Here is a 96,779-nt window from a genome sequence, read left to right on the forward strand (position 1 = left end):
GTGCGCCCACTACGGCGTGGTGCTGACCGACGCCCACGACGCCGCGGCCGACGCCCTCGCCGCGCTCGCGCTCGTGCGGGTGCTGGGCCACCGCTCTCACACGCGGTCGGCCCCGGCAGCCCTCAGGCGACCCAGCACCACGAGCACGCACACCGTCCCCACCCCGGCCGCCGCGGCCGTCACCACATGGGGTGCCACGAACTCCGCCGCCGCGCCCGCCGCCGCCATCCCCAGGCCCTGGATGGTCATCAGCCCCGCCGACTGCAGCGTCATCGCCCTCCCCCGCAGCGCCTCCGGCACGGCCGCCACGAACCACTGGTCGAGCCCGAGGGTGTAGGCGGCCGTGAGGCCCGTGGTGAACATCGCGGCGACGGCCAGGGGGAGCGAGGGCCGCAGGGCGAAGAGGGCGTACGGGAGCAGCGAGCACGCGGCGAGCGGGACGGTGAGACGGGCACGGACGGCAGGCGCGAGGAAGGCGCCCGCGAGGAGTTCGCCGAGGACCGTGCCGACGGGCATCGCCGCCATGAAGAGCCCGAGGCCGGGGGTGCCCGCGCCAATGGAGTCGGTGTACGGCGCCGCGAGCGCCTCCGGGACCACCACGAACAGCGGCTGGATCCAGCAGAGCAGCAGCAGCGCCCGCACCCTTGAGTCCCGCAGCAGCCGGCCGCTGCCGCCGGCGGAGCGCGCGGCACCTGCGCCGCGCGCGGGACGCCGCTTGGTACCGAGGCGCAGCAGCAGGGCGGAGCCCAGGAACGCCGCCACGGTGATCGCGAGCGCCGCCCGGGGCGTGACGAGCACCAGCAGGAAGCCGCCGACCCCGAAGCCGACGATCTGCGCGCCCTGCGCGACCATGCGGATCAAGGAGCGGCCCAGCACAAAGGTGTCGCCGGGCAGGATGTCGGCCAGACTCGCGGCCCGGGTGCCGGTGAACACCGGGGCGATCATCGCCATCACGCAGCGCAGACCCAGCAGGACCGCGATCGGCGTCCCGGGCAGCACCATCCCGGCCGCGCACGCCGCGCACAGCAGGTCGCACACGACCAGCACCCGGCGCGGCGGGAAGCGGTCGGCGATCCCTGCCAGCAGCGTGCCGCTCACCGCGTACGGCACGAAACCCAGCGCGAAGGTGAGCGCGGTCAGCAGCGGCGACCCGGTGAGCCGGAACACCAGCACGGACAGCGCGATCTCGGCGACCACCGTGCCCTGGAGCGACAGCACGTGCGCCGCGAACACGGCCCGGAACTCCCGTACGGCGAAGACCGCCCGGTAGCCGCGCCCGGCGGTCGGGGCGGCTGCGGGGTCGTCGGTGTTCAGCGTCATGGGCGCAGCCTGGCGCCCCGGGGCCGGGGGTCGTAGTGTTTCGGCTCCAGCCGAAAGTCCGACACCTCAGGGGCCGCGCCATGCCGTTCCACATGCGCTTCGGTCCGGACGACCTGCTGCGCTGCCGGTTCGCGATCTCGCCGCTGTGGGAGACCGAGGGGGCGGTCCGCACCCTCAAGGAGCCAGGGCTTCAGGCGTACCACGTGCCGTGGCTGCGGCAGACCCGTGAGGCGGCCCGGGCGCTGGACCTCACGCCGCTGTGGCTGCTCATGCCCCGCCCCGGCCACAGCCCCGACTTCCTGTGCCCGCCGCCGGAAGGCCCGCTGGCCGCCATCGAGGACGAACTGGCCCGGGTGCGGGCCACCGACCCGGAGGTCGCACGGCTGGACCTGGCCCGTTCCCTGGCGGACACCCCGGGCGCCGCGGACAGCCCGCAGGGCCGGGCGATGCTGGCCGATCCGGCGCGCGCGGTGAGGGAGTTGGCGGATCTGTACGCGCGGGCCTGGGAGACGCTCGTCGCGCCGTACTGGCCCCGGCTGCGCGCCGTGCTGGAGGCCGACATCGCCTTCCGGGCGCGGCGGCTCGCGGACGACGGGCTGACCGGGCTCTTCGCCGACCTGCACCCGTCGCTGAGCTGGGCGGACGGCACCCTGACGCTGCACAAGCCGACCGAGCACGACCGCGACCTCGGCGGCGAAGGCCTGGTCCTGGCGCCCAGCGTCTTCGTCTGGCCGGACATCGCGGCGGGCTTCGACCCGCCCTGGCAGGGCACGGTCGTCTATCCGGCGCGCGGCATCGGCGGCCTGTGGCAGGCCCCGCAGAACGCCTCGGACGCCCTCGTCCGGCTCTTCGGCGCCAACCGCGCCGCGATCCTCGGCGGCCTGGGCGAGCCGGCCACCACGACCGCGCTCGCCCACCGCCACGGCCTGGCCGTGTCGTCGGTGTCGGCGCACCTGTCGGTCCTGCGGGACGCGGGCCTGCTCACCTCGCGCCGCTACGGCCACCAGGTGCTGTACGAACGCACCCCGCTCGGCAGCGCGCTGGCGGGCGACTGAGCGGGGGGCGTGGGGGGTGGGTGCGGGTTCGTCTCGCTCCCTGCGGTCGCAAAGACGCCGGCTGCGGACGGGAAGGTGGCGGCCTGGGCCTGGTCGGCGGTGTGCGGGTGGTTGAGTGGTGGGGGTTCAGGCGCCGGAGCGGGGAGCCTTTCCGGTGGCACGGGTCTCATCGCCGTCCGCGCGTAGAGATGACCGCTTCCACGTCATCGGTGGGTGGTGGGCGCGCCTGCCGTGACCGGCGACTGCGGCTGATTCGGGGTGCTGTCGAAGGGTGAGCGGGACATCGGGCTCGCTTTCGCCGACATAGTCGGCGGAACAGGGCCCGATCTTTGAGCCAGGGAAGATCGGGCCCGCTTTCGCCGAATATGTCGGCGAAACAGAGCCCGATCTCGGAGAGGCCGATTCCTGCCGGGGAATCACCCGCAGACGCAGGTCACGGCAGGCGCGCCACCCACGAACGGTGGGCGTCGCAACCAGCCATCTCTACCCGCGGACGGAAACGAGACAGACACCACCGGAGAGGGAACCCGCTCCGGCGCCTGAACCCCGCCGACCACCAACCCGCACACCGCCACGAAGGCCCGGCCCCGACCCTCACGTCCGCAGCCCGCCGCTGTGCGACCGAAGGGAGCGAGACGGCGCGCCAGCCGAACACCGGCAGCGCCACCGGCACGCCCCACCCGCACACCGCCGCGAAGGCCCGGCCCTCACCGTCCCCTCCGCAGCCGGCGTCCTTCCGCCCGCAGGGCGCCGGACGCGCTACTGCGCCAGATACCGCTCGACGGTCTCGACCTTCGACGTGAGCCCGTCGGTGACCCCGGGGCGGATGTCGGCCTTGAGGACGACGGACACACGCGGCGCGCGGGCCTCGACTGCGGCCACGGCGCGCTTGACGACGTCCATGACCTCGTCCCACTCGGCGTCGCGCCGCACGTCCCGCGATCCGGACGGGGACGTGGGGCGCCACACTCCGAACACGTGGCGCGAGACTCATCAAGGGCGGACAATCAATATCACCTTTGCGGTTTTTGTTGATCATGAATGGTTCCGGCGAGGGCGCTACACGCCAGCAGCCGCAACGGTCGTGAGGGGCTTCCGGGCAGGGGGCGAAGAAGCAAGCAGGGGTTAGCAGGCCCCACCCCCCGAACGACACTTCGTCATACCGCCGACGAAACCCGAACCGAAGTGCGACACCATGCCCGACTCTAGACACAGCCGCCCACAACATCGCAGGGGGTATGCACGACCCCAGAAGTGCCGAACGGCCCACCATCGGGGAGTTACCGACAACGGGCCGTGAACGGCGTTCAAATGCGCGCCTAGTCGAGTACGCCGCTTTCCGCCAGGGCAATACCCTGCAGTTCGGCTTCCGCCCGGTCTTCCGGTCCCCACTCGACGCTCAGCCGCTCCGCGTGCTGCTTCGGCCACAGGGTCACCCGCAGGTGCAGGTCAGCGAGCAAGCGGCTGCGCGACTCCGGCGAAGCCTCCCATGCATCCGCCATGGTCCGGCCGGTGGGCACCTGGACCTCCCGCACCTCCGGGTCATGAGCGGCCCGCAGAGCGGCGTAGGTGGCTTCTAGCTCTGCCTCCATCTCGCCGAGTGTCGCCAGCATCAGCGGCCCGGCGGTAGCCATGCGTTCCCCCAGTCGGCGGGCTTGCTCCTGAGCGGCGATCATCTCGGCGGAAAGATCGTTCCCACCTTCCAGCCGCACTACGTGCTCAGCGAACCGCCCCCACGTACGCAGGAATTCGGCCTCCACCCGCCGATCCAGCGTCTCTGCGTAGATCGTCACGTGACCGGCCTTGCAGCGGTACAGCGCTATGCCCTTATCGCTGGTTCCGCCATTGAGCCTGCCCTCGCAGCGATAGCAGAACGCCAGACCAGCAACCAGGGGAGTCGCCCGGCGGGGTGCACGGTCGGTGCCGGTGGCCAGCGCGAGTAGACGTTCCCGAACGACCTTGGCTTCGGCGGCAGTCAGGATCGGATCGGCGAACTGAACCGGCGTGACGCCATCGGCAGCCAGCACCAGGGCGCCTTTGTGGGCACGGTGACCCCGGAGCGTCGGCGACTTCAGGAGTCTGCGCCACTGGGGTTCAGACAAGCCGACCATGCGAGCGGTGCCCGCTACCGTGCCATCGCCGATCAGCTTGGCCACAGCAGCACGGATGAGTTCGGCTTGCGCAGCGTCGACGGCGAGATAGGCCGCACCGTCCCGCCGGATGATCTGGTATCCGAACGGCGCTCTCCCGCTGGACCACCGTCCTTGCGTCCGGCGCGTCTCGTGCCCTTCGCTGATACGGGCAGCGATCATGCCGCGTTCCCACTCAGCGAGTGCAGCGAGGACGTTCCCCACCATGCGGCCGGTTGGCGTGCTGGTGTCGATCGTGTTGTCTGTGGTCGCGATCTTGGCCCCGTAAGCCTCCGCCCACGCCACCAGTCGCAGGAACTCACCCACGCTGCGGGCGTAGCGATCCAGCTTCCATGCGATCACCACATCAGGCGTTGCCGCCATCAGCGCCGACATGCCCTTGCGCTGCTCCAGCGGCTTGGCTCCGCTGACGCCCGCATCTATGTACTCGACGGCTTCGGCCGGGTCGTACCCATGGACGGTAAGCCACTGATGGGCAGCAGCGCGCTGAGTCTCGATTGAGGCGCTGTCGTCGCTCTCGCGGGACAGTCGCAGGTAGATCGCCGTGCCGGTCATGTACTCAAAGCTACCTGCGCTTGCCCTCGATGGAGGTGAACATCGCGTCGGTGCGGCTGGGAAGCCCCGACTCGCGGACCACGCGCACCGCGTCGGCCACGTACGCGCCGACGTCCTCGCCGACGCCGAGCGGTGTGACGGAGAAAGCGACGATCATGCCTTGACCGCACCTTCCCCGAGGTCCTTGAGCTCCTTGCGCGCACGGGCGGCGATGACGCTGTCCTCGGCCTCGCGGCGCAGCCTGCGCTCGGCGAAGAAGCCGCCGGTGGGGAGGACGGAGAACACGAAGTACAGCGCGGCGCGGCCGATCGGCCACTTGGCGCGGTTCCAGGCGTCCAGCCAGAACACGACGTAGAGGACGAAGAGGAAGCCGTGGATGTAGCCCATCACCGGGACCGCGTTGAAGTCCGTCGTGCGCTTGAGCACCGAGCAGATCAGCAGGAGCAGGAAGGAGACCCCTTCCGGGGCGGAGACCAGGCGGAGCCGGTTCAGGGCGGTGGCGGTCTTGGTGTCCACGGGACCTCTCTTACGGGACAGGGACTGCGGCGGGTGCCGGGCTGGCGATCGGAATGTTTGTGAATGCGATCACAAACGCTCCGCCCATTATGACCCGGCTCCCCGAGCGCCCCTCCCCCGGGGTCGCGGGGCGCCGGGTGAACCGCCGGCGCGCGGACGGCGTCCCCCTCCACGACATGCGACACGAAACCTGTGAACTTCATGTGACGAGGACCCTGGTGACGGGTTCCTCCCGGACGGATACGGTCTGACCCGTGGCTCAGTTTCGATTGCAGGGCAGCAAGGTGCTCGCCGTGGACATGGCCGGCGACGCCGTCAAGGCGAAGAACGGTTCGATGGTCGCGTACGACGGCCAGATGAACTTCAAGAAGATGTCCGGAGGCGGCGAGGGCCTGCGCGGCATGGTGACCCGCCGGCTGACCGGCGAGTCCATGGAGGTCATGGAGGTGCGCGGCCAGGGCACCTGCTACTTCGCCGACCGCGCCAGCGAGATCAACCTCGTGCGGCTCAACGGGGAGAAGCTCTACGTCGAGGCCAGCAACCTGCTCGCCACCGAGGCGACGCTGCGCACCGGCACCACCTTCACCGGGCTGCGCGGCGCATCCCAGGGCAACGGCCTGTTCACCACCACGGTGGAGGGCATGGGCCAGGCGGCGATCACCTCCGACGGCCCCGCGGTCGTGCTGCGCGTCTCCCCCGGTATGCCGCTGCAGGTGGACCCGGGGGCGTACGTGGCGCACACCGGGAATCTGCAGCAGCACTTCCAGACCGGCGTGAGCTGGCGGACGATGATCGGCGAGTCGGGGGGCGAGTCCTTCCAGATCCGCTTCGAGGGCGACGGCCTGGTCTATGTGCAGCCCAGCGAGCGCAACACCATCGGGGGGCAGGTCTGATGCCGTTCACCCGCATCAACTCGAAGATGGTCGAGGCCCAGGTGCTGCCGGGTCAGCGGCTGTTCAGCCAGCGCGGCGCGATGCTCGCCTACCGGGGGAACATCTCCTTCACGCCGAACATGCAGGGCGGCCAGGGCGGCATCGGCTCCATGATCGGCCGCCGCATGGCAGGCGAGGCGACCCCCTTGATGACCGTCGAGGGCCACGGCTCGGTGATGTTCGGGCACGGCGGCCACCATGTGCACTGCGTCGACCTCACCGGCGACACCCTCTACGTCGAGGCGGACCGGCTGCTGGCCTTCGACGGCTCGCTGCGGCAGAGCACGATGTTCATGGGGTCCCAGGGCGGCGTCATGGGGGTCATCCGCGGCCAGGTCACCGGCCAGGGGCTGTTCACCACGACGCTCCAGGGGCACGGCGCGGTCGCGGTGATGGCGCACGGCGGCGTCATCGAGCTGCCCATCACCCCGCAGCGCCCGGTGCACGTCGACCCGCAGGCGTACGTCGCGCACCGCGGTGACGTGCGCAACAAGCTGTCCACCGCGCTCGGCTGGCGCGACATGGTGGGCCGCGGCTCCGGCGAGGCCTTCCAGCTGGAGCTGTCGGGTCACGGCACGGTCTACGTACAGGCGAGCGAGGAGAAGCTGTGACCGCGAACGGCCCGGTCGTCCACGACCCGTACACGCTGCCGGTGGACGACAACGTCAACCCGTACGCCTTCAGTGTCGACCTGAAGGGCCAGTGGTTCCTGCAGAAGGGGAAGATGATCGCCTACTACGGGCAGATCAACTTCCACGGCATCGGCCACGGCGCCCTCGACGGCCTGATCCGCAGCAACTTCCACTCCCCGCTGCACGCCGCGGACTGGGTGGTCGCCGAGGGCCAGGGCAAGATGATCCTCGCCGACCGCGCCTTCGACGTGAACTCCTACGACCTGGAGGACGGCAACCTGACCATCCGGTCGGGCAACCTGCTGGCCTTCCAGCCGGGGCTGTCACTCAAGCAGTCGATCATCCCGGGCTTCCTCACCCTGATCGGCACGGGGAAGTTCGTGGCGGCCTCCAACGGCGCCGTGCACTTCGTGGAGCCGCCGGTCCGCGTCGACCCGCAGGCCCTGGTCGGGTGGGCGGACTGCCCCTCCCCCTGCCACCATTACGACCACGGGTACATGCGCGGCGTGCTGGGCGGGCTGCGGGCGCTGACCGGCGTCGGCGGCACCTCGGGCGAGGAGCACCAGTTCGAGTTCGTGGGCGCCGGGCAGGTGCTGCTGCAGTCCACGGAGGTGCTCATGCCGGAGCAGGCCACGGGCGCGGTCCCGCACGAGGCCGGAGTGCCGGGCGGCGGCGCGGGCGTCCCCGGCGCCCAGCAGGGCGTGCCGAGGCTCCCGGGACAGCTCGGGGACCTGCAGCGCCGCTTCGGACTGTGACCCTACCGACACGTTCCGGGACCCCAATTAATCCGGATTTCAACTTTCTAGGTATAATTCCAATATGGAGACAGAGACCGGCACCATTTGGCTGACCGCCGACGAGCAGCGCACGTGGCGCATCCACCTGGAGGTCAGCAAGTTGCTGACGCACCAGCTCGAACGGGACCTGCAGCCGTTCGGTCTGACCTACAACGACTACGAGATCCTGGTGAACCTCTCGGAGTCGCCCGAGCGGCGCATGCGCATGAGCGACCTGGCCCGCGCCACCCTGCAGTCCAAGAGCCGGCTGTCGCACCAGATCAGCCGCATGGAGAACGCGGGCCTGGTCCGTCGCGAGAATTGCGAGTCCGACCGGCGCGGCCTGTACGCCGTCCTCACGGAGGAGGGCTGGGAGACCATGCGCAAGGTCGCCCCGCACCACGTCTCGGCCGTGCGGGAGCACTTCATCGATCTGCTCCCCGCCGAGGACCTGGCGGCCCTCCGCAGGGCCCTCACCCCGGTCGCCGACCACCTGCGCGCGGTACGCGGCAAGGCCTGACCCGGCGCCCCTGTGGGCCCGCGCCCCAGGGCGCGGGTCTCACGGGGACGGCCCGACGCCCGTTTCCCCGCCGTCCCGCGCGGCGGTCCCGCCGTCCCGGTTTCGGCGGGCCGACGGGCCGCCTGCGACGGCGTCAGGCCTGGCCGGTGAGGCCCGCCACCAACTCGTCGGCGGCGGCGTAGGGATCCAGCTCGCCCGCCACGATGCGCTCGGCCAGCGCGCCGAGCCGGCGGTCGCCGTGCAGGTCCCCGATCCGCTCGCGCAGCGCGGTGACGGCGATGTGCTCGACCTCCAGCGACGCGCGGCGCAACCGGCGCTCGGCGAGCACGCCGTGCTCCTCCATCCAGGCGCGGTGCTTCTCCAGGGCCTCCACGACCTCGTCGACGCCCTCGCCGCGGGCGGCGACCGTCTTGACGATCGGGGGGCGCCAGTCGCCCGGTCCACGCGCCTCGCCGAGGCCCAGCATGTGGTTGAGCTCGCGGGCGGTCGCGTCGGCGCCGTCCCGGTCGGCCTTGTTGACGACGTACACGTCGCCGATCTCGAGGATGCCCGCCTTGGCCGCCTGGATGCCGTCGCCCATGCCGGGGGCGAGCAGCACCACGCAGGTGTCGGCCTGGGCGGCGATCTCCACCTCGGACTGGCCCACGCCGACCGTCTCCACGAGGATCACCTCGCAGCCGGCCGCGTCGAGCACCCGGATCGCCTGCGGCGCCGCCCAGGCGAGACCGCCCAGATGGCCGCGGGTGGCCATGGAGCGGATGTAGACACCGGGGTCGGAGGCGTGGTCGCTCATCCGAACCCGGTCGCCGAGCAGGGCGCCGCCGCTGAACGGCGAGGAGGGGTCTACGGCCAGCACCCCGACCCGCTTCCCGGCCCGCCGGTACGCCGAGACCAGCGCCGACGTCGACGTGGACTTGCCGACGCCCGGCGAGCCGGTCAGGCCGACCACGTACGCGCCGCCGGTCAGCGGCGCGAGCGCGGCCATCACCTCACGCAGCTGCGGGGACGCCCCCTCCACCAGTGAGATCAGCCGGGCGACCGCCCGCGGGCGGCCCTGCCGCGCCTGCTCGACCAGGGTGGGGACGTCCACCATCACAGCTCCGTTCTGCGGTTCGTGCGCTTACTTGCCCGGCACCCGGATGATCAGGGCGTCGCCCTGGCCGCCGCCACCGCACAGGGCCGCCGCGCCCACACCGCCGCCGCGGCGCTTGAGCTCCAGGGCCAGGTGCAGGACGATACGGGCCCCGGACATGCCGATCGGGTGACCGAGGGCGATGGCACCGCCGTTGACGTTCACCTTTTCAGGTGTCACGCCGAGGTCCTTCATGGACTGCACGGAGACCGCGGCGAACGCCTCGTTGATCTCGATGAGGTCCAGGTCGCCGACCGCCAGGCCGTCCTTCTTGAGGGCGTGCGCGATGGCGTTGGACGGCTGCGACTGCAGCGAGTTGTCCGGGCCCGCCACATTGCCGTGGGCGCCGATCTCGGCGATCCACTCCAGGCCCAGCTCCTCGGCCTTGGCCTTGCTCATCACGACCACCGCGGCGGCGCCGTCGGAGATCTGCGAGGAGGTGCCGGCCGTGATCGTGCCGTCCTTGCTGAAGGCGGGGCGCAGCCGGCCCAGCGACTCGGCCGTGGTCTCGGCGCGGATGCCCTCGTCCTTGCTGAAGACCACCGGCTCGCCCTTGCGCTGCGGGATCTCCACCGGGGTGATCTCCGCCTCGAACAGGCCGTTCTTCTGCGCGGCGGCCGCGCGCTGGTGGGAGAGTGCGGCGATCTCGTCCTGCTCGGCGCGGCCGATGCCCAGGCGCATGTTGTGCTTCTCGGTCGACTCGCCCATGGCGATGTTCTCGAAGGCGTCGGTGAGACCGTCGTACGCCATGGCGTCCAGCATCTGGACGGCGCCGTACTTGAAGCCCTCGCGGGACTTCGGCAGCAGGTGCGGGGCGTTGGTCATCGACTCCTGGCCGCCGGCCACGACCACGTCGAACTCACCCGCGCGGATCAACTGGTCGGCGAGGGCGATGGCGTCCAGACCGGACAGGCAGACCTTGTTGATCGTCAGCGCCGGGACGTTCATCGGGATGCCGGCCTTGACCGCGGCCTGCCGGGCCGGGATCTGCCCGGCACCCGCCTGGAGTACCTGCCCCATGATCACGTACTGCACCTGGTCGCCGCCGATGCCGGCCCGGTCCAGCGCGGCCTTGATGGCGATGCCGCCGAGCTCGGCCCCGGAGAAACTGCGCAGCGAGCCGAGCAGCCGGCCCATGGGGGTGCGCGCACCCGCGACGATCACGGACGTTCGAGCCTGGGAGGTCATGACGCGGCCCCTTTGCACGGAGAGGTTAACGATGGTTTTCGAGGGTGCTGTCAATGTACTGAGGGGCGGCGCCGGCGGTCACCCGGCAGACGGTGTGATCGCGCGCACGTTGCGTGACCATGCGGACCGGCGGTCCACTGGAGCCATGCTGACGCGAATCGACCACATCGGCATCGCCTGCTTCGATCTCGACAAGACCGTCGAGTTCTACCGTGCCACGTACGGCTTCGAGGTGTTCCACACCGAGGTCAACGAGGAACAGGGCGTGCGTGAGGCCATGCTCAAGATCAACGAGACCTCCGACGGCGGGGCCTCCTACCTCCAGCTGCTGGAGCCCACCCGCGAGGACTCCACCGTGGCGAAGTGGCTGGCCAAGAACGGTGAGGGGGTGCACCACATCGCCTTCGGCACCGAGGACGTGGACGGCGACGCCGCGGCCGTGCGGGACAAGGGCGTGCGGGTGCTCTACGACAGCCCGCGCACCGGTTCCATGGGGTCGCGGATCACCTTCCTCCATCCCAAGGACTGCCACGGAGTACTCACCGAGCTCGTCACCTCGGCCAAGGACCACTGACCGGAGACGACTCGCCCCGGTAGAGTGGCGTGGCGACCCCGGGGTGGGCTGGGGTACCTGCCCGCGCTTCGGCGTGGGATCGGACACAATTCTCCGTAAGGCTCCGCGGTAAACGGGGCCCCGGGGAATCTCACTCGGTTGGCGGGTGGGTACACCAGGAGACGGATGGGACCGCGGAGTGCGGGGCTACGACCGCTACGAGGTTGAGGACGACCACCTCTCGCAGTTCGAGGCCGAGATGGAGCGGCTTCGTAAGGAGCGGGACAAGGTCGTCCAGCATGCCGAAGACCTCGGCTACCAGGTCGAGGTGCTGCGCGCCAAGCTGCACGAGGCGCGCCGCAACCTCGCGACGCGTCCTGCCTACGACAACCTCGGCCACCAGGCCGACCAGTTGCTGCGCAACGCCCAGATCCAGGCCGACCAGCTGCGCGCCGACGCCGAGCGCGAGCTGCGCGAGGCCCGCGCGGCCACCCAGCGGCTGCTCCAGGAACAGGCCGAGCACCAGGCCCGTGTGGAGGCCGAGTGGCACGCCGAGGCCGTCGCCCGGCGCCGCCGCCTGGACGAGGAGCTGGCCGAGCGCCGCACCAACGTCGAGAGCCACGTCAACGAGAACGTGGCCTGGGCCGAACAGCTGCGCGCCCGGGCCGAGTCACAGGCCCGCCGCCTCATGGAGGAGACCCGCGCCGAGTCGGACGCCGCGCTGGCCGCCGCCCGCGCCGAGGCGCAGCGGATCGCCGAGGGCGCCCGCGACCGTCTGGAGTCGGAGTCCTCCACCGCCCGCGCCGAGGCCGAGCAACTGCTGCGCCGGGCCCGCGCGGACGCCGAGCGGCTGCTGAACGCCGCGGCCGCCCAGGCCCAGGAGGCCACCACCCAGGCCGAGCAGTTGCGCACCTCCACGCGGAACGACGCGGAGAGCGCCCGCACCCAGGCCGGCGAGGTGTCCCGCGCCGCCGAGGAGAAGCTGCGCGAGGCCGAGGAGAAGCTCCGCGAGGCGCAGAGCGAGTCCGACCGGCTGCGCGAGGAGGCCTCGACCAACGCCGCCAAGCGACTGGCGACCGTCGACGCCGACAACGAGCAGCGCACCCGCACGGCCAAGGCCGAGGTCGCCCGGCTCGTCGCCGAGGCGACCAAGGAGGCGGAGACCGCCAAGGCCGACGCCGAGCAGATCCTCGCCGACGCCAAGGCCGAGGCCGAGCGGATGCGCAGCCAGGCCCAGGAGACGGCCAAGTCCGAGGCGGCCGAGGACGCCGCGGCGGCGCTCGCCAAGGCGGCCCGCACCGCCGAGGAGGTCCTCAACAAGGCCACCGAGGACGCCCGTGCCACCACCCGCGCGGCGAGCGAGGAGGCCGAGCGCATCCGCCGCGAGGCGGAGGCCGAGGCGGACCGGCTGCGCGGCCAGGCGGAGGAGTCCGCGGAGGAACTCCTCGGCACGGCCAAGGACGACACCAAGGAGTACCGCGCCAAGACGGTCGAGCTGCAGGAGGAGGCCCGCAGGCTGCGCGGCGAGGCCGAGCAGCTGCGCGCCGAAGCGGTCGCCGAGGGCGAGCGCATCCGCGGTGAGGCGCGCCGCGAGGCCGTCCAGCAGATCGAGGAGGCGGCCCGGTCCGCCGAGGAGCTGCTGACCAAGGCGAAGGCCGACGCCGCCGAGCACCGGCAGAAGGCGACCGCGGACTCCGAGAAGGTCCGCACCGAGGCGATCGAGCGTGCCGCGGGGCTGCGCAGGCAGGCCGACGAGCTGCTGGAGCGCGCCCGGGGCGAGGCCGAGCAGCTCCGCACCGAGGCCGAACAGCAGGCGGAGCAGGTACGGGAGGACGCCGAGGGCGCAGGCCAGGTGCTGCGCGAGGAGGCCGAACGGTCCGCGCAGCGGCTGCGCGACGAGGCCGAGGCCGATCTGGTCCGGCTCCGCGAGGAGGCCGAGCGCCGGATCGTCGCGGCCGAGGAGGCGCTGCGCGAGGCCCGTACCGAGGCGGAGCGGCTGCGCCGCGAGACCGCCGAGGAGGCGGCCACGCTGCGCACGGAGGTCGCCGAGCGCGTCCGGGCGCTGCAGGAGCAGGCCGAGCAGGAGACGGTGCGGCTGCGGGACGAGGCCGCGGCCGACGCCTCGCAGACCCGGGCCGAGGCCGAACAGATCGCCGTACGGCTGCGGGGCGACGCCGCCGCCGAGGCCGAGCAGTTGCGCACCGAGGCGCAGGAGACCGCCGACCGGGTCCGGGCCGAGGCCCAGGAGACCGCGGGACGGCTGCGCGCCGAGGCGGCCGAGGCGCTGTCCGCCGCCCAGGAGGAGGCCGCGCGCCGCCGCCGGGAGGCCGAGGAGCTGCTGGGCGCGGCCCGCGGCGAAGCCGAGCAGGAGCGCGCGCAGGCCGGTCGCGAGGGCGAGGAGCTGCTGGCCACCGCCCGCAAGCGGGTGGAGGAGGCCGGCGCCGAGGCGGAGCGGCTGGTCGCGGAGGCCGAGCGGCACGCGGCCGAGCTGGTCGGCGCGGCCGAGCTGACGGCGCAGCAGGTGCGGGACTCGGTCAACGGGCTGCACGAGCAGGCCGAGGAGGAGATCACCGGACTGCGCTCGGCGGCCGAGCACGCCGCGGAGCGCCTGCGGTCCGAGGCCCAGGACGCGGCGGACCGGCTGCACGCGGACGCCAACGCCGAGCGCGAGCGCGCCACCGAGGACTCCCAGCGACTGCGGCGGGAGGCCCAGGAGGAGGCCGAGGAGGCCCGGCAGCTGGCCGACCGCACCGTCGGCGAGGCGATCGAGGAGGCCGACCGGCTGCGGACGGAGACCCGCGACGAGGCCAACCGGCAGCGGGTGGAGGCCGCCGAGCAGGCCGACCGGCTGCTCACCGAGGCGATCGAGGAGTCCGACCGGCTCCGCGCCGACGCCGCCGCCCGGGCCGAGGAGGCGCTGGGCAAGGCGGAGCGCGACGCCGAGCGGCTGGGCATCCTCGCCAAGGACGCCCTGGACTCCGCCGAGCGGGACGCCGAGCAGCGGCGCCGCGCGGCCGAGGAGTCGCTGGGCACCGCCGAGGCGGAGGCCCGCCGCATCCTGGACGAGGCGCGCGACGAGGCCAACAAGCGCCGCACGGAGGCCGCCCAGCAGGCCGACCAGCTGATCACCAAGGCCCGCGCGGAGGCCGAGCGGCTGGGCATCCTCGCCAAGGACGCCCTGGAGTCGGCCGAACGGGACGCCGAGGCGGCCCGCGCGGAGTCCGACCGGATGCGGGACGAGGCGCGCGAGGACGCCAACAAGCGCCGTGCCGAGGCCGCCGAGCAGGCGGACGAATTGATCTCCGAGGCGCAGGCCGAGGCATTGAAGATCGGCACGTCCGCGGAGGAGCAGGCCGACACGATGGTCGGTGCCGCCCGCAAGGAGGCCGACCGGATCGTCGCCGAGGCCACCGGCGAGGGCAACGGCCTGGTGGAGCGGGCCCGTACGGACGCCGACACTCTGCTGGAGGAGGCCCGCCGGGACGCCACCGCCATCCGCGAGCGCGCGGAGGAGCTGCGGCAGCGCGTCGATTCCGAGGTCGAGGAACTCCACGAGCGGGCCCGCACCGAGTCCGCCGCCGCGATGAAGTCGGCGGGCGAGCGCGTCGACAAGCTGGTCGAGGCCGCCACCGAACAGTTGGAGAAGGCCGAGGCCAAGGCCCGCGAGATGGTCGCGGACGCCGAGACCAGGGCCGAGGAGACTCGGTCCAACGCCAGCGCCGAGGCGAGCAAGGTCCGCATCGCCGCGGTGAAGAAGGCCGAGGAGCTGCTCAAGGGGGCCGAACAGAAGAAGAACGACGCCGAACGCGACGCCGAGCGGATGCGCGGCGAGGCCCGTGTCGAAGCCGAGCGGATCGTGACCGAGGGCAAGAAGGAGCTCGAGGTGCTCACCCGGCGCCGCCAGGACATCAACGCGGAGATCACCCGTGTGCAGGATGTCCTTGAGGCACTGGAGTCATTCCAGCAGCCGGTCGACGGGGGAAAGGGCAACAGTCAGAACGGCGCGCAGAACGGTAAGAACGCGGTCACTGCCGGTGCAGCGGCCGGTACGACCCGGACAGGGAGCAAGCGGTCCGATGATGCGCCACTCGATTGAGCGGACATTGTGCACAGTTACTGGACAGTGACTGTAAGACACGCCGCTTGGGCCCCTAGGATTCCCCCTATCACCCCACCCGGTCTGAATTGACAGGAACCCCATGAGCGACACTTCCTCCCCCTTCGGCTTCGAGCTCGTGCGGCGTGGATACGACCGCGGGCAGGTGGACGACCGCATCACCAAGCTCGTCGCCGACCGTGACAGCGCACTGGCCCGCATCAATGCGCTGGAGAAGCGCATCGAGGAACTCCACCTCGAGACCCAGAACGCGCAGGCGCAGGTCAACGATGCCGAGCCGTCCTACGCCGGTCTCGGCGCGCGCGTGGAGAAGATCCTCCGCCTCGCCGAGGAGGAGGCGAAGGACCTGCGCGAGGAGGCCCGCCGCGCCGCCGAGCAGCACCGCGAGCTCGCCGAGTCCGCCGCGACGCAGGTGCGCAACGACGCCGAGTCCTACGCCGCCGAGCGCAAGAGCAAGGCCGAGGACGAGGGCGAGCGCATCGTCGAGAAGGCCAAGGGTGAGGCCGGCCAGCTGCGCGCCGACGCGCAGAAGGACGCTCAGGCCAAGCGCGAGGAGGCGGACGCCCTCTTCGAGGAGACCCGCGCCAAGGCGGCCCAGGCCGCGGCCGACTTCGAGACCAACCTGGCCAAGCGCCGCGAGCAGTCCGAGCGCGACCTGGCGTCCCGTCAGGCCAAGGCCGAGAAGCGCCTCGCCGAGATCGAGCACCGTGCCGAGCAGCTCCGCCTGGAGGCCGAGAAGCTGCGCACCGACGCCGAGCGCCGCGCCCGTCAGACGGTGGAGACCGCGCAGCGCCAGGCCGAGGACATCGTGGCCGACGCGAACGCCAAGGCCGACCGCATCCGCAGCGAATCCGAGCGCGAGCTGGCGGCGCTCACCAACCGCCGCGACAGCATCAACGCCCAGCTGACCAACGTCCGCGAGATGCTGGCCACGCTGACCGGTGCGGCGGTCGCCGCGGCCGGCGCCCCCGCCGACGACGAGCCCGTCTCGCGCGGCGTCCCGGCCCAGCGCTGACGCTCCGCGGAGCCCCTGGCGCGCATCGAGCCCCCCGCCTCCTCGGCGGGGGGCTCGGTCGTGTCCGGGGAGCGCAAACGGGGGCGGGAATTCCGCGTGCATCGCGCGCCGCGGCCAAATAGTGTATGCGGCATGATCGAGCTGCAGGGGCTGACCAAGCGGTACGGGGACAAGACCGCGGTGGATGACCTCACCTTCACGGTGCGCCCGGGGGTGGTCACCGGCTTCCTCGGCCCCAACGGGGCGGGCAAGTCGACAACGATGCGCATGATGCTGGACCTGGACAATCCGACCAGCGGCAGCATCCGCATCGACGGCAAGCACTATCGCGAGCTGCACGAACCGCTGAAGCACATCGGTGCGTTGCTCGAGGCCAAGGCCATCCACGGTGGCCGCACGGCGTACAACCACCTGCTGTGCCTGGCCCAGTCCAACCGCATCCCGGCCCGCCGGGTCGACGAGGTGCTGGAGATCGTCGGTCTCGCGCCCGTCGCCAAGAAGCGTTCCAAGGGGTTCTCCCTCGGCATGGGACAGCGGCTCGGCATCGCCGCGGCGCTGCTCGGCGACCCCGAGATCCTGATGTTCGACGAGCCGGTCAACGGACTGGATCCGGAGGGCATCCACTGGATCCGCAACCTGATGAAGGGGCTGGCCGCGCAGGGCCGCACGATCTTCGTCTCCAGCCATCTCATGAGCGAGATGGCGCTCACCGCCGAGCACCTGATCGTGATCGGTCGCGGAAAGCTCATGGCGGACACGACGATGGCGGACTTCATCGCCGAGAACTCCCGCTCCTACGTCCGCGTCCGCACCCCGGAACCGGAGAAGTTCAAGGACGCGCTGGCGGCCGCGTCGATCACCGCGGTGGCCGGCGACGACGGCGCCTTCGAGATCGAGGGCGCGGAGTCCGCGAAGATCGGTGAACTCGCCGCCCGGAACCAGCTGGTGCTGCACGAACTCAGCCCCCAGCAGGCCTCCCTGGAGCAGGCGTTCATGCAGCTCACCGCCGAGTCGGTGGAGTACCACGCCGGTGGGGCGGCGGCGGAGGCCGGCGAGGCCGTGGCTCCCGCGCCCCAGTGGGGCGCCGCCTGGAACACGAACACCGGAAAGGAAGCCTGACATGGCAGCGACCACCGCTGTTCTGCAGTCGGAGTGGACCAAGGTCAGGACCGTCCGGTCGACCGTGTGGACGCTGGCGTCCGCCGCCGTCCTGACCATCGTCATCAGCGGTCTGTTCTGCCTGCTCTTCCGTACCCAGTGGGACACCATCGAAGAGGGAGCCCGCGCCCAGTTCGACGCCACCGCCCAGAGCCTGTCCGGTCTCTTCCTCGGTCAGCTCGCGCTGATCACCTTCGGCGTGCTGATCATCTCCAGCGAGTACAGCACCGGCATGATCAGGGCCTCGCTCTCGGCGGTGCCGCAGCGTGCGACCTTCTACCTCTCCAAGGTCGCCGTCGCCGCCGGCATCACCTTCGTCCTCGGGGTGATCGTCAGCTTCGTCTCCTTCTTCATCGGCCAGGCCGTCCTCGGCGGTGACCTCGCCACCTCGATCAGCGACCCTGGTGTGCTGCGCGCGGTCTTCGGGGCCGGCCTCTACATGACGCTGATGGTGCTCTTCGCGGTCGGCGTCGCGACGATGCTGCGCAGCCCGCTGGTCTCACTGGGCATCCTCATCCCCTTCTTCTTCCTGATCTCCGGGATCCTCTCGGCCGTGCCGGGCGCCAAGGAGGTGGCCCGGTACTTCCCGGACCAGGCCGGCAGCAAGATCATGCGCGCCACGATCGCCCCGGACGACCCCGCTCCCTACAGCGCGTGGGGCGGACTCGGCATCATGGCGTTGTGGGTGATCGTCGCGCTGATCGGCGGCTACGCGCTGCTGAAGAAGCGGGACGCCTGACCGCTCCCCCGGAATTCGGGCCTCACGGGGGGCGGGAACCGATCCCGCCCCGCTAGCCTCCTAATCCTCATGGGGGGCGAGCGCCGCCCCGAGGACTGTTCGAGGGGCGGAGCATGATCGAGGCAGTCGGCCTCACCAAGACCTACGGCAGCAAGACGGCCGTGTACAACCTGTCGTTCCAGGTGCGCCCCGGCATGGTGACCGGCTTCCTGGGGCCGAACGGCTCCGGGAAGTCCACCACGATGCGGATGATCCTGGGCCTGGACTCCCCGACCGCGGGCCGGGTGACCATCGGCGGCCGGCCGTTCCGGCAGCTGCCCAACGCACCGCGCCGGGTGGGCGCGCTGCTGGACGCCAAGGCCGTGCACGGCGGGCGCAGCGCCCGCCAGCACCTGCTGTGCCTCGCGCAGCTCTCCGGCATCCCGGCCCGCCGGGTGGACGAGGTGCTGGGCGTGGTGGGTCTGCAGGAGGTCGCCGGCAGGCGCTCCAAGGGCTTCTCGCTCGGCATGGGGCAGCGTCTCGGCATCGCGGCCGCCCTGCTGGGCGACCCCGAGATGCTGCTCTTCGACGAGCCGGTCAACGGCCTGGACCCCGAGGGCATCCACTGGGTGCGCCATCTGATGCGCCGGCTCGCCTCCGAGGGCCGTACCGTCTTCGTCTCCTCGCACCTGATGAGCGAGATGGCCCTCACCGCCGACCACCTCATCGTGATCGGCCGCGGGCAGCTGCTCGCCGACATGAGCGTGAAGGACTTCATCGCCCGCAACTCCACCGGGTTCGCGATGGTGCGCACCCCGGACGTCGCGGCGGACCGCGAGAAACTGACGGCGGTGCTCTCCGGGGCGGGCGCGCAGGTGCAGCAGGAGCAGGACGGCGCGCTGCGCGTGACCGGCCTGGAGCTGCCCCGGATCAGCGACCTCGCCCACGAGGCCGAGGTGCGGCTGTGGGAGCTCTCACCCCACCAGGCCTCGCTGGAGGAGGCCTACATGCAGCTCACCAACGGCGCCGTCGACTACCGCTCCACCGCCGACCCCCGGCAGGGCCTGCAGCAGCCCGCCGGGGTGCCCGCGCCCGGCGGCTGGGGCGCGCCCCCGCAGACACCCCAGGCGCCCTACCCGCAGCCCGTTCCGCAGCAGCCGCCGTACGGATACGGCCACCCGGGCCTGCCGCCGCAGCAGCCCCCGGCGCAGCCCTACGCCCCGCCGCAGTCCGGCCCGGGTGCGGGGCCGGCCGCGCCCGTGAACCCGTACGCGCAGCCGCCGGTGCCGCCCGGCACACCCGTGCCGCCGACCGCGCCGGCGGCGTCGCCGGCGCCCGCACCCGCCCCGCAGCCGACCCAGCCCGCCGAGGACGCCCGATGACCGCCCCCGTCTACAGCCCGGCCCCGCAGTTCTCCTCCACCCTCCCGGTGCAGAAGACCCACCTCGGCCACGCGCTGAAGTCCGAGTGGACCAAGATCCGCACGGTCCGCTCCACGATGTGGACGCTCGGCGTCATGCTGGTGCTGATCCTCGGCATCAACCTGCTCGTCGTCGGGCTGGACTCAAGCCAGTACGTCACCGAACCGGTACTCGGCTTCGGCCTGTTCGGCGTGCTGCTCGGCCAGCTCTGCGTCATCACCCTCGGCGTGCTGGTGATCACCTCCGAGTACGGCACCGGCATGATCCGCACGACCCTCACGGCCTGCCCGCAGCGCGGCCGGGTGCTGACCGCCAAGGCGATCGTCTTCTTCGCGCTGAGCTTCACCGTCACCACGGTGGCCTGCGCGCTCTCCGCTCTGATGAACTACGGGGCCTTCGGCGGCCGTGCGGTGGGCGAGAACGACTTCAGGAGCGCCCGGCTCGTCGTCGAGAACGGGCTCACCACGGCGAGCGGCACGCAGTGGCTCGGCGCCACCGTCGGCGTCGGCCTGTACGTGGCGCTGCTGGGGCTGCTGTCGCTGGCCGTGGGTGCGCTGCTGCGGCACTCCGCGGGCGCGATCACCACGATGATGGGCCTGGTGCTCCTGCCACTGATCGTCGCGATCTTCATGCAGGCGGACAGCCTCCGCACGACGCAGCAGAAGCTGATCGAGTACTCCTCCCCCAACGCCATCGCCTCGCTCTACCAGATGCCGATGCTGGAGAACGGGGACGCCGACGGCGTGCGGCAGCTGGTCGTGCTCGCGATCATCACCGTCGTCGCGTTGGCCGGGGCCTACGCGGCACTCGGCAAGCGCGACGTCTGACCCTCACCCTGACCCGGCCGTCCGCCGGGAACCCGTCCCGCGGTCAGTACCGCGGGGCGTTACGGGACCGCTGGAGCCGTGCGCCCCGGCGGTCCCTGGCGTTCCAGCAGGCGGTGTGCCAGTGGCGCCGGTCCTCCACACCGCCGAACTCCGGCCAGGCCACCAAGTGGCCGACGCCCGGCGGGATCTCCTGGTCGCAGCCGGGGCAGCGGTAGTGCTTGCCGCCCGAACTCCCCGCCAGCTGACGGACGATCCACTGCTGGCCCTGCCAGCTCTCCACGCGCTCCGGACCGCGGGCCGGTCCGGCCTCGGGACGCTCCTCGGCTCTGCCGGCGGCGCCCTTGGGGCGGTTTCGGCGCGGGGACACGGGCACACCTCATGCCTTCAGGGGACTCAGGACCGCTTCCCAGCGTACGCGTAGCGCGTACCGCCCCGGGTACCAGGTCGGAGAACCCCCCATTCCGGCCATCGCCTTGAAAATCATGAAATCGCGGAGGCCGGACCGTGCCTTTGGCACGTGTCAGGCGTTAATGCCGGTAGGGGGAGCCGTGTCGGCCACCGAGGAAGGTGTGAAGCACGATGCGTGTCGGTACTTTCGTCCTCGCCGCCCAGTTCCCGGGGCAGGGACCGGGGGAGGCACTGCACCGGGCGGTGCGGTCCGCCGAGGCGGCGGAGAAGGCCGGGCTGGACTCCGTATGGCTGGCGGAGCACCACTTCGTGCCGTACGGCGTGTGTCCGTCCGCTGTGACGCTCGCCGCACTGCTGCTGGGCAGGACCCGGCGGATCGGGGTCGGGACGGCCGTGAGCGTGCTGCCGACCGCGCATCCCGTGGCGCTCGGCGAGCAGGCGGCGCTGCTCCACATCACCTCGGGCGGCCGCTTCACGCTGGGCGTGGGGCGCGGCGGGCCCTGGGTGGACCTTGAGGTCTTCGGGGCCGGGCTGGCCGCCTTCGAGAGCGGTTTCCCCGAGTCGCTGGACCTGCTGCTGCGCTGGCTGCGGGAGCCCCGCGTGGGGGCCTCGGGTGAACGATTCGCCTTCCGCGAGGTCGAAGTGGTGCCGCGGGTGGACGAGTTCGGCGGGCCCGGCGGTCCGCCGGTCGTCGTCGCCTGCACCTCGCCGGGCAGCGTCCGGCTCGCGGCGCGCAGGGGTCTGCCCATGCTGCTCGGCATGCACTGCGGCGACGAGGACAAAGCTGCCATGGTCGCAATGTGGCAGGCGGAGGCGCGCGATGCGGGGCTTTCACCCGAAATGGTGGCGGCGGCGGAACATGTCTCCGCGGGTGTCGTGCAGATCGCGGACCGCCGCGCCGACGCCGTGGAGAGCCTCACCAAGGCGATGCCCGGCTGGCTCCAGCGGGGCCTCGCCGCGCACCGCACCGTCGACGGCCGGCCCCGGACGATGCGCGATCCGCTCGCCTACACCGAACTCCTCTGCGATCTCCACCCGGTGGGCCCGCCCGCGCTGTGCGCCGACCGGCTGGCGGCGACCGCCGAACGGACCGGGATCAACCGCTTCGCCCTCCTCGTCGAGGGCTCCGGCGATCTGGCGGCCACCGAGGAGAACGTGGCACGCCTCGGCAGCGAAGTGCTCCCGCAATTGGCCTGATTGAAACATCAAAGAGCAGTGGTGCGACCAACGGCGGGAGCACCCTGTCCGGTTCAGCAGTCCCGGAACTCCGGGGACTGGTTCAGCAGCTGGGCCCGTACGGAGGTGAAGGTGGCGTAACGCTCGTCGACCGCCGGGTCCAGCGGGAACACCGCGACCCGGTGGCAGTTCTGGAACGCCAGCCGGACCCCGAAGTGCCGCTGCAGGGCCCCCCGTATCGCGTCACTCGCCAGGGCGCGGAGCAGCTGCCCGCGCGCGTGCTCGTCCGGCGGAGGTACCTGGTTGTCGGCGAACTCGCCGCCGTCCACCTTGAGTTGCGCCGCCAGAGAGCTGATCATGTCCCATGCGTAAGGCAGGGAGGTCCGGACGCAGTCGACGAATTCCCGTTCGTCGACCTCGCCTCGCTCGGCCTGTTCGAGGAGGGCCGGTGAGACGTCGAGCGACATGAGTACTCCTCTCGTGACCCCCCTGTCCGAGGAGTCAGACGGACTACGGAGAGAAGCCGCCCAGAGTTCTCCCGCACGACGGCTTCCACCCACAACCGTAGGCCGAGAGGTCCCATGACACTAGGCGGGAGCGCTCACTACAGGCCATTTTCCAACCGCGGCCGGTAGCGAGTAGCGTTGCCGACCATGCGTCTCGTCATCGCCCGCTGCTCCGTGGACTACGCGGGCCGGCTCTCCGCCCATCTGCCGTCGGCGACCAGGTTGCTCCTGGTCAAGGCCGACGGCAGCGTCTCTGTCCACGCCGACGACCGTGCCTACAAGCCCCTGAACTGGATGTCGCCGCCCTGCACGCTCAAGGAGGGCGAGGACGGGGTCTGGACGGTCACCAACAAGGCCGGCGAGCAGCTGATCATCACCATCGAGGAAGTGCTGCACGACTCCTCGCACGAGCTCGGGGTCGACCCCGGGCTGATCAAGGACGGCGTGGAGGCGCATCTGCAGGAGCTGCTGGCCGACCGCATGGAGGTGCTCGGCGAGGGCTGGAGCCTCGTCCGGCGCGAGTACCCGACCGCCATCGGTCCGGTGGACATCCTGTGCCGGGACGCGTCCGGGGCGACCGTCGCGGTCGAGATCAAGCGGCGCGGTGAGATCGACGGCGTCGAGCAGCTCACCCGCTACCTCGAGCTGCTCAACCGGGACCCGCTGCTGGCGCCGGTGAAGGGCATCTTCGCGGCCCAGGAGATCAAGCCGCAGGCCCGGGTCCTCGCCACGGACCGCGGGATCGACTGCGTCGTCCTCGACTACGACGCACTGCGCGGCATCGAGGACGACAAGCTCCGCCTCTTCTGACGCCAGGTCCCCGCGCGCCGGCGGGATGCACCGCGGCGCGGCCCGGCGGTCCGGAAGACCACCGAGGCCGCGCCGGGACGTACGGCGCTCAGACGATCGTTCCGGCCGTGGAGGACGCCTCCGCCGGGGTGCCGGGGTCCGTGGTCGTGACCGCGGTCTCGGAGGGTCCGCCGGCGCTGGTGGTGTCGCTGGGCTCCGTCGTGCCCGGGGGCGTGGTCGAGGGCTCGCCTGTCGGTGTCGTCGGGGACTCAGTGACCGGCGGCTGAGTCGAATGTGTCGGCGACTTCGTCGGCTTCGGGGGCTTCGTCGTGCTCCCCGGCTTCTTCGTCGGGGACGACTCGCCGTCGCCCGGTTCCTCGGTCTCCCCGCCGCCCGTACCCGGGTCCACCGCGCCGCCCGTCGTACCCGGCGAGGCGGTGGACCCCGGCGTGGTGCCGCTGGACGAAGGACCGGGCTTCCGCTGGGTGGTTCCCGGGCTCGGGATGTCCTCGGCGGGGAGGCCGTCGTCCGCGCCGTCCTCCTGGGCGGACTCGACGGGCTTGACGTTCATGGGCGTGTTCTGGTCGCCGCCGGAGGCCGTCGTGCCGAGGGTGACGATGGTGCCGAGCACGGCCGCCAGAAGGGCGCCCGCCCCGGCGGCGACGAGGTTGCGGCGGGAGCCGGTCACGGCGAGCCGGCGCGGGGCGGCGGCCGCGGCGGCCAGCCGCTTGCTGATGATCGCCGTGGGCGCCTCGGAGATGTCGGTGCCCGTCGCCGGGGTCTCGACGCCCGCGGGGCCCGTGTCGGACACGGGGCCGCCCGCGCGGTCCACGACCAGCGCGAGGGTGCGGCGACCCACCGTGGTCCCCTGACGGTCCGCGAGAGCGCCGCGCAGGGCTATCGAGGCCTCCAGTTCGCTGCGGGCCCGGTCCAGGTTGCCGAGGCACAGCGCGAGGACGCCGAGTTCGTGGAGGAAGTACGCCTCCTCGGCGACCTCCCCGGAGAGCCGGGCGGCCTCCTGGCCGACGCGCAGCGCGCGTTCCCAGGCGCTCCAGTGCATCGCGGCGGCGAGGACGGGCGCCACCGTACGGGCCAGGAGCACGGCGGCGCTGGTGTGACCGCCGTCGCGGGCGGCGCCGAGGGCGGCGAGAATGGCCTCCGCCTCGGCGGCGACGCGCCCCGGGGTGACCGAGGGGTGCCCGGCCCACCATGCGTAGTGCTGAGCGGCGGCCAGGGCCTGTGGGGAGCCTTCGGAGGCCGCCTCCGCGGCCAGTCCCTCCACGACGGCCAGCTGCCGGCTCACGCCCGCCGCGAGGCGGTGGTGCGCGGCGACCGGAACGGCCAGCCCCACGGCCACGATCTCGCCGAGGGCCGCGTCGCCATGGGTGTCGCCGACCAGCGCCGGCAGATGCGACTGGTGCGGGCACTCGCCGCCGAGGGCCACGGCGAACCGCAGCGCCTCCTGCGCCGAGGCCCCGAGGCGGGACGCCAGCAGCGCGGCGGGCGCGGCGCTCTCGGCGAGCGAGGGCAGCGGCACATGCGACGCCGAAGGGGCCGGCTCGGCGTCGAAGGGCGCGTCGACGGGGAGTTCGCCCGCCGGGTCCACGTCGCCCCACACGGACTCGTCCGCGGCGAGGATCTCCGCTCCGAGGGCGTCGCGCTGCCGCAGCAGCGCACCGGCCTGGACGAAGCGCAGCGGCAGGCCCTCGGACTCGAACCACAGATCGGCCGCCCAGGCGGTCTCCTCCTCCACCAGGGGCCGGCCCGCGGCGAGCTCCAGCAGCTCCAGGCAGGCGACCCGGGTGAGGCCGGGGAGGAAGACCTCCTCGACCAGGGAGTCGGAGGCGGGGGCCGGCACATCGGGCGTGGCCGACATCACGAAGGCGCACTCGGGCGCGGCGGCGAGCAGTTCCTCCAGGGAGGCGCCGCCGAAGTCCAGGTCGTCCAGGACGACGATGGCGCCGACGTCGCGCAGCAGTTCCAGCAGCCGGCTCCGCCCCGGGCGGTAGTCCTCCGCCGCGTAGACGGTGCCGAAGAGCTCCTGCAACAGGTCGCTGGGGGTACGCCGGTAACCGGAGAGCCGGATCACGCCGTCGGGGGCGAGGTCCGCGCAGGCGTCCGCCACCGCGTCGAGCAGCACGCTGCGGCCGGCACCCGAGGGACCGGTGACGCGCACCGAACGGCCCCGGGAGAGCAGCCGCACCAGGCGCTCGCGCTCCTCCGCCCGCTCCAGCAGCGGGAACTCGGGCGCGCGCGGCCCCGGCGGCATCGACGGCCGGCCGGCGGCGGTCAGTGCGGCGCGCTCCTCCGCTCCGCGCCGTTCGGGCAGGGGCACGTCGCCGGGCGCCAGGGAGCTGACCTCGCTGCCGTCGACGGGGTTGAGGGTCAGCTTGCAGTCGCCCACGACGAGTTCGACGACGCGTGGCGCGTCGCCGTCCGCCGTGCCCGCCCCGACCTCGAGGGCGAGCGGGTCGCGCGGCGGCCGCGGGAGGCGCGGGGACGACGTCTCGCCGTCCTCCGCGCCGCCGGACGGTGTCGCGTCGCCGAAGTTCGAGGAGTCCTGTTGTGCGCCGTACTCGTCACCGGTCATGTCGGGTCCGTGTGGGTCCATGAGTCTCCGCCCCCATATGCGTCGCAGCGGGGCCCTACCGGGCCCGCGGTACGCCGTTGGACCGGTCCGGCTCCCCTCCTCGGCGTACGGGGTTGAGGCACGCCGGAACCGAACCCTAAACCTTCCCACAGTATGTGCGAAGCCCAGGGCAGCCATGCCGCCATTGCGTCCGAATCTGTCCGGTGTTGCCGCTTCCGTATCGACACGCCCGGTGGGTGCGCCGGCGCCCGCCGGGCGGTTCTCCGTGGGGGAACGGCCGTTGACCACCCGAGGACGACATGGGGTGCGCCGACGCGGGCGCGGGCGCACCCGACGTCGCGGAGACCCGCCGGACGGAGCCTTAAGTGCGCGGCAGGGCCTCTGCCGCGATGCCCCCCTCGATGACCAGGATGCGGTGCAGCCTGGTCGCGACCAGCAGTCGCTGCATCTGCGCGGGTACGCCCCGCAGGACCAGGCGGCGGTCCGCCCGGCCGCAGCGGCGGTGCGCCCCCATGATGACCCCCAGGCCCGTCGCGTCCCACGAGTCCAGCTCGGTCAGGTCGAGCACGAGGTCGCCGTGGCCGCCGTCCACCGCGCTGTGCAGGACCTTGCGGGCGTCCGCCGCGGTGCGGACGTCGAGGCGGCCCCCGACGACCAGCTCGGCGTGATCGCCCCTGATGTGCATTACGCCTCCCCGTGGAGTGAATGGGTGGAAACTGCCGTGGTTCTACGTAACTGACGGTCCCTCGTACGAAGAGGTTGCCGTCTGTGAGCGAACCGATACCGAATTCACCCTTGCGAGTGACAGGAGGCGCCCGAGGGGCCCAGCCCGCCGGTCAGTCGCACCGGACCGGGCTCTCGGGGTGACGCTCCGTCAGTACCGGTAGAAGCCCTCGCCGCTCTTGCGGCCGAGAGCGCCCGCGTCGACCATGCGCCGCATGAGCTCCGGGGGCGCGAACTTCTCGTCCTGCGACTCGGTGTAGATGTTGCCGGCCGCGTGCAGCAGGATGTCGACGCCGGTGAGGTCCGCGGTCGCCAGCGGGCCCATCGCGTGGCCGAAACCGAGCTTGCAGGCGATGTCGATGTCCTCGGCCGAGGCGACGCCCGACTCGTAGAGCTTGGTGGCCTCGACGACCAGCGCCGCGATCAGCCGGGTGGTGACGAAACCGGCCACGTCCCGGTTGACGACGATGGTCGTCTTGCCGATCTCCTCGGCGAACGCCTTGGCACGCGCCAGGGTCTCGTCGGCGGTCTTGTAGCCGCGGACCAGCTCGCACAGCTGCATCAGCGGCACCGGGGAGAAGAAGTGGGTGCCGACCACGCTCTCCGGGCGCTCCGTCACCGCCGCGATCTTGGTGATCGGGATGGCGGAGGTGTTGGAGGCGAGCACCGCTCCGGCCTTGGCGATCTTGTCGAGGGCCCGGAAGATCTCCTGCTTGACCTCGATCTTCTCGAAGACGGCCTCCACGACGATGTCGGCGTCGGCCGCCGCGTCCAGATCGGTGGTCGTGGTGATGCGGGCGAGCGCGGCGGCCGCGTCCTCGGCGGCGAGCTTCCCCTTGGCGACGAACTTCTCGTAGGACGCCTCGATCCCACCCCTGCCCCGGGCCAGCGCCTCGTCCGTGATGTCACGCAGAACGACCTCGTAACCCGCCTGGGCGGACACCTGCGCGATGCCGGAGCCCATCAGGCCGGCTCCGATGACGGCGAGCTTCTTCGCCACGGCACACACCTATCTTCTCGATGCTGTTGCCGGGACCTTAACGTCGCCTCACGGCGGAGCGCAGCAGGAAGAGAGGCGGGTCACCCTGTGTCCTTCGTCGCACAGTTGAGGGCCACGGCGCCCACTTGCACCCGTACCGCGTCCAGTTTGACCCGGACCGCCCCCGCGGGCGGCCTCCGGGGGCGCCGCCGCCGGCCCGCCGCGGGGCGCGCCCCGGGCGCGGCCTGACTACGCTCGACACATGGTCAATCTGACGCGCATCTACACGCGGACCGGGGACGACGGCACCACCGCCCTCGGCGACATGAGCCGCACGGCCAAGACCGACAGCCGTATCTCGGCCTACGCGGACGCGAACGAGGCGAACGCGGCGATCGGTGTGGCGCTCGCGCTCGGCGCGCTCCCGCAGGAGGTCGCGGCCGTCCTCGTACGGGTCCAGAACGACCTCTTCGACGTGGGCGCCGACCTCGCCACGCCCGTCGTGCCCGACCCCAAGTACCCGCCGCTGCGCGTCGAGCAGTCCTACGTGGACCGGCTGGAGGCGGACTGCGACCGCTTCCTGGCGGAGCTGGAGAAGCTGCGCAGCTTCATCCTGCCGGGCGGCACCCCGGGCGCCGCGCTGCTCCACCAGGCGTGCACGGTGGTCCGCCGCGCCGAGCGCTCCACGTGGGCCGCGCTGGAGGAGCACGGCGAGACGATGAACCCGCTCACCGCCACCTACCTCAACCGCCTGTCCGACCTGCTGTTCATCCTGGCGCGCACCGCCAACAAGGAGGTCGGTGACGTGCTCTGGGTGCCCGGCGAGAACCGCTGACCACCCGTTCGACCCCGCGTCCGCGCGATCGGCGGCCGCGTGGATCCCAGTGATCCAGGCCCTGCGCACCTGCCACGTCCGCGGGGCCCCGGTCCGGCCGGTGTCGCCGGCGAGCGCGGTCGCGAGTTGCGGCAGGACGGCGGCGACCACGGCGGACACCGCCGTACGGCCGAGGAGCCGCCACTCGCGCGCCGCCCGGGCCCTGCCGTACACGGGTGGCCGCGGCGGCTCGGGGCCGTCCGCGAAGCGGTGCGCGAAGCGGGCGTCGGCCCGGCGGATCGCGGAGTGCCCATAACTCGCCGAGAAGCCGGTGTACGCGGCCGCGAGGCCGTGCCGGGCGCCGGCCCCGTACCACCGTGCCGCAGATCGGCCACGGCGGCGGCCAGGAGCACCAGGTCCACCAGGGGCACCAGGGGCACGCACAGCAGCAGCGCCGCACCGGCCCGGGGCCGGCGCGGCAGGTGGCGTACCGCGAGCCCGGCGCCGAGCAGCACCCGGAACGCGACCTCGCAACCGATGATCAGGGTCACCACCATGCCGCGAGGCTTTCCCGTCAGCGGCGGTCCGCGCGTCGTCGGCACTGACGAGACCCGGCTGCATCCTTCGGCGTACGGGACGGTCCGACCCCGGGCCGACGTGCCGCGTCCGAGCCGCGTGCTGTGATGGACCCATGACGACCGCCGGCCGCCCTCGCCCGCATCGCGACGACGCGCTGATCGCCGCGTCCGGGCTGGCGGGTGGCCTGGTGATGTGGGCGTTCGGCCTCTACACCGACTCCGGGAACCATCCGGCGGGCGACCACCGCTGGCTGCCGCTGGTCCCACTGGCGATCATGGCCGGATGTGAACTGCTGCGACGCGCGGCGCCCCGGTGCGCGATCGTCCTCGGCACGCTGACCTTCTGCGCCGACTTCGTGATCGGGTCGCTCCTGGTGACCGTGCTGATGTTCACCGACCTCGTGTACGCCGCCGTCCTGTACGGGCCGAAACGGCTGACCCGGGTCGTACCGGTCGCCAGCGTGCTCACCACGGCGGCCGCCACCGCCACCGCCCTGGCCCTGCGACCGGTCGCCGAGTCCTTGCTGATCGGCGTGATCGGGGCGCTGGTCTCGGTCGCCCCCGCCTGGACCGGCGTGGTCGTGCGCCGGCACCGCGACGAGGCCGCCGCCGAACGCCTGCGCGCGGAGCAGACCGCGCTCCTGGCCGAACTGGACCGCCGGGAGGCGGTGGGCCGCGAGCGGGCCCGGATGGCCCGCGAGCTGCACGACATGGTGGCGGGCCATCTGTCCGCGATCGCCATCCACTCCACCGCCGCGCTGTCCCTGGACCGCCACGAGGGCCCGGGCCGCGAGGCGCTGGCGGTGATCCGGGAGAACAGCGTGCAGGGCCTGTCCGAGATGCGCCGGCTGATCGGGCTGCTGCGCGACTCCGCGGGCGAGGACGGCGAGCCGGCCCCCGTCCCGCGGCTGGCCGGCCTGGACGTACTCCTGGACCAGATGCGCGCGGCGGCCCCGCACTCGGCCTTCGTGCTCCGCGACGAGCGCCCCGGCGGTGCCGCCCCGCTTTCCGCGCCGGTGGAGCTGGCGGCCTACCGCATCGTGCAGGAGTCCCTGACCAACGCCCTCAAGCACGCGTCCCCGGGCGAGGTGCCGGTGCTGCTGGAACAGGATGCCCGGGCGCTCACGGTGACCGTGGCGAGCCCCTGCGGGAACGGTGGGCGGTACTCCTCCGGCCCACGGGCACCTGGCTCGGGAAGCGGGCTGATCGGGATGCGGGAGCGCGCCGAACTGCTCGGCGGCACCTTCGAGGCGGGACGGAACGGAACGACATGGCGGGTGAGGGCGGTACTGCCCATGGAGGGGAACGCATGATCCGGGTGGTCGTCGCCGAGGACCAGTCCGCGGTACGGGCGGGGCTGGTGCTGATCCTGAGGTCGGTGCCGGACATCGAGGTGGTCGGCGAGGCGGCCGACGGGGAGGCCGCCGTCCGCGCCGCCCGCGAGCTGCGACCCGACGTGATCCTCATGGACCTCCAGATGCCCCGGCTCGACGGGGTGTCCGCGACCCGCGAGATCGTCGCCGGGCGGCTGGCCGAGGTCCTCGTCCTGACCACGTTCGACCTGGACGAGTACGTCTTCGGGGCGCTGCGCGCAGGGGCCGCCGGTTTTCTGCTGAAGGACACCGAGGCCGACCGGCTGATCGAGGGCGTCCGGCTGGTCGCCCGCGGCGAGGGGATGATCGCTCCCGCGGTCACCCGCCGTCTGATCGGCGAGTTCGCCCACCCGCGGCCGCGTCCCACGCCCGATCACCCGGCCCTGGGGACGCTGACGCCGCGCGAGCGGGAGGTGCTGGTCTGCGTGGGCGAGGGGCTGTCCAACGCGGAGATCGCGAGGCGCCTGGAGATGGCGGAGGCCACGGCGAAGACCCACGTCAGCCGCATGCTGGCCAAGCTGGAGCTGCGCAGCCGCGTGCAGGCCGCGGTTCTGGCGCAGGAGTTGGGGCTGACCGCGCGGCCGTAGGGCGCCGCCGTCAGGCCACGTTGAGCCGGAGGGACGGCATCAGGCCACGTCGAGCCGGAGCGACAGCTTCAGGCCACGTTGCCCCTCCCCCAGACTTCGTCCGGGGGACCCCCAGCCAGCGGGAGACCGACGGAACCTGTCAGGCCACGTTGACCCGCTGGCCCGGAGGGGCGGCCTCCAGCCAGGCGAGGAAACCGGTGAGGGCGTCGTCACTCATGGCGAGTTCCAGACGTACGCCGCGGTGCTCGCACACCAGGATCACGGCGTCGGAGAGCAGCGCGAGCTCCTCCTGGCCCTCCGGGAGCCGGCGGTGCAGCACCTCGATGGCGGAGCGTTCCAGCACCCGTCGCGGCCGGGGCGCGTAGGAGAAGACCCGGAACCACTCGATCCGGTCACCGCTGTAGCGGGCCACGCCGTAGGCCCACCCCTTGCCGGAGGGCGCTTCGGCGCCGGTGGGCGACATCCGCAGGCTGCAGTCGAACGTGCCGCCGGGCCGCTGGATCAGCCGGCGCCGCAGCCCGAAGACGAACAGCCCCAGCAGCGCCACCGCCACCAGGGCCCCGCACACCTGAAAAGCGAGGATCACGCCCACCGACCTCCTCGCTCCATGTCACGAATAGGGATACTGCAGCCGCGGGACACCCTCACGGGCCTCCCGCGGCTCATGGCCCACCGGGCCGGGTACTCAGCGCGACCCGCTGGTCGCCGCGATCAGCCGGACCTCGGCCCGGCGCTCACCGGCGGCGTCGGCGTCGGCCTTGGCACGCTCCAGGGCCCGCTCCGCACGCTGGACGTCGATCTCGTCGGCGAGCTCGGCGATCTCCGCGAGCACCGACAGCTTGTTGTCCGCGAAGGAGATGAAGCCGCCGTGCACCGCCGCGACGACGGTGCCGCCCTCGCTGGTGCGGACCGTCACCGGACCGGACTGGAGCACGCCCAGGAGCGGCTCGTGGTTCGGCATGACGCCGATGTCGCCGGACTCGGTGCGTGCGACGACAAGAGTGGCCTCGCCGGACCAGACACTGCGGTCCGCTGCGACCAGCTCGACGTGCAGCTCAGCCAAGATGGCTCCTCGGGTCGGCACCCACCGCCGTCCGGCGGGTGCATAAAACAAAGGATAACGGGGGTGCGGCAAGGGGGCGGACACAGGGTCCGCCCCCTGCCACGGTGAGCCGTGAGGCTACGGGCGTCAGCTGACGCCGAGCTCGCGGGCGTTGCGCTCGAGGTCCTCGATGCCACCGCACATGAAGAACGCCTGCTCGGGGAAGTGGTCGTACTTACCGTCGGCGATGGCGTTGAACGCGGAGATCGACTCGTCCAGCGGGACGTCGGAGCCGTCGATGCCGGTGAACTGCTTCGCCGCGTGGGTGTTCTGCGACAGGAAGCGCTCGATACGGCGGGCGCGGTGGACGGTGAGCTTGTCCTCCTCGCCCAGCTCGTCGATACCGAGGATCGCGATGATGTCCTGGAGGTCCTTGTACTTCTGCAGGATCCCCTTGACGCGCATGGCGCACTCGTAGTGGTCCGCCGCGATGTAGCGGGGGTCCAGGATGCGGGACGTCGAGTCCAGCGGGTCCACCGCCGGGTAGATGCCCTTCTCCGAGATCGGACGGGACAGAACGGTCGTCGCGTCCAGGTGGGCGAAGGTGGTCGCCGGCGCCGGGTCGGTCAGGTCGTCCGCGGGGACGTAGATCGCCTGCATCGAGGTGATCGAGTGACCACGGGTCGAGGTGATGCGCTCCTGGAGGAGGCCCATCTCGTCCGCGAGGTTCGGCTGGTAACCCACCGCGGAGGGCATGCGGCCGAGCAGCGTGGAGACCTCGGAACCGGCCTGGGTGAAGCGGAAGATGTTGTCGATGAAGAACAGCACGTCCTGCTTCTGCACATCGCGGAAGTACTCCGCCATGGTCAGACCGGCCAGGGCGACGCGCAGACGGGTGCCCGGGGGCTCGTCCATCTGGCCGAAGACCAGGGCGGTCTTGTCGAGGACCTCCGACTCCTCCATCTCCTGGATGAGGTCGTTGCCCTCACGGGTGCGCTCGCCGACGCCGGCGAACACGGAAACGCCCTCGTGCAGCTTCGCCACACGCATGATCATTTCCTGGATGAGGACGGTCTTGCCGACACCGGCGCCACCGAACAGGCCGATCTTGCCGCCCTTGACGTACGGGGTCAGCAGGTCGACGACCTTCAGGCCGGTCTCGAACATCTCGGTCTTCGACTCGAGGTCCTCGAACTTCGGGGCCTTGCGGTGGATCGCCCAGCGCTCGCCGACGTTGGCGTTCTCCTCGGGGACGTTCAGCACCTCACCGAGGGTGTTGAACACCTTGCCCTTGGTGAAGTCGCCGACCGGGACGGTGATGCCGTCGCCCGTGTCGGTCACCGGGGCCTGGCGGACCAGACCGTCGGTGGGCTGCATGGAGATGGCGCGGACCAGGCCGTCACCCAGGTGCTGGGCGACCTCGAGGGTCAGCGTCTTCTTCTTGCCGTCCTCGGCCGGGTCGGCGACCTCGACGTGGAGGGCGTTGTAGATCTCCGGCATGGCGTCGACGGGGAACTCCACGTCGACGACCGGGCCGATGACCCGGGCGACGCGGCCCGTGGCAGCGGCCGTCTCAACAGTGGTGGTCATGATTAGTCACTCCCCGCAGACGCGTCGGCCAGGGCGCTGGAGCCACCGACGATCTCGCTGATTTCCTGGGTGATTTCGGCCTGGCGGGCCTGGTTGGCAAGCCGCGTGAGCGTCTTGATGAGCTCCTCGGCGTTGTCGGTCGCCGACTTCATCGCGCGGCGGCGGGCGGCGTGCTCGGAAGCGGCACCCTGCAGCAGCGCGTTGTAGATCCGGCTCTCGACGTACCGCGGCAGCAGTGCGTCCAGGACGCCCTCAGCCGACGGCTCGAAGTCGTACAGGGGGAGGATCTCCCCCTCCTTGCGCGCCTCGCCACCGGTGGCGTCGGCGAGCGAGAGCGGCAGCAGCCGCTTCTCCACCGGCGCCTGCGTCAGCATCGACACGAACTCCGTGAAGATGATGTGCAGCTCGTCCACGCCGCCCTCGGCGGTGTCCTTGAGGACCGCCTCGATCAGCGGGTCGGCCACCGACTTGGCGTCCGCGTACGTCGGCTTGTCGGTGAACCCGGTCCACGAGTCCGCGACCGGGCGCTCACGGAAGCCGTAGTACGCCACGCCCTTGCGGCCGACGATGTAGTGGACGACCTCCTTGCCCTCCGAGCGCAGTTGCTCGGTGAGCCGGTCGGCCGCCTTGATCGCGTTGGACGAGTAGCCGCCGGCCAGACCGCGGTCGCTCGTGACGAGCAGCACCGCGGCCCGCGTCGGGTTCTCGGTCTCCGTGGTCAGCGGGTGGTTCGTGTTGGAACCGGTCGCGACCGCGGCCACCGCGCGGGTGAGCTCATCGGCGTACGGGGACGAGGCGTGGACCTGGCGCTGGGCCTTGACGATCCGAGACGCGGAGATCATCTCCATCGCCTTCGTGATCTTCTTGGTCGCGGTGACGGACTTGATGCGGCGCTTGTATACCCGAAGCTGGGCGCCCATGCTCAGCCCTCACCCAGCAGCTTGCCGTCCGAGGTCTCGAACTGCTTCTTGAACTCCGCCACCGCGTCGGTCAGGGCCTCGACGGTGTCGTCGCCGAGCTTGCCGGTCTCGGCGATGCTCAGCAGCAGGTCCTTCTTCTCGCGGCGGAGGTAGTCCAGCAGCTCGCGCTCGAAGCGACGGATGTCCTCTACGGGTACGTCGTCCAGCTTGCCGGTGGTGCCGGCCCAGATCGAGACGACCTGGTCCTCGATCGGGAACGGCGCGTACTGGCCCTGCTTCAGCAGCTCGACCATGCGCTTGCCGCGCTCCAGCTGCGCCTTGGAGGCCGCGTCCAGGTCGGAACCGAAGGCGGCGAAGGCCTCCAGCTCGCGGTACTGGGCGAGGTCCACGCGCAGACGGCCGGCGACCGACTTCATGGCCTTGATCTGCGCCGAGCCACCGACTCGGGAGACCGAGATACCGACGTTCAGCGCCGGGCGCTGGCCCGCGTTGAACAGGTCGGACTCCAGGAAGCACTGGCCGTCGGTGATGGAGATAACGTTGGTCGGGATGAACGCCGAGACGTCGTTGGCCTTGGTCTCGACGACCGGCAGACCGGTCATCGAGCCGGCACCCAGCTCGTCGGAGAGCTTGGCGCAGCGCTCCAGCAGACGGGAGTGCAGGTAGAAGACGTCACCCGGGTAGGCCTCACGGCCCGGCGGGCGGCGCAGCAGCAGGGAGACGGCGCGGTAGGCGTCGGCCTGCTTGGACAGGTCGTCGAAGACGATCAGGACGTGCTTGCCCTGGTACATCCAGTGCTGGCCGATGGCCGAACCGGTGTACGGGGCGAGGTACTTGAAGCCGGCCGGGTCGGACGCCGGGGCCGCCACGATCGTGGTGTACTCCAGGGCGCCGGCCTCCTCCAGCGAGGCGCGCACGCCCGCGATGGTGGAGCCCTTCTGGCCGATGGCGACGTAGATGCAGCGGACCTGCTTCTTCGGGTCGCCGGAACGCCAGTTGTCACGCTGGTTGATGATCGTGTCGATCGCCAGGGCGGTCTTGCCGGTCTGGCGGTCGCCGATGATCAGCTGACGCTGACCACGGCCGATCGGGGTCATCGCGTCGACGGCCTTGAGGCCGGTCTGCATCGGCTCGTGCACGGACTTACGGGCCATGACGCCGGGAGCCTGGAGCTCCAGGGCGCGGCGGCCGTCGGTCTCGATCTCGCCGAGGCCGTCGATCGGGTTGCCGAGCGGGTCGACGACGCGACCCAGGTATCCCTCGCCGACCGCGACCGAGAGCACCTCACCGGTGCGCTGCACCGGCTGGCCCTCCTCGATGCCGCTGAACTCGCCGAGGACGATCGCACCGATCTCGCGCTCCTCGAGGTTGAGGGCGAGACCGAGGGTGCCGTCCTCGAACTTCAGCAGCTCGTTCGCCATCGCCGAGGGCAGACCCTCGACCTTGGCGATACCGTCGCCGGCCAGGCTGACCGTTCCGACCTCCTCGCGCGAGGCCGCGTCCGGCTTGTACGACTGGACGAAGTTCTCCAGCGCGTCCCGGATCTCCTCCGGCCGGATCGTGAGCTCCGCCATCTGGGTTCCCTGCTCTCCTTGTTGGGCCCGAAGTATTCGCTACGGCCCAACTCGGGCCGCTGATACTGCTCTTTGAGTTGGTGGCTGGTTCAGCCGGCCATCCGCCGGGTCGCCTCTGCGAGGCGGTCCGCGATGGTCCCGTCGATGACCTCGTCGCCGACCCGAACCGTGATGCCGCCGCGGACCGCGGGGTCCACGTCGAGGTTCAGATGCACCTGCCGGCCGTAGATCGTGGCCAGCGCGGCGCCGAGGCGCTGCTTCTGCCGGTCGCTCAGCGGTACCGCCGAGACAACGACGGCAACCGTTCGGTTACGGCGCGTCGCCGCCAGCTTGGACAGGGCGTCGATCCCTGCCTCCAGGCTACGGCCTCGCGGGTGGGCGACGAGACGGACCGCGATGCGCTCGGTGACCGGGTTGACCCGGCCGTCCAGCAGCGAGTGCAGCAGGTCCGACTTGGCCCGGGCGCCGGCGGCGCGGTCGGTCAGCGCCGCCCGCAGCTCACTGCTGCCGGAGACGATGCGACCAAAGCGGAACAGCTCGTCCTCGACGTCGTCGAGGGAGCCCGCACGCTCCGCGGCGATCAGGTCGGCGCTGTAGGACAGCTCCTCCAGCGCGTCGGCAAGATCACGCGACTGCGACCAGCGGCTGCGGACCATGCCCGAGACCAGGTCGGACGCCTCACCGCCGATCTGCCCGCCGAGGACCGCCTGCGCCAGGCCCGCCTTGGCCTCACCGGGCTTGGCCGGGTCGGTCAAGGCGCGGCGCAGCGAGCCCTCGCGGTCGAGCAGCCCCGTGACGGCGGCCAGCTCCTCGGCGAGCTTCGCCGCGTCGACGGACGTGTTGTCCGCCAGCGCGTCGAGACGCTCGCGCGCGGTGGCCAGTGCCTCGCGGCTCGCTCCGTTCATCGCGCGGCCTCGGCCTTCTCCTCGAGCTCGTCGAGGAAGCGGTCGATCACACGGCTCTGGCGGGCGCTGTCCTCGAGGGACTCACCGACGATCCGGCCGGCCAGGTCGGTCGCGAGCTTGCCCACGTCCTGGCGCAGCGCGTGCGCGGCGGACTTGCGGTCCGCCTCGATCTGGGCGTGGCCGGCCGCGATGATCTCCTCGCGCTGCCGCTGGCCTTCCGCACGCATCTCGGCGATGAGCGCGGCGCCCTGCTCCTGCGCCTCCTGGCGCAGACGCGCGGCCTCGTGGCGGGCCTCGGAGAGCGACTGCTTGTACTCCTCGAGGGTCCGCTGAGCCTCGGCCTGTGCGGCCTCGGCCTTCTCCATGCCGCCCTCGATGGCCTCGCGGCGCTCCTCCAGAACCTTGTTGATGTTCGGGAGCAGCTTCTTCGCGAGGAAGAAGAAGACGATGGCGAAGGCGATGAGACCGATGACGAGCTCTGGGATCGGCGGGATGAGGGGGTTCTCCGCCTCCTCGGCCGCCAGCTGTGCCAGGGCGTTCACATCAGTGCCTTCCGTCGAAAGGGGTTGGTCTCGTCAGCCCGGACTCAGGAGGTCGGGTAGACGAACGGCATGACCAGACCGATCAGGGCGAGCGCCTCACAGAAGGCGAAGCCGAGGATCTGGTTGGCACGGATCAGGCCGGCGGCCTCGGGCTGGCGGGCGAGCGCCTGCGTGCCGTTGCCGAAGATGATGCCGATGCCGACGCCGGGGCCGATGGCAGCGAGGCCGTAGCCGATGGAGCCGAGGTTGCCCTTGATTTCGACACCAGCGGCGAGGGTCTGCAGAACGGACATGCCGGTTCTTCCTTCTCTTTCACGGACCGGTGGGGGTTGGCCACCGGACAATCGGGGGGTGGTGCGGGCGGTCAGGCTGCTCAGTGGTGCTCGGCGAGCGCGCCCTGGATGTAGGAGCAGGCCAGGAGGACGAAGACGTACGCCTGGACGGCCTGGATGAAGAGCTCGAAGGCGGTCATGACGATGACCATCACGAACGAGACACCGGCGTAGGCGATGCCGACGCCGTTGAGCAGGTACCAGCTGGCGATGGTGAACAGCAGCAGCAGGACGTGCCCGGCGAACATGTTCGCGAAGAGTCGCACGGCGTGGGTGAAGGGCCGCACGATCACGTTGGAGAGGAACTCCAGGCCGACGACCATCGGCAGCACCGCGCCGAGGGACTTGTCGTAGCCGGTGATGTTCTTCCAGCCGCCTACGAAGCCGTGCTTCTTGAAGGTCAGCGAGATCCAGGTGATGTACACGATCGCGGCGAGCGCGGCCGGGTAGCTGATGATCGCCGTCACCGGGAACTGGGCGATCGGCACGATCGACCACAGGTTCATGATCCAGACGAAGAAGAACAGCGAGACCATCATCGGCACGTACTTCTCGCCGTCGCGCTTGCCGATCGTCTCGTAGACGATGCCGCGGCGCACGAAGTCGTAGCCGGCCTCGGCGACCATCTGCAGCTTGCCGGGGACGACCTTCGGCTTGGCGAAGGCGATCCAGAAGAAGCCGACGATCACGATGCTGCCGAGCAGCGCCAGAAGCATCGTCTTGTTGAAGTAGACGCTGCTGTCCCCGTCGCCGATCAGCGGCTTGAAGAGGAAGGAGTGCAGGCCGGGGGCCGGGAAGCCGCACCCGTCGAAGATGTGGCAGTTCGTCTCGAAGGCGAGCGTCGTTACATCACTCACCGAGAGCTCCTTCAGCGTGGCGCATAGGTACGGCAACCTCTACGTGTCGGCGCGGCACGTGGCCACGGAACGGCACTGGACTGGTCTTACGGATGTGGGGGCGGCGGGTGGGCGCTGAGCCGAAGGGCTGTTGCGAAGGCATGACTGCCACCCGCGCCAGCTCTGCCGCAGTTGAGACCGGACGATAGCAAACGAGCGGAAGTTCGCTCACACCGGCCCTGCTGTTCACGGAGAAGTTCCGGCGGATCCGGGCTCCACGTACAGCATCTTGGTCTTCATATGAGCACGGGCCTGCGCGGCGATCCACACCAGGGTCGTGCCGAGCAGGGTGAAGGCGAACACCTGGGTGTCGAACAGCGAAGTGTTCTTGAACACCGCCAGGACGATCGCGAGCAGCAGCAGCTGCACGGTGTAGAGCATCAGCCCCATCGCCTGGAACAGCGAGGGATAGGAACGGGCGGTGCGCTGAAGCACCGTCAGACCGATTCCCATGAACGCGATCACCACCACCGCGCCGAAGCCCGCGCCGATCGCGCCCTTGCCACCCGCGAGCACGCCTGCGACAGCGACCGCGATCACCCCCGCAGCGGCGGCGGGCACGGCGCAGTTCAGGAGCATTCGGACGTCGTTGGACTGCATGGCGGCAGCTCCTCCGGCGAGGTTGGGAGTACAGGGGTCGTCGAGGACGAGGGTAGCCCGGCGGCGAGAGCATGACTCACGCCGGAAGACCATCGCACTAGGGTCTTTCGGCTTGATTCCGGGTTCTCGTGAACGGTATCACAAACTATTTGATGAGGTCTTTACCCGGTTCGTGTGTGACCTGTCACACGAGAGGAGTAACTGCCGTGTCGACTGACTGACGCGGAGGTGCGGTTGTGCTATCGAGCGGACGGCCTACGAACGGCCGCCCGCACCCCGTCCCGCGTCCACAAGGGGCCGTGCGCTGAGCGCCGTCGCTCCGTTGACCCCCGGGGCCTCGCCGGCCGCGATCGAGGCCGCAGCGGCGGCGTGCGCCTCGATCCGGGTACGGCGGTAGCGCGGCGGCACGAACGCCTCCGCCCAGCGCGGGGCCCGCGGCCTGAACCGCGGCATGAGCAGGGCGATCAGTCCCATCCCGCTCAGGGTGACGATGCCCAGCACGATCCACAGGCTGGAGGAGTTCACCGAGAAGGCCACCGCGCCGAAAGAGATCAGCGCGGACCAGAAGTACATGATCCACACGGCCCGGCTGTGCGAGTGCCCGATGTCCAGCAGGCGGTGGTGCAGGTGCCCGCGGTCCGCGGCGAACGGCGACTGGCCGTTCCAGGTACGGCGGACGATCGCCAGCACCAGGTCGGCCGCCGGGATCGCGATGAGCGTCAGGGGCAGCAGCAGCGGCATGAAGACCGGAACCATGGTGTGCGTGGTGTCACGGGTGGAGCCGGTGAGGTTGGTGATGGCGTCGGGGTCCGTCTGACCGGTGATCGAGATCGCGCCGCAGGCCAGCACCAGCCCGATCAGCATGGAGCCCGAGTCGCCCATGAAGATCCGCGCCGGGTGCAGGTTGTGCGGCAGGAAGCCCAGGCACATCCCGATGAGGATGGCGCTGAACAGCGTCGCCGGGGCGGCCGCCTCGATGCCGTAGCCGTACCAGATGCGGTAGGCGTACATGAAGAACGCGATCGCGGCGATGCAGACCATTCCGGACGCGAGTCCGTCGAGTCCGTCGACGAAGTTGACCGCGTTGATCGTGATCACGACCAGGGCCACGGTCAGCAGGGTCGACTGCACCGGTGAGAGCGACACGATCCCCTTGCCCGGGATCGGCAGCCACAGCACGGTCAGACCCTGCAGCACCATCACGCCGGCCGCGATCATCTGCGCGCCCAGCTTGATCAGGGCGTCCACGCCCCACTTGTCGTCCAGCACGCCCAGCAGCCAGATCAGACCGGCACCGGACAGCAGCGCCCGTGGCTCGTTGGACAACTCGAAGACGCTCTTGAGGTTCGTCAGGTGGGCGGCCACCAGCAGACCCGCGCACAGCCCGCCGAACATGGCGATACCGCCGAGGCGGGGCGTGGGCTCACGGTGGACGTCGCGGTCGCGGATCTCGGGCATGGCGCCCGCCGCGATGGCGAACTTGCGTACCGGCCCCGTGAGGAGGTAGGTCACGGCGGCAGCCACGCACAGGGTCAAGAGGTACTCGCGCACGGGCACACCCTATTCGCGTCCGGGTGGCGACTGTAAACACAGACAGAGACTCACAGCGGATACCCAGGGTTGCACATGCCACTCGCGGTACCGCTCCGGCCCCCCTGTGAGCCGTGTCTCAGCCCGGGTACGGAGGGAATCCCTCGACCAGTTCCGCGACCTCGCCCGCCAGCCCGCGCTCCTCCCGCAGCGCCCGCGCGATCAGGTCCGCGACCTGCGGCATCTGCGCCTCGCCCATCCCCTGGGTGGTCACCGAGGCGGTGCCCAGGCGGATGCCCGAGCCGGCCGTGCACGGCTCGGTGTCGTACGGCAGCGTGTACTTGTCCAGCACGATCCCGGCGGCCGCGCACAGCCCGCGGGCGCGCATCCCGGTGACGCCGAAGGCCGACACGTCGGCGGCGATCAGATGCGTGTCCGTGCCCCCGGTGGCGATGCGCAGGCCCCGCGCGGCCAGCGCGTCCGCCAGCGCGCGGGCGTTGGCGACGACCTGGTGCGCGTAGAGCGCGAACTCCGGCCGCGCCGCCTCGGCGAACGCCGCCGCCTTCGCCGCGACGGCGTGCATGTGGGGACCGCCCTGCGAGAAGGGGAACACCGCCCGGTCGATGCGCTGGGCCAGGCCCGCCCCGCACAGGATCATCCCGCCGCGCGGGCCGCGCAGCGTCTTGTGCGTGGTGGCGCACACCACGTCCGCGTACGGCACCGGGTTGGGGGCGGCGCCTCCGGCGACCAGGCCGAGCGTGTGCGCGGCGTCCACGATCAGGTAGGCGCCGACGTCGTCCGCGATCTCTCGGAACGCGGCGTAGTCGATGTGCCGGGGGTAGGCGATGCCGCCGCAGACGATCGCCTTCGGGCGATGCCGGTGGGCCAGGGCGCGCAACTGCTCGTAGTCGATCAGGCCGCCCTCCTCGAAGGTCTCCCCCCGTGTCACCCCGTAGCCGACGATGTCGAACCAACGGCCGGAGAAGTTGGACTCGGATCCGTGGGTGAGGTGGCCGCCGTGGGCCAGCGACATCGCCAGGACGGTGTCTCCCGGGACCAGGAGGGCCGCGTAGGCGGCCAGTACGGCCGAGGAGCCGGAGTAGGGCTGCACGTTCGCGTGCGCCGCTCCGAAGAGCCGTGTGGCCCTTTCCACGGCCAGCCGCTCCGCCAGGTCGACCAGCTCGCACCCGGCGTGGTGGCGGTGACCGGGGTAGCCCTCGGCGTACTTGTTGGCCAGCGGCGAGCCGAGGGCCGTCAGGACGGCCGGGGACGTGAAGTTCTCGCCCGCGATCAACTGCAGGCACGAGGCCTGCCGCTGGGCCTCCCCGAGGAGGATGTCGGCCAGTTCGGGGTCGTGCGCGCGCAGCGCTTCGAGCCCGGGGCCTCCGGCCGGGAGCGACGGGGCGGTTATATGGGGTGAAGACGCTTCCGCGGTGGGCATGGCGGCGCTCCCGGGGGCGGCTGGGAAGGGACTCACCTGCCACTGTTGCACCCTTCCGGACATTTCGCGCCGCGTTGTGCTCCACCGGGGGTCCGGATTTCCGGGCGGGGTCCGCGCCGCTCCGCCGGGGCGGACCCCCGGCGGCGGCGCCCGCGGTGGCGAAACCTTCCGCCCGGCGGGTCAGGCGGTGGGCGCCGGCACCCCGGTGAGCGCGGTCAGGACGGGGTCCAGCGCGTCGTGGATCTCCTCGCCGATGCTGCGGAAGAACGTCAGCGGGGCGCCGTACGGGTCGTACACCTCGTCCGCGTCCGCCGTGGGGGCCAGCAGCCACCCGCGCAGGGCGGCGGCGGCGCGCACCAGGGACCGCGCGCGCTCGGTCACGCTGCCCTCCGGCAGCGTCGCCGGGTCTATCGCCTTCACCAGCCGGGTGAACTCCTTGAGCGTGAAGGTGCGCAGGCCCGCCGCGTGCCCCATGGAGATCACCTGGGCGCGGTGGTCGCGGGTCGCGGTCAGGACGAGGTCGGCGTCGATCACGTGGTCGTCGAGGAGTTCGCGCCCGAGGAAGCCCGTCGGGTCGGCGGCGTACTCGGCGAGCACCGTGGCGGCGTGCGCCTCCATCGGCGCGCCCTCGTGCCCCCAGGTGCCGGCGCTCTCCACGATGATCCCCGCGGCCCCGTCGCCGAGGCGCAGCGTCAGCTCATGCCGGGTCAGCCGCTCGGCCATGGGCGAGCGGCAGACGTTGCCGGTGCAGACGTGGAGGATGCGGAAAGGGCGCTCGCCGTGATCCCACTGCCCGGGTATGGGCGGTGTCAATTGCCGACCTCCAGGTCGGGTACGACCTCGCGCAGCTGCTCCGCGCTGATCGCGCCCGCCCGCAGCAGCACGGGCACCTTCCCGGTGACGTCCACGATGGAGGACGGCACGGCCGCGGGCGTCGGGCCGCCGTCGAGGTAGATCGCGACGGAGTCGCCGAGCATCTCCTGCGCCGCGTCGCAGTCCTGCGGCGAGGGGTGGCCGGTCAGGTTGGCGCTGGAGACGGCCATCGGGCCGGTCTCGGTCAGCAGCTCGATGGCGACCGGGTGCAGCGGCATGCGGACGGCGACCGTGCCGCGGGTGTCCCCCAGGTCCCACTGGAGCGACGGCTGGTGGCGGGCCACGAGGGTGAGGGCGCCCGGCCAGAAGGCGTCGACGAGCTCCCACGCCTGCTCGGTGAAGTCGGTGACCAGGCCGTGCAGGGTGTTCGGGGAGCCGACGAGAACGGGCGAGGGCATGTTGCGGCCCCGGCCCTTGGCCTCCAGCAGGTCGCCGACGGCCTCGGTGTTGAACGCGTCCGCACCGATGCCGTAGACGGTGTCGGTGGGCAGCACCACGAGTTCGCCGCGGCGTACGGCGGACGCGGCCTCACGCAGTCCGGCAACCCGGTCCGTCGCGTCCGAGCAGTCGTAACGCCGTGCCATCAGCAGACCTCCATGATGTGCGGCGCCGTGCTCACGGCGTCGCCTTGCGGGCAGTGGTGAACCGGGGTCGGTTGTTGAGGTCGGGGTGGTCGGCGGCGTCCGCCCAGCCGGCCTCCTCGGTGAAGATCCAGGGGACCTGGCCGCCCTGGGTGTCGGCGTGCTCGATCACGACGACGCCGCCGGGCCGCAGCAGCCGGTGCGCGGTGCGCTCGATGCCGCGGATGGTGTCCAGGCCGTCCTCGCCGGAGAACAACGCCATCTCCGGGTCGTGGTCGCGGGCCTCGGGAGCCACGTACTCCCATTCCGTGAGCGGGATGTACGGCGGATTGGAGATCACCAGGTCCACCTGTCCGTCGAGGTCCCGGAAGGCCTCCAGGGCGTCGCCCTGGCGCAGGTCGACCTTGCTGCCCTCGACGTTCTTGCGGGCCCACACCAGCGCCTCGTCGGACAGCTCCACGGCGTGCACCCGGCTGCGCGGCACCTCCTGCGCCAGGGCGAGCGCGATGGCGCCCGATCCCGTGCACAGGTCGACGATGAGCGGCTCGGCGACGTCCATGGCGCGTACGGCGTCTATGGCCCAGCCGACGACCGACTCGGTCTCCGGCCGCGGCACGAAGACCCCGGGCCCGACCTGGAGCTCCAGGTAGCGGAAGAAGGCGCGGCCCGTGATGTGCTGCAGCGGCTCGCGGGCCTCGCGGCGGGCCACGGCCTCCCAGTAGCGCGCGTCGAAGTCGCCGTCGGCGACGGTGTGCAGCGCGCCGCGCTTCACCCCGTGCACATACGCCGCGAGCTCCTCGGCGTCGAACCGCGGCGAGGGAACGCCGGCGTCGGCCAGCCGCTGGGTCGCCTGGGCGACCTCGGCGAGCAGCAGGTTCACGTTCTCCGCCTCCGGTTCAGCTTCCGTCGCCCGCGGCCGCCAGCTTGGCGGCCGAGTCGGCGTCGACGCAGGCCTGGATCACCGCGTCCAGTTCCCCGTCGAGGACCTGGTCCAAGTTGTACGCCTTGAAGCCGACGCGGTGGTCGGAGATGCGGTTCTCCGGGAAGTTGTACGTACGGATGCGCTCGCTGCGGTCCACGGTGCGCACCTGGCTGCGGCGGGCGTCGGACGCCTCGCGCTCCGCCTCTTCCTGCGCGGCGGCCAGCAGCCGGGAGCGCAGGATGCGCATCGCCTGCTCCTTGTTCTGCAGCTGGCTCTTCTCGTTCTGGCAGGAGACGACGATGCCGGTGGGCAGGTGCGTGATCCGGACCGCGGAGTCGGTGGTGTTGACCGACTGGCCGCCGGGGCCGGAGGAGCGGTACACGTCGATCCGCAGGTCGTTGGCGTTGACCTCGACCTCGACCTCCTCGGCCTCCGGGGTGACCAGCACGCCGGCGGCGGAGGTGTGGATGCGGCCCTGCGACTCGGTGGCCGGCACGCGCTGCACGCGGTGCACTCCGCCCTCGTACTTCAGCCGGGCCCAGACGCCCTGGCCGGGCTCGGGGGTGCCCTTCATCTTCACCGCGACCTGGACGTCCTTGTAGCCGCCGAGGTCGGAGGCGTTGGCGTCGATGATCTCGGTCTTCCAGCCCAGGCGTTCGGCGTAGCGCAGGTACATGCGCAGCAGGTCGCCCGCGAAGAGCGCGGACTCCTCACCGCCCTCGCCCGCCTTGACCTCGAGGATCACGTCCTTGTCGTCACTGGGGTCGCGCGGGACGAGCAGCAGCCGGAGCTTTTCGGTGAGCTCCTCGCGCTGCTTGTCCAGCTCCTTCACCTCGGCGGCGAAGTCCGGGTCGTCGGCCGCGAATTCGCGAGCGGTCTCGATGTCGTCGCCGGTCTGCTTCCATGCGCGGTAGGTGCCGATGATGGGGGTCAGCTCGGCATAGCGCTTGTTCAGCTTGCGCGCGTTGGCCTGGTCGGCGAAGACCGCCGGGTCGGCAAGCTTCTTCTCGAGGTCGGCGTATTCGCCGATCAGTTCCTCGACCGCCTCGAACATCAGGATCCCTGCTCGTGAAAAGGGGTGAAAGCCGGTGAACCAGCCTGGGACGACAAAGCGCCGGTCCGGCCGCCGGAGGATATCCGGGCAGCCGTGGACCGGCGCTTTCGGGTCGCTACTTCTTGGCGGACCCGGCCGCCTTGCCGAAGCGGGCCTCGAAGCGGGCCACGCGGCCACCGGTGTCGAGGATCTTCTGCTTGCCCGTGTAGAACGGGTGGCACGCCGAGCAGACGTCGGCGCGGATGACGCCGCCGGCAACGGTGCTACGAGTGGTGAACGAGGCGCCACAGGTGCAGCTGACCTGGGTCTCCACGTACTCCGGGTGGATGTCGCGCTTCAAGGGGTTCTCCTAGTGTTCGGGAGGGTCCCGGGTCGTGGCGCGGGTTTGCGTCACGTGAACCGGGGCCGACGTACCAGTCTGCCAGGACTGGCCGCATCTCCCCAAACCGGGGCCCGCGGCGATCTATTCCGCTCCCGCGGCGGGCGGCTGCGAGGAGCTCCTGACGACACCGTTCGTGTCGACGTCGTCACCGGCCGAACCCTTGGTGGCCGACTTGGGGATCGCCTTGTCGGCCCGCAGGGCGGCCCAGACCTGCTCGGCCTGGTCGGCGATGGGCAGGACGCGGTTGGGGTCCGCGGGGTCGTAGCGCACGGGCATCGTGACCATGCCGATGTCCTGGGAGCCGAGTCCCTTGAGGCTCTCCCCCAGGCCGACCAGCTTCTTGACGGACGCCAGTTCCGAGTCGGTGGTGATGGCGCCCGTCGCGGTGTCGGCGATCTCGTACAGCCGGGTCGGCGAGCCGAGCAGCCCGATGCTGTTCACCCGGTCCACCAGGGCCTTGAGGAAGGCCTGCTGCAGCCTTATCCGGCCGAGGTCGCTGCCGTCCCCGACCCCGTGCCGGGTGCGGACCAGGCCGAGGGCCTGCTTGCCGTCCAGGTGGTGCGTGCCGGCCGGCAGGTGCAGATGGCTGCGGCTGTCGCTGATGGCCTGGCTGGTGGTGACGGTGACGCCGCCCAGGGCGTCGATGAGGTGCTGGAAGCCGGTGAAGTCGACCTCGATGTAGTGGTCCATGCGGATGCCGGTCATCGACTCGGCGGTCTTGACCGCGCAGGCCGGGCCGCCGACCGCGTACGCCTCGTTGAACATCTCGTTGTGCGCAGGCGGGGCCGTGCCCCCGCCGGGCTCGGCGCAGGCCGGGCGGTCGACGAGGGTGTCGCGGGGGATGCTGACCACGCTCGCCCGGTGGTGCCCCTGGTAGACGTGGACGATCATCGCGGTGTCGGAGCGGGCGGTGCCGTCGTCCTCGCCACCGCCGGCCTTCTGGTTGCTGCCCGACCGCGAGTCGGAGCCCAGGACGAGGATGTCCATCGAGCCGTTGTCCACGTCGGCCGGGCGGTCACGCCCCAGGAGGGCGTTGATGTCGATGCCCCTGATGTTGCCGTTGAGCTTGAGGTAGACGCATCCGACGGCGGCGGTGGTCAGCAGCAGGAGCGTCGCCACGACCCAGGCGGTGATCCGCAGGGCCTGCCGGCGGGGGCTGCGCCGGCGTCGCCGGGCGGCTCGTCCGTCGTCCGCGTGATCGACCATCGGCTCCTCTGTCCTGATCGGCTCCTCATGGTCGGGATACCCGCTCCCGTGCCCGCTCAGCCACACGGGAGGGGGTGCCCGCACAGGCCAATGACAGCGGGTCCCGGGCCGCCCCGCCTCGGGACGCGCCGGACCCGCCGCAGGTGAGAGCCATCCGGTCGGCGCCGCGCGGCCCGGCCGCGGGGTCCGGTCCCGCGATCCGGTCCGGTCCCGTCCCGCGGTCCGTCGGGGCCGTAGGACGACGGAAGGCCGGTCCCGTCACCGAAGTGACGGGACCGGCCTTCTCCGCCGTGCCGACGCCGGAGCGTCAGTCGTTGTTGCCACCCGGGGTGGTCTTGGCGATCTGCATCAGGAACTCGGCGTTCGACTTGGTCTGCTTCATCTTGTCCAGCAGCAGCTCGATCGCCTGCTGCGAGTCGAGCGCGTGCAGCACCCGGCGCAGCTTCCAGGTGATGTTCAGCTCGTCGGGGGCGAGCAGGATCTCCTCCTTGCGGGTACCGGACGGGTCGACGTCGACCGCCGGGAAGATCCGCTTGTCGGCGAGCTTCCGGTCGAGCTTGAGCTCCATGTTGCCGGTGCCCTTGAACTCCTCGAAGATCACCTCGTCCATGCGCGAGCCGGTCTCGACCAGCGCGGTGGCCAGGATGGTCAGCGAGCCGCCGTCCTCGATGTTGCGCGCGGCTCCGAAGAAGCGCTTCGGCGGGTACAGCGCGGTCGAGTCGACACCGCCGGACAGGATGCGGCCGGAGGCGGGCGCCGCGAGGTTGTACGCGCGGCCCAGACGGGTGATGGAGTCCAGCAGGACGACGACGTCGTGGCCCAGCTCCACCAGCCGCTTGGCGCGCTCGATGGCGAGCTCGGCGACGGTGGTGTGGTCCTCGGCGGGACGGTCGAAGGTCGAGGAGATGACCTCGCCCTTCACCGACCGCTGCATGTCGGTGACCTCTTCCGGACGCTCGTCGACGAGGACGACCATCAGGTGGCACTCGGGGTTGTTGCGGGTGATCGCGTTGGCGATGGCCTGCATGATGATCGTCTTACCGGTCTTCGGCGGGGCCACGATCAGGCCGCGCTGGCCCTTTCCGATCGGGGCGACCAGATCGATGATCCGGGTGATCAGCTGGCCGGGCTCGTTCTCCAGCCGCAGCCGCTCCTGCGGGTACAGCGGGGTGAGCTTGCCGAACTCGGGGCGGCCGCGGCCGCTCTCCGGCGCCATGCCGTTGACCGAGTCCAGGCGCACCAGCGCGTTGAACTTCTCGCGGCGCTCGCCGTCCTTCGGCTGGCGGACGGCACCGGTGACGTGGTCGCCCTTGCGCAGGCCGTTCTTGCGGACCTGGGCGAGCGAGACGTACACGTCGTTGGGGCCGGGCAGGTAGCCGGAGGTCCGGATGAACGCGTAGTTGTCGAGGATGTCCAGGATGCCGGCGACCGGGATCAGGACGTCGTCGTCGGCGACCTGCGGCTCGCCCGCGAAGTCGTCGCGGCGGTTGCCACCGCGGCCGCGGCGGTCGCGGTAACGGCCCCTGCGGCGGCGGCCGCCGCTCTCGTCGTCGTAGTCGTCCTGGCCACCCTGGCCGCCCTGGGGGCCGCCGCCCTGCTGCTGGCGCTGCTGGCCGCCGTCCTGCTGCTGACGCTGCTGGCCGCCGTCCTCGCCGCCCTTGCGGCGGTCGCGCTGACGGTCCCGCTGACGGTCGCGACGGCTCTCGCGGTCGCGGCGGTCCTCGCCGCCCTTGGCGTCGCCGGACTTGCCCTCGGCGGTGTCCACGGCGGCCTCGGCACGGCCCTCGGCGGACTGCTCGCCCTTGGCCGACTCGGCCTTGGCCTTGGCCGCGCCGGCGGTCTTCTCGCCGGCCGGCTGGCCGGGGATCTCGATCTGCTTCGGCTGCTGCTCGGCGCCCTGGGCCCCGGCCTCGCCGGATTCACCCGTACGGGTGCGGGAGGTGCTGCGGCGCTTCGGCTTCTCGGCGGCGGGCGCGCCCTCGGAGGCGGAGGCCTTGGAGCCGCCGCCGGCCTGCGCGGCCTTGATGGTCTCGATGAGCTGGCTCTTGCGCATCCGCGCGGTGCCCTTGATGCCGAGACCGGAGGCGAGCTGCTGCAGCTCGGCCAGGACCATGCCCTCAAGACCGGTACCGGCGCGGCGGCGCCGCGCGGCGGGGGCAGTGGCAGCACCGGTGGCAGGCGCGGCAGCGTCGGACGCGGCGACAGGGCTGTCTGCGCGTACGCCCATCAGATCGGTGGTGTCGCTCACGAAGGGTCCTTCCCTGGAGCGGACGTCGGCCTGTCTGGCTCGGCGACCGGTCGTGCTGTCCGGATCCGGTCCTTATCACTTGCGCCGGACCCGGGGCGGTGGTCCGCCTGGTGGCGGAAAAAATGATGTGGAACAAATACACAGTTACCGGCGAGGTGAGAGTTCACTCTCGGGTGAAATGTCACCCGCGCCGTCTCCGGAGCGTGCTCGGCACTGCTCAGGCATGCTGCCTATGCGGTGTGGGAGGCTCCCGGAAGAATGGGCGGTCCCGATGCGGGACACAAGGCACCGGGACAACAGGCCCGGCAGGCGGGTTCCTGGGTCCACGGGTGCAGCAATGAGATTAACACTACCGGATCCAACAAACATTCCCCCTCTCTACGACCGGCAATCGTGTCACTGCCCCACAGCGAGCGGCAGCACACTCGCCCCCGCGGCGTCGAGGGACAGGCGGTTGGCCGCCCACCCCTCTCCCGCCAGCCGGGAGACCTTGTCGGCGGTGTCCTCTTCTGTCAGCGCCAGCACCGTGGGCCCCGCACCCGAGATGACAGCGGGGACGCCCTCGGAGCGCAGCCGGTTCACCAGCGCGACGCTCTCCGGCATCGCGGGCGCCCGGTAGTCCTGGTGCAACCGGTCCTCGGTGGCGGGAAGCAGCAGGTCGGGGCGCCGGGTGAGGGCCTCGACGAGCAGCGCGGCGCGTCCCGCGTTGACCGCGGCGTCCACATGCGGGACGGAACGCGGCAGCAGCCCCCGGGCGGTCTCGGTCAGCACCGGCTTGCCGGGGACGAAGACCACCGGAACGACCGAGTCCGAGGGGTCCATCCGGACCGCGTGGGCGGCCCCGCCCTCGGTCCAGGCCAGCGTGAAGCCGCCGAGCAGACAGGCGGCGACGTTGTCCGGGTGGCCCTCGATCTCGTTGGCCAGCTCCAGCAGCGCGGCGTCGTCCAGCTTCTCCTGCCCGCCTATCGTCACCGCGCGGGCGGCCATGATGCCCGCACAGATGGCGGCGGAGGAGGAGCCGAGGCCGCGCCCGTGCGGGATGCGGTTGGCGCACACCACCTCCAGGCCGCGCGGCTGACCGCCGAGCAGGTCGAAGGCGGTCCTCAGGGCGCGTACGACCAGGTGGTTCTCGTCGCGGGAGAGCGAGCCGGCGCCTTCGCCGGCGATGTCGACGTGCAGACCGGAGTCGGCCACCCGGACCACGACGTCGTCGTAGAGTCCGAGCGCCAGGCCGAAGGCGTCGAAGCCCGGTCCGAGATTGGCGCTGGTCGCGGGGACGCGCACTCGGACGGCGGCGGCGCGGAAGGCGGGTCCGGCCATCGGTCGATGACTCTCCTTGTTTCACGGGCGTTTCCGCCTCGCGATGCCGCGGCAGCGTTGCCGTACGGCGGCGAGGACTTGGGGGACCGTACCAAGGGGATCCCGCGAGGAGGATGCCAATGGCATGGGCCAGAACGGCGTGCGGCGGCGCCGGTGTGAGGTCAGCCTATCGAAGGAAGGTTCTCCTGCGACATAGGGCGCACGGACAGCGCGTGATGCGTGTCGCGTGCGAATCCGTGCGCCCCTGACGTCATACGGGGATCAGAGCAGTCCGAGCTTGTCCGCGGCGGCGTCCGCGTCCACCGGAACGGTGACCGGCTGCGGCGCGCCGGCGACCGCCCAGTCGGGGTCCTTCAGGCCGTTCCCCGTGACGGTGCAGACGATCCGCTGACCCGGGTCGACCCTGCCCTCCTCCGCGGCCTTGAGCAGGCCCGCCACGCTCGCGGCGGAGGCCGGCTCGACGAAGACGCCCTCCCGCGCGGCGAGCAGCCGGTACGCCGACAGGATCTGACGGTCCGTCACAGAGTCGATCAGGCCGCCCGATTCGTCACGGGCCTCCTCGGCGAACTGCCAGGACGCCGGGTTGCCGATCCGGATCGCGGTGGCGATCGTCTGCGGCGCCCGCACCGGGTGGCCCAGCACGATCGGCGCGGCGCCGGAAGCCTGAAAGCCCCACATGCGCGGGTTCCGCCCGGACACGCCGTCCGCGGAGTATTCGCGGTAGCCCTTCCAGTACGCGGTGATGTTGCCCGCGTTGCCCACCGGGAGCACATGGATGTCCGGCGCGTCGCCGAGCGCGTCCACGATCTCGAAGGCCGCGGTCTTCTGACCCTCGATGCGGACCGGGTTCACCGAATTGACCAGCGCCACCGGGTACTTGTCGGACAGGCCGCGGGCGAGGTCCAGGCAGTCGTCGAAGTTTCCCTCGACCTGCAGGATGCGCGCGCCGTGCACCAGCGCCTGGCCCATCTTGCCCAGCGCGATCTTGCCCTGCGGCACCAGAACGGCGCACACCATCCCGGCCCGCACCGCGTAGGCGGCGGCCGAGGCCGAGGTGTTGCCGGTGGAGGCGCAGATGACCGCCTGCGCGCCCTCCTCCTTGGCCTTGGAGATCGCCATGGTCATGCCCCGGTCCTTGAAGGAGCCGGTGGGGTTGGCGCCCTCGACCTTCAGGTAGACCTCGCACCCCGTGCGCTCGGAGAGCACCTGGGCGGGGACCAGCGGAGTGCCGCCCTCCAGCAGCGTGACCACGGGGGTCGCCGCGCTGACCGGGAGCCGCTCCCGGTACTCCTCGATGAGGCCGCGCCACTGGTGGGTGGCCGGCACGCGGCCGGCGGAGACTGCGTTCATCGCTGGGTTACTCCCCTTCCACACGCATGATGCTGGCGACGCCCCGGACGGTGTCGAGTTTCCGCAGCGCCTCGACCGTCGCCGCGAGCGCCGCGTCCGGCGCCCGGTGGGTGACGACGACGAGCGACGCCTCGCCGCCCTCCCGCCGCCCGCCGGCGCCCTGCTCGACGGCGGCGCCGTCGCCGCCGCCCGGATTCCTTCCCTGCTGGCGAACGGTGTCGATCGACACCTGATGCTCGGCGAAGACCGTAGCCACCTGGGCCAGGACACCCGGTTTGTCCGCCACGTCCAGGCTGATGTGGTAGCGCGTCACCACGTCACCCATCGGGCTCACCGTGAGCTGCGCGTACGCCGACTCCCCCGGCCCGGTGGTGCCCGCCAGTTTGTTGCGGCAGGTCGCCACCAGGTCGCCCAGCACGGCGGAGGCCGTCGGCGAGCCGCCCGCCCCGGGACCGTAGAACATCAGCTGGCCGGCGGCCGCGGCCTCCACGAAGACCGCGTTGTACGCCTCGCGCACGCTCGCCAGCGGATGCGTCAGCGGGATCATCGCCGGGTGGACGCGGGCGGTGACCGAACGGCCGTCCGCACTGCGCTCGCAGATCGCCAGCAGCTTGACCGTGCAGCCCATCCGCCGGGCCGAGGCGATGTCGGCCGCGGTGACCTCGGTGATCCCCTCGCGGTGCACGTCGCCGATGGTCACCCGGGTGTGGAAGGCGATGCCGGCCAGGATGGCGGCCTTGGCGGCGGCGTCGAAGCCCTCGACGTCGGCGGTGGGGTCGGCCTCGGCGTAGCCCAGCGCGGTGGCCTCGTCCAGCGCCTCGGAGTATCCGGCGCCGGTGGTGTCCATCTTGTCGAGGATGAAGTTCGTCGTGCCGTTGACGATGCCCAGCACCCGGTTGACCTTGTCCCCGGCGAGCGACTCGCGCAGCGGGCGGATCAGCGGGATGGCCCCGGCGACCGCGGCCTCGTAGTAGAGGTCCACCCCGTGCTCCACGGCCGCGGCGTGCAGCGCGGCGCCGTCGGCGGCCAGCAGCGCCTTGTTGGCGGAGACCACGCTGGCGCCGTGCTCGAAGGCGGTGGTGATCAGCGAGCGGGCCGGCTCGATGCCGCCGATCACCTCGACGACCACGTCGATGTCCCCGCGTTTGACCAGGGCGGTCGCGTCCGTGGTGAGGAGTTCCGCGGGCACTCCGGCACGCACCCGGTTGGGCCGCCGCACGGCGATCCCGGCCAGTTCCACCGGTGCGCCGACCCGCGCGGCGAGGTCGTCCGCGTGCGTCGTCATGATGCGCGCCACCTCTGAGCCGACCACACCACAGCCCAGCAGCGCCACCTTCAGCGGACGCGTACGCATCATCCGACCTCGCTTCGCGGTTCCGGCCCTTTCGGGCCTCTTGGACGGTCCCAGTCTCACGCACCGGACGGAAGATTCCACGCCCTGTCCGGATCGCGAGACCGGGTTCCTTCTATGTGAGATGTCAGGTCAGCCGACGTCGAGACGGAGGAGATCCTCCTCCGTCTCGCGCCGGACGATCACCCGGGCCTCGCCGTCCTTGACGGCGACCACCGGGGGGCGCAGGGCATGGTTGTAGTTGCTCGCCATCGAGCGGCAGTACGCGCCCGTCGCCGGCACCGCCAGCAGGTCGCCGGGCGCCAGGTCGGCGGGGAGGAAGGCGTCGCGCACCACGATGTCGCCCGACTCGCAGTGCTTGCCGACGACCCGGCTCAGCATCGGCTCGGCGTCACTCGACCGCGACACCAGCGCCACGCTGTACTCGGCGTCGTACAGCGCCGTGCGGATGTTGTCCGACATCCCGCCGTCCACGCTCACGTACGTCCGCAGGCCCTCCAGCGGCTTGATCGTGCCCACCTCGTAGAGGGTGAACGCCGTCGGCCCCACGATCGCCCGGCCCGGCTCGACCGACAGCCGCGGGACGGCGAGCTCCGCGCCCCGGCACTCGCGGGAGACGATCTCCCCCAGCGACTTGGCGATCTCGTGCGGCTCGCGCGGGTCGTCGTCCGGGGTGTAGGCGATGCCGAGGCCGCCGCCGAGATCGATCTCGGGCAGCTCCACCCCGTGCTCGTCGCGGATCTGCCGCAGCAGGCCGATCACGCGGTGCGCGGCCACCTCGAAGCCGGAGGTGTCGAAGATCTGCGAGCCGATGTGCGAGTGGATGCCGACCAGTTCGAGCGAGTCCAGCCGCAGCACGCGGCGGACCGCCTCGGCCGCGTCCCCGCCGGTGAGGGAGAACCCGAACTTCTGGTCCTCGTGCGCGGTGGCGATGAACTCGTGGGTGTGCGCCTCGACGCCGACCGTCACCCGGACCTGCACCCGCTGCCGCCGGCCGGCCTTCCGCGCGGCGTCCGCCACCCGGACGATCTCCTGGAACGAGTCCACCACGATCCGCCCCACCCCGGCCTCGACGGCCTGGCGGATCTCCGCGGTGGTCTTGTTGTTGCCGTGCAGGGCGATCCGGTCGGCCGGCATCCCCGCGGACAGCGCCACGGCCAGCTCGCCGCCGGAGCACACATCGAGGTTGAGGCCCTCCTCGTGCAGCCAGCGCACGACCGCGCGGGACAGGAACGCCTTGCCCGCGTAGAAGACGTCGGCATCCGCGCCGAAGGCATCCCGCCAGGCGCGGCAGCGAGCCCGGAAGTCGGCCTCGTCCAGGATGTACGCGGGGGTGCCGAACTCCTCCGCGAGGCCGCGGACGTCCAGCCCGCCGACGGTCGCGACGCCCTCGGCGTCCCGGGTGACGGTACGGGCCCAGACCCGGGGGTCCAGGGCGTTCAGGTCGGCGGGCGGCGCCGTGTAGTGGCCCTCGGGGAGGACGTCGGCGTAACGGGGCCCGGCGGGGTGTGCGGAACGGCTCATCGTCTTGTGCTCTCTGCTCTCACAGGTGTCGGGGGGCGCTGATGCCGAGCAGGGTCAGGCCGTTGGCGAGCACGGTCCCGGCGGCGTCGGCGAGCGCCAGACGGGCCCCGTGAACGGCCGAGGGTTTCTCGTCGCCCTTCGGCAGCGCCGGGCACTCGTCGTGGAAGCGGAGGAAGGCGTCGGCGGTGCGCTCCAGCATCCGGGCCACCCGATCGGGTGCGCCGTGCCGGGCCGCGGCCTCCACGGTGCGGGGGAAGTCGGCGATCAGGCCGAGGAGTTCGGTCTCCGCGGGGTGGCGCAGACCGCTCGCCGTGCCGGGTCCGGCGCCCAGATCGTGGGCGTTGCGCAGCAGGGCCCGGGTACGGGCGTGAGCGTACCGGACCCGGAACAGGGGGTTGCCCTCACGCTGCGCCAGGTGCTCGGCGGCGTCCGTGCGCGGCGCGTCCTCGGCGGGCGGGCGCAGCAGGGCCCAGGCGGTGGCGTCGGCGCCGAGGGTGCGGCGCAGTTCGTCCGCCGTCTCGCGTACGGGGTGCGGCCGCCGGGCGGGCGGCACGATGCCGGTGGCGGCGTGGAGCCGGCGCAGGGCGGCGGCGTAGGCGTCGGCGCGGGCCTCGCCGGTGGGGTCCCCGGTGGCCGGGGCCTGGTGGGCGCCGATCCCGTACCGGCTTCCCCGCTCTCGTACGAGGCCGACGAGGGCCTCGTACGACTCCCCCTCGAGGGTGATGTTGAGGAACCCGGGATCGGCGATCTCGACCCGGGCGATGCCGGGGGCGCCGGCCAGCCGGCGGCCGATGACCCCGGCGACGGCGAGCGGCGCGGCGCCGGTCAGGGGGGCGAGCTGCAGGGCGACGTTGGTGGCGTAGTCCCCGCACCCGGGCCGCGGCGGCTTGCGTACGACGATCCGCTCGGGGACCGGGCCGGTGAGGCTGAGCTCGTCGGCCTCCACGGCGCGACGGACCGTGGCGAGCACGGTGCGGGAGAGCTCAGCGGGGGTCACAAGCGCAAGCGTAGGCGAGGAGGGGGGTGCCGACGCGAACGGGTTTCACCCTTTGGTCACCCCTGGTCACGCAGTGCCGCGCGTGGCGGCGGACGCCTCTTCCCCTTCTTCCCGCCGTTGGTTCCGGGGGGCGCCGGCGTCGGGGACGTCGGCATCGGGAGCGTCGGCGTCCGGGGCGTCGGGGGTGTCGGCTTCGAGCGGACCGGCGAGCCGCCGCACCACCTTGACCAGCTCGCCCGGCTCGAAGGGCTTGCCGAGGAATGCGTCCACCCCGGCCGCGACCGCGCTCTCCACCTCGGCCTGGGTGCAGGCACTGATCACGACGATCCGCACATCACGCGTCCGGGGGTCGGCACGAAGGCGGGCCGCCGTCCTTATCCCGTCGAGGCGCGGCATGACGACGTCGAGGGTCACCACATCCGGGCCCACGTGGTGGACCACGTCCAGGCACTCGGCACCATCGGCCGCGGTCACGACCTCGAAGCCCTCCAGCTCGAGGTTGACCCTGATCAGCTGCCGGATGACCTTGTTGTCGTCGACGACAAGCACCCGGCCGGACACGCCCGGCACATGAAGAGCCTAGGCGCGCCGGATCGGATGCGTCCGCGTTTTCCCCATTCCTTCCCCGACCGGGGGACGCGGCGGCGGTGCGCCGGACGGGCACCCGGGCCATGGGCTATGCCGCGGGCACGTTGCGCGGGGCACGGCGCGTTGCGCGTGCGCGGCTTCCGTCGCGGGGGTGGTTGCCGCCCGGCCCTCGCCCTCCCGGCGGCACCGTCTCCGGCGCCGCTCCACCCCCACTCCACCCTCGCGGGCCCACGACCCGCCTCCCCGGAAACCCTGTACACGGACACCCCTTCCAGGCTGGTAAGGTTTCACCCGTCGCCGCCACGGCGGATGACACGCCCCCGTAGCTCAGGGGATAGAGCAACGGCCTCCGGAGCCGTGTGCGCAGGTTCGAATCCTGCCGGGGGCACCTCGCACGAGGTGCCAAAAGACCCCGCCACCAGCCAAGACGCTGAGTGCGGGGTCTTTGCGTATGCGCAGCCGTATGCCGCCGAAAGTGGCCGTAGGACGGGGTCTGTGGACAGTACGTGGACAGGATCTTGAGCCATCGGCGCAGGTCAGTCCACGGAAATGCGCCAACGCTGGTGAGACTCCCTGGATCCGGCTCTGACCGGAGTTTCGTGAGAGGTCAGGTCGTCGGGGATCCAGCGCCACTGCGCAGGTCGCTACCCAGCAGCCACAACCGGGCCGGCCGTGACCTGCGGGGGGTTGGGGAGCAGTGACGCGAGGTTGTCCCGTACGAAGTCCGCCGCCCTCTTGACCGACTCTTCCGCCCCGGCCTGGTCCTCATAGACGCTGGTGGAGAGCATCACCCGATCCCCGGCATCGACCCAGTAGTAGGACACGAATCCGGGGACTTGGCGGAGGAGAGGCACGAATCCCTCGGCCACCAGGCGTCCCGCCTCGGCTGAATCGGTCACCCCTTCGTAGCGCCGCACTACTGCGTACATAGCTGATCTCCTCCTGGATCCCAAGGTCACCTTGCGCGAATCGACGTACCCCCATCGCATGTCTCTCGCTCGCCGGACGTCCGTAAGTGACTCGGATAGGCGCATTGGTCCGAACCGGGCATCTGCTGTGTCAGACCCGGGCGCGCAGGGCCTCACGGGACTCTGGTCGGAGAGGGCCGAGGACAGGCCGGCTGCGTTCCTGGTGGCGTCGGGATCGCGCCTTCAGTCACTCATACTCACGCAGCAAGTCCTCGATACGGCGATTGGCGACCTCCTGCCGCCCGTCGATGCACTTTGCGTACCGGCTCAGCAGCACCTCCACGCTGTTGCCCGCTCGTTCGGCAACCTCGGTGGCGTCGACGCCGGCGTTCAGCCACGTCGACAGCGCCGAGTGCCGCAGGTCGTAGGGCCGCCGGGCAAGGGGCGAGGCTGCCACGGCCGGCGGCAGAGCCAGCAGGCGAGCCTCCTGCCAGGCGCGGTAGTAGGAGGACGAGGAAACCACTCCCCCGCCCTCGCTGAAGAACAGGCGCCCGTCGCCAGCCGTCCCGAAGGTGTCGAGGTGTTCCCGGAAGATGGCCACCAGTTGCGGGGGAATCGGCACCCGGCGCACGTCCTCGGCCGGCCGGTTCTTCAGCCCGCGGTCATCGTGGCTCTCCCCGGAGTCGGTCCACTGCTTTCCGACGCTGGGGCGCGTGCGGTGGAGAAGTGCGGAGCCCCAACCTGTAGCGGGCAAGGTGAGGTCCATATCGGCAAGGCCGACCGCTTCGGCCGGGCGCAGGCCCCCGAAGTACATCGCGGCGAAGAGACCGACCAGGCGCCGGCCGCGGGCACGGCGGTAGCCGCCGAGGTACGACACGGCGCACAGCAGGTCGCGGGCCTGGTGCGGGTTGGCGACGACCCGCGGGTCCACCTCGCTGGAAACCTTGGGCTTTTGCCACCGGACGCCAGCGAGCGGATTCTCCGGAAACTCGCCGAGGTCGACCGCGTAATGCATGGCGTTGACGAGCGTCCGTCGCTTTCGACGCACGGTCTCGGCAGCCGCGGCAGTGCCGTCCAATTTGAGCTTGAGGGAATCGAGCACGGCACGGCCGATCACCGGGTCACCGAGATCCGCGAGCGGGCGAGACGCCTTGGATACCCAGTGAAGCGCGTTGGCAATCTCCGCAGGCAGTTCCCGATCATTCGGCCCCGGCAGGACGAAGGCCCAGTTCCGCAAAGCCTTGCGGATCAGTTCCTCCGGCGGCCGGCCGAGACGATCGTCCAGGAGCGCCACGGTGACCGAAGCCAAGGATTCGTTGATCCCGACACGCGTGTTCGGCGCGGCGTGCGGCCACTTCATCGCCAGATACTTGAGCGCGAAGTCGTACCAGGTCAGCGTGGCCTTTTGCTCCGCCATGGACAGAGGGAGACCGCTGTCGGCGTCGAACTCCTCTCCGTCGTGGGCCGCTCGCAGAAGCTTGGAGCGGAAATTGTCGGCGAGGCCCTTGGTCCGGAACGTATCGGAGAAGACCTGGCCGCCCACGGACCAGCGCACGTTGTAGGACGGTGTCTTGGTGTTCCGCTTGCGAACAGCCCACACCTTCACGTCGAGGGACTTCACGCGGCAGTCCCCTCCAGCCGGCGCAGCCACGCCATGAAGTCACTGCGCCACACCCGGAGCTCCCCGTTGGGCAGCTTGAAGGCGTCAGGACCCTGCCCCAGTTCCCGCCAGCGGTAGAACGTGCGACGTGAAACGCCCCCCAACTCGGCGAGGATTTGCGGAACAGTCATCAATTCGTCTTTCACGCTGCGGCTCCTTCCGGGGCAACTTGGTCATGCAGGGCTTCGCGGGCGGTTTCGCGGTTGAGCTGGAGGTCCCGGGCGATGGACGCGGCGAGGAGGGATTCGCCGGGGGTGTGACCGTGGCCGGCGTATTGCCAGTCGGCAAGGACCAGGACGGTGTCCGGCTCGATGTCCTCCAGGCCGAGGTACGCGTGCTCCTGGGCGGCGCGGTAGTCGGCACGTTCCTGGCGCAGTGCGCCGAGGGTGGTGGAGTAGCGGCGGGATTTGGTGGAGAAGTGGCCGCGGAAGCCGAGCATGTGCGCCCAGGCCCACAGCCGCCGGTCCGGGTAGAGGTCGTCGAGGTCGCGGCAGGCTTGGATGAGGCGGCGGGCGTGGTCGGGCACCTGGTGGCGGTCGAGTTCAGCGAGCTCCCCGATGCGGCGGTCGAGGGTGCCGGTGTTCTCGGCGGCTTTGGTGGCGTACTTGGCGACGTAGGAGGCGACGGCCTGCTCGGTGATGTCCGAGCCGTCGCCGAAAGCCTTGACCGGGCGAACGTCGAGCTGGGTACCCCAGCGGAAGGTCCGGGCCGATTGGTCGCCGGAGGCCGGGACGGCGACCGAGGTGTAGGAGTGGTGGGCGGCAGCCCCAACAGCGTCCTCGAGTAACTGGGTGGTGGCCCAGGACGGGGGCTCGGTGTCGGGACCTTCGGGGCCGTCGAGGCGGATGACGGCGTGGAAGTGGACGGCGCCGCGCTTTTGGAACTCGGCAACCTTGCCGAAGGAGACGCGCAGGACTTCGGCCATGGCGCGTTGGGTGAGGCCGGCGCGGGCGGCGATCTCGCGGCGGAGCCGGTTGGTGAAGCGCTGCCACAGTTGTCCGGCGTGGTTGTTGAACAGCACCGCCCCCGCGTAGTCGTACGTCGTCGGGTCCAACGCGGTCCCCAAAGCGGAATCGTCAGCAGCGTGCCGAGTCCCGCAGCGGCACCGTCCGGTGCCGGGCCGGTTGTGAACGCGCCCGAAGGAGGGGGCGGTGAGGGTGGCGAAGACTCTCGGGTGATCCCGGACGGTGCCGGGGATGTCGCGGCGCTGGTCTCCGGCGAGGCCTGCGCGGATGAGGTGGTAGGTGTCGCCGGCGTAGGTCCAGGCACAGGCCGGGCAACGGGAGGCGCGGCGGTTGCCGCAGGCGATGCGGAGGCGTCCGCCGGGTTCGTTCTCGGTGGAGTAGTGGTGCAGGGTCTCGCCGCTCACCTTGTCTTTGGTGAGGGTCCAGCCGGTCAGGTGGATGGGGTCGGAGCAGCCGCCGGTGCGGCGGATCTGGTCTTCCCAGCGGTGGAAGCCCGGAGACCCGGCCACCCGCAGCAGATCGTGCAGGGTGGTCGGGTCCAGGCCCGCGAGGGTCGCGGTGTCGGTCACGCGATCACCTTTTGGCGGGCAGTGAGGAACGCGGCCCCGATCCAGCGGGTGTAGGCCGGGGGGATCGCTTCGGTGAGTTCCTCGCGGACGTCGGTCCAGTCGATGCCCATGGCGGTCTGCATCTCGGCCACGGTGGCCTTGCCTCCCCCGTTTCCGTAGCCGGCGACGTACGGGCCGGTGCGGTAGACGCCGTGGCGGTACCCGCGCACGTAGCCACGGTGCCGAGGGTGCACGGGACGCGGGACGGCCCAACGGCCGAGTTCGAAGTTCCGGTGACGCAGCACCCCGAGACCGAACATCTCCCCACACAGCGACAGGTCCTTGCGGATGCTCGCGCGGCCGTTGGGCTGCTCGATCACATACGGCAGACCGGTGCGACCCAACAGGTCCCGGGTCGGGCCGACGAGGTCCTGGTGGGTGCTGCCCCAGCCCTGGGAGGCGTTGGTGCCCACGGTCAGCGCGCACCGAGCCTGGCAGGGCGGCGAGGCGTGAACGAGGGCGTAGCGCTCGATCTCACCGGTGCTGATCAGGCGGGCGAGGTGTTCGAGGGCGTCCCCGCGGTGGCGGGGGAAGGGGTAGTTGGGTCGGTCGGCCAAGTCAACGCCGTCCACGTCGAAGCCGGCCCGGTGATAGCCCATGGCGGCCCCGCCGGCGCAGCAGAACAGATCCAGCACCCGCAGCCCGTTCCTGGCAGCCGGGGCGATCATCGGGCCACCTGGGCAAGGCGCACGGCGGAGGCTGGCGTGGGGACGTGGCCGGTGCCGCGGCAGCCGGGGCAGGCGACGCGGAGCGTGGCGCGGGAACCATCGTTCAGGCGGGTGCCGGTGGTGATGGCGGCGGAGGCGAAGCCGTCGCAGGCCGGGCAGATCCGTGCTGCAGGCGGCGCAGAGTGGGTCATGATGGGGGTTCCTTCCGGATCTCTGGTTCGGGCAGGGGCTCGGCTCCCGGGGCGGGCGATACTTGGCGGTTGAGACCGCCCCGGGGGCCGGTCAGCGCTGGCGCTGGCCGTTGAGCATCGAGCGCAGGACGACCGCGCAGATGGCGACGGATGCGGCGGTGACGGCGACCGCCAGCAGCAGCGACACCAGGACCGTGCCGACGACCAAGACCACCGCTGTGCCGCCGGCGACGAGCGTGACCAGGGCGCCCGGGGTGAGCTGGACGACGGGCCGGGACGACACCGGAGCTACGGGGACGGGCGCAGGGGCCGTGGCCGCGGTGTGCTGCACGACGGTGGTCGACCCGACCGGGAGCGGGATGGTGACGCCGGTCGGGGTCGGGTTGGTGGGGATCTTCGGCCGAAGCATGAGCGGTCTCCCTACTTCTCGATGAAGGTGTCGATGACGGGGGCGAGGAGGCTGTCGGCGATGAGGTAGCCGCCCAAGAGCAGCACCAGGACCAGCCAGAGCGGCGGGCGGATGAGTTTGCAGCCGAGGTAGCCGACGACGATCAGGGCGAACCAGAGCGGGACGTCCACGGTTCTGCCTCCTATCGGGCCGTGCAGCGGTGGGTGCGGGCGGCCAGCTGGGCGGCTGACTGGCTGGAGTAGTCGGCGGACCAGCCGCAGCGGTCGTTGGTGCACACCGCGGCGTGCTTCGTCTGGCCGTGCCGGTCGCGGTGGGTGCCGATCTGCACGGGGCCGATCCGCATCACGGAGTGGAAGAAGTCGCGGGCGGGCATCGGGGTCAGTCCTCCTGTCCGCTGAAGTCGCTGGCGTGGTCGGTGAGCCACTGCCGGATCTCGGGGTGTTCGTCGTCGGTGGCCTGGTTGATGGCGTCCTCGCCCAGGCGCATGGCGTCCACCAGGCGGTGGTTCCGGGTGAGTTCGGCGGACCGTTCCAGGGCGGCGCGGATGTGCGGACGCATTGCGGTGTTCTCCTGTCAGGTGAGGTGGGCGGCGATGGCGTCGGCCAGCTGGGCGGGGACGCCGAGCCGGACGCGCAGGGTGTCGGTGTCGATCCGGTGGCCGGTGCGGGCGTGGTGGTCGTCGGCGACCTTCCGGGCGTGGGTAACCAGTGCGGCTGGGACCGCGGGAAGTGCCGGCGCAGGGGTGGGTTGTGCGGCAGGCAGGGCCGGGACAGGCTCGGTTGCCTCGACTGCGTCCGGCACGGGCTCGGGCTCAGGGGCGCGTTGGAGGTTGGACGCCTCGCTCACGTCGGGGGCCGGGGCTTCCTGGCGTTCGGGGGCGGGGCTTGGGGAGTGCACGAGGAGGGTGCCGCCGAGGAAGGCCAGGGCGGGCCATCCGGCGACGAGGATGCTCAGCCAGTCGGGCACGTGGTCCAGGTCGAGGAGGCCGGCCGTGGCCACGTTGGCGCCGAGGGATGCGGCCAGGGCCGTGGCAAACCAGAACCACGCAGCCCGCACCGGTTCACCACTGGGGCGGAGGGAGCGGAGCTTTCGCCAGGCGGCGACAAGGAGCAGGTCGACGCTGATGGGGTAGGCCCAGGCTTTCCAGCCGCTCTGTCCAGCTGCGGCGGCGAGGTCGTGTAGGTGGGCGAAGGACAGTGACCCTGCGATGACCGCTTGCACGAGCACCGCGTCCACGCGCAGAGACCGCATGATCGTTCTCCTTCCGAGGTCAGGCAGCTTCGGTCAGCTGGGCGGGTGCGTGGAGCGGCTTGGGCGGGATCACGGGCGGCAGGGCGGGCCGGAAGGCGGCGAGTTCGGGCAGTTCCGGGGTCAGGTCCGCGTGGCGGTTGCAGACGTTGGCCGCGTGCCGCAGCGAGGTGAGTGGTGTCCGGGTGCGGACCCAGCCGCCGGCGGAGTCGGCGGCCACGGCAACGCCGGGCGTCTCGGTGGGGATCTGGATCGCCGCGAGGACTGCGTCCGGGGCGATGTCGCCGAATGCCATGTTGGCGCTGGTCTCGTCGTTGACCCGGTGTGCGGTCCGGCAGGTCAGTTGGGCGCGGAGCATGGTGATGCCCTTGCCGAGTTCGGAGCCGAAGCGCTGGCCGCACACCTCGACGTAGATGCCGGCGGCGCGGCCGAGCTGGGCGAGGCTGACCAGGGTGGTGATGATCCGGTCGCGGCGCTTCTCTTCCTCCTTGGTGGCGTAGAGGGCCAGTTCCGCCACTTCGTCGATGAGGAGCACGACCGGCACGGGACGCAGGTGCTCGGGCAGGTCCCAGATGTCGGCGGCGATCTCCGCGTCGGGGGTGTCGGCGCTCACGCGCTGTTCGCGGCGTATGAGCTGGTAGACGTCCGTCATGCGGTCTGCGAGTGCGTCCAGGAGGTCGGCGGCGGTGTCGGGGTTGTCGGCTAGGGCCGAGAACCTGCGAGCGAGCGGGGACAGCTCGACGCCTTGCTTGCAGTCGATGCCGACCAGGGCGACATGCTGCTTGGCGAGTTCGGTGACGAGCCTGCGCTGATAGACGGACTTGCCCGACTGCGTGGCGCCGATGTTGAGCGCGTGCGGCACCTTCCGGTAGTCCCGGTAGTGGACTTCCCCGTCATCGCGCAGCGCGACAGGTACGCGCATCGGTGTCGCGTCGACTTTCGCGGGCATCTGCACCCGCTTGAGGACGTCGTAGCCGGTCATCCGCAGCTCGACCACACCGGAGCGGATCTCGCGGGCGGTGACCGCGTACATGGCGAAGGAGTGCCGCAGCCGGTCGGAAGTCGCCGCGAAGTCGAAGGCGTCCTGTCCGGGGCGCATCTTCAACCGCAGCACCAGGCCGGTCCGGGTCGGCCGCACGCGTAGGACGCGAGGAGCCCGCGGGCCCGGTACGGGGCGGTTGGCGGCCCGGGCGAGCGCCATGCGCCAGCGGGACGGAGGGACGGTCAGCCCGCAGGCGTCCATCACCGACCTGTAGCGGACGGCAACCCGGAGCAGGGCAAGCGAGACCCCGAACGTCAGCCAATACCAGGCGGGGCGCCGCCACCGCAGAATCAGGGCGATGGCGGCGACCAGCAGCAGCGCGAGCGTGAAGCGGGTCATGGGTCAGGCCGCCTTCGCGGCGCCGGCGGCGAGCGAGGTGACCGCGACCGCGCGGAAGCTGATGCCGTGGCGGCGCTGGCCGTTGAACTCGTTCTCCCACGGCCGGGCCACCAGGCCGGTCAGCGCGACGGGCGTGCCCATCACCAGGTCACCCGAGATGCCCGGCTCCGGGACGGCCACCGACAGGATCTCGACCTCGCCGTTCGATGCGAACATCACGTCGACGGTCATCATCGTCGCGCCGGTCTCGGCGTCCGTGGCGATCTCGCCGGTACGGCGGTCGCGGACCTTGGGCTGGGGTGCCTGGGCCACCATCACGGTGGCGGCGGAGGTGTCCACGGGGATCTGACGCATCGTCTGTCTCCTGTTGGAGTAGGCGTTCCGCCGTCGTTCGGCGGTGACTACAGGAGACCGCGAGAGGTAGTGGACGCATCACGGTCCGTATGGACGTTTGGGGACGTCTGAGCTATCGTCAAAACGTCCCTGGCGTCCCCTCAGGAGGGCACGACGATGGCGAACGAGCGGTTACGCGCGGCGATTTCGGCAAAGGGCGAGACCATCCAGTCCGTGGCGGACCACGTCGGGGTTGATCCCAAGAGCGTGGAGCGCTGGATCACCACCAACCGCACACCTCACCGGGGCCACCGCTGGACGGCCGCGAGCTTCCTCGGTGTCGACGAGGTCTATGTGTGGCCGTCGGTCCAGAAGCAGGCCGAGACGGCGAGCACATCCGAGCTGATCACGTACTACCCGCACCGCGGAGCGGTCCCGGAGGCCCTGTGGTCATCGCTGATCGAGCAGGCCACCAGCCACGTCGAGATCCTGGTCTACGCCGGGCTGTTCCTCTTCGACAGCCACCCCGACCTCCCCGACCAGCTGGCGGAGAAGGCCACCGCCGGTGCCCAGGTGCGGATACTGCTGGGCGACCCAGACTCGGAAGCGGTCCGCCAGCGCGGCGACGAGGAGGGGATCGGCGGGGACCTGGCCGCGCGGGCCCGGATCACGCGCCGCTACCTCGAACCGACCATGGCCACACCAGGCGTGGAGGTCAGGTCGCACGACACGATCCTGTACAACTCCATCTACCGCTTCGACGACGACGTCCTGGTGAACCCACACGTCCTCGGAGCTCCCGCCGGCCAGAACCCGGTCCTGCACTTCCGCTACCTGCCCGGCGCCCGCACCTTCCGGCACTACATGCGCAGCTTCGACTACGCATGGGAGCGCGGGATGCCCGCCGTCCGATGACCGCCGACCTGCCCCTGTTCGCCGACGTGTTCCCGGAGCTGGCCTCAGACATCCTGCGCCTGCTTGAGCCGGACGGCGGGGTTCTCAGCGAGCAGATCCCAACGCTGCGGTACTACGGCGTATGCACCTGCTCGGCCACATGCTGCAACCTTCTGACGTCGCCCCAAGGCACGCCCACTCCCTACATCTGCCCACTGGAGGAGGACGACGAAGTGGTGATCTGGCTCAACCTCGACCCGACCGGAACCATGATCGTCGACATCGAGATCCTGGACGGAAGGGACCTCGGAGAAGCCGCACGGCGCCCCTGACCACGAACGAGGCATGTGCGACGCTGGACGCATGGCCCGCGTCGACTACTTCAACGACCCGAATGCCCCGAAGGCAAACAGCATCGTCCCCTCGGTTACAGCAGTCGCTCTCAACGAGGCCGGGGAGATCCTGCTCATCCACAAGACCGACAACAACCTGTGGGCACTGCCAGGCGGAGGCATCGACGTCGGGGAGTCCGCGCCGGCCGCAGCCGTGCGGGAGACGAAGGAAGAGACCGGGTTCGATGTCGAGGTAACCGGCTTGATCGGCATCTATACCAACCCGGCGCACGTCATGGCCTACGACGACGGCGAGGTACGCCAGCAGTTCTCCATCTGCTTCCACGCCCGCATCACCGGCGGCAAGCTCCGCACCAGCAGCGAAAGCAAGGAAGTGGCGTTCGTCCACCCGAGCAAGCTGGATGGACTGAGCATCCACCCGTCCATGCGGATGCGGATCGACCACGGATTGGCAAGTCGCGCCCAGCCCTACATCGGCTGATCGCCGAGACGAGCCTGCGCTCTCCCGACAGCTGCACGCAAGTACGGGCGCGCGTTACTGATCGCCGTGTGCACTTCGCTGCCCGGCGCGTACCGGACCAGAATCTCGTCCATGCGCTGCTCGAAGTCGAAGGCTTGGCCGGCGGGGCCCGTCGTCATGTCGGCGCAGATGAGCGCATCGAGCAACGGGGAGTCCTCCCGCTCATACACCGCCAGCTCCGCCGACAACCCGCGCTGCTCCGCTTCATAGACGGCACCCGAGTGATGGGCGACCAGGCGCACGAGCCGTCCAGGAGCGCCCAGAGCTTCCAGGTGCCGTGCACCGTCGACCGGGTGGAAGCCAGTGTCCCGAAGCTCCGGGGCGTAGCCGATGTCGTGCAGCCAGGCGGCAGCCACCAAGAGATCACGCTCATCCACCGGCACAGCCGCGGATACCTCCCGGGCGCGCGCTGCGACGGCCTGCGTATGCAGCCATCGGTTCCCAAGCGGCGGCAACAACGACTCGGCCAGTTCGGCCGCTCCCTGGGGCGTGTCCAACGCAGAAGGCATGGACCGCACGGTAGCCGAGCACCTTGGACACCCGACAGTCCTGGAGCTCCACTAGTTGATCAAGGTGCAGCAGAACCTCGCCCCCTATGGTTCAACAGGTGAGTACATCGCAGGCATTGGCGTCAACGACACCACTGCACTCGGTATCCGTGGCCGGAGCCGTGGTGCGCGAGGACGGCCGGCTCTTGGCGATCCGCCGGGCCGACAACGGCGCTTGGGAGCTCCCGGGCGGTGTCCTGGAACTGGACGAGGCCCCCGAGGACGGCGTCAAGCGCGAGGTCTGGGAGGAGACCGGCATCCACGTCGAAGTCGACCAGCTCACCGGGGTTTACAAGAACACCGCCCGCGGCATCGTCGCCTTGGTCTTCCGCTGCAAGCCCTCCGGCGGCACCGAACGTACCTCCGAAGAGTCCATAGCCGTCGACTGGCTCACGCCCCAAGAAGTCGCCGAGCGCATGTCCGAGGTCTTCGCGGTCCGGCTCCTAGACGCCCTGGACGATGCCGGTCCGCACGTCCGAAGCCACGACGGCAAGCGCCTGCTTCGCCGGTAGGGTCGCCGCATGACTGAGCCAGCTGCAGCACGGCCAACCCCCAGGCATCTGACAGAGCTGACCGATGTCTACGACTTCCTCGACGAGGTACGGCTGCGTCCGGGGATGTGGGTGCGGGGAAGTTCCCTCCAGCACCTGGAGTCGATGTTGCTCGGGTACGGCGCGGCGATGAAGGTACACGGCATCGAGGCAGCGTTTGACTTCTGGAGCCCTGGCGCCCAGAGGCCGTTCGCTGAGTGGCTTTGGCGTCGCAACGGCCGGCACAGTCCCCTGGGGTGGGCTGTAGAGATCGAGCGCGAGGCGCAGGAGTCCGAGACGCCTGCGATCGAGCTGTTCTTCAGCCTGCTTGATCAGTACCGAGCCGAGCAGCTACCCGTGCGGTAGAACTTTCCCTACTTCATCAAGGCGCTCCCGCCGCGCACAGCGCGGCGGCGCGCGGCCCGGCGCCTCGGCCCGACGCTCCTGCCTTCGTCCCGCTCCGGCCCGGCCGCCAGCCGCACGCCGAACGGCGAAGGGTTGCTGAAGGAAAACCCCGCTGCGGCTGGGGCGGTCAGCTCCGCGGCTTTAGCCACCTCCCCGGTCCGGGACCCGCGCCGAACAAGACCAGGGGGCCACTCGAACACATTACGGGCAGGGACAAGCCTGCCCGAGTTGCCAACCAGCGTACGGCCCCCTGATCATGCTCGGCCCCAACCCAGGCAGGCCACCGGCCAAACCCGCTGCGCCAACCCTGTGAGCAGGCGCCACCTATCGCGCCGGTGCGAGCAGACCCAGCACCCCCTCAGTGCGAGACAACTCGCACGAACGACTCGAACTGAGATCGATCTGAGCCGGTGACAGCAGCCACGCCGCGCCATATCCTGTTGCATTCAGCCAAGTTGCGGCGGCACACGTAGCCGTTCTCAAGCGGCTGGGCGCTCCTTCGCAAGTCGCTCGACCTGGTGGCACACCTGCGAGGAACGAGGCCACTGCGGGTACGGGCTTGGGGGGCAAGATGGCAGTCGAGCTGCCTGAGAAGGGTGCGCAAGTGCGTGTGGACGGTGCCTTGGTCACCGTACGCGACGCTGACTTTGCCGGGGACGGGACGATTGAGCTCTTCGTCATCGATGCCGCTGGCGCGCCAAAGCGCATACTGCTAACAGATGCTCAGCTGGCTGATGGCCTTGTCCCCATTAACGACCGCGGTGGAGATCCTGAGCGGGCACTCACCGGCCTCTGGGGTCGATGGATGCAGCACGCCGTTCCGCGCATACGCTCGGCTGTATTGGCGACCCGACCCCTGAAGCCTTATGCCCACCAAGACGAGGCCGTACACGGGCACATGTTGAACCAGCCTCGTCTCCGTTTTCTGTTGGGTGACGAGCCTGGAACCGGCAAGACAATCATGGCCGGCATGTACCTCACAGAAGGTAGGCGGCTCGGACTGATCCAGGGGCGTACTGCGATCATCGTGCCCGCACATCTAGTCACAAAATGGGAACGGGACCTTCTGCGTCTCTTTGGCGTGCAGGCAAAGCGCATAACAGCAGCGATAGCCGCCGACCCAGCAGACCTCGATCCACGATACGACACATGGCTGGTCTCGCTCGACCTGTTCACTCATAATGCCGAGGTAAGGCGAAAAGTAGCCGGGTCACGTAGTTCCTGGTCTCTCGTCGTGTTCGACGAAGCCCACAGGCTCACTCCAACAAGTCAATTCCTCGCAGCGGCACGTCAGGCCGCAGACTGCAGCCATCACCTGCTACTCATGACGGCAACACCGCATCGGGGCAAGGAACACTATTTTCGCGGCCTCATGAATCTTCTGGATCCGACTCTCTACCCATGGGATCCACGAACTAACGACTACGACACCTCACTGGTGCCCTCAAAGTTGTCATTCTTGCGTCGCATGAAGGAAGACCTTGTAGGCCATGATGGCACCAAATTGTTTAAGCCGCGATTCTCCGAAACAATTCCCGTAGCTCTCAACGGGTATGAGTCAGCCGCCTACGACTCTGTGATGGACTACGTCGATACCTTCTATGCAGACTCCGCCGCGCTGGCCCGTTCCATCTACGGAAAACGCGCAGCATCCTCGCTATACGCCGTCGCGTCGACCTTACAGCGCCGGCAGGTTGCACTTAAAGGCTCGGCGCACGAACGGTCCCAGCCAGCACCTCCAGACGACCTCATTACTGCAGCTGGCCTCGGCACTGCAGCAGATGATGATGAGGCGTGGGAAAAGGCCGAAGCCGCATTGGTGGCTGCTCGCACCAAGAACAAGTCCGCCGAACTCACACGAGTAAGCACCCTTCTCCAAACCCTGGCTCACGCCCAAACTGCTGAAACGCCTGCGAAGTGGCTCCACCTCATCCACGTCATGGAACGGCATGAAATACGCCCCGGTCATGGGCAACTACTCGTTTTCACGGAGTTCGCCGACACAGCGAAATGGCTAAAAGCTCGGTTTAGGGACGCCGGCTACACGACCGACCTACTGGAAGGGTCCGTCAATCACAAGACTCGCGATGAGCTACAAGAAAGATTTCTTGCTGGAAAATTCCAGGTCCTCATATCGACCGACGCAGGCGGCGAAGGAATCGACCTGCAGTCCGCTCACGTGATGGTGGATTGGGACCTTCCCTGGTCAATGGTTCGTCTTGAGCAGCGAATGGGTCGACTTCACAGAATTGGACAAAGAGAGTCCGTCTACGTTTACCATCTGGTCGCACCTCACACTCGGGAGGGGCGCGTCCAACAGGTGATGCTGACGAATCTGGAGCAGGCTGGAAGGTCTTTGGATGGAAAAATCTATGACCTTCTCGGCGCCAGCGCCGACCGCGCAGGATTCGATTGGGGGAAGGCCATGGTCGACGCACAAGCGGGTCGTAACGTCGCCATTCCTGACACTCAAACCCTTATAGCCTCCGCTCAAGCACTCGTAGACGAGGAACGCTTTCTAGCTACTCCCGCCAACGTGTCAGACGCCCTAGAAAGATTCGCCGCCGACCGACTCGAGGCAATCAACCCCATTATCGTCGAGGCCATGGTGGAGCAACTCGGCCGCAGCGAAGGATGGATGCTTGGGCCCGGGCCTGCACGAGGCATACGTTCCTTGGAGGCAACCAGGTCACCTCTCCCAGGTGCGCTCGGTGGCTCGTGGAAGGCATTTGTTGCTGCTGCAGGTGACTCCGTTCGCCAGGCCATCAACGATGGTGCAGCTGGCTTGGACGATGTCATCGTCCTCGGACCGACTGAGGAGGCATTCCAGGAACTTGTGGCACACGCTCTAGCAACTGGCGAGGCCGATCTAGTACGCGGAGCCACGCTAGTAGACAGCGGATCACTGACTTCGTATGAGCTAACCCTGTTTGACGCCGACGTACAGGTTCACGACGGCCGTACCAGAATTATCCGCAAGGCCCCGATTTTGATCCGATGTTCATTGGGGCAAAGCATCCCGGTCGCCTGGGACTCTTTGATGAAGTTGCGCGCAGCCGGCCAGGGCGATGCTCCGCCCACAACCCCTAACGCCCTCCCGCCTGGGGTTCGTCATGATGCCCACAATGCGGCACGCCTCACCTTGCGTCAACAGGTGCAAGCCCTAACAAACGAACGTGAATCATGGGTTGCGGCCGCACGCTCCCAATTGGACACGACGCAATATCGATTTGAAGAATCCATCGCTGATCGATCACTGAACGAGCGCCGCGTCCTACTAGACCAGTTTGCTGCCGCTAAGTCATCTCGCGAAGAGGTCCTTAAAGATATTTCTCTGGTAACGGCCAGTGCCGTGCGTCTGATTGGGTGGGTAAGCGTCGTCGGCGGCGCCAGGATAGAAACTCTCGGATACGACCCGAACGCAGAAAAGGTCGCTATCGCGACAGTGGTAACAGAACTTGAACGTCTCGGGTTCGACGTCGATGACCGCCAAAGCGCGGGACTGGGCTACGACCTCTACGCACGGCACAGGGTGACTCGCGAACAACGACTCGTTGAGGTCAAGGGACAACAGGGAGCCCTGAGACCAATATGGCTCGAACAAAACGAGTGGGCTCAAGCGCAGCAGAGAACTGACACCTACTGGCTTTACGTAGTCACCTCTTGTGCAACAAAACCAACTGTCGTCCTGCGGCAACAGGATCCTGCCGCTGCCCTGAGTGGCCCTCAGCGTATCGAGCGTTTCCGAATCCCACTCTCTGAGCTCGCCCGACTAATTGGAGAACAGCAGTGACAACCGGTCCCGTGTCGCCCACAACGGCTGGCGCTAACACCGAACCACCGGTGGCTCAAAGCTCGCCATCCGACGCTGTGGCACGGATGATCGATACGTGGTTCCCTTGCACCGAGGTTGACGCCGCAGTGGCTACCCCTGCGGGCTCAGGCCGCAGCGAGAAGGCTCTATTCACATGGTTCGCATCTCGGCCCATTGCTCAGGCTCGTGCTGCTGTTCTCTGTGCTCTACTTCCCGACACCTCTAGCAACCGCGCCGACATCAGGCTCGCGGTGTTGACCGGCGACAACGGTGCGCTGTCCCGGCTGCGTCAGAGGATAGCGGAGCAATACCCCAGCAAGCCCCCCGTGGTACTGGATATGTTCTCAGGGCGCGGAATCATTCCGCTTGAGGCAGCGCGGCTGGGTGCAACTGCTATGGGCACTGACCTCTCACCGGTAGCAACCCTGGCCGGCCGGCTGCTCGCGGATTACCCATTGCAGGACTGGTCAAGTGAGTCACCTTTGCCTTTCGGTTTGCCGGGTCATCCCGACGCGGCAGCAGACTCTGACGAAGCCGGGAATGCTGCCACTGCGACCTTGGAACTTGAAGTAGCACCTGACGAACCTCGATTGCTAGGCGACGTTCGCACCGTGCTCGCCGAAGTAGGTCGCCGCGTCGAGGCGAGAGTCGAGGGGTTCTACCCGCGTTCGAGCAGCGGAACGCTGCCGTGGGCATACCTGTGGGCAGTGACCATCCCATGCGACGGTTGCCGTCGCAGGTTTCCACTTATCGGATCAATGGCGCTTCGACACCCGTACGTACGGACTGGAGATTTGGGGCAGGCCATGCGCCTGAGCACCGAAGGCGACGTCTGGAAGGTCGAAATTCACTCTGGGCCCGCCATGCAGGACGCTACTTTTGTCGCCCCCGAGGGGAAGCGAGGTAAGTCTGCCCGCTGCCCATTCCCGAACTGCGGCCACCCGCATACCCTAGACGTAGTCAAGGCAAAGGGGTTTGCACGACAATATGCAGATGCCCTCTTGGCCGTTGTGGAAACGAATCCAGAAACCAATCAGAAGATCTTTAGAGTTCCACGCCCCGAAGAAATCGAGGCTGCCGAGAGAGCAAATCCTCGGGAGCTTCAAACGTTTGACAACCTAAGCCCAATCCCTAATGAAGTAATTCCCGATGGGAACAAAGATAACGTACGCGGGAGCGGCTACGGATACACCACTTACGGTTCCCTGATGAACGGTCGACAGGCCGTACTTTTTTCGACCACCGCACATGTAATTCGACAGATTCACGACGAGTTGGCTGCTGTCGTCTCACCCGAGTATGCCGCTGCCCTTGCGGGGTACGCGTCGAGCAACATCATGCGCCAGATCAAGCACAGCACTCGGGGAGCCAATAGTCGGGCACATGGCAGGGTGGACGGAACGGAACAAAATCGTGTGCAAGTCGACCACATTTTCTCATCGCAATCTGTAATCAAGCATCAATTCGACTACCTTGAGGTGGGACCGGGAGACGGCCCAGGTACATGGTCGTCAGTGTCTGTAAGCCTTATCAACGCGCTGAAAAAGATCCTGGAGGAGACGCACTCGTCGGGCAAGCCGGGACGGTTCCGTCGCGCCTCAGCTGTCGCACTACCTTTCCGCGATGCGACCGTTGATGCTCTCGTATGCGACCCCCCGTATTACGACATGATTGCATACGCCGACTCTTCTGACCTGTTCTACGTGTGGTTTAGAAGGTCGCTTGGTAAATCCATGCCTGGCCTATTCGATGGAAGCGCAGACGGGCCCGACGGACTCCAGGATAAATCTGACGAAATCATCGTGAAGGGTCGTGGGGCGAAGGGCGCTGGAGATCACCGATCGAGCGAAGAGCGCTACGAGGCCATGCTGGCCAGATCTTTCACGGAAGCGCGCCGCGTGCTGAAGAGTGACGGACACCTGACGGTAATCTTTGGGCATTCAGATCCAGAAGCGTGGAAACGCCTCCTCACTGCGCTGACGGATGCTGGGTTCGTCGTGACGTCTTCTTGGCCGTCACGGACCGAAACCGCGGTGACCGGTGTCGCGACGATCTCTGTGACCGTATCTATTGGCGCCCGCGTCGCACCTAACCGCCGGCCTGTCGGTATTGCAGCGCAAGTGGACGCGGATGTGGTCGCGGATGTAAAGGCTCGTTGCCGAGGTTGGGACCTCGATGGCCTAGCACTCGAGGATCAGCTAATGGCGTCATACGGGGCGGCGCTGGCTATCGTGGGTCGCTACGAGCGCGTCATCACCCCAAGCGGTGATCGCGTGCCCCTGGAGCACTACATGACATTGGCGCGTCGGGCCGTGCGAGACGCGGTTGCTCTGCGGCTGGATGAGCTGCCTCTGGAAACCTTCGACCCTCACACACGCCTTGCTGTCTTCTGGCATGAGCTCTACGGGCGAGCCGATGTCCCAAAGGGCGAGGCGCGCTTCTTTGCCCAGTCCGATGATCTGCGCCTGGAGGACTTGCGGGGTCCCATCCTCACGGAGACCAAAGCAGGCTACCGGCTACGTCACGATGCGCCCGGAAAAGTCACTCCTTCCTCAAGCACCTACGAAGTGATCCGCGCCATGGCAGCCCACTGGCCATCGGGTACAGAGGCTGTAGCAGCTGCGGTTGCAGACGCCGGCTTGTCCCCAACGGACGCACATCTGTGGGCCGTTATCGATTGGGTGGCCGCCAAGTTGCCTGCATCAGACCCTGTTGCAATCGCCCTAGCTGCGATCAAGCGGAATCGGGGGACCGTGCAGGCATCCGCCGCGGTCGCTACCTCGCCCGCCAGACACGCGGATAACACTCCCAATCAGTCGAGCCTTTTCTAGGAGATGACGTGACCGCCACCCCGAATCCCGTCGCTCACTGGGCTGACGTACTGAAATTGCGCGACGAGGTAAGGCAGACTGATGGCTCTGTCGGCGAGCTTCAGATGAGTCTCACCAAGGCTGTCTATCAGACCGTTCCAGTTCCCTATGCCAGCTCGACATATTACACAGATATCACCCAGCCGACGCCCAAACTCGTCGGATTTCTGGGCCGCGTTGCAAGACGCCTGGGCGTAAGCGATCTCGAAACGCAGGCATGCTTCCATCTCGATCAAGGAATGGGCGGAGGGAAAAGCCATGCCCTAGTGGGCATTTGGCATATGATCAACCACCCTGAGGCCTTCTTTGGATCTGAATTGGGGCGAGCGGTAAAAACCGCTGCTGGGGCTGGGCGTCACGAGGTCGACTTGTCGCACGTGGTTCCAGTTATATTGACCTGCGACGGCATGTCTCCAGGAAGGAAAGATCCTCGATTTGGGCCCGCTACGGATCTTTTTGGGCGCTTCCTCTGGCTGCTGTTTGCGGATAGCAAAGACCGGATGGGACGCTACCAGCACTACAGCGGACTCGGCGCAAATAAGGCCACCTTGCAGTCAGCCTTTGCCGAAATAGATCGTCCTGTTCTGATCTTGATCGACGAGCTCATGGATTACGTCATGGCGCTGACTGATGAGAGCGCCATCGGCGGAATGCCGGGAGAGCAAGCATTTCTTAATGCTTTGACCGATGCAGTTGACGACCAGCCCGGTGTTGCCCTCGTCTTGGTAATGATCAAAAGCGAGGAAGATGAGAGCGGCTATCATCCCGCGGCTGAGGCACTTCGGGACTATCTGAGTCCACGTTTGCAGCGTAATGGCGAGACAGTTACGGTAACGGAGCCGTCAGACTTTGCGCAGATCATCCGCCGCCGTCTTTTCATGCGTGCTGACACCGCAGATGTCGCGGCAGTGACAGCTGCGGCTTTTATCGCGGCTGGCCAAGAGGGCCCATGGAAAGACCAGGTATACAGTCCCCTTGGTAGCAACCGGACATTGGCTGGCCTGCCGGAACGAATTTCCGACACCTACCCTTTCCACCCTGAATTGTTTGCGCTCGTAAGCAAAGAGTGGACCGTCGTCCAGGCTTTCCAGCGCGTACGGTCAACTGTCTCAATTTTCGCACGCACTGCTCTCCATTGGAGCACTGAACGCTCGGAAGGGCGTTGGGCACCTCCGCTGATCGGTGTTGGCGATATTCCGCTACACACCGATGCCCTAGAAGCCTTGCTTTCGAGCGGAATTCTCGCTGGCAACGACCGAGCGATTCAGGGATATCGGGCAGTCGCGACCACCGACATCGTGAACACCGGTGGCGCAGGTGGTACAGCCTATTCCCTTGATGAGGCCCTGGGGGCGAACGGAGTCAATGCTGGCCAGCCGTACCCTGCGCGACGGATGGCCACTGCGTGCCTTTCATACAGCCTCGTACCACGCCCTCGTGCGGCTCGAGGAGCTGTTAAGGCAGAATTGCTCGCTGCCATTGCCGGACCAGGCGTCGAATACTCGGCCGCAGAAGAGGTCTTTAACGCGCTCGTCGCGAGTCCTGCTGATGGGGGCCTCGGCGCCTTGGAGCGTACACGTCCTGCAGGCAGAGGGCCTGAGCGCTTCTACTTGTCCATCAAACAGACCCTGAACATGTACCACGCAAACGCGCTAACAATGGTTAGTTCGGAAGACTCCCTAGATACCGTATGGGCACGGGCTCAGGCTCATGCTGACAAGCACTGCTTCTCCGCTCTGCATAAACTCTCGCGCCCTCGCCCTGAGGGCTCCGCGAGCCTAGTATTTGCAGGATTGGATTCTCAACAGACTCGCCTGGTCATACTTGACCCACGACGCTGGACCTTGCTGAATGGACGGGATCGCGCCACCCGCGCGGACATCGATATGGCGTACGGTGTATCAGCCGGATTGCCCAGTACTTTTGCGGCTTCCATGGTCATGGCTGTCGCCACTACACAACGGCGTGATCGGGCCAAGGCATTCGCACGCGATTTCCTAGCTTGGAATCAGGTGGTTGCGCAACTGGGAGACGAGAGCGAAGAGCTTCCTGAGGCACGCTCACGTCGCGACGAAGCTAGCCGAAAGCTGGACGACGCTGTCATTTGGGCATACCAGCACTACGCCTATTTGCTTCGGACAGACAATGGGCTCACCGTTCAATACAAGACTCTGCCAGAGCCTCAAACTTCCCTTTCAGGCCGTCATGTGTGGACTGCCTTGGTGGCGGACGGACGCGCAGTTCAGTCGAACCAACTGTCTGCGGACTATGTGGCACAGTTGATCAAGGCGGGCCGCTACGGTCGCGATCTCACACCCAAGGAGCTCTTCGCCTACCCGTACAGTGATCCAACTTGGCCGTTGATACAGACGGACGAAGAAATGCGCCAGGCTCTGTTTAAGCTGGCGACATCCCCCGACTGGATGCTGACGGATAGCGACGGGCTGGAGATCCGCCCTGCGAGTGCGGCACAAATACAGTCGGCGACTCTGCAGCAACAACTTCGCCCTCGAGTGACCGAAGAGCCAGCAGAGTCGTCGGCGCAAGGTGAAACCGTCGCCGCGGAGACGGTTGGGCACGGAAAAAGGGCTGTAGGGGGGCGAGTCAATGAACTAGATTCCGCTGATCTTGATGCAGCAAAACCCTCAGTGCCGACTTCAGTAGCGGCTGATGCATCAGAGAAGACCTTTGAAACTACGACCATCAACATACCCTTCTCGTCGGTCACTGATCCTTTGAAGCGCGACCATGTCTGGCACCTTGTACGCGAAATTGCCTCGCTGATAGATCCAGCCAGAGGTAGCCAGAACGACCTACAAATGATCGGTCTCCAGGTGACAATTTCGGCGGCTACTGGTGAAAGTCTGCCGGTTATTACAAAGGCGGCTCAAGTCCCGAACGCGACTTTCCGCACGGAAGACGATGATTTGTAGTGGGACTGTCTCCTCCAAGGCTCGGGCTCCCCGGCGACTCCTGCCCCGTCTCCGCCGCCGTCCTTGGAGGCAAGGCGCTCGGCCTATTTGTGGACGAACACCCGCCTCGGCATTCACAGCTGGGCTCTGACCAGCTGAGACGTTAGAGAGTCCAGGGGCCTCCGGAGCCGTGTGCGCAGGTTCGAATCCTGCCGGGGGCACCTCGCACGAGGTGCCAAAAGACCCCGCCACCAGCCAGAACGCTGGATGCGGGGTCTTCGCGTCATTACGGGCCGCGGAGGAATGGACACCCGCCGCACATCCTCGGCCGGCCGGTTCGTCAGCCTGCGGTCGTCGTGGTTCTCCCCCGAATCGGTCCACAGCTTCCCAACACTCGGGCACGTTCGGTGCAGCGCGGCGGCGCCCCATCCGGTGGCGGGAAGGGTGAGATCCGTCTCGGCAAGCCCGACCGCTTCAGCGGGGCGCAGTCCCCCGAAGTACATGTTCAACGGCGTCCGCCCCTTTCACGTTGAACACTGCGGGGCCAAGGACAATACCTGCCACGATTTCGAGAACCGCGCCAGACGGGGCTCCGGTCGTCCTCGGCAGGCCGCAGACGCTGATCCGTGCCACACCCCGATACCGGCGCAGGATGCTCAGGTTGGGGTAAACGTGATCCGACGACTACTCCTCCGGGACTCGGCTGCGCAGGGCTGAGCACGAGATCCGGGGCCCGCAGTACGAGATCCTCACCGGTTGCCATCGCCTCGCCCCCGCGCCGATGCGGTGATAGTCGACTATCGACACGGGGCGGATTTCAAGGAATCGGCGAGGGTTACCAGAGAAGCCCCCAAAAGTACGCTGTCTTTGATAAGGAACTGTCCGACCATGGACAGCTTCGGGGCCCCATGCTTTTCATGCCAGACCCCCGGTGTCGTGGCCAGGAAACTGAGTGTGGCGCCGAATATTCCCACAGCTCCGAGACTGCCGAGTGCTGAAGCCCTGGGGCTGATCGGTTTCGCTGCGATCAGCGAGCCCACCGCAATCTCGGTAACGCCGATAAGTCTTGCCAGCCGCTTCTCGCCCAGCTTCTCGAAGAATGGCGCGAACAGGGGACTGGAGGCGACCAGGCCGCGAATATTCTCGACCTCGTAGTCTTCGAACTTGAGCCGCCCAATCCACACCAGATTGACCGCCAGTGCTGAACGGAGCGTCGAGGATCCCACAGCCTGAAGGTTGTCGGTGGACGTGAATCGCATCCTCATACCGTGGTCCCTTCGATCGGCGACCCAGCGGAATGAGCCCACGGGCTACTTGGGGGGTTTCGCCTGCGCCGAGCACCTGCTGGATCACCGACTCGTCCGAGTCACCGGTGCCCTCTGCGGAATGAGCAAAGGCCTTTTCAGCATAGGGCGCCGAGCGGGTCCGTGCGAACGCGGAGGATCTGGATCGCATCGAACACTCCCACATTGAGTTGCCGAACCTTCGTCGGCGGACGTGGTTCCGGACGACGCTCGTAGCCGGGCATTCGGAGCCGCGCGAGGGCCCGCCTGCCTGGCGGGGCTCGTGTTCGGGGCGGGGCGGTCCCCGTCACGACCTACAAGCACCGGTTTCGCCAGGGGCCCACGGCGGGGCTGGGCCGCTGGACGGCGAGCGGGTGAGCAAACCTGTGCCGCGCGGTCAGGCGTGTGCTTTGAGGGCGGCCAGCCTTGCCTCGATCTCTGCCGCGTCGCCCATGCTGTCGAGGCGTTCGAACTGTGCTTCCAGCGAGGAGTCGGCGAGTTCCTGCTTGCCCAGTGCCCTTGCCTCCTCGCGGCGGACTATCTCCTCGAAGCGGCTCAACTCGGTCGTCGGGTCGAGCACATTGATGTTCTTGGCGGCGTCCAGCATCTGGCTCTGGGCGTGGGCGGTCTTGGCGCGGGCCACCAGTTGGTCGCGCTTCGAGTGGAGCTCCGTCAGCTTGACCTTCATCTGGTCGAGGCCGGCCTTCAGTTTGTCGACGACCTCCCGCTGCGCGGCGATCGTCGGCTCGGCGCCCTTCGCCTCGCGCCCCGCCTGGAGCTGCCGCTGGAGCGCCACCTTGGCAAGGCGGTCGAACGCGTCGGCCTCGGCGTCGGAACCGGCGGCCCGCAGTTCGTCGGCCTTCCTGCTGGCGGCCAGCGCCTTGGTGCCCCACTCTGTGGCCGCCTCCTCGTCCTCCTGGTGGTCCTGCTCCAAGAGGCGCAGATTGCCGATGGTGGTGGCGACCGCCTGCTCGGCCTCGTCGATGTTGTTGCCGTAGTCGCGGATCAGCTGGTCGAGCATCTTCTGCGGGTCTTCCGCCTGGTCCAGCAGGGCGTTGATGTTCGCCTTCGCCAGCTGTGCGACGCGGCCGAGGATCGTCTGCTTGGTCATGGGACCCACCTCTCGCTCTCGCTTTCCCCGAGTTGCCGCTCAGAACCTGCCGCCACCACCCCTTCGCCCACGCGTCCCTCCACCGCCGAAGCTGCCGGGGCCACCCCCGCCGAACCCGCCGCCGAAGCCACCGCTTCGTCCGCCGCCGAACATGCCCCCGCCGCCCCCGCGGCCCATACCGCCGAAGATCTCCCCGAGCAGGATGCCGCCGAGTACCGCACCGCCCATGCCGCCGCCCCCGCGACCGCCGCGCGTGGTTTCGCCGTATGGGCTGCCGTACCCGCGCACATCCGCCTCGGCCAGCTGCTGCGCCGCCCTGGCCAGCGCATCCGCCCGCTGCGCCTCGGTGAGCGCCGCGGGGGGATCCGCGGAGGCCTGCGCCAGTTCGAGGTGCCGCTGCGCCTCGGCGAGACGCGTCCTTGCCTCGCTGCCCACCGCCGCCCGGTGGGTCGTGATGAAGTCCGACGCGGCGCCCACGGTGCTGCGCGCGGTGAGCAGGGACTGGTCGAGCAGAGCCCGTGCCTTCTGGTTGCTCACCTCGTGTGCGCGCGCTCCGGTGAGGGCGTCGTCAAGTGCCGCGTCGGCCTCCTCCACGCGGCGCAGCACGTCGATCGGGTCGTACGGTCCCGCGGCGATCCGCGTCCGCACCTCGTTGACGACCGACTCGGCGCGGGCGATCCGGCCCTGCAGGTCGGCTGTGGAGATGCCCTCGGGGGTGCCGACGAGCATGCCCCGCGCCTCCGCGAGGTCGGCCTCGGTCTCCGTCAGCGCACCCGGCAGCTTGTCCACCGCATCCGCGAGCTCCTTCGCCCGTCGGCCGACGGCGTCCACGAAGGTGCCCGCCTGGTCGATGGCGCCCTCGGCGGCCCTCAGATGCACCGCGGCCGTACCGCCCGCGCCCGCCACGACGGCCTCGCGGGCCTTGCCGACCTGGGTCGCGGCGAACACGAGCCGGTCCCTGGCCTGCTCGACGTGGCCCGTGACGGGCTGGACCGCGGTGGGCGCGTACCGCGTGCCGAGCTCGGTCAGCGTGGCCTGCGCGGTGTCGGTGCGGCCGGTGATGTCCCTCAGCTTCGCCTCGGCGTGCTCCAGCGCCTGGGGCGCGTTCTGCTCCAGCGCGCGCAGCCGGTCGAATCCCTCGGCCTCCGCGTCGAGCCGGCGGTTGGCCTCGGTACAGCGCGCGATGATCTCGTTCAGCATGCGGCGCTTGGCCGCATCGTCCTCCGGGATCGCGTCGTCGAGCTGCTGCCGCAGCCGGAAGGCCGCCGTGAGCTCCGACTCCGCGTACCGGAGCGCCTCGCCGAAGGGTGCGGCCGCCTCTTCGCCGAACTGGGCCGTGGCGAAGCCGAGTTCCTCGGTGCTGGTGCGTACCGCGTCGTCCGTCGCGACGAGCAGCTCTCCGGCCCGCCCGTCGAGTTCGGGCAGGGGCGTGGCCTGCTCACCGCGTCCGCCCCAGCCTCCCCCGCCTGCGGCTCCCTGGGTGGTACGGGTCCCGGAGCGCTTCCTGCTCCGGGCGTACATGTACCCGGCGAGGGCGAGCACGGCTCCGAGTATCACGACCGGCAGAACGAGATCAGCCGCGTCGCCGGCGCCACCGGGGTCGGCCTGGCCCGGGGTGATCGCGGGCGTGGGCACGGGCTTGCCCGCGAGGACCGCGCCGATGCCGTCCGCCGCGCCGATGGCCGCCCCCGCCCAGTCGTTCTGCCGCAGGGCCGGTTCGACCGCGGTCTGCGCGACGTCCTGCAGTTGGGCGTCGGTCAGCCGTGAGTCCTGGTCGACGGAGTACGCGTACTGCCGGTCGTGTGTGGCGACGGCCAGCAGTGTGTCGTTCAGGCCGAGGCCGTTGCGCTCGGCGGTCGCGTCGGCCCAGTTCTGGGCGGAGCGGCCGGAGAAGTCACGGACATAGGCGACGTAGAGCTGGACGCGGTGCGCGTCGTCGAGATCCTTCAGTGCCGTCGCGACGGCACCCTTGCGGTCGCCGAGCGCGTCCACCTTGTCGGTGATCTGGCCGATCCGCGACAGCACGATCGGGTCGTCGGCACGGGCGCCCGCGGCCGGCAGGACCAGCCAGCACAGCGTTGCCAGCGCGCTGATCAGGACATACGCGCTCCGCACGGTGTGCGAGGTGCGAACGCCTCGGTGCGACGGTTCCCGAACCCGGTACGGCCTCACCTTTGTGAGCGTATTACCCCTTCTGGTCCACCGCGACCGATGTCACTTCGGGCAGGTATGCCCGCTTGCGGGGCTTGACCAGTGAATATGCTCATGCGCGCACTCCTCGCGCCTGCCCTCCGGAACCGTGTGCGCGGGTCCGCATCCTGCCGGGCGCCGACGGTTCCACTCGCCCGAATGGTGCGGGGGTTCGTGGATGACGGTTCTCGGCTCAAGGTCCGGGGAAGCGGACGCTGTCGCGGGCCTTCTGCTGCGTCCGGCTCCCTGCCTGATCGTCTCCCGCGGAAGTCTCCGTGACGACCTTAACGACATGGGCCTCATCGCTGATGATGCGAACGAAGGCAACATAGTCGGCGTCAGCGGGGTTTGTGACACGCGCGTCGAGGACGGCGTGGCCATCAACCGCGGTCTTCTTGATGTCGGTGGCCTTGAGATCATCGCCGGGGTCCGCGTTGTCGGCGCGAAGGGTGAACTGAAGCTGCAAGTCCAGATCCTCCGACAAGGTGGGTCCGTCATTGACGGTGATCGTGGTGGATTCGTCGGCGGTCGTCACCGAATAGGAGCGAGCGGCGTAGCTGATGTCGTCTTTGACGATCTCCTCGATGGTGGCCTTTCCGGGAAGCTTGAAGGAGATGCCAGTGGAGGAATCGGTGGTCTTCACCCATTCGGCATCCTCCCGACCGTGATCGCCCTGCTCGGCTGCCGCCATCGTCCCGATGCCGTCGGACTGTGGCGCCGGGGCGGCGAAGGCACTGGTGGGAAGCAGTACACCCCCTGCCGCGAGGGACGTCGAACCGGCAACCATCAGGAGGCGCTGCGTCAGCGAGTGGCGAGCCATGGGAGTCACTCCTTGCGAGAAATGGGGAACAGTGCGTGTCCGGCGGCGCTGGAATTCACGGACCTTTTGCGGTGGGCCTGTGTCCCGTCGCACCGCCGTACTCGATTCCGGACGATCTGGCGTCCACCTGCTCTGCGTGAACCCAGGTTCCAGTCAAGCCCCGGTGTCGGATGGCGTCATGTTCCGACATCGCGTGGCAGGAGAACTCGGGACTTGACAGACGGCGGTGTTCCTGATGGCGGAGCATTCGGTAAAGGGCGACATCATTTCGCCGCCCTGGATGCCTTCGGGCAGGAACGGAGGGCACGTCAGCGGCTCCCATGGGCGTCCGCAGCACCCGATCCCGCCAACCTCGCCTGCTCTTCCCGGCCCGCGCCTTCAGGGCGGCGGTGCCGACGGCCGACCAGGTCGGGCGAGATCCGCCGGCGGGCTTGATGCTTCGGCTACCCAATGCAGTGCATCGGCGATCTCCGAAGGGAGTTCCCGATCACTCGGCCCCGGCAGGACGAAGGCCCCGTTCCCCAGGGCCTCGCGCAGCAGTACCCGGGTGGCCGACCAGGGCGCACGTGTCGCGCTGAACACGGCGGCCGGGGGCAGTCGGCCGCGTCGCCGGGGCGCTGTCGGTCAGCCGCCCGCCAGGGGGACGAGGCGGATGAAGGCCAGGTCCGGGGTCGTGGTGAGGTCGACCACCTCGTCGAGGGAGTCGACCTGGCGGTCGCCGGCGAGGAGGAAGAAGCCGTTGGTGAGGAAGGCGCGTTCGGCGACGGCGGCTTGCCGGTGCCAGTCCGGCTCGGCCGTGGTCTCGGTGGGGCGGACCAGAGGGTGGGAGTTGTGACGGGCGACCTCCTCGCGGACGCGGAGGTGGATCAGTTCGCGGACGGTCATCCGGGCCGGGAGGCCGTCGACCTCCAGGGCGCTGACGAGTGTGCCCGTGGCGGTCTCGTCCCGGAAGGTCACGGTGGTCATCGGGCGGCTCGCTTGATCTGGCGGAGGATGGTGGGGTCGGTGATCCGCGTGTCCGCGGCAAGCAGCACGGCCTTGGACAGGATCAGCCCGAGCCGGTCGTCCTCGAAGGGCAGGAAGACCTTGGGTTCGCCCCCGCGGTGGGCGGGGACGATGCACAGGTAGGCGTCGTCCGGCTCCATCAGGATGTTCGCGGAGCCGAGATGGATCCGGTACGTGGCCAGGTCGCCCCGGACGGTCAGGTAGCGGCCCCCGAGCGTGCAGCGGTCGGCGATCTTCAGGCGCGGCAGGATGCGCTGCAGGGCCTCGCGGCGGATCTCCGCGCTCGCCGTCAGCTCGCCGAAGGAGGTCCGTTCCCAGTACTCGGTGTGGCGTTCCTCGCCCCGGTCGGTCCAGTCGGGGTCGGCCGCGATCGAGGTGACGCCGACGAAGAGGTCGACGTCGCGCATCGCCTCGCTGAACACCAGCGGCGGCACGTCGGCCAGCGGGGCCTCGCGCCAGCGCCGTCCGTCGCGGCGCTCGAACCGGACCTGGTCCGTGGCGGCGTGGTCGGGCGGGTCGTCCATGTCGTCCCCGGCCGGCTCGTGGTGGAAGCACGCCCGCCACTCCCCGTCGCCGAACTCGCCCCGGGCCAGCCCGTCGTATCCGCCGTCGTGGCGGCCGAGGAAGTTGGCCTGCCATCCGCGCTCCTTGAACAGCGCGTAGAGCCGCGGGTAGTGCACGATGTGGGCGGCGAACCGGTTGGAGTAGACCCCGGTCTCCTCCTCCGCCGGGGTCGGCAGGTAGATCTCCCGGAACGCCTGCTTGAACGGCTGCCGCAGCCGGTCGGCGACGATGCGCGCGCGCCACGCCTCTATGGCGTCGGCCGTCGACCGGATCGGATGCCACAGCCGGATACGGGCGGGCTCGTGCGGCGGCTCGCTCATGGGCGCCACCGTATGCCAGTCGCCCTCGGCGTCCTGGACCTCCCATATCAGGCCGCGGACGAGGACTCCGGTGACCGGGTGGTCGCGGTAGTGGCGGCACCACTCGTCGTACGGCCAGGTGCGCCCGGCCGACATCAGCGCCTCGACGCGGGCCCGTTCGCCCGACAGCGTGGCCCGTATCCGTCCGGCGAGGGCCTTGAGCTCCTTCAGTTCGTCCGGGCAGGCGCCCTTGACCGCCGCCGGTGCGGTGCGGGACGTGCGTCCGTCGGGGCCGGTGAAGGTGACGCGTACGGTCACGGCGTCCTCGATCGCCACCCGGGCCCGGTGGCCGGCCAGTTCGCGTTCGAGGGAGCCGTCGGGGCCCAGGCCGTGGGTGGGCACGCTGCGCTCGACGAGCTGCGCGGCCGTGATGCCCTGCCGTGCGGCGGCCGTCGTCAGCGCGGTGTCGAGCTGCTTGCGCAGCGCCCGGTGCCGGAGCTTCGTCCGCAGCCGCCACAGCGCCTCCAGGGCTGCCGGGTCGTCCGTCCCGGCCAGCGCGTTGATCGCCGCGCCCGCGAGCTTGAGGTCCTCGGCCACGTCGGAACCGGGCCCGCCGGCCCGCAGGGCGAGGGTGCCGAGGTGGCGGACCGCAGCCGGGTCCGCGGTCAGCGCGGCGGCCCAGACGACGCCGCGCGCCAGGTCGCCGTCCTTGCTGTGGACGAGGTAGTGGTGGTGGAAGTCGTCGGGCAGCCAGCGGATGGACGGGCCGCCCTTCCTGCTGCACAGCGGAGCGTCCTCGGCCAGCGCGCGCAGCATCTCGGCCACGACCTCGCGCGTGGACGCCGCGTCGGCCAGCGCGAGACAGGTCCGCTGCCAGCGCTGAGCGGGTCGCGGCCCGGTCAGGCTCGCCAGATGCCGTACGAAACGGGTCAGCTCCGGGGTCGGCGAGGTGGCTGCGCGGTCGCGCAGGGCGGCGGCCCATGGGGCGTGCGGGGGGATCAGCCCCGCGGGGATGTGTGCCTCGTCCGCCTCGGCCAGCAGCGCGCGGAGCCGCCTGCCGAGCGGGCCGCGAACGCGTGCCTCGACGTCGGCGGCCATCAGCGCCTTGTACGCGTGCCGGAGCCATGGATCGACCAGGCGCCGGCCCTCGGCGTCGAGCCGGTCGACGGCGCCCAGCACGGGACCCAGCGCCGCGGCGAACCAGAAGCCCATGTCGTACTGGGTGGCGCGGAACAGCATGACCGCCACCTGTCCGGGCGTCCACGCGCGGGTTCGCGGCATCAGGAGTGCGATCTCGCGGTCGTACTGCCACAAGCCCCTGTCGTCGAGCCGGGCGGCCAGCATCAGGCACAGGACGGCGGCCCGGGCGTCCTCCTCCGTGCAGGCCGTGAGGAGCCCGTCGATCTCCGCATGGGTCGCCGCGAGCTGGGCCTTGGAGCGTTCGTACTCCGCCGGTTCGCGCCAGGTGGCGCCGGCGTCCAGCGACTCGAGCCGACCGCGTTCGAGGAGGTCGACGAGCCGGCGGGCGCGGGTGAAGGCCGCGGTCCGCACGTCGTCGAGCGCGTCGTTCCGGCGGGCCTCGGCCGCCAAGGTCGCGTACAGCATGCGGTGATGATGGCAGCGGGGTCCGACAACGGCCCCGTCCCGGCGACGGAACGGGGCCGTGGGCCGTGGCGGCGGGGCGTCAGCCGGACGGCGGCGCCGCCGGGGACAGCGACGGAGGCGGCTGTACGGAGGACCTGGGCAGGGTGGGCTGGGCCGGGGACTTGGGCTGGGCGGGGGGCTGCTCCTGGGGTTGCCGGCCCGTGTCGCCGTCCGAGGACTTGGGCTGGCTCGGCGGCTGCTGCGGCTGCTGCGGCTGCGGCTGCTCGGGCTTCTGCGGTTCGGAGGGGGGCTTCTGCGGCTGCTCGCCCGTGCCCGGGGACTTGGGCTCCTCCTGCTTGGGCGACTGCTCCTCGGTACCGGGGGACTTCGGCTCCTCCTGCTTGGGCGACTGCTCCTCGGTTCCGGGGGACTTCGGCTCCTCGCTCTTCGGCGACTCCTTGTCCTTGTCCTTGCTCGGGGATTCCTTGTCCTTGTCCTTGTCGGGGGACTCCTTCTCCTTGTCCGGGGATTCCTTCTCCTTGCTCGGGGACTCCTTGTCCGGAGACTGCTCCTGCTTGGGCTCCTCCTTGCCCTTCTCCGGAGACTGCGACTGCTCGTCCTTCTTCTTCTCCTCGCTCGGCGGCGGTTCCGTCTTCCCCGGCGGCTCGAGCTGCGAGCCGGTCGAAGGCGAGGGCAGGGTCGGGAGCGGGGTGTCGGAGGGCTGTCCCTTCGGCGGTTCGACCTTGCGGTCGTGCTTTCCCTCCACCTTGCCGCTGGGGCGCTCGAACCAGCGCTTGCTGTCCTGGTCGTAGAGCGTGAGCGTCTTCATCGGCTTGTCGGACGGGACGACCGCGACCAGGCCGGCCGCGCGGAAGGTGTCCCACTGGCGGCCGCTGTACGTCGGCGTGCCGTTGACGGCGTCGGGGGCGGTCAGCGGGTTGCCGCAGGTGCAACGGACCACCGGCACGCCGCGGTTGTCGACCAGGACGGGGGTGCCGGCCTGGAGGATCGCCTGGTAGTCGGTGGTCTTGCCGTCCTTGAAGCCGTGGCTGGTGACGCGGGTGTCCCAGTTCAGCTGAACAGGGGTCAGCGAGCGCAGGTGGGAGGGGAGGCCGCTCAGCTCGACCTGCAGGGTGTCCGCGAAGGCCTCGCTGCGGGCCGGGTCCCTCGTGAGGTAGGAGATCTGCTTCTCGACGTCGCAGGCCGACTCGTTCTGTTTGCCGCTGTACAGGCCCGGGTGCGCCCCGCTGACCTTGAGGGTGCCGCCGGGGGCCGAGGACTCGTTCGGGGTGATGGTGGGGGTGACCGCGGTCCCGGCCGCCCCCGCCGTGGAGGGGGTGAAGGGGTCCGGGCCGGCCGCGGAGGCGTTCTGGAGGAAGATCTCGCCGCCGCCCTTGGTCCCGCCGAGGAAGGAGAAGGCGAAGATCACGGCGACCGCCACGACCATCGCGGTGCCCGCGGTGACCAGGGTGCGGCGGGCCCGCCACCACGGGGAGGGGGGTCCTCGGTGGCGGCCGGGTTCTCCCGGTTCGCCCGGGCGCCCCGCGCCGCTCGGCGGACCCGGTGGTCCGGGCGGTGGAGGTGGGCCGGGCGGGGGCGCGCCCGATGGGGGCGGGGGCGCCGGCGTCGCCGGCGGGTGCTCACCCGACGGACGGCCGGACAGCGGTCCGGACGGAGGGCCGGTCGGGCGTTCGGGCGGAGGCGGTATGGAACTCACGAGGGTCTCCCCAGACGTAGGGCTTCGGGAAATGCTGTGGATTCCCGTGCGCCCTCCATCCCCATTATGTGCACCCTTTCCGGGAGGAGTGAATTCGCCACGGGACGCCGGGAAGGCCCCCGATATTTCACGGGCTTTTCGGCAGTGCGGCACTCGCGAAGCGGTTCCCGACCGCTCGCGCTTACGTGACGTGACCGCCCGCACGGGTGCTGACCTGCTGCGCAGGTGGCCCTCCGGCCGCGGGACGAGAATCGGTGCATGGACGTAGTGGGATACAGCAGCGCGAATACCGGTCTCCTGCTGATCGACCCGTACAACGACTTCCTGTCCGAGGGCGGAAAACTGTGGCCCCGCGCGAAAGCGGTGGCCGAGCAGGTGGGGCTCCTCGACCACATGCGGCAGGTGCTCGCGGCCACGCGTGCCCGCGGTATCCGCACGTTCTTCGTCGCCCACCGCCGTACGGCCCCCGGGGACTACGACGCGTGGGAGCACCTCTCCCCCGCCCAGGAGGCGACCGTCAAGGGGCAGATCTTCGCCATGGGCTCCTGGGGCGGCGAGTTCCATCCGGACTTCCAGCCCGTCGATGGCGAGATACGGGTGCACGAGCACTGGTCGTCCAGCGGTTTCGCCAACACCGACCTGGACTTCCAGCTCAAGCAGCACCGGCTGTCGCGCATCGTGCTGATCGGAATGCGGGCCAACACCTGCATCGACACCACGGCCCGCTTCGGCCAGGAACTCGGCTACCACGTCACGCTGGTCCGGGACGCGATCGCCGCCTTCAGCCCGGCCGAGATGGAGGCGACCTTCGAGGTGAACGCGCCGGTCTACGCGCATGCCGTCCTCACCACGGGGCAGTTCCTGGACGCCCTGCCGCCCTGCCCCGAGGAGTACGGGGCCGGGCGGTAGCGCGCCCGGTCGGGGGGCCCGCGGGCGGGCCGGCCGGCGGTCGACTCAGGCGGGGGCGCGGGCCGGCGCTCTTCCGCGAGTCCGGGGTGTCCCCTGCGGCCCGTGTGGCCCGTGGCTGTGTGCGGGATCGTTGCGCCTGCGGCGGACGGTTTCCTCGTTTCCTCCCCCAGCCTTCCGCCGGGCAGGGCGCCATGCGCCTCCCTATGCTGAGTGCCGCGGTGAGTTGCTGGAGCTGCTGGGAGGGGGCGGCCGGGTGACGCTGGTGGAGGGGGATCCGCGGTCCGTCGGCGGGTACCGCCTGGAGGGCAGGCTCGGCGCCGGCGGTATGGGGGTCGTATATCTGGCCCGGTCGGTGTCGGGGAGGCGGCTGGCGGTCAAGGTGGTCCGTCCCGAGTTCGCCGCGGACGACGGCTTCCGGGACCGGTTCCGGCGGGAGGTGGCCGCCGCCCGGCGGGTCAGCGGGGCGTTCACCGCGCCCGTGGTCGATGCCGACGCGGACGCCGAACAGCCGTGGCTGGCGACGCTGTTCGTGCCCGGGCCGACGCTGTCGCGACGGGTCGCGGAGGCGGGGCCGCTGCCGGTGGACGAGGTGTGGCGGCTGAGCGCCGGGCTGGTGGAGGCGCTGCGCGACATCCACCGGGCGGGGCTGGTCCACCGCGACCTGAAACCGGGCAACGTGCTCCTGGCCGGGGACGGGCCGCGCGTCATCGACTTCGGCATCGCCAGGGCCGCCGGCACCGAGCGGCTGACCAGGACCGGGACGGTGATCGGCACTCCGGCATTCATGGCCCCCGAGCAGTTCGGGGCGGGGCCCGTCGGCCCCGCCTGCGACGTCTTCGCGCTGGGTGCCGTCCTGGTGTACGCGGCCACCGGCCACGTGCCGTTCGACGGGGACGGCTCGCCCGCGATCGGGTTCCGCGTGGTGTACGAGGAGCCGGATCTGGGCGGACTGCCCGCGGAGTTGCGCCCGTTCGTCGAACCGTGCCTGGCGAAGGACCCGCCGCGGCGCCCCGCGGTGGAGGAGCTGCTGGCCTTCCTCACGCTGGCGCGTGCCGGCGGAGGCGTGCCGGGCCCGGAGCCCGTCCCGTCGGTCGCGGAGGAACCCGGAGCGGAGCCGGATCCGGAGCCGGAGCCCTCCCCCGCCGCGGCGGACGCCCCCGGCGACGCGGCCACGCGCGTCCTGCGCCCGAGGAGGCGGCTCGGGGCGTTCGGACCGCCGGCGGACGGGGCCGGGGCCGGGGCGCCCTCACCGGTTCCGGGGCCCGGCCGGAGGGCCCGGAGCAGGCGGGCGGCCCTGGCGATCGGTGCCGTGCTGGCCGCCGCCTCCCTCGCGGTCGGCATCCCGCTGCTCGTCGACGGCCCCGGTTCCGGAGGGGAGCGCACGGACTCGCGCAGCCCCTCGGCGAGGGCGAGCGGCTCCGCCGAGGAGGTGAAGGAGGGGGAGGCGGAAGCGGTCCCCTGCGCGGGCGCCCGCGGGAGCCTCACGGGCGCGGGGTCGAGCGCCGCGGCGGACGTGGTGGACGCGTGGATCGGGGGGTTCGAGGCGGCCTGCCCCGGCGCCACCGTCGCCTACCGGCCCACGGGCTCGGGTGCGGGAACGGCGGAATTCCTGCAGGGGAGATCGGCCTTCGCCCTCGCCGACGCCCCGCTGGACGCCGAGCTGATCCGGCTGTCGCGGCAGCGCTGCCGGGCCGGCGGGCGGGCCGTGGAACTGCCGCTGTTCGCCACGCCGGTGGCGGTCGCCTACCACCTGCCCGGGGTCACCGGGCTGGTGCTGGATCCGCCGACCCTGGCGAGGATCTTCGACGAGCGGATCACACGCTGGGACGACCCGGCCATCGGCGCGCTCAACCCGGGCGTCACGTTGCCGTCGCGGGCCATCGTCGCCGTGCACCGGGCCGACGCCACCGCCGGCACACGGACGTTCACCGGTTATCTGCGCGCGGCCGCGCCGGAGGTCTGGCCGTACGGGGCGGCCGCCAACTGGCCGGGCCGCGGCGGGGAGGGGGTGTCCGGGGCGGGCGGCGCGGCGGAACGCGTGGCCCGGCTGCTGGGGGCGATCGGCTACCTCGACCTCGGTGCGGCCGGGGACCTGGACACGGTGCTGCTCGACACCGGGGCGGCGGAGCCGGTGGCGGCCACCGCGGCGGCCGCCACGCGTGCCCTGGCCGGCGCGGGGACCCCGGGCGGGGACGGCGGCCTGCCGATCGCCCTGGAACCGGCGGGCCGGGCCCCCGGCGCCTACCCCGTCGCGCGGGTCGGCTACGCGGTCGTCTGCGACAAGGGGAACACGCGTGCCGAACTGGCCTCCCTCCGGGCGTTCCTGCTGTACGCCGCGAGCGGGCCCGGTCAGTCCGCCGCCGTGCGCCGGGGCCAGGCCGGTCTGCCGGACGCGCTCGCCGCGAAGGTGCGGGACGCCGTACGCGGACTGGCCTGAGCGGGGCGGGCCGAGCGGGGCGGGGCGGGCCGAGCGGAGCCGCCGGAGCGCGGCGGGCCGTTCGGGTGGCGGGTATGGCGGCTTCCGAAGAGGTGTGGTTAGGTTAGGCAACCCTAACCTAACTCGCGGAGATCCGGATGCTCAGCAAGTCCACCGTCCCCCTCGCGCTCGCACAGCCGACGCCCGCCGAACGCATCCGGTCGGTCCTCGTCTCCGCCCACTCCATGACCGTGGTCACGGACGGGGCCCGCACGGAGGTGACGCGGCTGACCGCGGACGCCCTCGCGGGCCACGTCCACCTGCACCCCCTCGCGACGGCCTTCCGCCCCGGAAGCACCCCGCTCACCCTGGAGTTCACCGACGTCGCCCCGACCCCGGTACGCGACCGGGTGCGGGCCCGGGTGACCGTCACGGGCTGGGCGGCCGCGCCCTACCGGGCGGACGCGGCGGACAGCCAGTGCGTGGAGTTCGTCCACGCGACGCTGGAGACGGCGGCCGGCACCGCGGCGGTTGATCTGGAGGAGCTGACGGCGGCGGAGGCCGATCCGCTGGCGAAGTGCGAGGCGGGAATGCTGACGCACCTGGTGGACGACCACGCGGAGCTCGTACCGCTGCTCATGCGGCTGGTGCGGCCGGCCCCCTCTCCCGGGGCGCGGCGCGTGCTGCCGGTGGCCCTCGACCGCCACGGGATCACGCTGCGCGTGGAGTACGCGGTCGGCCACCACGACGTCCGGCTGCCCTTCCCCTCCCGGCTGGACGACGTCGACCAGGCGGGGAGCCAGATCCAGGCACTGCTCAACAGCGCGCGCCGCGCGTCCCACCGGGGAAGGCTCTTCGCGGGCTGGTGACCCGGAGCGGCGGCGCCGGAGGTCGCGCCGGACGCGGCGGGCCGCCCGTGAGATCGCGGATCCGGTCAGCCCTCCGGGCCCCGAGGCGGGGGCGGACGGCGGGGACCGGTCTTGGGCAGGTGCCCGTAGTGCCGCATGCGCTCGCGTTCGGCGAGGACGGCGAGGACACCGACCGCACCCATGACGAGGCCGATGAAAGCGAGGGACGGATCCAGCCGGCCCAGAGCCAGCCAGGCCAGGCCGGCGAAGAGCGCGCCGAACACCACCCCGAAGAGGAACGGATGCCGGACGGCCCGCATCTGCAACCGCGGCGGAGTCCGACTCCCGCCGAGAGCGCCGTCCAGCGCCCACCATGCCCGTTTCAGCGCTTCCACTGCCACACCCCTCGATCGTCACGCCCCAGGGCCGGGCCCCCGGCGGGCGGGCGCCCGACCCGAGCGCAACCCGTGGACCCGCCTCGCCTCAAACGTCTCCATGAAAGCGCACAAGGGGTGTCGGCACTCCTGTACCGCAGGACACCGCCCCGGCCCTCGGGCGCACGCCCTGGCAGCTCGCCGGGCACGGACCCCACCGCAGGGCCACCACGTTCGGCGAATAGTTCACATGTTCGATTCAGGCGTTACCCTGGAGCCATGACCGCACCACTCCAGGGCTCGCTCTTCGACCAGACCGACGAGGTGCGGCTCGGTCCGCTGGACGATCTGCGGCGGAGCGTGCTCGGCAGCGGGGCCTGGCTCGACCTGCTGCCCGGGTGGCTCCGGGGCGCCGACGCCCTCTTCGGGGAACTGGCGGAGTCCGTCCCATGGCGGGCCGAGCGGCGGCAGATGTACGAGCGGGAGGTCGACGTGCCCCGCCTGCTCGCCTTCTACGGGGAGGGCGACCGCCTGCCGCACCCGGTCCTCGACGAGGCCCGGACCGCCCTCGGCGCCCACTACGCGGGGGAACTGGGCGAGCCCTTCGTCACGGCGGGGCTCTGCTTCTACCGCGACGGCCGGGACAGCGTCGCCTGGCACGGGGACCGGACGGGGCGGTCGGCGACCCGGGACACGATGGTGGCGATCCTGTCCGTCGGCGATCCGCGCGACCTGGCGCTGCGGCCCCGCGGCGGGGGCGCGGCCTCCATGCGGCTGCCGCTCGGGCACGGCGACCTCGTGGTGATGGGCGGTTCCTGCCAGCGGACATGGGAGCACGCGATCCCCAAGAGCACGCGTGCCGTGGGGCCGCGGATCAGCGTCCAGTTCCGCACGCGCGGCGTCCGCTGACCCCCGGCCCGCATCGCGTCGCCTTCCGGCGCCGGAGACGGCGTCGCCCCGTACAACCTTTCACCCGTGCCCGTGAGTCATCGCTCGTACGGGCCCGGAGGCGGGGCTCCGGGGAGAGCGGGGAGGGGTCATGGGGCGGGAAGGGATGTCACCGCGCACCGGGCGGGCGGTGGCCGCGGCGGTCGTCGCGTGCGCGGTCGTGCCGACGGCCGTCGTGGGGACGGGTGCCGGAAGCGCCGCCGCGGCGGCGCCGGCGGTGGTGTGCACATCGGGCAAGGCGGGGCTGGCGGCGAAGTTGAGCGGCGACATCACCACGGCGCTGCGCGGGAGAACCGCGACGGTGGCCCTGTCGCTGCGCGACCGCAGGACGAAGACGGTGTGCACGCTGCGTCCGGACCAGAGGTTCGACTCGGCGAGCACGGTCAAGGTGACGGTGCTGGCGACCCTGCTGTGGGACAACAAGAAGCGCAACCGCTACCTGACGGCGCGTGAGGTCAAGCTGGCCACGGCGATGATCACCAAGTCGGACAACGACGCGACGACGCAGCTGTGGCGGCAGCTGGGGGTGGCCAAGGTGAAGGGCTTCCTCAAGGCCGCCAAGATGACGCGGACCGTGCCGGGGAGCGACGGCTACTGGGGTCTGACGCAGATCACGGCGGCGGACGAGCAGAAGCTGCTCGACCTGGTGACCGCCAAGAACTCGGTGCTGAGCGACAACTCACGGGCGTACATCCTGAAGTTGATGAACCAGGTGGTCGCCTCTCAGCGCTGGGGCACTCCCGCGGGGGCTCCGCGCAGCGCGACGGTCCACGTGAAGAACGGCTGGCTGCCGCGGGCCACCCACGGCTGGCGGGTGCACAGCCTCGGCGCGTTCACGGGCAAGGGGCACGACTACTCGCTCACGGTGCTGACCCAGGACAACGGGACCATGAACGCCGGGGTCGCCACGATCGAGGCGGTGGCCCGCGTGATCCACCGGGACCTCGACCCCGCCGCCACCGCGTCGGGGACCCATACGACCACCCGCACCCCGCAGGAGGCGGTCCCCGCGGTTCCGCCGGGTACGTAGCGGACCGGACCCGACGCACCGACAGGCGCCCCGGCCGGGGCGCCTGTCGGCGTTTTCGGGGGCGGTTACCGGACAGGTGTAGTCCTCACGAGACGTGCCGGACCGGTGGCGCTGCGCGGCGGGAGCCCTCCCGCAGAGCGGAATGAAAGGTTCCATCCGGGGAATCGGGATGTCTTGTGAGACGGCTGTGGAGACCGGATTCCCGCCTTGCCGGTCGCGGAACGGCCTCGGAATACTCGTCGGCGTTGCTTGGCGTGGACACGCATTCCTTTCGGGATGTGCCGCCTGAGACCGCAAATTCCTCCGGGTTGGCGGCAGTTGAAGCCGACCCATCCCCCCACGTGGAGGTACAGGACTTGAAGCATCGTCGAATATCCGGACGCAGGGCCGTGCTCGCCGGTGGCGGGGCGACGGCCGTACTGGCCGCGCTGATCGTGCTCCCGCACGCCAACGCGGCGCCGAGCCCGGCGGCCGCCCCCAAGACCCTCACGCCCGCCGCCGCGGTGACGCTGGCCTCGCGCCTGTCCTCGGCGCTCGGCGCCGAGGACACCGCGGGGTCGTACTACGACACGAAGACCGGCCGGCTCGTGGTCAACGTGCTCGACACCACGGCCGCCGAGACCGTCCGCGCGGCGGGCGCCGTGCCGAAGACGGTCGGCAACACCCTGGCCGCACTGCGCTCCGCCACGGACACCCTGGGCCGTCAGGCCCGCATCCCGGGCACGTCCTGGTCCGTCGACCCGCGGACCAACCAGGTGGTCGTGACGGCCGACCGCACCGTGTCGGCCGCCGAGATGAACCGCCTGGACAAGGCCGTGGAGGGCCTCGGGAACGGCACCGCCCGGATTCAGAGGTCGAAGGGCGAGTTCAGGCCCTTCATCGCGGGCGGCGACGCCATCTTCGGTTCCGGTGCCCGCTGTTCACTCGGCTTCAACGTCGTCAAGGACGGGCAGCCGTACTTCCTCACCGCGGGCCACTGCGGCGTGGACATCAAGAGCTGGTCGGACACCTCCGGCGGGCGGGAGATCGGCTCCGTCGAGGCCGCGACCTTCCCCGGTCGCGACTACGCGCTGGTGAAGTACACCGACACCGGAGGCGACCACCCCAGCGCGGTCGACCTCTACAACGGCTCCACGCAGGAGATCACGTCGGCGGCCACGCCGACCGTCGGCCAGGCGGTGCGGCGCAGCGGCAGCACCACCCAGGTGCACGACGGCACGGTCACCGGGCTCGACGCGACCGTCAACTACCAGGAGGGCTCGGTCTCCGGGCTGATCCAGACCGACGTCTGCGCCGAGCCCGGCGACAGCGGCGGCGCGCTCTTCTCCGGAGGTACCGCGCTCGGCCTGACCTCGGGCGGCAGCGGTGACTGCGACAGCGGCGGGGAGACGTTCTTCCAGCCGGTCACGGAGGCGCTGCAGGTGTACGGCGCCGAGATCGGCTGATCCCCCTCCGGTACGGCAGCGGCGGCGCCGGACGGCCCCTCCCCGGGACCGGGAGTCGTTACGCCAGCGTTTCCCGCGTTCGCTTGCCGGACAACCGTCCGCACACCGCGACCTCTCGGTCGCCGTCCCCGAAGGAACCCTCA

The 96,779-nt window shown here is 70.2% G+C and carries 88 protein-coding genes, 1 tRNA gene and 2 pseudogenes; 32 read left to right on the plus strand and 59 right to left on the minus strand.

Features of this window, described 5'->3' with window-relative positions; all coding sequences use genetic code 11:
• Positions 1-96: 96 nt before the first annotated feature.
• Positions 97-1,320: an MFS transporter gene (locus tag AB0F62_RS20960; protein WP_361800879.1), complete on the minus strand. Its 1,224-nt coding sequence runs from the start codon at positions 1,318-1,320 to the stop codon at positions 97-99.
• An 80-nt stretch (positions 1,321-1,400) separates the two neighbouring features.
• Here AB0F62_RS20960 and AB0F62_RS20965 point away from each other — a divergent pair, with 80 nt between their 5' ends.
• Positions 1,401-2,375, plus strand: a complete 975-nt coding sequence (locus AB0F62_RS20965; RefSeq protein ID WP_361800882.1) for a DUF5937 family protein — start codon at positions 1,401-1,403, stop codon at positions 2,373-2,375.
• 759 nt (positions 2,376-3,134) lie between these two features.
• Here the strand turns inward: AB0F62_RS20965 and AB0F62_RS20970 are convergent.
• From AB0F62_RS20970 to AB0F62_RS20985, 4 genes and pseudogenes are all read right to left on the minus strand, one after another.
• Positions 3,135-3,293: pseudogene (locus AB0F62_RS20970) on the minus strand (thiamine-binding protein); the annotation flags it as partial.
• Between the two features lie 401 nt (positions 3,294-3,694).
• The gene (locus AB0F62_RS20975; protein ID WP_361800885.1) at positions 3,695-5,080 is read right to left on the minus strand and encodes a recombinase family protein; all 1,386 of its coding nucleotides are present in this window, start codon (positions 5,078-5,080) and stop codon (positions 3,695-3,697) included.
• Between the two features lie 19 nt (positions 5,081-5,099).
• A pseudogene (locus AB0F62_RS20980) lies at positions 5,100-5,237 on the minus strand (thiamine-binding protein); the annotation flags it as partial.
• Positions 5,234-5,596 carry a DUF3817 domain-containing protein gene (locus tag AB0F62_RS20985; protein WP_361800888.1) on the minus strand — a complete coding sequence of 121 codons (363 nt, stop codon included), beginning with the start codon at positions 5,594-5,596 and terminating at the stop codon, positions 5,234-5,236. The pseudogene AB0F62_RS20980 and the gene AB0F62_RS20985, both read right to left, overlap by 4 nt.
• Before the next feature lie 254 nt (positions 5,597-5,850).
• On the opposite strand from AB0F62_RS20985, the gene AB0F62_RS20990 reads away from it, so the two are divergent.
• The 4 genes from AB0F62_RS20990 (at position 5,851) to AB0F62_RS21005 (ending at position 8,456) form a co-directional block, all read left to right on the plus strand.
• Entirely contained in the window at positions 5,851-6,489 is a 639-nt protein-coding gene (locus AB0F62_RS20990; RefSeq protein WP_361800891.1) for an AIM24 family protein, read from the plus strand.
• Positions 6,489-7,139 (plus strand): AIM24 family protein, encoded by a 651-nt coding sequence (locus AB0F62_RS20995; protein ID WP_361800894.1) that lies wholly within the window; start codon positions 6,489-6,491, stop codon positions 7,137-7,139. Before AB0F62_RS20990 ends, AB0F62_RS20995 begins: the two co-directional genes overlap by 1 nt.
• Entirely contained in the window at positions 7,136-7,915 is a 780-nt protein-coding gene (locus tag AB0F62_RS21000; protein WP_361800897.1) for an AIM24 family protein, read from the plus strand. The genes AB0F62_RS20995 and AB0F62_RS21000 overlap by 4 nt, the downstream gene beginning before the upstream one ends.
• A 64-nt stretch (positions 7,916-7,979) precedes the next feature.
• Complete coding sequence (locus AB0F62_RS21005; protein ID WP_361800900.1) at positions 7,980-8,456, plus strand: MarR family transcriptional regulator; 477 nt, start codon at positions 7,980-7,982, stop codon at positions 8,454-8,456.
• Positions 8,457-8,589: 133 nt separating this feature from the next.
• Here AB0F62_RS21005 and meaB read toward each other — a convergent pair whose 3' ends face one another.
• Together meaB and AB0F62_RS21015 are read right to left on the minus strand one after the other, a co-directional pair.
• Positions 8,590-9,549, minus strand: a complete 960-nt coding sequence (gene meaB / locus AB0F62_RS21010; protein ID WP_361800903.1) for a methylmalonyl Co-A mutase-associated GTPase MeaB — start codon at positions 9,547-9,549, stop codon at positions 8,590-8,592.
• A 27-nt stretch (positions 9,550-9,576) separates the two neighbouring features.
• Entirely contained in the window at positions 9,577-10,752 is a 1,176-nt protein-coding gene (locus AB0F62_RS21015) for an acetyl-CoA C-acetyltransferase (RefSeq protein WP_361801111.1), read from the minus strand.
• Positions 10,753-10,921: 169 nt separating this feature from the next.
• Between AB0F62_RS21015 and mce the strand changes: the two genes are divergently transcribed.
• The 7 genes from mce (at position 10,922) to AB0F62_RS21050 (ending at position 20,585) form a co-directional block, all read left to right on the plus strand.
• Positions 10,922-11,350 carry a methylmalonyl-CoA epimerase gene (mce, locus tag AB0F62_RS21020; protein WP_361800906.1) on the plus strand — a complete coding sequence of 143 codons (429 nt, stop codon included), beginning with the start codon at positions 10,922-10,924 and terminating at the stop codon, positions 11,348-11,350.
• Positions 11,351-11,528: 178 nt separating this feature from the next.
• Complete coding sequence (scy, locus tag AB0F62_RS21025) at positions 11,529-15,425, plus strand: polarized growth protein Scy (protein ID WP_361801114.1); 3,897 nt, start codon at positions 11,529-11,531, stop codon at positions 15,423-15,425.
• A gap of 103 nt (positions 15,426-15,528) precedes the next feature.
• On the plus strand, positions 15,529-16,461 hold the full coding sequence (locus AB0F62_RS21030; protein ID WP_089225107.1) for a cellulose-binding protein: 933 nt from the start codon (positions 15,529-15,531) through the stop codon (positions 16,459-16,461).
• A gap of 132 nt (positions 16,462-16,593) precedes the next feature.
• Positions 16,594-17,580: an ABC transporter ATP-binding protein gene (locus AB0F62_RS21035; protein ID WP_361800909.1), complete on the plus strand. Its 987-nt coding sequence runs from the start codon at positions 16,594-16,596 to the stop codon at positions 17,578-17,580.
• Position 17,581: 1 nt separating this feature from the next.
• Positions 17,582-18,358, plus strand: a complete 777-nt coding sequence (locus AB0F62_RS21040) for an ABC transporter permease (RefSeq protein WP_361800912.1) — start codon at positions 17,582-17,584, stop codon at positions 18,356-18,358.
• Between the two features lie 113 nt (positions 18,359-18,471).
• Complete coding sequence (locus tag AB0F62_RS21045) at positions 18,472-19,719, plus strand: ABC transporter ATP-binding protein (RefSeq protein ID WP_361800915.1); 1,248 nt, start codon at positions 18,472-18,474, stop codon at positions 19,717-19,719.
• A 134-nt stretch (positions 19,720-19,853) separates the two neighbouring features.
• On the plus strand, positions 19,854-20,585 hold the full coding sequence (locus AB0F62_RS21050) for an ABC transporter permease subunit (protein ID WP_361801117.1): 732 nt from the start codon (positions 19,854-19,856) through the stop codon (positions 20,583-20,585).
• 43 nt (positions 20,586-20,628) lie between these two features.
• Here the strand turns inward: AB0F62_RS21050 and AB0F62_RS21055 are convergent, their stop codons facing one another.
• Positions 20,629-20,952, minus strand: a complete 324-nt coding sequence (locus AB0F62_RS21055) for an ATP/GTP-binding protein (protein ID WP_361800917.1) — start codon at positions 20,950-20,952, stop codon at positions 20,629-20,631.
• Positions 20,953-21,164: 212 nt separating this feature from the next.
• Between AB0F62_RS21055 and AB0F62_RS21060 the strand changes: the two genes are divergently transcribed.
• Positions 21,165-22,190 carry an LLM class flavin-dependent oxidoreductase gene (locus tag AB0F62_RS21060; protein ID WP_361800920.1) on the plus strand — a complete coding sequence of 342 codons (1,026 nt, stop codon included), beginning with the start codon at positions 21,165-21,167 and terminating at the stop codon, positions 22,188-22,190.
• Positions 22,191-22,243: 53 nt separating this feature from the next.
• Here the strand turns inward: AB0F62_RS21060 and AB0F62_RS21065 are convergent, their stop codons facing one another.
• Positions 22,244-22,636, minus strand: coding sequence for an SCO5389 family protein (locus AB0F62_RS21065; RefSeq protein WP_361800923.1), 393 nt, complete (start codon positions 22,634-22,636; stop codon positions 22,244-22,246).
• A 186-nt stretch (positions 22,637-22,822) separates the two neighbouring features.
• Here AB0F62_RS21065 and nucS point away from each other — a divergent pair, with 186 nt between their 5' ends.
• Positions 22,823-23,485, plus strand: a complete 663-nt coding sequence (nucS, locus tag AB0F62_RS21070) for an endonuclease NucS (protein ID WP_361800926.1) — start codon at positions 22,823-22,825, stop codon at positions 23,483-23,485.
• Positions 23,486-23,573: 88 nt separating this feature from the next.
• Here the strand turns inward: nucS and AB0F62_RS21075 are convergent, their stop codons facing one another.
• The 3 genes from AB0F62_RS21075 to AB0F62_RS21085 form a co-directional block, all read right to left on the minus strand.
• On the minus strand, positions 23,574-26,054 hold the full coding sequence (locus tag AB0F62_RS21075) for an ATP-binding protein (RefSeq protein ID WP_361800929.1): 2,481 nt from the start codon (positions 26,052-26,054) through the stop codon (positions 23,574-23,576).
• A 361-nt stretch (positions 26,055-26,415) separates the two neighbouring features.
• Entirely contained in the window at positions 26,416-26,739 is a 324-nt protein-coding gene (locus tag AB0F62_RS21080; RefSeq protein WP_018563514.1) for an STAS domain-containing protein, read from the minus strand.
• A gap of 189 nt (positions 26,740-26,928) precedes the next feature.
• On the minus strand, positions 26,929-27,777 hold the full coding sequence (locus AB0F62_RS21085) for a 3-hydroxyacyl-CoA dehydrogenase family protein (RefSeq protein WP_361800932.1): 849 nt from the start codon (positions 27,775-27,777) through the stop codon (positions 26,929-26,931).
• Between the two features lie 241 nt (positions 27,778-28,018).
• On the opposite strand from AB0F62_RS21085, the gene AB0F62_RS21090 reads away from it, so the two are divergent.
• From AB0F62_RS21090 to AB0F62_RS21100, 3 genes are all read left to right on the plus strand, one after another.
• Positions 28,019-28,591, plus strand: coding sequence for a cob(I)yrinic acid a,c-diamide adenosyltransferase (locus AB0F62_RS21090; protein WP_361800935.1), 573 nt, complete (start codon positions 28,019-28,021; stop codon positions 28,589-28,591).
• A gap of 670 nt (positions 28,592-29,261) precedes the next feature.
• Complete coding sequence (locus tag AB0F62_RS21095; protein WP_361800938.1) at positions 29,262-30,461, plus strand: histidine kinase; 1,200 nt, start codon at positions 29,262-29,264, stop codon at positions 30,459-30,461.
• The gene (locus AB0F62_RS21100) at positions 30,458-31,108 is read left to right on the plus strand and encodes a response regulator transcription factor (RefSeq protein WP_361800941.1); all 651 of its coding nucleotides are present in this window, start codon (positions 30,458-30,460) and stop codon (positions 31,106-31,108) included. The genes AB0F62_RS21095 and AB0F62_RS21100 overlap by 4 nt, the downstream gene beginning before the upstream one ends.
• 139 nt (positions 31,109-31,247) lie before the next feature.
• Here the strand turns inward: AB0F62_RS21100 and AB0F62_RS21105 are convergent, their stop codons facing one another.
• From AB0F62_RS21105 to AB0F62_RS21225, 25 genes are all read right to left on the minus strand, one after another.
• Positions 31,248-31,694 (minus strand): DUF2550 domain-containing protein, encoded by a 447-nt coding sequence (locus AB0F62_RS21105; RefSeq protein ID WP_361800944.1) that lies wholly within the window; start codon positions 31,692-31,694, stop codon positions 31,248-31,250.
• A 99-nt stretch (positions 31,695-31,793) separates the two neighbouring features.
• Positions 31,794-32,174 (minus strand): F0F1 ATP synthase subunit epsilon, encoded by a 381-nt coding sequence (locus AB0F62_RS21110; protein ID WP_361801120.1) that lies wholly within the window; start codon positions 32,172-32,174, stop codon positions 31,794-31,796.
• A gap of 123 nt (positions 32,175-32,297) precedes the next feature.
• Entirely contained in the window at positions 32,298-33,740 is a 1,443-nt protein-coding gene (gene atpD / locus AB0F62_RS21115; protein WP_361800947.1) for a F0F1 ATP synthase subunit beta, read from the minus strand.
• A gap of 2 nt (positions 33,741-33,742) precedes the next feature.
• A complete protein-coding gene (locus tag AB0F62_RS21120) occupies positions 33,743-34,660 on the minus strand; it encodes a F0F1 ATP synthase subunit gamma (RefSeq protein WP_361800950.1) in 918 nt (305 codons plus the stop codon).
• A gap of 2 nt (positions 34,661-34,662) precedes the next feature.
• The gene (gene atpA, locus AB0F62_RS21125) at positions 34,663-36,234 is read right to left on the minus strand and encodes a F0F1 ATP synthase subunit alpha (protein ID WP_361800953.1); all 1,572 of its coding nucleotides are present in this window, start codon (positions 36,232-36,234) and stop codon (positions 34,663-34,665) included.
• Positions 36,235-36,323: 89 nt separating this feature from the next.
• Positions 36,324-37,139: a F0F1 ATP synthase subunit delta gene (locus AB0F62_RS21130; protein ID WP_361800956.1), complete on the minus strand. Its 816-nt coding sequence runs from the start codon at positions 37,137-37,139 to the stop codon at positions 36,324-36,326.
• On the minus strand, positions 37,136-37,681 hold the full coding sequence (locus tag AB0F62_RS21135; protein ID WP_361800959.1) for a F0F1 ATP synthase subunit B: 546 nt from the start codon (positions 37,679-37,681) through the stop codon (positions 37,136-37,138). The genes AB0F62_RS21130 and AB0F62_RS21135 overlap by 4 nt, the downstream gene beginning before the upstream one ends.
• A 44-nt stretch (positions 37,682-37,725) precedes the next feature.
• Positions 37,726-37,974, minus strand: a complete 249-nt coding sequence (gene atpE, locus AB0F62_RS21140; protein WP_361800962.1) for an ATP synthase F0 subunit C — start codon at positions 37,972-37,974, stop codon at positions 37,726-37,728.
• A gap of 80 nt (positions 37,975-38,054) precedes the next feature.
• Entirely contained in the window at positions 38,055-38,885 is an 831-nt protein-coding gene (gene atpB, locus AB0F62_RS21145; RefSeq protein ID WP_361801123.1) for a F0F1 ATP synthase subunit A, read from the minus strand.
• A 210-nt stretch (positions 38,886-39,095) separates the two neighbouring features.
• Entirely contained in the window at positions 39,096-39,509 is a 414-nt protein-coding gene (locus AB0F62_RS21150) for a hypothetical protein (RefSeq protein WP_361800965.1), read from the minus strand.
• Positions 39,510-39,764: 255 nt separating this feature from the next.
• Positions 39,765-41,060 (minus strand): MraY family glycosyltransferase, encoded by a 1,296-nt coding sequence (locus AB0F62_RS21155; protein WP_361800968.1) that lies wholly within the window; start codon positions 41,058-41,060, stop codon positions 39,765-39,767.
• Between the two features lie 118 nt (positions 41,061-41,178).
• Positions 41,179-42,480: a serine hydroxymethyltransferase gene (gene glyA / locus AB0F62_RS21160; RefSeq protein ID WP_361800971.1), complete on the minus strand. Its 1,302-nt coding sequence runs from the start codon at positions 42,478-42,480 to the stop codon at positions 41,179-41,181.
• Between the two features lie 180 nt (positions 42,481-42,660).
• Positions 42,661-43,293 (minus strand): protein-tyrosine-phosphatase, encoded by a 633-nt coding sequence (locus AB0F62_RS21165; protein WP_361800974.1) that lies wholly within the window; start codon positions 43,291-43,293, stop codon positions 42,661-42,663.
• Positions 43,290-43,937 (minus strand): L-threonylcarbamoyladenylate synthase, encoded by a 648-nt coding sequence (locus AB0F62_RS21170; RefSeq protein WP_361800977.1) that lies wholly within the window; start codon positions 43,935-43,937, stop codon positions 43,290-43,292. The genes AB0F62_RS21165 and AB0F62_RS21170 overlap by 4 nt, the downstream gene beginning before the upstream one ends.
• Positions 43,938-43,968: 31 nt before the next feature.
• Positions 43,969-44,814: a peptide chain release factor N(5)-glutamine methyltransferase gene (gene prmC / locus AB0F62_RS21175; RefSeq protein WP_361800980.1), complete on the minus strand. Its 846-nt coding sequence runs from the start codon at positions 44,812-44,814 to the stop codon at positions 43,969-43,971.
• Between the two features lie 16 nt (positions 44,815-44,830).
• Positions 44,831-45,910 (minus strand): peptide chain release factor 1, encoded by a 1,080-nt coding sequence (gene prfA / locus AB0F62_RS21180; RefSeq protein ID WP_361800983.1) that lies wholly within the window; start codon positions 45,908-45,910, stop codon positions 44,831-44,833.
• Positions 45,911-46,025: 115 nt separating this feature from the next.
• A complete protein-coding gene (gene rpmE, locus AB0F62_RS21185) occupies positions 46,026-46,250 on the minus strand; it encodes a 50S ribosomal protein L31 (protein ID WP_361800986.1) in 225 nt (74 codons plus the stop codon).
• A 123-nt stretch (positions 46,251-46,373) separates the two neighbouring features.
• The gene (locus tag AB0F62_RS21190; RefSeq protein ID WP_361800989.1) at positions 46,374-47,498 is read right to left on the minus strand and encodes an LCP family protein; all 1,125 of its coding nucleotides are present in this window, start codon (positions 47,496-47,498) and stop codon (positions 46,374-46,376) included.
• A 307-nt stretch (positions 47,499-47,805) separates the two neighbouring features.
• Complete coding sequence (gene rho / locus AB0F62_RS21195; RefSeq protein ID WP_361800992.1) at positions 47,806-49,746, minus strand: transcription termination factor Rho; 1,941 nt, start codon at positions 49,744-49,746, stop codon at positions 47,806-47,808.
• Positions 49,747-50,142: 396 nt separating this feature from the next.
• Entirely contained in the window at positions 50,143-51,066 is a 924-nt protein-coding gene (gene thrB, locus AB0F62_RS21200) for a homoserine kinase (RefSeq protein WP_361800995.1), read from the minus strand.
• A 261-nt stretch (positions 51,067-51,327) separates the two neighbouring features.
• A complete protein-coding gene (gene thrC / locus AB0F62_RS21205) occupies positions 51,328-52,416 on the minus strand; it encodes a threonine synthase (RefSeq protein WP_361800998.1) in 1,089 nt (362 codons plus the stop codon).
• 7 nt (positions 52,417-52,423) lie between these two features.
• Positions 52,424-53,770, minus strand: coding sequence for a homoserine dehydrogenase (locus AB0F62_RS21210; RefSeq protein WP_361801001.1), 1,347 nt, complete (start codon positions 53,768-53,770; stop codon positions 52,424-52,426).
• A gap of 129 nt (positions 53,771-53,899) precedes the next feature.
• On the minus strand, positions 53,900-55,291 hold the full coding sequence (gene lysA, locus AB0F62_RS21215) for a diaminopimelate decarboxylase (RefSeq protein WP_361801004.1): 1,392 nt from the start codon (positions 55,289-55,291) through the stop codon (positions 53,900-53,902).
• Positions 55,292-55,310: 19 nt separating this feature from the next.
• Positions 55,311-56,288, minus strand: a complete 978-nt coding sequence (nrtL, locus tag AB0F62_RS21220) for an ArgS-related anticodon-binding protein NrtL (RefSeq protein WP_361801007.1) — start codon at positions 56,286-56,288, stop codon at positions 55,311-55,313.
• A 66-nt stretch (positions 56,289-56,354) separates the two neighbouring features.
• Positions 56,355-56,858 carry a response regulator gene (locus tag AB0F62_RS21225; protein WP_361801010.1) on the minus strand — a complete coding sequence of 168 codons (504 nt, stop codon included), beginning with the start codon at positions 56,856-56,858 and terminating at the stop codon, positions 56,355-56,357.
• Between the two features lie 334 nt (positions 56,859-57,192).
• On the opposite strand from AB0F62_RS21225, the gene AB0F62_RS21230 reads away from it, so the two are divergent.
• Positions 57,193-57,264: transfer RNA gene (locus AB0F62_RS21230), tRNA-Arg, on the plus strand.
• Between the two features lie 256 nt (positions 57,265-57,520).
• On the opposite strand, the gene AB0F62_RS21235 is transcribed toward AB0F62_RS21230, so the two are convergent.
• The 13 genes from AB0F62_RS21235 to AB0F62_RS21295 form a co-directional block, all read right to left on the minus strand.
• Complete coding sequence (locus tag AB0F62_RS21235; protein WP_361801013.1) at positions 57,521-57,805, minus strand: antibiotic biosynthesis monooxygenase; 285 nt, start codon at positions 57,803-57,805, stop codon at positions 57,521-57,523.
• Between the two features lie 226 nt (positions 57,806-58,031).
• Positions 58,032-59,405, minus strand: coding sequence for a site-specific integrase (locus AB0F62_RS21240; RefSeq protein ID WP_361801016.1), 1,374 nt, complete (start codon positions 59,403-59,405; stop codon positions 58,032-58,034).
• On the minus strand, positions 59,402-59,575 hold the full coding sequence (locus AB0F62_RS21245; RefSeq protein ID WP_179279879.1) for a helix-turn-helix domain-containing protein: 174 nt from the start codon (positions 59,573-59,575) through the stop codon (positions 59,402-59,404). The genes AB0F62_RS21240 and AB0F62_RS21245 overlap by 4 nt, the downstream gene beginning before the upstream one ends.
• An 11-nt stretch (positions 59,576-59,586) precedes the next feature.
• A complete protein-coding gene (repSA, locus tag AB0F62_RS21250) occupies positions 59,587-60,978 on the minus strand; it encodes a replication initiator protein RepSA (protein WP_361801019.1) in 1,392 nt (463 codons plus the stop codon).
• Positions 60,975-61,685, minus strand: coding sequence for a DNA methylase (locus AB0F62_RS21255; protein ID WP_361801021.1), 711 nt, complete (start codon positions 61,683-61,685; stop codon positions 60,975-60,977). The genes repSA and AB0F62_RS21255 overlap by 4 nt, the downstream gene beginning before the upstream one ends.
• A complete protein-coding gene (locus AB0F62_RS21260) occupies positions 61,682-61,876 on the minus strand; it encodes a hypothetical protein (RefSeq protein WP_361801023.1) in 195 nt (64 codons plus the stop codon). The genes AB0F62_RS21255 and AB0F62_RS21260 overlap by 4 nt, the downstream gene beginning before the upstream one ends.
• Positions 61,877-61,967: 91 nt before the next feature.
• Entirely contained in the window at positions 61,968-62,285 is a 318-nt protein-coding gene (locus AB0F62_RS21265; protein WP_361801024.1) for a SpdD-like protein, read from the minus strand.
• Positions 62,286-62,296: 11 nt separating this feature from the next.
• Positions 62,297-62,455, minus strand: a complete 159-nt coding sequence (locus AB0F62_RS21270; RefSeq protein WP_361801027.1) for a hypothetical protein — start codon at positions 62,453-62,455, stop codon at positions 62,297-62,299.
• Positions 62,456-62,466: 11 nt separating this feature from the next.
• Positions 62,467-62,658, minus strand: coding sequence for a mobile element transfer protein (locus AB0F62_RS21275; protein WP_319159126.1), 192 nt, complete (start codon positions 62,656-62,658; stop codon positions 62,467-62,469).
• Positions 62,659-62,663: 5 nt separating this feature from the next.
• A complete protein-coding gene (locus AB0F62_RS21280; protein WP_361801030.1) occupies positions 62,664-62,843 on the minus strand; it encodes a hypothetical protein in 180 nt (59 codons plus the stop codon).
• A 15-nt stretch (positions 62,844-62,858) separates the two neighbouring features.
• Positions 62,859-63,536 (minus strand): DUF2637 domain-containing protein, encoded by a 678-nt coding sequence (locus AB0F62_RS21285; protein WP_361801033.1) that lies wholly within the window; start codon positions 63,534-63,536, stop codon positions 62,859-62,861.
• A 19-nt stretch (positions 63,537-63,555) separates the two neighbouring features.
• On the minus strand, positions 63,556-64,914 hold the full coding sequence (locus AB0F62_RS21290; protein WP_361801036.1) for an FtsK/SpoIIIE domain-containing protein: 1,359 nt from the start codon (positions 64,912-64,914) through the stop codon (positions 63,556-63,558).
• 3 nt (positions 64,915-64,917) lie between these two features.
• Positions 64,918-65,268 (minus strand): hypothetical protein, encoded by a 351-nt coding sequence (locus AB0F62_RS21295; protein WP_361801039.1) that lies wholly within the window; start codon positions 65,266-65,268, stop codon positions 64,918-64,920.
• 213 nt (positions 65,269-65,481) lie between these two features.
• On the opposite strand from AB0F62_RS21295, the gene AB0F62_RS21300 reads away from it, so the two are divergent.
• Genes AB0F62_RS21300 through AB0F62_RS21310 form a run of 3 tightly spaced genes read left to right on the plus strand, consistent with a single transcriptional unit; the run spans position 65,482 to position 66,975 of the window.
• The gene (locus AB0F62_RS21300; RefSeq protein WP_361801042.1) at positions 65,482-66,162 is read left to right on the plus strand and encodes an XRE family transcriptional regulator; all 681 of its coding nucleotides are present in this window, start codon (positions 65,482-65,484) and stop codon (positions 66,160-66,162) included.
• Positions 66,159-66,473 (plus strand): hypothetical protein, encoded by a 315-nt coding sequence (locus tag AB0F62_RS21305; RefSeq protein WP_361801045.1) that lies wholly within the window; start codon positions 66,159-66,161, stop codon positions 66,471-66,473. Before AB0F62_RS21300 ends, AB0F62_RS21305 begins: the two co-directional genes overlap by 4 nt.
• A gap of 31 nt (positions 66,474-66,504) precedes the next feature.
• Positions 66,505-66,975 carry an NUDIX domain-containing protein gene (locus AB0F62_RS21310; protein WP_361801048.1) on the plus strand — a complete coding sequence of 157 codons (471 nt, stop codon included), beginning with the start codon at positions 66,505-66,507 and terminating at the stop codon, positions 66,973-66,975.
• Here the strand turns inward: AB0F62_RS21310 and AB0F62_RS21315 are convergent.
• The gene (locus tag AB0F62_RS21315) at positions 66,963-67,523 is read right to left on the minus strand and encodes an HD domain-containing protein (protein ID WP_361801051.1); all 561 of its coding nucleotides are present in this window, start codon (positions 67,521-67,523) and stop codon (positions 66,963-66,965) included. The two genes, AB0F62_RS21310 and AB0F62_RS21315, sit on opposite strands and share 13 nt — an antisense overlap.
• Positions 67,524-67,609: 86 nt before the next feature.
• On the opposite strand from AB0F62_RS21315, the gene AB0F62_RS21320 reads away from it, so the two are divergent.
• From AB0F62_RS21320 to AB0F62_RS21340, 5 genes are all read left to right on the plus strand, one after another.
• On the plus strand, positions 67,610-68,074 hold the full coding sequence (locus AB0F62_RS21320) for an NUDIX domain-containing protein (protein WP_361801054.1): 465 nt from the start codon (positions 67,610-67,612) through the stop codon (positions 68,072-68,074).
• A 9-nt stretch (positions 68,075-68,083) separates the two neighbouring features.
• Positions 68,084-68,458 carry a hypothetical protein gene (locus AB0F62_RS21325; RefSeq protein WP_361801057.1) on the plus strand — a complete coding sequence of 125 codons (375 nt, stop codon included), beginning with the start codon at positions 68,084-68,086 and terminating at the stop codon, positions 68,456-68,458.
• 610 nt (positions 68,459-69,068) lie between these two features.
• On the plus strand, positions 69,069-72,290 hold the full coding sequence (locus AB0F62_RS21330) for a helicase-related protein (protein ID WP_361801060.1): 3,222 nt from the start codon (positions 69,069-69,071) through the stop codon (positions 72,288-72,290).
• An 827-nt stretch (positions 72,291-73,117) separates the two neighbouring features.
• Positions 73,118-75,142: a hypothetical protein gene (locus AB0F62_RS21335; protein WP_361801063.1), complete on the plus strand. Its 2,025-nt coding sequence runs from the start codon at positions 73,118-73,120 to the stop codon at positions 75,140-75,142.
• A gap of 8 nt (positions 75,143-75,150) precedes the next feature.
• The gene (locus AB0F62_RS21340) at positions 75,151-78,114 is read left to right on the plus strand and encodes a DUF499 domain-containing protein (protein WP_361801066.1); all 2,964 of its coding nucleotides are present in this window, start codon (positions 75,151-75,153) and stop codon (positions 78,112-78,114) included.
• Between the two features lie 776 nt (positions 78,115-78,890).
• Here AB0F62_RS21340 and AB0F62_RS21345 read toward each other — a convergent pair.
• From AB0F62_RS21345 to AB0F62_RS21375, 7 genes are all read right to left on the minus strand, one after another.
• Positions 78,891-79,352, minus strand: coding sequence for a DUF417 family protein (locus tag AB0F62_RS21345; RefSeq protein ID WP_361801069.1), 462 nt, complete (start codon positions 79,350-79,352; stop codon positions 78,891-78,893).
• 421 nt (positions 79,353-79,773) lie between these two features.
• Positions 79,774-80,487, minus strand: a complete 714-nt coding sequence (locus tag AB0F62_RS21350; protein WP_361801072.1) for a PspA/IM30 family protein — start codon at positions 80,485-80,487, stop codon at positions 79,774-79,776.
• A 39-nt stretch (positions 80,488-80,526) separates the two neighbouring features.
• Positions 80,527-82,602, minus strand: a complete 2,076-nt coding sequence (locus AB0F62_RS21355; protein WP_361801075.1) for a TPM domain-containing protein — start codon at positions 82,600-82,602, stop codon at positions 80,527-80,529.
• Positions 82,603-82,870: 268 nt separating this feature from the next.
• A complete protein-coding gene (locus AB0F62_RS21360) occupies positions 82,871-83,497 on the minus strand; it encodes a hypothetical protein (protein WP_361801078.1) in 627 nt (208 codons plus the stop codon).
• Between the two features lie 624 nt (positions 83,498-84,121).
• Positions 84,122-84,463 carry a hypothetical protein gene (locus AB0F62_RS21365; protein WP_361801081.1) on the minus strand — a complete coding sequence of 114 codons (342 nt, stop codon included), beginning with the start codon at positions 84,461-84,463 and terminating at the stop codon, positions 84,122-84,124.
• Positions 84,460-86,970 (minus strand): DUF4132 domain-containing protein, encoded by a 2,511-nt coding sequence (locus AB0F62_RS21370; RefSeq protein WP_361801084.1) that lies wholly within the window; start codon positions 86,968-86,970, stop codon positions 84,460-84,462. The genes AB0F62_RS21365 and AB0F62_RS21370 overlap by 4 nt, the downstream gene beginning before the upstream one ends.
• A 79-nt stretch (positions 86,971-87,049) precedes the next feature.
• On the minus strand, positions 87,050-88,390 hold the full coding sequence (locus AB0F62_RS21375) for a DUF6777 domain-containing protein (RefSeq protein WP_361801087.1): 1,341 nt from the start codon (positions 88,388-88,390) through the stop codon (positions 87,050-87,052).
• Positions 88,391-88,924: 534 nt separating this feature from the next.
• On the opposite strand from AB0F62_RS21375, the gene AB0F62_RS21380 reads away from it, so the two are divergent.
• From AB0F62_RS21380 to AB0F62_RS21390, 3 genes are all read left to right on the plus strand, one after another.
• Positions 88,925-89,575 (plus strand): isochorismatase family cysteine hydrolase, encoded by a 651-nt coding sequence (locus tag AB0F62_RS21380; RefSeq protein WP_361801090.1) that lies wholly within the window; start codon positions 88,925-88,927, stop codon positions 89,573-89,575.
• Between the two features lie 253 nt (positions 89,576-89,828).
• Complete coding sequence (locus AB0F62_RS21385) at positions 89,829-92,012, plus strand: extracellular solute-binding protein (protein ID WP_361801093.1); 2,184 nt, start codon at positions 89,829-89,831, stop codon at positions 92,010-92,012.
• A 137-nt stretch (positions 92,013-92,149) separates the two neighbouring features.
• Positions 92,150-92,860 carry a DUF2470 domain-containing protein gene (locus tag AB0F62_RS21390; protein WP_361801096.1) on the plus strand — a complete coding sequence of 237 codons (711 nt, stop codon included), beginning with the start codon at positions 92,150-92,152 and terminating at the stop codon, positions 92,858-92,860.
• A gap of 65 nt (positions 92,861-92,925) precedes the next feature.
• On the opposite strand, the gene AB0F62_RS21395 is transcribed toward AB0F62_RS21390, so the two are convergent.
• Positions 92,926-93,240 (minus strand): hypothetical protein, encoded by a 315-nt coding sequence (locus tag AB0F62_RS21395; protein WP_361801099.1) that lies wholly within the window; start codon positions 93,238-93,240, stop codon positions 92,926-92,928.
• Positions 93,241-93,492: 252 nt separating this feature from the next.
• On the opposite strand from AB0F62_RS21395, the gene AB0F62_RS21400 reads away from it, so the two are divergent.
• The 3 genes from AB0F62_RS21400 (at position 93,493) to AB0F62_RS21410 (ending at position 96,636) form a co-directional block, all read left to right on the plus strand.
• Entirely contained in the window at positions 93,493-94,122 is a 630-nt protein-coding gene (locus AB0F62_RS21400) for an alpha-ketoglutarate-dependent dioxygenase AlkB (protein WP_361801102.1), read from the plus strand.
• 130 nt (positions 94,123-94,252) lie between these two features.
• Positions 94,253-95,191 carry a serine hydrolase gene (locus tag AB0F62_RS21405; RefSeq protein WP_361801105.1) on the plus strand — a complete coding sequence of 313 codons (939 nt, stop codon included), beginning with the start codon at positions 94,253-94,255 and terminating at the stop codon, positions 95,189-95,191.
• 356 nt (positions 95,192-95,547) lie between these two features.
• Positions 95,548-96,636 (plus strand): S1 family peptidase, encoded by a 1,089-nt coding sequence (locus AB0F62_RS21410; RefSeq protein ID WP_361801108.1) that lies wholly within the window; start codon positions 95,548-95,550, stop codon positions 96,634-96,636.
• Positions 96,637-96,779: the final 143 nt, after the last annotated feature.

This window comes from Streptomyces sp. NPDC026673, from assembly GCF_040638135.1.
Classification (GTDB): domain Bacteria; phylum Actinomycetota; class Actinomycetes; order Streptomycetales; family Streptomycetaceae; genus Actinacidiphila.

Bases quoted from the DNA above. Each gene is read 5' to 3' on its own strand.
- AB0F62_RS21235 (WP_361801013.1), bottom strand. From the start codon at position 57,805: ATGTACGCAGTAGTGCGGCGCTACGAAGGGGTGACCGATTCAGCCGAG.
- AB0F62_RS21255 (WP_361801021.1), bottom strand. From the start codon at position 61,685: ATGATCGCCCCGGCTGCCAGGAACGGGCTGCGGGTGCTGGATCTGTTC.
- AB0F62_RS21090 (WP_361800935.1), top strand. From the start codon at position 28,019: ATGGTCAATCTGACGCGCATCTACACGCGGACCGGGGACGACGGCACC.
- AB0F62_RS21080 (WP_018563514.1), bottom strand. From the start codon at position 26,739: ATGCACATCAGGGGCGATCACGCCGAGCTGGTCGTCGGGGGCCGCCTC.
- AB0F62_RS21330 (WP_361801060.1), top strand. From the start codon at position 69,069: ATGGCAGTCGAGCTGCCTGAGAAGGGTGCGCAAGTGCGTGTGGACGGT.
- AB0F62_RS21335 (WP_361801063.1), top strand. From the start codon at position 73,118: ATGCGCCTGAGCACCGAAGGCGACGTCTGGAAGGTCGAAATTCACTCT.
- AB0F62_RS21120 (WP_361800950.1), bottom strand. From the start codon at position 34,660: ATGGGCGCCCAGCTTCGGGTATACAAGCGCCGCATCAAGTCCGTCACC.
- AB0F62_RS21100 (WP_361800941.1), top strand. From the start codon at position 30,458: ATGATCCGGGTGGTCGTCGCCGAGGACCAGTCCGCGGTACGGGCGGGG.
- AB0F62_RS20975 (WP_361800885.1), bottom strand. From the start codon at position 5,080: ATGACCGGCACGGCGATCTACCTGCGACTGTCCCGCGAGAGCGACGAC.
- atpE (WP_361800962.1), bottom strand. From the start codon at position 37,974: ATGTCCGTTCTGCAGACCCTCGCCGCTGGTGTCGAAATCAAGGGCAAC.
- AB0F62_RS21190 (WP_361800989.1), bottom strand. From the start codon at position 47,498: ATGGTCGATCACGCGGACGACGGACGAGCCGCCCGGCGACGCCGGCGC.
- AB0F62_RS21035 (WP_361800909.1), top strand. From the start codon at position 16,594: ATGATCGAGCTGCAGGGGCTGACCAAGCGGTACGGGGACAAGACCGCG.
- prfA (WP_361800983.1), bottom strand. From the start codon at position 45,910: ATGTTCGAGGCGGTCGAGGAACTGATCGGCGAATACGCCGACCTCGAG.
- AB0F62_RS21325 (WP_361801057.1), top strand. From the start codon at position 68,084: ATGACTGAGCCAGCTGCAGCACGGCCAACCCCCAGGCATCTGACAGAG.
- mce (WP_361800906.1), top strand. From the start codon at position 10,922: ATGCTGACGCGAATCGACCACATCGGCATCGCCTGCTTCGATCTCGAC.
- thrC (WP_361800998.1), bottom strand. From the start codon at position 52,416: ATGAACGCAGTCTCCGCCGGCCGCGTGCCGGCCACCCACCAGTGGCGC.
- AB0F62_RS21305 (WP_361801045.1), top strand. From the start codon at position 66,159: ATGACCGCCGACCTGCCCCTGTTCGCCGACGTGTTCCCGGAGCTGGCC.
- AB0F62_RS21030 (WP_089225107.1), top strand. From the start codon at position 15,529: ATGAGCGACACTTCCTCCCCCTTCGGCTTCGAGCTCGTGCGGCGTGGA.
- AB0F62_RS21045 (WP_361800915.1), top strand. From the start codon at position 18,472: ATGATCGAGGCAGTCGGCCTCACCAAGACCTACGGCAGCAAGACGGCC.
- glyA (WP_361800971.1), bottom strand. From the start codon at position 42,480: ATGCCCACCGCGGAAGCGTCTTCACCCCATATAACCGCCCCGTCGCTC.
- AB0F62_RS21315 (WP_361801051.1), bottom strand. From the start codon at position 67,523: ATGCCTTCTGCGTTGGACACGCCCCAGGGAGCGGCCGAACTGGCCGAG.
- AB0F62_RS21285 (WP_361801033.1), bottom strand. From the start codon at position 63,536: ATGCGGTCTCTGCGCGTGGACGCGGTGCTCGTGCAAGCGGTCATCGCA.
- AB0F62_RS21295 (WP_361801039.1), bottom strand. From the start codon at position 65,268: ATGCGTCAGATCCCCGTGGACACCTCCGCCGCCACCGTGATGGTGGCC.
- AB0F62_RS21130 (WP_361800956.1), bottom strand. From the start codon at position 37,139: ATGAACGGAGCGAGCCGCGAGGCACTGGCCACCGCGCGCGAGCGTCTC.
- AB0F62_RS21060 (WP_361800920.1), top strand. From the start codon at position 21,165: ATGCGTGTCGGTACTTTCGTCCTCGCCGCCCAGTTCCCGGGGCAGGGA.
- AB0F62_RS21350 (WP_361801072.1), bottom strand. From the start codon at position 80,487: ATGACCAAGCAGACGATCCTCGGCCGCGTCGCACAGCTGGCGAAGGCG.
- AB0F62_RS21065 (WP_361800923.1), bottom strand. From the start codon at position 22,636: ATGTCGCTCGACGTCTCACCGGCCCTCCTCGAACAGGCCGAGCGAGGC.
- AB0F62_RS21050 (WP_361801117.1), top strand. From the start codon at position 19,854: ATGCTGGTGCTGATCCTCGGCATCAACCTGCTCGTCGTCGGGCTGGAC.
- AB0F62_RS21005 (WP_361800900.1), top strand. From the start codon at position 7,980: ATGGAGACAGAGACCGGCACCATTTGGCTGACCGCCGACGAGCAGCGC.
- AB0F62_RS20965 (WP_361800882.1), top strand. From the start codon at position 1,401: ATGCCGTTCCACATGCGCTTCGGTCCGGACGACCTGCTGCGCTGCCGG.
- AB0F62_RS21275 (WP_319159126.1), bottom strand. From the start codon at position 62,658: ATGCCCGCCCGCGACTTCTTCCACTCCGTGATGCGGATCGGCCCCGTG.
- AB0F62_RS21310 (WP_361801048.1), top strand. From the start codon at position 66,505: ATGGCCCGCGTCGACTACTTCAACGACCCGAATGCCCCGAAGGCAAAC.
- AB0F62_RS21380 (WP_361801090.1), top strand. From the start codon at position 88,925: ATGGACGTAGTGGGATACAGCAGCGCGAATACCGGTCTCCTGCTGATC.
- nucS (WP_361800926.1), top strand. From the start codon at position 22,823: ATGCGTCTCGTCATCGCCCGCTGCTCCGTGGACTACGCGGGCCGGCTC.
- AB0F62_RS21150 (WP_361800965.1), bottom strand. From the start codon at position 39,509: ATGCAGTCCAACGACGTCCGAATGCTCCTGAACTGCGCCGTGCCCGCC.
- AB0F62_RS20960 (WP_361800879.1), bottom strand. From the start codon at position 1,320: ATGACGCTGAACACCGACGACCCCGCAGCCGCCCCGACCGCCGGGCGC.
- AB0F62_RS21170 (WP_361800977.1), bottom strand. From the start codon at position 43,937: ATGGCACGGCGTTACGACTGCTCGGACGCGACGGACCGGGTTGCCGGA.
- lysA (WP_361801004.1), bottom strand. From the start codon at position 55,291: ATGAGCCGTTCCGCACACCCCGCCGGGCCCCGTTACGCCGACGTCCTC.
- atpA (WP_361800953.1), bottom strand. From the start codon at position 36,234: ATGGCGGAGCTCACGATCCGGCCGGAGGAGATCCGGGACGCGCTGGAG.
- AB0F62_RS21345 (WP_361801069.1), bottom strand. From the start codon at position 79,352: ATGCGATTCACGTCCACCGACAACCTTCAGGCTGTGGGATCCTCGACG.
- AB0F62_RS21405 (WP_361801105.1), top strand. From the start codon at position 94,253: ATGGGGCGGGAAGGGATGTCACCGCGCACCGGGCGGGCGGTGGCCGCG.
- atpD (WP_361800947.1), bottom strand. From the start codon at position 33,740: ATGACCACCACTGTTGAGACGGCCGCTGCCACGGGCCGCGTCGCCCGG.
- AB0F62_RS21095 (WP_361800938.1), top strand. From the start codon at position 29,262: ATGACGACCGCCGGCCGCCCTCGCCCGCATCGCGACGACGCGCTGATC.
- AB0F62_RS21280 (WP_361801030.1), bottom strand. From the start codon at position 62,843: ATGCGTCCGCACATCCGCGCCGCCCTGGAACGGTCCGCCGAACTCACC.
- AB0F62_RS21265 (WP_361801024.1), bottom strand. From the start codon at position 62,285: ATGCTTCGGCCGAAGATCCCCACCAACCCGACCCCGACCGGCGTCACC.
- thrB (WP_361800995.1), bottom strand. From the start codon at position 51,066: ATGGCCGGACCCGCCTTCCGCGCCGCCGCCGTCCGAGTGCGCGTCCCC.
- AB0F62_RS21320 (WP_361801054.1), top strand. From the start codon at position 67,610: ATGGTTCAACAGGTGAGTACATCGCAGGCATTGGCGTCAACGACACCA.
- AB0F62_RS21365 (WP_361801081.1), bottom strand. From the start codon at position 84,463: ATGACCACCGTGACCTTCCGGGACGAGACCGCCACGGGCACACTCGTC.
- AB0F62_RS21370 (WP_361801084.1), bottom strand. From the start codon at position 86,970: ATGCTGTACGCGACCTTGGCGGCCGAGGCCCGCCGGAACGACGCGCTC.
- AB0F62_RS21400 (WP_361801102.1), top strand. From the start codon at position 93,493: ATGACCGCACCACTCCAGGGCTCGCTCTTCGACCAGACCGACGAGGTG.
- AB0F62_RS20995 (WP_361800894.1), top strand. From the start codon at position 6,489: ATGCCGTTCACCCGCATCAACTCGAAGATGGTCGAGGCCCAGGTGCTG.
- AB0F62_RS21075 (WP_361800929.1), bottom strand. From the start codon at position 26,054: ATGACCGGTGACGAGTACGGCGCACAACAGGACTCCTCGAACTTCGGC.
- AB0F62_RS21040 (WP_361800912.1), top strand. From the start codon at position 17,582: ATGGCAGCGACCACCGCTGTTCTGCAGTCGGAGTGGACCAAGGTCAGG.
- AB0F62_RS21290 (WP_361801036.1), bottom strand. From the start codon at position 64,914: ATGACCCGCTTCACGCTCGCGCTGCTGCTGGTCGCCGCCATCGCCCTG.
- AB0F62_RS21210 (WP_361801001.1), bottom strand. From the start codon at position 53,770: ATGCGTACGCGTCCGCTGAAGGTGGCGCTGCTGGGCTGTGGTGTGGTC.
- meaB (WP_361800903.1), bottom strand. From the start codon at position 9,549: ATGGTGGACGTCCCCACCCTGGTCGAGCAGGCGCGGCAGGGCCGCCCG.
- AB0F62_RS21390 (WP_361801096.1), top strand. From the start codon at position 92,150: ATGCTCAGCAAGTCCACCGTCCCCCTCGCGCTCGCACAGCCGACGCCC.
- AB0F62_RS21260 (WP_361801023.1), bottom strand. From the start codon at position 61,876: ATGACCCACTCTGCGCCGCCTGCAGCACGGATCTGCCCGGCCTGCGAC.
- AB0F62_RS21245 (WP_179279879.1), bottom strand. From the start codon at position 59,575: ATGACTGTTCCGCAAATCCTCGCCGAGTTGGGGGGCGTTTCACGTCGC.
- AB0F62_RS21360 (WP_361801078.1), bottom strand. From the start codon at position 83,497: ATGGCTCGCCACTCGCTGACGCAGCGCCTCCTGATGGTTGCCGGTTCG.